The organism is Planobispora longispora (assembly GCF_016863135.1).
Taxonomy (GTDB): domain Bacteria; phylum Actinomycetota; class Actinomycetes; order Streptosporangiales; family Streptosporangiaceae; genus Planobispora; species Planobispora longispora.
On sequence record NZ_BOOH01000005.1, the window covers coordinates 1 to 92,200 of the forward strand.

Annotated in this window: 85 protein-coding genes and 1 riboswitch; of the genes, 27 read left to right on the plus strand and 58 right to left on the minus strand. The window is 72.9% G+C overall.

Annotated features, from left to right (window positions below; translation table 11 throughout):
- Positions 1 to 762: HAMP domain-containing protein (locus tag Plo01_RS03130; protein ID WP_239315836.1), on the minus strand; the 762-nt coding region annotated here is incomplete at its 3' end.
- A gap of 97 nt (positions 763 to 859) precedes the next feature.
- On the opposite strand from Plo01_RS03130, the gene Plo01_RS40830 reads away from it, so the two are divergent.
- Positions 860 to 3,466 carry a SpoIIE family protein phosphatase gene (locus Plo01_RS40830; protein WP_203888941.1) on the plus strand — a complete coding sequence of 869 codons (2,607 nt, stop codon included), beginning with the start codon at positions 860 to 862 and terminating at the stop codon, positions 3,464 to 3,466.
- Positions 3,467 to 3,496: 30 nt separating this feature from the next.
- On the opposite strand, the gene Plo01_RS03140 is transcribed toward Plo01_RS40830, so the two are convergent.
- The gene (locus Plo01_RS03140; protein WP_203888942.1) at positions 3,497 to 4,354 is read right to left on the minus strand and encodes an oxygenase MpaB family protein; all 858 of its coding nucleotides are present in this window, start codon (positions 4,352 to 4,354) and stop codon (positions 3,497 to 3,499) included.
- A gap of 365 nt (positions 4,355 to 4,719) precedes the next feature.
- Between Plo01_RS03140 and Plo01_RS03145 the strand changes: the two genes are divergently transcribed.
- From Plo01_RS03145 to Plo01_RS03165, 5 genes are all read left to right on the plus strand, one after another.
- Positions 4,720 to 5,730 (plus strand): ABC transporter permease, encoded by a 1,011-nt coding sequence (locus Plo01_RS03145; RefSeq protein WP_203888943.1) that lies wholly within the window; start codon positions 4,720 to 4,722, stop codon positions 5,728 to 5,730.
- Positions 5,731 to 5,747: 17 nt separating this feature from the next.
- Positions 5,748 to 7,523 carry an ABC transporter substrate-binding protein gene (locus tag Plo01_RS03150; protein WP_203888944.1) on the plus strand — a complete coding sequence of 592 codons (1,776 nt, stop codon included), beginning with the start codon at positions 5,748 to 5,750 and terminating at the stop codon, positions 7,521 to 7,523.
- A 73-nt stretch (positions 7,524 to 7,596) separates the two neighbouring features.
- Positions 7,597 to 8,577, plus strand: a complete 981-nt coding sequence (locus tag Plo01_RS03155; RefSeq protein WP_203888945.1) for an ABC transporter permease — start codon at positions 7,597 to 7,599, stop codon at positions 8,575 to 8,577.
- A 13-nt stretch (positions 8,578 to 8,590) separates the two neighbouring features.
- Entirely contained in the window at positions 8,591 to 9,622 is a 1,032-nt protein-coding gene (locus Plo01_RS03160; RefSeq protein WP_203888946.1) for an ABC transporter ATP-binding protein, read from the plus strand.
- The gene (locus Plo01_RS03165) at positions 9,619 to 10,743 is read left to right on the plus strand and encodes an ABC transporter ATP-binding protein (protein WP_239315837.1); all 1,125 of its coding nucleotides are present in this window, start codon (positions 9,619 to 9,621) and stop codon (positions 10,741 to 10,743) included. The genes Plo01_RS03160 and Plo01_RS03165 overlap by 4 nt, the downstream gene beginning before the upstream one ends.
- Before the next feature lie 158 nt (positions 10,744 to 10,901).
- Here the strand turns inward: Plo01_RS03165 and rpe are convergent, their stop codons facing one another.
- Positions 10,902 to 11,558: a ribulose-phosphate 3-epimerase gene (rpe, locus tag Plo01_RS03170; protein WP_203888947.1), complete on the minus strand. Its 657-nt coding sequence runs from the start codon at positions 11,556 to 11,558 to the stop codon at positions 10,902 to 10,904.
- 506 nt (positions 11,559 to 12,064) lie between these two features.
- Here rpe and Plo01_RS03175 point away from each other — a divergent pair.
- The gene (locus Plo01_RS03175) at positions 12,065 to 13,465 is read left to right on the plus strand and encodes an amidase (protein ID WP_203888948.1); all 1,401 of its coding nucleotides are present in this window, start codon (positions 12,065 to 12,067) and stop codon (positions 13,463 to 13,465) included.
- 52 nt (positions 13,466 to 13,517) lie between these two features.
- Here the strand turns inward: Plo01_RS03175 and Plo01_RS03180 are convergent, their stop codons facing one another.
- The 23 genes from Plo01_RS03180 to pyrR form a co-directional block, all read right to left on the minus strand.
- Positions 13,518 to 14,435: an alpha/beta fold hydrolase gene (locus Plo01_RS03180; RefSeq protein ID WP_203888949.1), complete on the minus strand. Its 918-nt coding sequence runs from the start codon at positions 14,433 to 14,435 to the stop codon at positions 13,518 to 13,520.
- Between the two features lie 293 nt (positions 14,436 to 14,728).
- Entirely contained in the window at positions 14,729 to 15,115 is a 387-nt protein-coding gene (locus tag Plo01_RS03185; protein WP_203888950.1) for a RidA family protein, read from the minus strand.
- A gap of 158 nt (positions 15,116 to 15,273) precedes the next feature.
- Complete coding sequence (locus Plo01_RS03190; protein ID WP_203888951.1) at positions 15,274 to 16,863, minus strand: RsmB/NOP family class I SAM-dependent RNA methyltransferase; 1,590 nt, start codon at positions 16,861 to 16,863, stop codon at positions 15,274 to 15,276.
- Positions 16,864 to 16,869: 6 nt separating this feature from the next.
- Positions 16,870 to 17,799, minus strand: coding sequence for a methionyl-tRNA formyltransferase (fmt, locus tag Plo01_RS03195; RefSeq protein WP_203888952.1), 930 nt, complete (start codon positions 17,797 to 17,799; stop codon positions 16,870 to 16,872).
- Positions 17,800 to 17,804: 5 nt separating this feature from the next.
- Entirely contained in the window at positions 17,805 to 18,353 is a 549-nt protein-coding gene (gene def / locus Plo01_RS03200) for a peptide deformylase (protein WP_203888953.1), read from the minus strand.
- 19 nt (positions 18,354 to 18,372) lie between these two features.
- On the minus strand, positions 18,373 to 19,773 hold the full coding sequence (locus tag Plo01_RS03205; RefSeq protein ID WP_203888954.1) for a hypothetical protein: 1,401 nt from the start codon (positions 19,771 to 19,773) through the stop codon (positions 18,373 to 18,375).
- Between the two features lie 40 nt (positions 19,774 to 19,813).
- Complete coding sequence (locus tag Plo01_RS03210; RefSeq protein ID WP_239315838.1) at positions 19,814 to 21,454, minus strand: hypothetical protein; 1,641 nt, start codon at positions 21,452 to 21,454, stop codon at positions 19,814 to 19,816.
- Between the two features lie 49 nt (positions 21,455 to 21,503).
- Positions 21,504 to 23,720 carry a primosomal protein N' gene (locus Plo01_RS03215; RefSeq protein WP_203888955.1) on the minus strand — a complete coding sequence of 739 codons (2,217 nt, stop codon included), beginning with the start codon at positions 23,718 to 23,720 and terminating at the stop codon, positions 21,504 to 21,506.
- 246 nt (positions 23,721 to 23,966) lie between these two features.
- Positions 23,967 to 25,154, minus strand: coding sequence for a methionine adenosyltransferase (gene metK / locus Plo01_RS03220; RefSeq protein ID WP_203888956.1), 1,188 nt, complete (start codon positions 25,152 to 25,154; stop codon positions 23,967 to 23,969).
- A gap of 181 nt (positions 25,155 to 25,335) precedes the next feature.
- Positions 25,336 to 25,704 carry a hypothetical protein gene (locus tag Plo01_RS03225; protein WP_203888957.1) on the minus strand — a complete coding sequence of 123 codons (369 nt, stop codon included), beginning with the start codon at positions 25,702 to 25,704 and terminating at the stop codon, positions 25,336 to 25,338.
- Positions 25,705 to 25,919: 215 nt separating this feature from the next.
- Positions 25,920 to 27,164, minus strand: a complete 1,245-nt coding sequence (coaBC, locus tag Plo01_RS03230) for a bifunctional phosphopantothenoylcysteine decarboxylase/phosphopantothenate--cysteine ligase CoaBC (RefSeq protein ID WP_203888958.1) — start codon at positions 27,162 to 27,164, stop codon at positions 25,920 to 25,922.
- A gap of 3 nt (positions 27,165 to 27,167) precedes the next feature.
- A complete protein-coding gene (gene rpoZ / locus Plo01_RS03235; RefSeq protein WP_068922649.1) occupies positions 27,168 to 27,431 on the minus strand; it encodes a DNA-directed RNA polymerase subunit omega in 264 nt (87 codons plus the stop codon).
- A 13-nt stretch (positions 27,432 to 27,444) separates the two neighbouring features.
- Positions 27,445 to 28,017, minus strand: a complete 573-nt coding sequence (gmk, locus tag Plo01_RS03240; protein ID WP_239315850.1) for a guanylate kinase — start codon at positions 28,015 to 28,017, stop codon at positions 27,445 to 27,447.
- Positions 28,018 to 28,212: 195 nt separating this feature from the next.
- Positions 28,213 to 28,536: an integration host factor, actinobacterial type gene (gene mihF / locus Plo01_RS03245; protein WP_184938997.1), complete on the minus strand. Its 324-nt coding sequence runs from the start codon at positions 28,534 to 28,536 to the stop codon at positions 28,213 to 28,215.
- 252 nt (positions 28,537 to 28,788) lie between these two features.
- Positions 28,789 to 29,502 carry an orotidine-5'-phosphate decarboxylase gene (gene pyrF / locus Plo01_RS03250; protein WP_203888960.1) on the minus strand — a complete coding sequence of 238 codons (714 nt, stop codon included), beginning with the start codon at positions 29,500 to 29,502 and terminating at the stop codon, positions 28,789 to 28,791.
- Complete coding sequence (locus tag Plo01_RS03255; RefSeq protein WP_203888961.1) at positions 29,499 to 30,473, minus strand: dihydroorotate dehydrogenase; 975 nt, start codon at positions 30,471 to 30,473, stop codon at positions 29,499 to 29,501. The genes pyrF and Plo01_RS03255 overlap by 4 nt, the downstream gene beginning before the upstream one ends.
- On the minus strand, positions 30,463 to 31,338 hold the full coding sequence (locus tag Plo01_RS03260) for a dihydroorotate dehydrogenase electron transfer subunit (protein WP_203888962.1): 876 nt from the start codon (positions 31,336 to 31,338) through the stop codon (positions 30,463 to 30,465). Before Plo01_RS03260 ends, Plo01_RS03255 begins: the two co-directional genes overlap by 11 nt.
- Entirely contained in the window at positions 31,335 to 31,466 is a 132-nt protein-coding gene (locus tag Plo01_RS40835; RefSeq protein WP_275415356.1) for a hypothetical protein, read from the minus strand. The genes Plo01_RS03260 and Plo01_RS40835 overlap by 4 nt, the downstream gene beginning before the upstream one ends.
- A 12-nt stretch (positions 31,467 to 31,478) precedes the next feature.
- Positions 31,479 to 34,799: a carbamoyl-phosphate synthase large subunit gene (gene carB / locus Plo01_RS03265; protein WP_203888963.1), complete on the minus strand. Its 3,321-nt coding sequence runs from the start codon at positions 34,797 to 34,799 to the stop codon at positions 31,479 to 31,481.
- Complete coding sequence (gene carA / locus Plo01_RS03270; protein ID WP_373871663.1) at positions 34,792 to 36,042, minus strand: glutamine-hydrolyzing carbamoyl-phosphate synthase small subunit; 1,251 nt, start codon at positions 36,040 to 36,042, stop codon at positions 34,792 to 34,794. The genes carB and carA overlap by 8 nt, the downstream gene beginning before the upstream one ends.
- 46 nt (positions 36,043 to 36,088) lie before the next feature.
- On the minus strand, positions 36,089 to 37,381 hold the full coding sequence (locus Plo01_RS03275) for a dihydroorotase (protein WP_203888964.1): 1,293 nt from the start codon (positions 37,379 to 37,381) through the stop codon (positions 36,089 to 36,091).
- On the minus strand, positions 37,378 to 38,310 hold the full coding sequence (locus tag Plo01_RS03280) for an aspartate carbamoyltransferase catalytic subunit (RefSeq protein ID WP_203888965.1): 933 nt from the start codon (positions 38,308 to 38,310) through the stop codon (positions 37,378 to 37,380). The genes Plo01_RS03275 and Plo01_RS03280 overlap by 4 nt, the downstream gene beginning before the upstream one ends.
- A complete protein-coding gene (pyrR, locus tag Plo01_RS03285; protein ID WP_203888966.1) occupies positions 38,307 to 38,876 on the minus strand; it encodes a bifunctional pyr operon transcriptional regulator/uracil phosphoribosyltransferase PyrR in 570 nt (189 codons plus the stop codon). Before pyrR ends, Plo01_RS03280 begins: the two co-directional genes overlap by 4 nt.
- Before the next feature lie 610 nt (positions 38,877 to 39,486).
- Between pyrR and bldD the strand changes: the two genes are divergently transcribed.
- Positions 39,487 to 39,981 carry a transcriptional regulator BldD gene (gene bldD, locus Plo01_RS03290; protein ID WP_068894204.1) on the plus strand — a complete coding sequence of 165 codons (495 nt, stop codon included), beginning with the start codon at positions 39,487 to 39,489 and terminating at the stop codon, positions 39,979 to 39,981.
- A 208-nt stretch (positions 39,982 to 40,189) separates the two neighbouring features.
- On the plus strand, positions 40,190 to 41,356 hold the full coding sequence (locus Plo01_RS03295) for a PP2C family protein-serine/threonine phosphatase (protein WP_239315840.1): 1,167 nt from the start codon (positions 40,190 to 40,192) through the stop codon (positions 41,354 to 41,356).
- A gap of 33 nt (positions 41,357 to 41,389) precedes the next feature.
- On the opposite strand, the gene Plo01_RS03300 is transcribed toward Plo01_RS03295, so the two are convergent.
- From Plo01_RS03300 to Plo01_RS03310, 3 genes are all read right to left on the minus strand, one after another.
- Positions 41,390 to 42,799: a DUF6493 family protein gene (locus Plo01_RS03300; protein WP_203888967.1), complete on the minus strand. Its 1,410-nt coding sequence runs from the start codon at positions 42,797 to 42,799 to the stop codon at positions 41,390 to 41,392.
- A gap of 181 nt (positions 42,800 to 42,980) precedes the next feature.
- Positions 42,981 to 43,334: an arsenate reductase family protein gene (locus tag Plo01_RS03305; RefSeq protein ID WP_239315841.1), complete on the minus strand. Its 354-nt coding sequence runs from the start codon at positions 43,332 to 43,334 to the stop codon at positions 42,981 to 42,983.
- Positions 43,331 to 43,810, minus strand: coding sequence for a YbaK/EbsC family protein (locus Plo01_RS03310; RefSeq protein ID WP_239315842.1), 480 nt, complete (start codon positions 43,808 to 43,810; stop codon positions 43,331 to 43,333). The genes Plo01_RS03305 and Plo01_RS03310 overlap by 4 nt, the downstream gene beginning before the upstream one ends.
- Positions 43,811 to 43,929: 119 nt before the next feature.
- Between Plo01_RS03310 and Plo01_RS03315 the strand changes: the two genes are divergently transcribed.
- From Plo01_RS03315 to Plo01_RS03325, 3 genes are all read left to right on the plus strand, one after another.
- The gene (locus Plo01_RS03315; protein WP_203888969.1) at positions 43,930 to 44,724 is read left to right on the plus strand and encodes a L,D-transpeptidase family protein; all 795 of its coding nucleotides are present in this window, start codon (positions 43,930 to 43,932) and stop codon (positions 44,722 to 44,724) included.
- Between the two features lie 331 nt (positions 44,725 to 45,055).
- Positions 45,056 to 45,502: an SAV_6107 family HEPN domain-containing protein gene (locus Plo01_RS03320; RefSeq protein WP_203888970.1), complete on the plus strand. Its 447-nt coding sequence runs from the start codon at positions 45,056 to 45,058 to the stop codon at positions 45,500 to 45,502.
- 152 nt (positions 45,503 to 45,654) lie between these two features.
- Positions 45,655 to 46,266: a GNAT family N-acetyltransferase gene (locus Plo01_RS03325; protein ID WP_239315843.1), complete on the plus strand. Its 612-nt coding sequence runs from the start codon at positions 45,655 to 45,657 to the stop codon at positions 46,264 to 46,266.
- Positions 46,267 to 46,357: 91 nt separating this feature from the next.
- Here Plo01_RS03325 and metF read toward each other — a convergent pair whose 3' ends face one another.
- The gene (gene metF, locus Plo01_RS03330) at positions 46,358 to 47,290 is read right to left on the minus strand and encodes a methylenetetrahydrofolate reductase [NAD(P)H] (protein WP_203888971.1); all 933 of its coding nucleotides are present in this window, start codon (positions 47,288 to 47,290) and stop codon (positions 46,358 to 46,360) included.
- Positions 47,291 to 47,442: 152 nt separating this feature from the next.
- On the opposite strand from metF, the gene Plo01_RS03335 reads away from it, so the two are divergent.
- On the plus strand, positions 47,443 to 48,510 hold the full coding sequence (locus Plo01_RS03335; RefSeq protein WP_203888972.1) for a polyprenyl synthetase family protein: 1,068 nt from the start codon (positions 47,443 to 47,445) through the stop codon (positions 48,508 to 48,510).
- Positions 48,511 to 48,646: 136 nt separating this feature from the next.
- Here Plo01_RS03335 and thiE read toward each other — a convergent pair whose 3' ends face one another.
- From thiE to Plo01_RS03350, 3 genes are read right to left on the minus strand one after another with little or no spacing between them, the layout of a single operon-like run.
- Positions 48,647 to 49,297, minus strand: coding sequence for a thiamine phosphate synthase (gene thiE, locus Plo01_RS03340; RefSeq protein WP_203888973.1), 651 nt, complete (start codon positions 49,295 to 49,297; stop codon positions 48,647 to 48,649).
- Entirely contained in the window at positions 49,275 to 49,649 is a 375-nt protein-coding gene (locus Plo01_RS03345) for an Rv2175c family DNA-binding protein (RefSeq protein ID WP_203888974.1), read from the minus strand. Before Plo01_RS03345 ends, thiE begins: the two co-directional genes overlap by 23 nt.
- 49 nt (positions 49,650 to 49,698) lie before the next feature.
- The gene (locus Plo01_RS03350; protein ID WP_203888975.1) at positions 49,699 to 50,871 is read right to left on the minus strand and encodes an NAD(P)/FAD-dependent oxidoreductase; all 1,173 of its coding nucleotides are present in this window, start codon (positions 50,869 to 50,871) and stop codon (positions 49,699 to 49,701) included.
- Between the two features lie 150 nt (positions 50,872 to 51,021).
- Positions 51,022 to 51,134, plus strand: a riboswitch (TPP riboswitch).
- Between the two features lie 33 nt (positions 51,135 to 51,167).
- On the opposite strand from Plo01_RS03350, the gene Plo01_RS03355 reads away from it, so the two are divergent.
- The 5 genes from Plo01_RS03355 (at position 51,168) to pgeF (ending at position 56,318) form a co-directional block, all read left to right on the plus strand.
- Entirely contained in the window at positions 51,168 to 52,451 is a 1,284-nt protein-coding gene (locus Plo01_RS03355; protein ID WP_203888976.1) for an FAD-dependent oxidoreductase, read from the plus strand.
- Between the two features lie 2 nt (positions 52,452 to 52,453).
- Positions 52,454 to 52,648 (plus strand): sulfur carrier protein ThiS, encoded by a 195-nt coding sequence (thiS, locus tag Plo01_RS03360; protein ID WP_373871665.1) that lies wholly within the window; start codon positions 52,454 to 52,456, stop codon positions 52,646 to 52,648.
- A 56-nt stretch (positions 52,649 to 52,704) separates the two neighbouring features.
- Complete coding sequence (locus Plo01_RS03365; protein ID WP_239315851.1) at positions 52,705 to 53,412, plus strand: thiazole synthase; 708 nt, start codon at positions 52,705 to 52,707, stop codon at positions 53,410 to 53,412.
- Between the two features lie 97 nt (positions 53,413 to 53,509).
- Positions 53,510 to 55,453, plus strand: a complete 1,944-nt coding sequence (pknB, locus tag Plo01_RS03370; RefSeq protein WP_203888979.1) for a Stk1 family PASTA domain-containing Ser/Thr kinase — start codon at positions 53,510 to 53,512, stop codon at positions 55,451 to 55,453.
- Between the two features lie 139 nt (positions 55,454 to 55,592).
- A complete protein-coding gene (gene pgeF, locus Plo01_RS03375; protein WP_373871664.1) occupies positions 55,593 to 56,318 on the plus strand; it encodes a peptidoglycan editing factor PgeF in 726 nt (241 codons plus the stop codon).
- A 76-nt stretch (positions 56,319 to 56,394) separates the two neighbouring features.
- Here pgeF and Plo01_RS03380 read toward each other — a convergent pair whose 3' ends face one another.
- Positions 56,395 to 56,814, minus strand: coding sequence for a nitroreductase family deazaflavin-dependent oxidoreductase (locus tag Plo01_RS03380; protein WP_203888980.1), 420 nt, complete (start codon positions 56,812 to 56,814; stop codon positions 56,395 to 56,397).
- Complete coding sequence (locus tag Plo01_RS03385) at positions 56,814 to 57,449, minus strand: NAD(P)-dependent oxidoreductase (RefSeq protein WP_203888981.1); 636 nt, start codon at positions 57,447 to 57,449, stop codon at positions 56,814 to 56,816. Before Plo01_RS03385 ends, Plo01_RS03380 begins: the two co-directional genes overlap by 1 nt.
- Positions 57,450 to 57,549: 100 nt before the next feature.
- On the opposite strand from Plo01_RS03385, the gene Plo01_RS03390 reads away from it, so the two are divergent.
- Positions 57,550 to 57,936, plus strand: a complete 387-nt coding sequence (locus Plo01_RS03390) for a winged helix-turn-helix transcriptional regulator (RefSeq protein ID WP_239315844.1) — start codon at positions 57,550 to 57,552, stop codon at positions 57,934 to 57,936.
- A 111-nt stretch (positions 57,937 to 58,047) separates the two neighbouring features.
- On the opposite strand, the gene Plo01_RS03395 is transcribed toward Plo01_RS03390, so the two are convergent.
- Positions 58,048 to 58,488 (minus strand): MarR family winged helix-turn-helix transcriptional regulator, encoded by a 441-nt coding sequence (locus tag Plo01_RS03395; RefSeq protein ID WP_203888982.1) that lies wholly within the window; start codon positions 58,486 to 58,488, stop codon positions 58,048 to 58,050.
- Positions 58,489 to 58,599: 111 nt separating this feature from the next.
- On the opposite strand from Plo01_RS03395, the gene Plo01_RS03400 reads away from it, so the two are divergent.
- From Plo01_RS03400 to Plo01_RS03410, 3 genes are all read left to right on the plus strand, one after another.
- Complete coding sequence (locus Plo01_RS03400) at positions 58,600 to 59,478, plus strand: alpha/beta fold hydrolase (protein ID WP_203888983.1); 879 nt, start codon at positions 58,600 to 58,602, stop codon at positions 59,476 to 59,478.
- A 269-nt stretch (positions 59,479 to 59,747) separates the two neighbouring features.
- Positions 59,748 to 61,109, plus strand: a complete 1,362-nt coding sequence (locus Plo01_RS03405) for a vanadium-dependent haloperoxidase (RefSeq protein ID WP_203888984.1) — start codon at positions 59,748 to 59,750, stop codon at positions 61,107 to 61,109.
- Positions 61,110 to 61,273: 164 nt separating this feature from the next.
- A complete protein-coding gene (locus Plo01_RS03410; RefSeq protein WP_203888985.1) occupies positions 61,274 to 62,503 on the plus strand; it encodes an XRE family transcriptional regulator in 1,230 nt (409 codons plus the stop codon).
- A 51-nt stretch (positions 62,504 to 62,554) separates the two neighbouring features.
- Here the strand turns inward: Plo01_RS03410 and Plo01_RS03415 are convergent, their stop codons facing one another.
- Entirely contained in the window at positions 62,555 to 63,088 is a 534-nt protein-coding gene (locus tag Plo01_RS03415; RefSeq protein WP_239315845.1) for a CGNR zinc finger domain-containing protein, read from the minus strand.
- A gap of 107 nt (positions 63,089 to 63,195) precedes the next feature.
- Between Plo01_RS03415 and Plo01_RS03420 the strand changes: the two genes are divergently transcribed.
- On the plus strand, positions 63,196 to 63,951 hold the full coding sequence (locus tag Plo01_RS03420) for a class I SAM-dependent methyltransferase (protein ID WP_203888987.1): 756 nt from the start codon (positions 63,196 to 63,198) through the stop codon (positions 63,949 to 63,951).
- Between the two features lie 83 nt (positions 63,952 to 64,034).
- Here Plo01_RS03420 and alc read toward each other — a convergent pair whose 3' ends face one another.
- The 9 genes from alc to Plo01_RS03465 all read right to left on the minus strand — a co-directional run bounded on the left by alc (position 64,035) and on the right by Plo01_RS03465 (position 73,947).
- Positions 64,035 to 64,988, minus strand: a complete 954-nt coding sequence (alc, locus tag Plo01_RS03425) for an allantoicase (protein ID WP_203888988.1) — start codon at positions 64,986 to 64,988, stop codon at positions 64,035 to 64,037.
- A 127-nt stretch (positions 64,989 to 65,115) separates the two neighbouring features.
- Complete coding sequence (allB, locus tag Plo01_RS03430) at positions 65,116 to 66,408, minus strand: allantoinase AllB (RefSeq protein ID WP_203888989.1); 1,293 nt, start codon at positions 66,406 to 66,408, stop codon at positions 65,116 to 65,118.
- A gap of 38 nt (positions 66,409 to 66,446) precedes the next feature.
- The gene (locus tag Plo01_RS03435; RefSeq protein WP_203888990.1) at positions 66,447 to 67,742 is read right to left on the minus strand and encodes a glycerate kinase; all 1,296 of its coding nucleotides are present in this window, start codon (positions 67,740 to 67,742) and stop codon (positions 66,447 to 66,449) included.
- A 159-nt stretch (positions 67,743 to 67,901) separates the two neighbouring features.
- Positions 67,902 to 69,620 (minus strand): glyoxylate carboligase, encoded by a 1,719-nt coding sequence (gene gcl, locus Plo01_RS03440; RefSeq protein ID WP_203888991.1) that lies wholly within the window; start codon positions 69,618 to 69,620, stop codon positions 67,902 to 67,904.
- Positions 69,620 to 70,492 carry a 2-hydroxy-3-oxopropionate reductase gene (locus Plo01_RS03445; RefSeq protein WP_203888992.1) on the minus strand — a complete coding sequence of 291 codons (873 nt, stop codon included), beginning with the start codon at positions 70,490 to 70,492 and terminating at the stop codon, positions 69,620 to 69,622. Before Plo01_RS03445 ends, gcl begins: the two co-directional genes overlap by 1 nt.
- Positions 70,493 to 70,556: 64 nt before the next feature.
- Positions 70,557 to 71,348, minus strand: a complete 792-nt coding sequence (locus Plo01_RS03450; RefSeq protein ID WP_203888993.1) for a hydroxypyruvate isomerase family protein — start codon at positions 71,346 to 71,348, stop codon at positions 70,557 to 70,559.
- Positions 71,345 to 71,749: an allophanate hydrolase-related protein gene (locus tag Plo01_RS03455; protein ID WP_203888994.1), complete on the minus strand. Its 405-nt coding sequence runs from the start codon at positions 71,747 to 71,749 to the stop codon at positions 71,345 to 71,347. The genes Plo01_RS03450 and Plo01_RS03455 overlap by 4 nt, the downstream gene beginning before the upstream one ends.
- Before the next feature lie 358 nt (positions 71,750 to 72,107).
- Positions 72,108 to 72,782, minus strand: coding sequence for an O-methyltransferase (locus tag Plo01_RS03460; protein ID WP_203888995.1), 675 nt, complete (start codon positions 72,780 to 72,782; stop codon positions 72,108 to 72,110).
- Positions 72,766 to 73,947 (minus strand): MFS transporter, encoded by a 1,182-nt coding sequence (locus Plo01_RS03465; RefSeq protein ID WP_239315846.1) that lies wholly within the window; start codon positions 73,945 to 73,947, stop codon positions 72,766 to 72,768. The genes Plo01_RS03460 and Plo01_RS03465 overlap by 17 nt, the downstream gene beginning before the upstream one ends.
- Before the next feature lie 54 nt (positions 73,948 to 74,001).
- Here Plo01_RS03465 and Plo01_RS03470 point away from each other — a divergent pair, with 54 nt between their 5' ends.
- Positions 74,002 to 74,604 carry a helix-turn-helix transcriptional regulator gene (locus Plo01_RS03470; protein ID WP_203888996.1) on the plus strand — a complete coding sequence of 201 codons (603 nt, stop codon included), beginning with the start codon at positions 74,002 to 74,004 and terminating at the stop codon, positions 74,602 to 74,604.
- 31 nt (positions 74,605 to 74,635) lie between these two features.
- On the opposite strand, the gene Plo01_RS03475 is transcribed toward Plo01_RS03470, so the two are convergent.
- From Plo01_RS03475 to uraD, 9 genes are all read right to left on the minus strand, one after another.
- The gene (locus Plo01_RS03475) at positions 74,636 to 75,892 is read right to left on the minus strand and encodes an XdhC family protein (protein WP_203888997.1); all 1,257 of its coding nucleotides are present in this window, start codon (positions 75,890 to 75,892) and stop codon (positions 74,636 to 74,638) included.
- Positions 75,893 to 76,012: 120 nt separating this feature from the next.
- Positions 76,013 to 77,461, minus strand: coding sequence for an NCS2 family permease (locus Plo01_RS03480; protein ID WP_203888998.1), 1,449 nt, complete (start codon positions 77,459 to 77,461; stop codon positions 76,013 to 76,015).
- Between the two features lie 261 nt (positions 77,462 to 77,722).
- Positions 77,723 to 80,068, minus strand: coding sequence for a xanthine dehydrogenase subunit D (gene pucD, locus Plo01_RS03485; RefSeq protein ID WP_239315847.1), 2,346 nt, complete (start codon positions 80,066 to 80,068; stop codon positions 77,723 to 77,725).
- Positions 80,065 to 81,453 (minus strand): 8-oxoguanine deaminase, encoded by a 1,389-nt coding sequence (locus Plo01_RS03490; protein ID WP_203888999.1) that lies wholly within the window; start codon positions 81,451 to 81,453, stop codon positions 80,065 to 80,067. The genes pucD and Plo01_RS03490 overlap by 4 nt, the downstream gene beginning before the upstream one ends.
- Complete coding sequence (locus tag Plo01_RS03495) at positions 81,450 to 81,920, minus strand: (2Fe-2S)-binding protein (protein ID WP_203889000.1); 471 nt, start codon at positions 81,918 to 81,920, stop codon at positions 81,450 to 81,452. Before Plo01_RS03495 ends, Plo01_RS03490 begins: the two co-directional genes overlap by 4 nt.
- Positions 81,920 to 82,795: an FAD binding domain-containing protein gene (locus Plo01_RS03500; protein WP_203889001.1), complete on the minus strand. Its 876-nt coding sequence runs from the start codon at positions 82,793 to 82,795 to the stop codon at positions 81,920 to 81,922. The genes Plo01_RS03495 and Plo01_RS03500 overlap by 1 nt, the downstream gene beginning before the upstream one ends.
- Positions 82,796 to 82,800: 5 nt before the next feature.
- Positions 82,801 to 83,697 carry a factor-independent urate hydroxylase gene (gene pucL / locus Plo01_RS03505; RefSeq protein WP_203889002.1) on the minus strand — a complete coding sequence of 299 codons (897 nt, stop codon included), beginning with the start codon at positions 83,695 to 83,697 and terminating at the stop codon, positions 82,801 to 82,803.
- 3 nt (positions 83,698 to 83,700) lie between these two features.
- A complete protein-coding gene (uraH, locus tag Plo01_RS03510; protein WP_203889003.1) occupies positions 83,701 to 84,027 on the minus strand; it encodes a hydroxyisourate hydrolase in 327 nt (108 codons plus the stop codon).
- A complete protein-coding gene (gene uraD, locus Plo01_RS03515) occupies positions 84,024 to 84,557 on the minus strand; it encodes a 2-oxo-4-hydroxy-4-carboxy-5-ureidoimidazoline decarboxylase (RefSeq protein ID WP_203889004.1) in 534 nt (177 codons plus the stop codon). Before uraD ends, uraH begins: the two co-directional genes overlap by 4 nt.
- A gap of 223 nt (positions 84,558 to 84,780) precedes the next feature.
- On the opposite strand from uraD, the gene Plo01_RS03520 reads away from it, so the two are divergent.
- The 3 genes from Plo01_RS03520 (at position 84,781) to Plo01_RS03530 (ending at position 88,830) form a co-directional block, all read left to right on the plus strand.
- Positions 84,781 to 86,355, plus strand: a complete 1,575-nt coding sequence (locus Plo01_RS03520) for a PucR family transcriptional regulator (protein WP_203889005.1) — start codon at positions 84,781 to 84,783, stop codon at positions 86,353 to 86,355.
- Positions 86,356 to 86,422: 67 nt separating this feature from the next.
- A complete protein-coding gene (locus tag Plo01_RS03525) occupies positions 86,423 to 87,880 on the plus strand; it encodes a catalase (protein ID WP_203889006.1) in 1,458 nt (485 codons plus the stop codon).
- Between the two features lie 107 nt (positions 87,881 to 87,987).
- Entirely contained in the window at positions 87,988 to 88,830 is an 843-nt protein-coding gene (locus Plo01_RS03530) for a deoxyribonuclease IV (RefSeq protein ID WP_203889007.1), read from the plus strand.
- Positions 88,831 to 89,436: 606 nt separating this feature from the next.
- Here the strand turns inward: Plo01_RS03530 and Plo01_RS03535 are convergent.
- The 3 genes from Plo01_RS03535 to Plo01_RS03545 form a co-directional block, all read right to left on the minus strand.
- The gene (locus Plo01_RS03535) at positions 89,437 to 90,198 is read right to left on the minus strand and encodes a LytR/AlgR family response regulator transcription factor (RefSeq protein WP_203889008.1); all 762 of its coding nucleotides are present in this window, start codon (positions 90,196 to 90,198) and stop codon (positions 89,437 to 89,439) included.
- Between the two features lie 66 nt (positions 90,199 to 90,264).
- Positions 90,265 to 91,458 carry a sensor histidine kinase gene (locus Plo01_RS03540; protein WP_203889009.1) on the minus strand — a complete coding sequence of 398 codons (1,194 nt, stop codon included), beginning with the start codon at positions 91,456 to 91,458 and terminating at the stop codon, positions 90,265 to 90,267.
- A 48-nt stretch (positions 91,459 to 91,506) separates the two neighbouring features.
- Positions 91,507 to 92,127 carry a sulfite oxidase-like oxidoreductase gene (locus Plo01_RS03545; protein ID WP_203889010.1) on the minus strand — a complete coding sequence of 207 codons (621 nt, stop codon included), beginning with the start codon at positions 92,125 to 92,127 and terminating at the stop codon, positions 91,507 to 91,509.
- Between the last annotated feature and the right edge of the window lie 73 nt (positions 92,128 to 92,200).

Genomic DNA, 92,200 nt, shown 5'->3' on the forward strand with positions numbered 1-92,200 from the left:
CACGGTCAGCTTGAGCTCCAGCAGCTCGCCGGTGGCCTCGACGGTCACCTGCCGGGTGAGGTCGCCGCGGGCCACCGCGGTCGTCACGACCGCGATGTCGCGGACCTGCGCGGTCAGCCGGGCGGCCATCGTGTTGACCGCCTCGGTGACGTCGCGCCAGGTGCCCGACATGCCCTGGACCTTGGCCCGCCCGCCGAGGCGGCCCTCGGTGCCGACCTCCCGCGCCACCCGGGTCACCTCCCCGGTGAACAGCGCGAGCTGGTCGACCATGCGGTTGACGGCCTTGCCCGTACGGCGCAGCCCGCCGCGGAGCGGCCGGTTGCCCTCCTCCAGGTCGACCCGCTGGGTGAGGTCGCCGTCGGCCACCGCGTCGAGCACGCGGGCGGTGTTGGCCACCGGGATGACCAGGGCGTCGATGAGCGCGTTGGCCGCCTCCACGCTGGTCGCCCACATGCCGGTGCCCGGGCTCACGGTGAGCCGCTCGTCGAGGTGCCCCTGCCGGGCGACCTCCCGGCGGACCCGGACCAGCTCCTCCGTCAGGTGCCGGTTGCGCTCGACGACCTGGTTGAACGCGGTCATGATCTCGGCGAGCAGGCCGTCGCCCCGGGGGTCGAGCCTGGTGCGGAAGTCTCCGTCGCGGAGCCCGGCGAGACCGACGAGCAGGGGACGCAGGTCGGACTCGGGCAGCATACGCACGCCGGGGGGCGCGATCTGGCCCGCCGAGCCCGTGCGGGGGGACCGCTCGGCTGTTCTGGTTTCCATTGAGGCCATCTCGATAACTCAGTGCACGCGAACCCCGCCAGTCTGTCACTGTGTGAGTGAACATGTATATACATCGAGTGATGTTCTAGGAGGGGCGGTGGACGACCCCCTTGTCGCGCGTGCCCTTTTCGATCACGGTTCCGAGGCGCCGTCCGAAGCCAGACGTTTCGTCGGCGCGACCCTGGCCGGCTGGGGCGCCGGGGAGAAACTCGACGACGCGGTCCTGCTGACCAGCGAGCTCGTCACCAACGCCGTGATCCACTCCGGGACGGGCGCGGAGGTCGTCTGCCGCCTCGACGGGGCGCGCGGCGCCGTGCAGGTGGAGGTGGAGGACCGCCACCCCGGCCGCCCGCTCCCGGACGGCCCGCCGCCGCGCCTGCCCCCGGGCGGCCGCACCCGGGGACGGGGACTGGCGCTGACCCGGCTGCTGGCCGACGAGTGGGGGGTGACGTACACCCGCACGGCCAAACGCGTCTGGTTCCGGCTGGCCCTCGCCCGCACCCCGGCGGCCGCCGGAGTGCGCGCGGCCGGCCCGGTGCCCGCGCCCGCCGAGCCCGCGGCGTCCATGGACACCCTGCAGGTGGCGGTGATCGCCGCCGGCCCCGGTCACCGGGTCGCCCACTGGAGCGACGCCGCCCGCGTGCTGCTGGGCTGGAACGCGCGGGAGACGCTCGGCCGGGACCTCGGCGAGCTGGTCGAATGGCCCCGCGAGCAGCCGCTCTCCCTCGGGGAGACGCTCGGCATGGGCCGCTGGCAGGGCGAGTGCGCCGTACGCCACCGCGACGGCCACCCGGTCCCCGTGTTCGTCTCCCACGTGCGCACGGCGGGGATCGGCGGCGGGCGCGTCGTCTGGCTGCTCGCCCCCCGCCAGCACCGGTACGTGCTCGCCGACCCCGCTCCCCGGCCGCGCCGTCTCCCGGAGGAGCTGCCCGGGCAGCGGGCGCTGCGGGAGGTCCTGTCCGCCGCGGGAGACACGGGCAGGCTGCTCGGCGGGGTCGCCGAGGTCGTGCGAGGGATGGCCGGCGGCGACGCCTGCCACATCCTGCTCCCCCGGGAGGACACCGGGCTCCTCAGGGCCGCGGCGACCTCGGGGGCGGGTCCCCGGCCCGCCGGGGACGTCCTCCCCGAGGGACCGTTCGCGCGCGCCTCCGCCCGGCCCTTCGTCGTCGACGACACCCGCCCCGCCCGGCCCCGCGTCGGCGTCCACGCGTACGCCGGCGGCCCGCCCTCCGCCGGAGCGGAGTCCTCCCCCGCCGGCGGGGACGGCGGGGCGGGCTCCGCGGGGGACGGCGGGGAGGACACCGGGGAGGACTCCGCGGGGGAGGACCAGACGGGCCTCGGCGTGCCGTACCGGAGCCTCGTCTCCGTCCCCCTCCTCGCCGAGGACCAGGCGCTGGGGTTCCTGGTGGTGACCTCCGCACGCCCCGGAGCCTTCGACGACCGCGTGGCGGCCGGGCTGCAGCGCGCCGCCCACCACGTCGCGACCGCCCTGGAGCGCGCGCGGCTGGCGGAGGCGGAACGCGCCCGCCGGGGGTGGCTGACGTTCCTGGCCGAGGCCAGCGACCTGCTGGCGGGCATCCTCGACGAGAACCTGGTGGCCGTCCTGGCCACCCAGCTCCTGGTCCCCCGGATAGCGACGTGGTCGGCCGTCTACCTCCTGGAGGACTTCGACGTACGGCTGGCGCACGCCTGGCACGCCGAGGAACGGCACAACGAGGCGCTGCGCGCCCTGCTGGCCGAGGGGTCCCCGCCCCCGTCCCAGGGCCCCTGGCGGTGGCCCGCCGGGCTGGAGGGCTCCGGGACCGTGCTCGTCTTCCCGATCGTGATGGGGAACACCAGCGTCGGCCGGCTCGTGCTGGCGCGGCGCGGCGCGGACGCCTTCACCGGGGACGTCGTGCGGCTGACGGAGGACCTGTGCCGGCGGCTGGCGCTCACCGTCCACATCGCCCGGCAGTACAGCAGGGTGGCCTCCACCTCGCACATCCTGCAGCGCAGCCTGATGCCGGTGGAGCGGACCGAGATCCCCGGCGTGAGCTGCGCCGTCGTCTACGAGCCCGCCGAGGCGGGCGACGAGGTCGGCGGCGACTTCTACGACGTCTACGCCGCGGGCGGGGACCGGTGGGTCTTCGCGCTCGGCGACGTCTGCGGCAAGGGGCCGGAGGCCGCGGCGGTCACCGGCCTGGCCCGGCACGCCCTGCGCCTGCTGGCCCGCGACGGGTACGGCCCCGCCGCGATCCTCAACCGCCTCAACTCCCTCATCCTGGAGGAGGACGGCCGCAGCCGGTTCCTCAGCATGATCTGCGGGGAGCTGCGCCCCCGGCCGGACGGCGGCGTGCGCTGCGTCCTGGGCTGCGCCGGGCACCCGCCGCCGCTGCTGCTCCTGCCCGGCGGCGAGGTGCGCGCCACCGCGACCTCACAGCTCCTGGTCGGCCTCATGGAGGACGAGGAGTTCTTCGAGGAGGGCTTCGACCTCGAACCGGGGAGCACCCTGCTGTGCGTGACCGACGGCGTCACCGAGCGCCGGGCCGGCGGGCGGCTGCTCGACGACGGCGACGGGCTGGCCAGGCTGCTCGCCCAGTGCTCCTCCCTGCCCGCGCGGGCGATCGCCGAGCGGCTCCGGCAGGCGACTCTGGACTTCTCCCCGAGCCCTCCTCATGACGACTTCGCCCTGCTGGTCCTGCAGGCTCTCCCGCCGCGTCGCTGACCGCCCCGCCGCCACCGGCCGGGCGGTCCCTCAGGCCGCGTCGCTGACCGGTCCCAGGGGGGCCGCCCCCCGGGACGCGGCGGCGCTGAGCCGCAGGGCGCGCCGGGCGTCGGGGGCGTACCTGACGGGGGCGGGGACCAGCCCGATCCCGGCGTGCAGGGTCCTCAGGGTGACCGTCGCCCACAGGTCGCCGACCGGGGTGCCCGGCAGGCCGTACAGCCTGCGGGCCCAGCGCGGCAGGGTGGCGAAGGCCAGCAGCGTGAGCCCGGGCATGACCGGCTTGAACGGCAGGAGGAGCGGCGGGAGCGGCGTGTTGAGCGACTGGCGCAGCGGGTGGGTCGCCTCGGGCACGAACCGCAGGCCCGGGCGGCACGCCTCGATGTAGTCGCGCATCTCCCCGACGGAGCCGGGGACGTCCTCGGGCGCCAGGCCGACGACCTCGGCGGCGCGGCGCCACTCGGCCACGAACCGGTCGGCCTCGGCGTCGGTCAGCCGCACCCCGGCACGGCGCGCGACCGACAGGTAGGAGTCGACCTCGCCGACGTGCACCCAGAGCAGCCCGTCGGGCTCGTCCAGGCGGAAGCGCTCCCCGGTGTCGGGATCGAGCGCGGTGAGCTTGGAGTGGATCTTCCGGACCCGGGCGCCCGCCCGCTCGACCTCCGCGCTCGTGCCGTAGGTGCGCACGCGGACGAACTCGGTGGTGCGAACGAAGCGGTTCCACGCCTCCGCCGGGTCCATCAGCGCGGAGTTCTGGAGCACCCCGCGCATCGTCCTGGGGTGCAGCGCCTGCATCAGCAGCGCACGGAAGCCGCCGACGAGCAGGATCGGCTCCCCCATCACCCGCCACGTCACCGATCCCGGCCCGAACAGCCCGTGGTCCCTGTCCATTCGCCACCTCCTCGTAAGTAAATAGTTACCCTACTCGGCCGGTGCTCACACCCGGCGGGCGGACACCCCGGCCCGCCGGACACGGGGGCGGAATCCCCGTCACGGAATCGCGACGATTCCCGGACACAACCGGGACAGGTCTGTCATGGGCACGTCATGAAAGTGTCACAGATCCGTGAAAAGCGGCTTCCGGGGGAACTCCATTCTTCCACCGGACCGCCGGGGGTCAACGCATTTATCGCAACGACCCCGTCGAATTCATACAACAATAAAAATAGCGGCCGCTCCCCCGTTGATTCGCGGCGGCGGTTCTTGCGATGGTTCCCCCAGATCCCGACCAGCCGTCGCCCCTGGGAGACCGCCCGATGACGATCCCCGCGCCCGCCGTGGCCGACCACAGCGGGACCCCGGCCCCGAAGGACCCGGAGACTCCGGAGACGGTGGGCCGCTCCCCGGGGCAGCTGATGTGGCTGCGTTTCCGGCGCGACCGGACCGGAATGGCGTCCGCCGCGATCGTGCTTTTCTTTCTCATGGTCGCGGCGCTCGCCCCGGTCATCTCCACCATCTACGGAAAAGACCCGTACACGCTCTACGGTCAGGACGTCCCCGGGCTGCTGAACGAGTACGGATACCCGGTGCTGCCCAACGGAGGGATCAGCTCGGAGTTCTGGTTCGGCATCGAGCCCAATCTGGGCCGGGACGTGTTCATGCAACTCGTCTACGGGATCAGGACCTCACTGCTGATCGCCGCCGCGGCGACGGTCCTGGTCACGGCGATCGGCATCGTGATGGGCATCGTCGCCGGCTACGCCGGCGGGAGGACGGACTACGCCATCGGCCGCTTGATCGACATCACCCTGTCGTTCCCGGCCACGCTGTTCATCATCGCGTTCATGCCGGTCGTGGAGAACATCTTCGTCAGCCCGGACGAGGAGACCCCGGTCTGGCTGCGCGCGGTGACGCTGATCATCATGCTGACGGCCTTCCAGTGGGCCGGCATCGCCCGCATCCTGCGCGGCCAGGTGCTCTCGCTGCGCGAGCGCGAGTTCGTCGAGGCCGCCCGGGTCACCGGGGCCTCCCCGGCCAGGATCGTCTTCAAGGAACTGCTGCCCAACCTGTGGACGCCGATCCTCATCCAGGCGACGCTCCTGCTGCCCGCCCTCGTCACGGCCGAGGCGGCGCTGTCGTTCCTGGGCGTGGGCATGATCGAGCCCATCCCCGACTGGGGCCGCATGTTCCTGCGGGGCACCCAGGTCTACCAGAACGACATCACCTACCTCATGTTCCCCGGCATCGCCCTGGTGATCTTCGTGATCGCGTTCAACCTGCTCGGCGACTCGGTCCGGGACGCCTTCGACCCCAAGATCAAGCGCTAGATCCGAATAGGAGAGACATGCCAGTCCTCAAGCGGTCGGCCGCGGCCGCGCTCGCCGCCGGCCTGCTCGTGCTCACCGGCGCGTGCGCCGAGGGCAACCAGGGCGCAGCCCCCACCTCCAGCGGCGCGCCCGCCGCCTCCGCGGAGCCGTACAAGCCTCCGACGATCACCGTCGGCACGGCCGGCGACTCCACGGGCCCGGCCATCGCGCCCGAGGGCGTCGTCAAGGGCGGCACCGTCACCATGATCGACCGGGACGACTTCGCCCACTTCGACCCCGCGCAGAGCTACGTCAACACCGCGACCAACTTCGGCCTGCTGATCCACCGCGGGTTGACCGGCTACAAGCGTGTCGCCAAGGGCGAGTACAAACTGGTCGGCGACCTGGCCACCGACCCGGGCACCCCGTCCGACGGGGGCAAGACCTGGACGTTCACCCTCAAGGACGGGGTGAAGTGGCAGGACGGCTCGCCGATCACGTCCGAGGACGTGAAGTGGACGATCGAGCGGAGCTTCGCGCCGTTCATCACCCAGGGCCCGACCTACATCCAGCAGTGGCTGACCGAGGTCGATCACAAGAAGGCCTACCAGGGCCCCTACGACGGCAAGCGCCTGGACGCCATCGAGACGCCGGACGACAAGACGGTCGTCTTCAAGTTCAAGACTCCGCACGCCGACGCGAACTACGCCTTCGCGATGGGCGGGTACGCCATCGTGCCCAAGGCCAAGGACACCAAGGAGAAGTACGACAAGGAGCCCTTCTCCAGCGGGCCGTACGTCATCAAGAGCCACGTCGTCGACAAGACGCTGGACCTGGAGCGCAACCCGCACTGGGACGCGGCGACCGACCCGATCCGCGGCGCCTACCCCGACAAGTGGCACATGGAGTTCGGCCAGGAGGCCCTGCAGATCACCGACCGCCTCGTCGCGGACGCGGGACCGGACCAGACGGCGTTCACCTTCTACGCCGGCGTCCCGCCGGAGCGGCTGCAGCAGGTCCTCGGCGACGCCTCCCTGGCCCCGCGTCTGATGAAGAGCCCCTCGCCGTACGGGAACTACTACTACTTCAACCTCGACCGGGTGAAGGACATCAAGATCCGGCAGGCGATCAACCACGCCTGGCCGTCCAAGCAGATCCAGCAGGTCTACGGAGGCCCGGCCGCGGCGGTGCTGCCCACCACGATCCTCAACGAGAACACCACGGCCGGCTACGAGGCCTACGACCTGTTCGGCAAGACGACCAAGCCCGAGGGCGACATCGACAAGGCCAAGGAGCTGCTGGCCCAGTCGAGCAACCCCAACCCGACCATCGTCTACGCCTACAACCAGACGCCGCTCCAGGAGCAGATCACCGTCGTGATCAAGAGTGCCCTGGAGAAGGCCGGCATCAAGGTCGTGGCCAAGCCGCTGGACCGCAAGACCTACTACGACTCCATCGGTCTGGTGAAGAACGAGTTCGACCTGTACTGGGGCGGCTGGGGCGCCGACTGGCCCTCGGGCTCCACGGTCCTGCCGGTCATCTTCGGGCCCGTCGGCGACGGCGCGCCGAACTACGCGCACCTGAAGGACCCGGCGCTCACCGAGGAGATGGAGAAGATCACGGCGATGCCCGACCTCGACGCGGCGAACGCCGCGTGGATGGCGCTGGACAAGAAGGTCCAGGAGACGATCACCCCGCTGGTCGTCGCCGAGAACCGGATCGCCAACTTCCTGCACGGCTCCAAGGTGGGCGGCGCCGAGATCGACCCGCAGTTCTGGATCGTGTCGCCGAACACCATCTTCGTCAAGCAGTGACCGCACTCCGGGGCGCCGCGGCCGTGCGGCGCCCCGGAGAACGCCGTCCCCGCCACTCCCCGGGAAGCAGCCGATGCTCCGTTTCCTCACCCGCCGCACCCTCGGCGCCGTGATCACCCTGGTGATCATCTCCGCCGTCACGTTCTTCCTCTTCTTCGCCGTCCCCGCCGACCCGGCCCGGCTCGCCTGCGGCAAGGTCTGCCCGCCGGAGCTGCTCGCGCAGGCCCGGCACAACCTGGGCCTGGACCAGCCGCTGTTCGCCCAGTTCACCGCCTGGCTGGCCGGGATCTTCGCCGGCCGCGACTACGGCGGGCTGGGGCACTGCCCGGCCCCGTGCCTCGGCTACTCCTTCGTCAACCAGGCGCCGGTCTTCGAGACGATCCTGGACCGGCTGCCGGTCACCGTCTCCCTCACCATCGGCGCGGCGGTCGTCTTCCTCACCTTCGGCGTCGCCACCGGCATCGTCGCGGCGCTGAACCAGGGCCGGCCACTGGACAAGATCGTCAGCGTCTCGTCGCTGATCGGCTTCTCCCTGCAGATCTACTTCGTCGGCACGCTCGCGCTGTACTTCCTGGTCTACCAGAACCAGATCCTGGCCCGGCCGCAGTACCGGCCCTTCACCGAGGACCCGCTCGCCTGGGCCGCCGGGCTGGTGCTGCCCTGGGTGGTGCTGTCGATCATCTTCACCGCCAACTACACCCGGATGACCCGCTCGACGATGGTGGAGCAGCTCGGCGAGGACTACGTGCGCACCGCGCGGGCCAAGGGCATGACGGGACGGAGCGTGACGTTGCGCTTCGCGCTGCGCGGCACGCTGACGACCGTCGTCACCATCTTCGGCGTCGACCTCGGCGCCCTCATCGGCGGCGCCATCATCACCGAGACCACCTTCGGCCTGCAGGGGCTCGGGCGGCTGTCCATCAACGCCGTCACCGACTCCGACCTGCCGGTCCTGATGGCCACGGTGCTCGTGGCAGCCGGGGCGATCATCGTGTTCAACATCATCGTGGACGCCCTCTACGCCTTCATCGACCCCCGAGTACGGCTCAGCTAGGAGCTCGAACACCGTGTCAACCCCGTTCCTCTCGGTCCAGGACCTGACCGTCGACTTCCACACCGAGGACGGCGTCGTCCACGCGGTGGACGGGCTCTCCCTCGGCGTGGAGAAGGGCACCACGCTGGGCGTCGTCGGCGAGTCCGGCTCCGGCAAGTCCGTGACCGCCCTGGCCGTCCTCGGCCTGCACAATCCCGAGACCGCCAAGCTCAGCGGCGAGATCCTGCTGGACGGCCGGGAGCTGATCGGCGCGCCCCGCTCCGTCATGGAGCGGATCCGCGGCGCCAAGGCAGCGATGATCTTCCAGGACCCGCTGACCTCGCTCTCGCCGTACCACACGATCGGAAAGCAGATCGGCGAGGTCTTCCGCAGGCACACCGGCGCGAGCCGGGCCGCCGCCCGGGACCGGGCGGTCGAGATGCTCACCCGCGTCGGCATCCCGCAGCCGAAGCTCCGGGTGGACGACTACCCCCACCAGTTCTCCGGCGGCATGCGGCAGCGCGCGATGATCGCGATGGCCCTGGTCTGCGACCCCGACCTGCTGATCGCCGACGAGCCGACCACCGCGCTCGACGTGACCGTGCAGGCCCAGATCCTCGACCTGCTCCGGGACCTTCAGGAGCAGACCGGGACCGCGATCATCCTGATCACCCACGACCTGGGCGTGGTGGCGAACACCGCGCACGAGGTGCTGGTGATGTACGCCGGGCGGGCGGTGGAGCGCGGCACCGTCCGGGAGGTCCTCGGCGAGCCGCACCACCCCTACACCTGGGGGCTGCTGGCCTCCATGCCCCGGCTCGGCGCGCCGGTGGACGTGCCGCTCCGGCCGGTGCGCGGCGCCCCGCCGAGCCTGATCAACGTGCCGTCCGGCTGCCCGTTCCATCCCCGGTGCGACTACCCGGCGCTGGCCGGGCCCGGGCTGTGCCGCGCCGAACGGCCCGAGTTGTCCCCGCACCGCGGCCACGGCGACGCGTGCCACCTGACCCTCGCCCGGAAACAGGAGATCGTCGGGACCCTCGTCCAGAAGCGGGAGATCGTCCGATGAAGGAGACCGGGCCCATGGAGGAGACCGCGCCGGAGAGGGACACGGCGCAGGCCGGGACCGGGTCCGCGGCGGGGAGGGCGGCCGAGCCCCTGCTGGAGCTGTCCGGGCTGGAGAAGCACTTCCCGATCACGAGCGGCCTGGTCTTCAAGCGGCAGGCCGGCCGGGTGCACGCGGTCGACGGCATCGACCTGACCGTGCACGCGGGAGAGACCCTCGGACTGGTCGGCGAGTCGGGGTGCGGCAAGTCCACCACCGGGCGCCTGGTCGCGCGGCTGCTGGAGCCGACCGGCGGCTCCATCCGGTACGGCGGGCGCGACATCACCCACGCGAGCCGCAGGGAGCTCCGGCCGATCCGGGCGGAGATCCAGATGATCTTCCAGGATCCGTACTCGTCGCTCAATCCCCGGCACACCGTGGGCGGCATCATCCGCGGCCCGATGGAGATCAACGGCATCGACCCCCCGGGCGGCCGGGACCGGCGGGTCCGGGAGCTGCTGGAGATCGTCGGGCTCAACCCGGAGCACTACAACCGCTTCCCGCACGAGTTCTCCGGCGGCCAGCGCCAGCGCATCGGCGTCGCCCGCGCGCTCGCCCTCGACCCGAGGCTGATCGTCGCCGACGAGCCGGTCTCCGCGCTGGACGTCTCCATCCAGGCCCAGGTCGTCAACCTGCTCCAGCGGCTCCAGCGGGAGCTGGGCATCGCGTTCCTGTTCATCGCGCACGACCTGGCGGTGGTCCGGCACTTCTCCCAGCGGGTCGCGGTCATGTACCTCGGCAAGATCGTCGAAATCGCCGACCGGGACTCGCTCTACGAGCGCCCCCGCCATCCCTACACGCACGCGCTGCTGTCGGCCGTGCCCGAGGTCGGGCTGGAGAGCGCGCCGGGGACGGGGCCCCGCGAGCGCATCCGCCTGGCCGGGGACGTGCCCTCCCCGATCGCCCCGCCGTCCGGCTGCCGGTTCCGCACCCGCTGCTGGAAGGCCCAGGAGAAGTGCGCGGCCGAGGAGCCGCCGCTGGTCCGGCTGGAGGGCAACCGGGAGGGCCACCTGACCGCCTGCCACTTCCCCGAGGCGCCGACCGTGCACGGCCGGGACGTGGTGCTGGACCCGGCACTGGCGTGAACGGCGCCGGCGTGAACCGCACCGGACCCGGCACCGGCGTGAGGCGGTGCGGCGGGCGCCCCGCGCTCCCGCGAAACGCCGTCGCCGGAGGGTGACCGGCGACGGCGGGGGGCGGCAGGGGGCGCAGCCGTACGAACGCGGACAGAATCCGAAAACTCTCAGGCCTTCGCGGCCAGCTCCCGCAGGGCGTCCACCGCGCGGGCGGGGTCGGCGGCGCCGTAGACGGCGTTGCCCGCGACGAAGACGTCGGCCCCCGCCTCGGCGCAGCGCTCGATGGTCTCGGCCGCGACGCCGCCGTCCACCTGGAGCCAGATCTGGCCGCCGTGCCGCTCGATGAGCGCGCGGGCCCGGCGGATCTTCGGCAGGACCACGTCGAGGAACTTCTGGCCGCCGAAGCCGGGCTCGACGGTCATCAGCAGCAGCATGTCGACCTCGCCGATCAGATCCTCGTACGGCTCGACGGGCGTGGCCGGGTTCAGCGCGAACCCGGCGCGCGCCCCGGCGGAGCGGATCTGCCGCAGCGTGCGGACCGGGGTCTTGGCCGCCTCGGCGTGGATGGTCACGCTTCCGGCCCCCGCCTCGGCGTAGGCCGGGGCCCAGCGGTCCGGGTCCTCGATCATGAGGTGGCAGTCCAGCGGCAGGGACGTGGCCTTGAGCAGGGATTCCACGACCGGCAGGCCGAGCGTCAGGTTGGGCACGAAGTGGTTGTCCATGACGTCGACGTGCAGCCAGTCGGCGTTGGGAACCGCCGCGGCCGCCTCGGCGAGGCGGGCGAAGTCGGCGGACAGGATGCTGGGCGAGATCTGTACGGCCATGATGTCCGAGTCTATTGGCGGTCCCTTCCCCGCCTTCCACCACCCTCGCACCGGTCGCCGGCGGGAGACCGCGGGTGACGGATCGGGCTTCTTGACGCGCTCCCCGGTCTGAAGGCCGGAGCACTGCGGACGAGCCTGGTAGCGCAGATCCGCGAGCACGCCGTAGTGGTCGGAGGGGACGACCCCGGCGGTCTCGGCGGCGCCGATGACCTCGCAGCGCAGGGGGTGTCCCGCGCCTCCGGGCTTGGGCCAGACGGACGGGGTGTAGTCGAACCGGCGCTCGGGGAACAGCGCCGGGGCGGGTCAGGCCGGTGAGCATGCGGATCTCGTCGCTCTCCGCATCTGACGCTGGCCGTACAGGGAGATTTCACCGCATATCCAGCCATTTACCGACGTCAATCCGGGCCTACGGCTCGCAGGGCGGCTGAGGCTGCGGGGAAAGACAAGACTGCTCTTTTCCCGCGCTCCCTTCTAGATTTTCCGGCACGGTCACCGAGGAGGACACGTTGACGCAGCTGTGGGCATTGGGCGCGTGGGACCTGGCGGGAATGATCCGCGGAGGGGAGGTCTCGTGCCGGGAGGTCGTCGAGGCGCATCTACGGCGGATCGACGAGGTGAACTCGCGCGTGAACGCCGTCACGGTCACGCTGCGGGAGGGGTCGCTCGCCGCGGCGGACGCCGCCGACAGGGCGCGTGCGCGGGGTGAGACGGCCGGTCCCCTGCACGGCGTGCCGATGACGGTCAAGGAGAACATCGACGTCGCGGGGTCGGCCACGACGATGGGGATCGTCCCCCTCCGGGAGGCGACGGCGGCCGCCGACGCGCCCTTCGTCGCCGAGCTGCGCGCGGCGGGGGCGATCCCGATCGGCCGGACGAACATGCCCGAGTTCGGCATGCGCTGGCACACCGACAACGCCCTGTACGGCGCGACGGTCAATCCCTGGTCCGCCGGGCACACGCCGGGCGCGTCGAGCGGCGGGGAGGCTGCCGCGGTGGCGACGGGGATGTCCCCGCTCGGGATCGGGAACGACGGCGCGGGCTCGCTGCGCTGGCCGGCCCAGTGCTGTGGCGTCAGCGCGCTGAAGACCTCGCTGGGCAGGGTGGCGCAGGCCGGAGAGCGGTCGGGGCCGCTCCCCTTCGCCTTCCAGCTGCTCGCCGTCCACGGCCCGATCGCCCGGCACGTCCGGGATCTGCGCCTGGCCTTCGAGCACATGTGCGGACGGTCCGGCGGGGATCCGTGGCACGCCCCGGCGCCCCTGCGCGGCCCCTCCGTGCCGGCGCCGGTACGGGTCCGGGTCGTGACCGGTGCCGGCGGGACCGGTACGGCCCCGGAGGTGGCGGACGCGCTGCGGCGCGCGGCGGCGATCCTGGCCGATGCGGGCTATCTCGTCGAGGAGGGGGAGGCTCCGGCCCTCACCCGCTCGAGCGAGGTCTACACGCAGATCATGTCGAACTACAGCCGCGCGCACCGGGACCGGCTCCCGGTCGAGGCCGTCGCCTCGCCCGGGTTCGTGCGCTTCTGGCAGCTCTACGAGCCGGTCTGGGCACGCGCCGCCGGTGAGGAGGCGTTCGACCCGATGATGGAGCGGGCGTCCATCGCGCGGCTGTGGAGCACGTGGATGAGCCACGCGCCGCTGGTGCTCGCGCCGATCCGCACGCGCCCGGCCTTCCCCGTCGGATCGGACCTCGATCCCGGCTGGCTGGACGACTGGCCGGACACCATGCGCATGGTCGTGGCGGTCAATCTTCTCGGACTGCCCGCGGTCGCCGTGCCCGTCGGGCTGAGCGACGCCCTGCCGCAGGTCGTGCAGGTCATCGGCCCGAGGTTCCGCGAGGACCTGTGCCTGGACGCCGCCGAGGTGCTGGAGGCGGCGGCCGGGACGCTGACCCCGATCGACCCGCGCTGACCTTCGTCCCGGCGCCCCCTCCGGAGCGCCGGGGCGGGATTGCGGGGCAGGATCATCGGCGGACGGCCGAGGCCGCCTCGGCCCGCCGGACGAGATCGGCGATGCGCGAGGATATCTCGGGCCACAGCGCACGGGGCAGATCGTGTCCCATGCCGTCGATCACCACGAGTTCGGCGCCCGGGACGGCCTCCGCGGTCGCCCGCCCGCCGCTGACGTCGCACATGGCGTCGTCGGCGCCGTGGATCACCAGCGTGGGCGCCGCGACCGACCTGAGCCGGGCCGTCCGGTCTCCCGAGGCGATGGCCGCGATGCCCTGGCGCGCCGCGCCGAGGGGATCGTAGGCCCGGTCATAGGCGCGCCCGGCACGTTCGCGCACCCCGGCTTCGTCGGGCTCGAAGCCGGGTGATCTGACCACCCGGGAGACCCTGACCATCTGTTCGATCACCTCTTCGCGGGTCGCGGGCGGCCGCCCCGCCATCGCGGCCAGCGCCTCGGGCCGCGGCCGGCCCACGGAGGGACCGCCGGTGGTGGACATCATCGACGTCAGCGACCGGACCCGGGCGGGATGTTCGATCGCGATCATCTGGGCGATCATCGCGCCCATCGAGGCTCCCACGATGTGGGCGCTGTCCAGCCCGAGCGCGTCGAGCAGGCCGACCGTGTCGGCCGCCATGTCGGACAGGGTGTAGGACGCCGAGGACGTGTCGCCCGCCAGCGCCGCCGCCAGATCGGGCGCCGGCGCGTCGTGGAAGTGCGAGGACAGCCCGGCGTCGCGGTTGTCGAACCGGATCACCTGCAGGCCGCGGGCGACGAGCCCCGCGCAGAAGTCATCGGGCCAGTTGATCATCTGCGCGGCGACACCCATCACCAGCAGCACGGGCGGCGACCGGAAATCACCGAAGCGCTCGTACGCCACTTCGATTTTCGACGGGCCGACATTCAGTGCCTTCTCCGGGCTCACAGGCGCCATCTCCCCTCCGCGGAACGGAGAAATGACGGTACCAGGACAGCTGACGCAAATACAGTTTTAAAAAACAAATCGAACCGGCGACCGATTGCGGCCATCTCCAAGAAAACAAGGAAACCGTGTCGTATACTGGGGCCGGGAAAGCCGCCTGCCGAATATGCCGGCCCAGCGGCACGACCGGTGGTCCGGGCGGATGTCCACGCCGGCCGGCACCGGCGGGGAGCACCGCGGCCGTGACGGCGCGGCCCGTCCCTCCACGGATACAACCCGTCGAGCGAGCGACCGATTCTCCCTGCTCAGGCCGCCGCCATCACCTCGATCTCCACCAGCCAGCCCTCGGCGAGCGTCTGCGCCACGATTGCCGTCGTGGGCACCCGCCGCCCGCCCAAGGCCGCCATCCGGGCCTTGGCATTCGCCTCGGCGCAGGAGGGATCGCGCAGGTAACTCGTGAGCCTCACGATGTTGTCCACGCTCATGCCCGCCTCCGCGAGGATTACCCGGAGATTCCTCCAGATGAGATCGAGCTGTCCTTCGAGCGTCGTCGCCGGGATGCCGCCGGAATCCAGCCCCATGGTCCCCGCGACGAACAGAAAACGAGACGGATTTCGCACTTCGATCGCGTGCGCGTAATCATCGGTGGCGGGGTAGACACCCTCGGCGGGGTTGTGAACGATCATCTCCATGACGGCCACCCTTTCCCGCCGCAGAACCCGCCTCCAGAGCCAAACCGGCACGATTGGCCCCCACCGCGACCGTGGCGCGCCGTACCGGTGAGGGGTGACGCGCCGTACCAGGAGCGACGCGGTACCAGTGGGTGGCGGCGCGCCGTGCCGTCGGGTGGTCAGCGGCGGCGGAGCAGGGCGAGGAACATGGCGTCGGTGCCGTGGCGGTGCGGCCAGAACTGGGCGTACGGGCCGTCGCCCAGGTCCTTGACCTCGGGGAGGTAGGGACGGGCGTCGAGGGCCTCGGCGTCGTCGCGGTCCCGGAGGACGTCGCCGACCACGGTGACGGTCTCGGCCAGGTGCGGCGAGCAGGTCACGTAGGCCACCACCCCGCCCGGACGGACGGCGTCGAGCGCGGACGCCAGCAGGGCCCGCTGGAGCCCGCCCAGCTCGGGGAGGCTCCGGGGGTCGCGGCGCCAGCGGGACTCGGGGCGGCGGCGCAGCGCGCCCAGGCCGGTGCAGGGGGCGTCCACCATGACCCGGTCGAAGGCTCCGGGCCGCCAGGCCGGGACCGTGCCGTCGGCGGTGATCACCCCGGCCTTCCGGGTGGTCTGCCAGACCAGGCGGGCACGGTGGTGCTGCAGCTCGGCGGCGAGGAGGCGGGCCCCGCCGGGGAAGGGCTCCGGACGGGCGGCGGCGCCGTCGCGGGTGGAGCGGGCGGCGACGTCGCCGTGGGTGGCGAGGGCGTCCAGGAGACCCGCCTTGCCGCCCGGCCCGGCGCACATGTCGAGCCAGCGGGCGTCGCCGCCGGTCACCGGGACGCGGGTGAGGGCGAGCGCGACGAGCTGGCTGGCCTCGTCCTGGACGGCGGCGCGGGACTCGGCCACGGCCGGGATCGCGCCGGGGTCGCCCTCGGGCAGGTAGGCGGCGTACGGGGAGAACTCGGCGGGCTGGGCGCCGGAGTCGAGCAGTTCCTCCACCGAGGTCCGGCCGGGCCGGGCGACCAGGGTCACCCGGGGCCGTTCGTTGTCGGCGGCCAGCAGGGCGGCCGTCTCCGCGAAGTCCCCGCCGACGGCGTCGCGGAGCGCGGTGACGATCCACCGGGGGTGGCTGTGCGCCACGGCCAGGTGGCCGATCGGGTCGTCGGCCGGATCCGGGGCCACGATCGGGATCCACTGCTCCAGGGAGCGGGTGGAGACCTTGCGGAGCACCGCGTTGGCGTACTTCGACGGGCCGATGCCCACCCGGAGCCGGACCAGGTCGACGGTCGTGCCGACGGCGGCGTGCGGGGGGACGCGGGTCTTGAGCAGCTGGTGCACGCCGAGGCGGACGGCGTCCAGCAGCGGCGGGTCGAGGTCCTCGGGGGCCCGGTCGCTGCAGGCGGCGATGATCTCGTCGTAGGTGCCCAGGCCGCGCAGGGTGCCGTAGGCCAGCTCGGTGGCCAGGCCCGCGTCACGCCCCGACAGGCCGCGCTCGCGCAGCAGCGCCGGCATCAGCAGGTTGGCGTAGGCGTCCCGCTCGTCCACGGCGCGCAGCAGGTCGTAGGCGGTGTTGCGGGCCTCGTCGTGGACCGGCTTGGGCGGGCGCCGGTCCCGGCCGCCGGACGCGCCCTGCCTCCGGCCGCCCCCCGCGGTCCCCCGGCGCTCGCCGGAACCACCCGCGCCCTGACCACGGCCACCGGAACCACCCGCGGCGCCCGATCCTCGGCCGCCACCGCCGCCACGGCCTCCGCCACGCGGGGCGGATCCGCCGTTCCCCCGATCACCCATGATTCGTCAGACCAGCCGATCCTCGCCGGTGGGCCGCACACCGCGAGCCCACTCTCCCGCGGTCATCAGGCGCTTGCCCTGCGGCTGCACCTCGCCCAGCTCGACCGGGCAGGTGGCCGTGCCGACCAGGACGGAGTTCTTCGACACCGCCATCTCTCCGGGGGCGAGGGCCGGGGCCTCGGGGGCCAGCCGTACCGGGCCGAGCTTGACGCGCTGGCCGCGGAACTCGGCCCACGTGCCCGGGGCGGGCGTGCAGGCGCGGATCAGGCGGTCCACCCGCATCGCGGGCGCGGACCAGTCGATCCGGGCGTCCTCGACGTTGATCTTCGGTGCGTGGCTCACCCCGTCGGCGGGCTGCGGCCGGGCCTCCAGCGTGCCGTCCTCGATGCCGTCCAGGGTCGCGGCCAGCAGCCCGGCGCCCGACTCGGCCAGCCGGGCGAGCAGCTCGCCGCTGGTGTCGGCGGCGCGGACCTCCTCGGTGACCATGCCGTAGACGGGACCGGCGTCGAGCTCCTTGACGATCTGGAACGTGGTCGCCCCGGTGATCTCGTCGCCGTGCAGTACGGCGTGCTGCACGGGGGCCGCCCCCCGCCACGCGGGCAGCAGCGAGAAGTGCAGGTTGACCCAGCCGTGGCGGGGGATGTCCAGCGCCGCCTGCGGCAGCAGGGCGCCGTAGGCCACCACCGGGCAGGCGTCCGGGCCGATCTGCTTCAGCCGCTCCAGGAACTCGGGATCACCCGCCTTCGCCGGCCTGAGCACCTCGATGCCCGCCTCCTCGGCCAGCTCGGCGACCGGGCTCGGGTGGACCTTGCGGCCCCGGCCCGACGGGGCGTCCGGGCGGGTGACGACGGCGAGGACCTCGTGGCGCGGCGAGTCGAGCAGCGCGCGCAGCGAGGGCAGGGCGGTGTCCGGGGTTCCGGCGAAGACCAGGCGCACGGTTCCTACAGAGCCTTCCCGTGGGTGGCGTGCGGGGAGAACTTGACGACGGGCGCGGCCATGCCGCTCCACTCGGCCTGGCGGATCTCCTTCATCGCGAGCTTGCGCTGCTGGGAGTCCATCCGGTCGATGAACAGCACGCCGTCCAGGTGGTCGGTCTCGTGCTGGAAGCAGCGGGCCATGAGGTCGGTGCCCTCGAGGGTGACGGGCTCGCCGTGCATGTCGAAGCCCTTGGCCACCGCGCGGATCGCCCGGGGGGTGGGGTAGGTCAGGCCGGGGAAGGACAGGCAGCCCTCCTCGCCCTCCTCGTCCATCTCGTCGGACAGGTCGAGGTTCGGGTTGATCAGGTGCCCGAGCTGGTCGTCCACGTAGTAGGTGAAGACCCGCAGGCCGACCCCGATCTGGGGCGCGGCCAGACCGGCTCCGGGCGCGTCCAGCATGGTGTCGGTGAGGTCCTTGACGAGCTTGCGCAGCTCCTTGTCGAAGTCCTTGACCGGCTCGGCCGCGGTGCGCAGCACCGGATCGCCGAAGAGACGGATTGACTGAATGGCCAACAGGGCTCCTTCCCGAGGATCATCCCAGTCTACGGGCCTGGCGGGAGCGGGCCTTCATCGCCGCCTTCCGCGCGGCTTTGGCCACGGCGGCGTCGGCGTGGTGGGCGCCGAGCATCTCGAGCACCGCGATCCGGTCGGGGTGCTCGACCACGGCCATCTCCTCGACCATGCGGACCAGGTCCTCGCCCGGCTCGATCGCGCCGAACTCGCCCATCCCCTCGGGGGCCTTGCCCAGGTGGATCAGCGAGGCCAGCGTGTCGACCGCGAGCCAGGTGTTGTCGGCCGGGGTGAGCGCCGGGGCGGGCAGGTCGCGGATGTGCAGCCAGGAGGCGGCGTAGCGCCACATGACGGGCTCGCCGAGCGCCTCCCGGAAGGGGATCTCGGCCTCGGGCCCCAGCTCCTCCAGGATCGTGCCCACGGTGCCGCGCTGGCCGGCCGTGCCGGACGAGGCGATCTTGAGCAGGTCGCGGGCGGCGGTCTCGGCGGAGCGGGACTCCAGCCACACGGTGACGGCGCTGGGCGGGACGGAGCCCGCGACCATCGCCTCGACCAGCTCGGCCGCGCCGAAGTCGGCGAAGACGGCGACCTCGGCCCCGGTGGGCGCGTCGTGCCCCTCCCGCATCAGGTCCTGGCGGACGGCCCACACGCCGAGCGGGGTCAGCCGGTGCCAGCCCGCCGCGGCCGGCTCGACCAGCCCGCAGTAGCGCAGCAGCGCGAGCGCGCCCTCCAGCTCGGCGGGCAGGCGGGCGGTCAGCTCCCGCATCTGCGCCGGGCGGGCCTCGCAGGCCACCTCGTGCGACTGGAGGATGCCCTTGACCAGGGTGGCGTGGGAGAGCCCCTCGTTCACGGCGTACATCGTCGCGAGCATCTCGGCGAGGTGCTCGTCCACCACGGCGGACCCGGTCAGGCTCTCGTCGGCGCGGTCCAGGACGTCCATGACCACGCCGTCCCAGAACTCCAGGAGCGCCGTGGCGGGCAGCTCGGCGGAGAGGGCCAGCGGCCCGGGCGAGGCGACGCCCCGGGAGATCCGCAGCATGCCGGTGTTGACCGCGACGACCCAGAGCAGGTGGAGCCGGTCCGGGCCGGAGAGCCCGAGCTCGGCGGCGGCCCGGACGGGGTCGGGCAGCAGGCACTCGGGGGTCACCTCGCGGGTGCCGGTCCACGCCACCAGCCGCTGGACGTCGGCCACCAGCGGGACCCGCGGCACGGCGCGGGCGAGATCGGCGTCGGAGGCCAGGTCGACCGGGGGGAAGCTCAGCGCCTCGCTGTCGCATCCGGGGCAGTCGCAGTCGCCGTCACCGGCGACGGAGTCGTCGAGAACGGCCGCGCGCGCCTCGGGAGGCGCGATCCCCAACTCGTCGACCAGCCTCCGCAACGCACCGAGATCGAAGACGTTGCCGGTGTTCCCGCTCTTTGCCACCCGTGAAACTTACTCCACAGGAGCCCCGCGGATGTACGGCTCAGCCGATGGCGCGCGAACGCGCCTTGAATGCTGCTTTCCGTGCTGCCTTGGCCACGTTCTGGTCCGGGAGAGAACGCCCCAGAAGCTCCAGAACCTCCACCACGTCGGGATGGTCCACCCGCCACATCTCCTCGATCACGTGCGCGGGAGGACCGGAGACCGCCATGTTCTCGCTGAACGACTCCGGGTCGTCCTCGGCCGCCGGCAGCGCCAGGGCGAGCATGTCCACGCTCATCCAGAGCACCTCGGCCTCGGTGAGGCTGGGGGCCGCCAGCCCCCGGGCGGACAGCCAGTGGATGGCGTGCGGGCGCAGCTCGGGCTCTCCCAGGACGCCGCGGACCGCCTCCTCCGCCTCGGGGCCGAGCCGGTCCACGACCGTCACCGCGATGCCCCGGGCGGTCGCGGGAGCGCCCGAGACCGCCCCGAGGAGCTCGGCGGCGGCCGCGGCGGCGGTCCGGCGGCTCAGCCAGTTCTCGATGTCGGCCTCGGCCGCCTCCAGCGGCACTCCGGACAGCAGTCCCTCGATCAACGCGGCCGCGTCGGCGTCGGCCAGGTCGGCGGCCTCGGGGGCGTCCAGGCGCAGGCGGAGGTAGAGCTGGCGCAGTCCCCAGACCGCCAGGGGGGTCAGCGCCAGCGCGTCGTCCCTGCGCTCGACCAGCCCGCAGCGGACCATCCGCCGCACGGCCTCGTCGAGGTCGAGGTCCTCCTCCTCGGCGAGCAGACCGATCTCGTCCAGGTACTCCATGACGAGGTCGGTCGAGAGCGGCGCCTGCAGCCGGTAGAGCATGTCGCACAGGCCGTACAGCTCCCCGTCGAAGACCTCCCAGCCGGTGACCGCCCCGCCGGTCCCCCCCTCGACGAGGAACTCCACCGTCTCGGCCCACACCTGGAGCGGGTCGCGCTCCTCGGCGTCGAAGGCGGCCCCGCCCTCCAGCACGACCAGGCCGGTGCGCACCGCCAGCTCCCACAGCAGGACCGGGTCGGGGACGGCGAGCTGGGTGGCCGCCTCGGCGGCGTCGCGGGCGCGCAGGCGGCCCTTGAGGGTGGGGGTGCGGCCGCCGGCCAGCATCCACTGGACCAGGCGGCGGGCGTCGGTCAGCAGCGGCACCCGGAGGGCCGCCTCGGCGAGCGCGTCGCGGGGCGCCAGCCGCACCGGGGGAAGGGGGGCGCAGCCCGGGCAGTCGCAGGGTTCCGCGCCGGACTCGCCCTCCGGGGCCGGCCGGCCGTCCTCCAGCGTGTCGGCGCCCATCGCGCTGAACAGGCTCTTGGCCATGCCGAACCGGGTGGTGTCGGCCAGGGCGATCGGCATCTCGGGCTCGGCCCGGTCGATGGTGGCACGCATGCGCGCGGCCATCTTGCCGCCGATCTCCTCGGTCGAGAGGAGGAAGTCGACGAGGGTGCGGGCCGCCGCGATCGTCTCGGAAGCGCTTTCCGGCGGGGCGATGACCTTGCGGGGGTAGATGTCGAGCAGCAGTTCCTCGAAAGTGTCCTCGCTGAAATCGCCCAGGTGGTCGACTCCCAGGTAATCGCTCGCGTAGTCGCAGAGCAGCCGTATCTCGTCCACGTCGACGCGCAGGCCGTTCGCCCGTCCCCACGCACGCAGATCGTCTATGGCCTGATTCACCCATTCGATCGACACAGGGAGAAATTAACGGCTTACTGTCAGCGCCGCGAATCGGGGAAACGGCTCAAATGGTGTCCAGCGGGTCAATGCATACCTTGATCACCTCGTCCGCCTTACGCGCCGAGCGGACCCCGGAGGCCCCCTTCAGCGCCGCGGCGAGCGCCGCTCCCGCCGCCCACGGCACCCGCACCAGGGCGCGTTCCCGCACCTGGTCGTCCCTGGAGGGCTCGACGGGCACGGGTCCGAGGACCTGCGCCCCCTCGGGGAGGGTCAGCTCCCCCAGCATTTCCCGGACCGCCGCCGCGGACCCGGTGAGGGTGGCCATTCTCACCGCCGGGGGGAAACCGAGTTCTGTCCTGTCGGCCAGTTCTCGCTCGGCATGGGTGACCGGATCCCAGCGGACCAGCGCCTGCACGGGAAGGAGCGAGGAGTCGGCGAGCACGACGATCTCGGCCCCGGGCCGCAGCAGGGCGGCGGCGTTCATCCAGCGGCGCAGCGTCTCCTCGGCGACCCTCAGGTCCGGGCGGCCGAGCAGGGCCCACCCGTCCAGCAGCACCCCGGCGGCGTACCCGCCCTCGGGCACCGGCTCGGCCCCCGGCGTGGCCACCACGAGCGCCCGGCCGGACCCGACCGCGGCCAGCACGCCGTCCTTCCCCGACGTCTTGACCGGGACCGAGGGGAAGGCCCGCCCGAGCTCCTCGGCCGTACGGCGGGCGCCGACCACCCGCGCCCGCACCCGCGTCCCGCCGCACGCCTGGCACCGCCACTGCCCGGCGATCCGCCCGCACCAGCGGCAGTACGGCACCGCGTGGCCGCCGCGCAGCGCGAGCGGTCCCGCGCAGCTCCCGCACCGGGCCGGGGCCCGGCAGGTCTGGCAGGCCAGCGCGGGCAGGTATCCCCGCCGGGGGACCTGCACCAGGACCGGGCCGTCCTCCAGGCCGGCCTTCAGCACCCGCCAGGCGAGGCTGGGCAGCCGGGCCGCCCGCGCGGCCGCGTCCCTGGCCAGCTCGGCGTCGTCGCCGGCCGGGCGGACCCGGGGAGCCCTGGCCCGCACCGTCTCGCGGGCCGCGGTGATCGGACCGGCCCAGCCGGTGGCGACCAGCCGGGTGGCCTCCGCCGTCCGCGCGTATCCGCCGACGAGCAGGCCCGCGCGGCCGTGGTGGGCGCGCAGCGCGAGGATCTCCCTGGTGTGCGGGTACGGCGCCAGCTTCACGGAGTGGAGGTCGTCGCCGTCGTCCCAGACGACCGCCAGGCCGAGGTCCCGGACCGGCGCGAACGCCGCCGCCCAGGTGCCGACGGCCACCCGGACCTCTCCCCTGGAGACCTTGAGCCACCGCCTGTAGCGTTCGGCCGGGCCCAGCCCCGCGGTGAGCGCGACATGCTCCCCCGGTCCCAGGACGGCGCTCAGCGCCGCGTCGGCCAGCACCACGTCCTTGCCGTCGGGCACCACCACGAGCGCGCCCCGGCCGCCGCGCAGCGTCTCCCGCACGGCCACGGCCACGGCCGCCGGCCACTCGGGCCCGTCCGCGCCGGTCCCGGGCAGCGCCGTCCACACCGCCCGCGGCGCGCGCCCCTCGGCCAGCGCCGCGAGGAAGGCCGCGCCCTCCCGGTAGGCCGCCCACGGCCCCGGCTCCCCGGCGGCCGCCGCACCGCCCGTTTCCGGCCCGTCCGCCCCCTCGCAGGCCGGCTCGTCCACCGGCGCGGAGGACCCCGGGGCGGAGGATCCGGCCCCCGGGGCGCAGGACCCCGGCGCGAGCGCGGGGACCGCGCGCTCCTCGGCCTCGACCCTGGCGTGACGCGGCGGGACGGCCAGGCGCAGGACGTCGGCCATGGTCCCGGCGTAGCGGTCGGCGACGGCCCTGGTGAGGAGGGCGATCTCCGGGGAGAGCACCGGCTCCGGGGAGACGACCCGCTCCAGGCGCGCGAGCGCGCCCTCGTGCTCGCTGACCTCGACCCGCTCCAGCAGGAACCCGTCGACGAGCTTCCCGGCGAACCTGATGCGGACCCGGCAGCCCGGGACGGCCTCGGCGTCGAGCGGGGCGGGGACGAGATAGTCGAACGGCCGGTCCAGATGGGGCAGCGGGGTGTCCACCGCGACCCGCGCGACCGGCAGCACGGCGGCGGTCTCCGGCACGCCCTTGGCCGGGGCCGCCTTCGCCGGGCCCGCGGCCCGCCCTCCGCGACCGGCGGGCCGCCGCTCCGCGGGCCCGGCCGGGGCCGGGCGCACGGAGGCGAGCGGCAGGAGGGCGCCGTCGTCTGGGGAGGGGGTCGAGTGAGCCACCCACCTGTCCTACCAGATGCGCGCGGGCACTCCCGCCCACTCGCGACGGGGCCCGCGGACGCGCGAGAGCGCGCTGCGGACGCGCGGGCCCGACCGGCGCGCGAATGCCCGGCCGCCTCCAGAACGACGGCCGACGGCCACGCTGAGGACGCTCAGGGGCATCCGCGGACGCTCACGGCGCTCCGGCGCGGAACGGCGACCGCCCCCGGGAGACGGCTCCCGGGGGCGGTCGTGAACGGCTCGGGGTTACAGACCGGCGGCGGTGCGCAGGGCCTCGGCGCGGTCGGTGGCCTCCCAGGAGAACTCCGGACGGCCGAAGTGGCCGTAGGCGGAGGTCTCCGAGTAGATCGGGCGGAGCAGGTCGAGGTCGCGGATGATCGCGGCCGGGCGCAGGTCGAAGACCTGGAGCACGGCGTCCTGGATCTTGGTGATGTCGACCTTCTCGGTGCCGAAGGTCTCCACGAACACGCCGACCGGGTGCGCCTTGCCGATGGCGTAGGCGACCTGGACCTCGGCGCGGTCGGACAGGCCGGCCGCGACGATGTTCTTGGCGACCCAGCGCATGGCGTAGGCGGCCGAGCGGTCGACCTTGGACGGGTCCTTGCCGGAGAAGGCGCCGCCGCCGTGCCGGGCCATGCCGCCGTAGGTGTCGACGATGATCTTCCGGCCGGTCAGACCGGCGTCGCCCATCGGGCCGCCGATCTCGAAGCGGCCGGTCGGGTTGACCAGCAGCCGGTAGCCCTCGGTCTCGATGTCCAGGCCCGCGAGGACCGGGTCGACCACGTGCTCCTTGATGTCCGGAGCGAGCATCTCCTTGAGGTCGATCTCCGAGGCGTGCTGGGTGGAGACGACCACCGTGTCGAGGCGGACCGGGCGGTCGCCGTCGTACTCGATGGTGACCTGGGTCTTGCCGTCGGGGCGCAGGTAGGGGACGGTGCCGTCCTTGCGGACCTGCGACAGGCGGTGGGCCAGGCGGTGCGCCAGCGTGATCGGCAGCGGCATCAGCTCCGGGGTCTCCCGGCAGGCGTAGCCGAACATGAGGCCCTGGTCGCCCGCGCCCTGCCGGTCGAGCTCGTCGGTGTCGCCCTCCTCCCGGTGCTCGTAGGCGTCGTCGACGCCCTGGGCGATGTCGGGGGACTGCGCGCCGATGGACACCGAAACACCGCAGGAGGCGCCGTCGAAGCCCTTGTGCGAGGCGTCGTAGCCGATCTCGAGGATCTTCTCCCGGATCAGGCCCGGGATGTCGACGTAGGTCTCCGTCGTCACCTCTCCGGCGACGTGGACCTGACCGGTGGTGATCAGCGTCTCGACCGCGACGCGGCTCTTGGGGTCGCCCTTGAGCATGGCGTCGAGAATCGCGTCACTGATCTGGTCTGCGATCTTGTCCGGGTGGCCCTCGGTGACCGACTCGGAGGTGAACAGGCGACGGGACAAGTCAGGGCTCCTCATGCAGCGGCTGCTGGCGGGTGGTGTCCGGCGCGGGGGCACCGGTAGCGTTCCGCCGAAGTCTAGCTCCACCTGGAGCGGCGTGGCCAAACCGCCGCGAATCCGAGCACGATTCCGTACTCGGGCGCGGCGGCCCGCGTGTCGCGGCGCGGGACGGGACGGTCCGGAGTCACAGGTGGGGAAGCGGATCGGGGGGCAGCGTCTCGGGGGCGAAGACCTCGGCGTCGGCGGCGCGGACCACCGCTCCGTACTCCTCGTCGATCTCGAACACCATGCCGCCGAACTCGATGATCGCCCCGGCGGAGAACTCCACCGGACCGAGCCGGGTGCGCCGGGCGTGGGTGGCGTAGACCGAGGACGGCATGTCGCGGTCGAAGCGCTCGGTGGAGAGCACGGAGATCGTCCTGTCGGTGACCACGATCAGGAAGGTCACCATGTCCGGCGAGCCCACCGAGAGCGCGGGGAGGATGTAGCAGATGTCCTGATCTGCGGGGAGCAGGGCTCGGCAGCGCGCTCTGACGGCGGCGGGCACCGGCATGATCAGACCCCCTGGCAGCGCGTTCCAGGTCGTTTCGGACGCAGTATCCGTCGGCGGAGGATCTCCGGCAAGCGAAGCGGCCGAAGAGACCGGGCGGGCGGCGCGCGGGGATCCGAGGGCGGGCGCGTCCTCGCGCCGCCGGAGGAGGACCGGGCGCGACCGGGATCCGGGTAAGGGAGAGCGACCGGGTAAGGGAGGGCGGCCGGGCGGCCGGGTCAGGGAGCGCGGTCGACGCGCGCGGCGACGAGGTCCCAGACCACGTCGGCCAGGGCCTCCTTGGGGCCGCGCGGGATCTCCACCGGCTCGCCGTCGGCGGCCAGGACCACCGCGGCGTTGTCCGGGGTGCCGAAGGCGAGGTTCTCCCCCACCTGGTTGACCACCAGCAGGTCGCAGCCCTTGCGGGCGAGCTTGGCCCGGCCGTTGGCCAGGACGTCGTCGGTCTCCGCGGCGAATCCGACGATCACCGACGGGTACGGCTTCACGCCGTCGCGGCGGCGCTCCCCCAGCTCAGCGAGAATGTCGGGATTTTTCACCAGATGAATGGCGTCCGGCTCGGCCGAGGTCTTCTTTATCTTCGAATCGCTCCGTGCCGCGGGCCGGAAGTCGGCGACGGCGGCGGCCATGACCACGGCGTCGGCGTCCTCCACCGCCTCCAGCACGGCCTCGCGCAACCGCAGGGCCGACTCGACCCGGACCACCGTGACCCCCGCGGGATCGGGCAGCGCGACGTTGGCCGCGATCAGCGTGACCCGGGCGCCGCGGGCGGCGGCCGTACGGGCCAGGGCGTATCCCTGCAGGCCCGAGGAGCGGTTGCCGATGAAGCGGACCGGGTCGATGGCCTCGCGGGTGCCTCCCGCGGAGACGACCACGTGGCGGCCCGCGAGATCGAGGGCGCGCCCGGCGAGGACCCGGCGGCAGACCTCGAAGATCTCTGCGGGGTCGGGCAACCTCCCGCGGCCGGTGTCGGCGCCGGTGAGACGGCCCACGGCGGGGTCGAGGACCAGCGCGCCGCGCTCGCGGAGGGTGGCCACGTTGGCCTGGGTCGCCGGATGCTCCCACATCTCGGTGTGCATGGCCGGGGCGAACACCACCGGGCAGCGCGCGGTGAGCAGGGTGTTGGTCAGCAGGTCGCCGGCCAGCCCGTGGGCGGCCTTGGCCAGCACGTCGGCGGTGGCGGGGGCCACCACCACCAGATCGGCGCCCTGCCCGATGCGGACGTGCGGCACCTCGTGCACGGCGTCCCAGACGTCGGCGCTCACCGGGTTGCCGGAGAGCGCGGCCCAGGTCGGCTCGCCGACGAAGCGGAGCGCCTCCCGGGTCGGGACCACCCGGACGTCGTGCCCGGACTCGGTGAACAGGCGCAGCAGCTCGCACGCCTTGTAGGCGGCGATGCCCCCGCTCACCCCGAGGACGACGCTGGGCCTGCCGGGCGTGTCCCGGCCGGGCGTCCCGGTGGACAAGGGCTAGCCCTCGATGGGCTCGGTGGTGAGCAGGCCCTCGCTGACCTCGCGCAGCGCGATGGACAGCGGCTTCTCCTGCGCGTGGGTCTCCACCAGCGGGCCGACGTACTCCAGCAGGCCCTCGCCGAGCTGGGAGTAGTAGGCGTTGATCTGGCGGGCGCGCTTCGAGCCGATGATCACAAGGCTGTACTTGCTGTCGACGATGTCGAGGAGCGCGTCGATCGACGGGTGGGTGATGCCTTCTGTGTAGGCAGCGTTGCTTGCCACGTTGTGTTTTCCCCTAGCTAGGTGAACGTCCGGGGCGTGAAGCCTCGGGAGCATCGGCCATCAAGGCTATCAGCCGGTGGCATACATCCTGGACGGACGTGTTCACCAGGGTCATGTCGAATTCCTGCTCGGCGGCCATCTCGACGCGGCCCGCGGCCAGACGGCGGGCGATGACGTCCTCCGGCTCGGTGCCCCGGCCGCGCAGGCGCTTCTCCAGCTCCTCCCAGCTCGGAGGGGCCAGGAAGACCAGCAGCGCCTCCGGCATGGTCGCCCGGACCTGGCGCGCGCCCTGCAGGTCGATCTCCAGCAGCGTGGGGACCCCGGCGGCGAGCTTCTCCAGGACCGGCGTCCTGGGGGTTCCGTACCGGTTGCCGGCGAACTCGGCCCACTCCAGCAGCTCGCCGCAGGCGATGAGGCGGTCGAACTCGTCGCCGTCGGCGAAGAAGTACTCCACCCCGTGGGTCTCCCCGGGGCGGGGCTTCCTGGTGGTCACCGAGACCGACAGCCACACCTCGGGGTGTGCCCGCCGAAGCTCGGCGACGACCGTGGACTTGCCCACGCCCGACGGACCGGACAGGACCGTCAGGCGGTTGCCCGTCGGCCCGGTGGAGGCTCGCGCCTCCTCCGGGCTCCGGGCCGGAGGTCTGGAGTCACCGGATCCGCTCCGCGCGGCTTCCTCCGGAACCCGGCTCTCGCCGGGCCACGACGTTCCGGTCACTCCAAACCCCCCGTTGATGCCATCCCCGCTGCTGCGAGGTGAGCGTGATGGTACGAACCGAGATTAGCCCTCGGCCCCACCGAACTCACGCTCAAGGGAGGCGCGCTGGTTGGCGCCGAGACCCCGCACGCGGCGGGACTCGGCGATACCGAGCCGCTCCATGAGCTGCTTGGCGCGGACCTTGCCCACGCCGGGAAGGGACTCCAGAAGGGCAGAGACCTTCATCTTGCCGATGACGTCATCGGCCTGCCCATCCTTGAGCACCTCGGCCAGAGAGACCGCACCGTGCTTCAGGCGGTTCTTGACCTCGGCACGCTCTTTACGGGCCTTGGCAGCCTTTTCCAGGGCTGCGGCGCGCTGCTCAGGTGTAAGGGGAGGAAGAGCCACGCCGGGTCACCTCGAATTTCCTGTCGATGTACTCGGACGGGAAGGGAAACTAGCTGGTCACGGCGTTCCAAGCAACGTCAAGACCAATTTCTCTCCCCAGAAAGGCAACTTCGTCACCGTCCGCGTCCGGATTACTGCGAAGTGTGGCGGAAATGAGGTTCACCCGGGAGTTCCAAGCGATCTAGATCACACTGCCCGCCGCGCCCTGGCCGGGCGTTTCGCGCGTCCCGGGCGCACGTTCCGCCCCTGTCGTCACACCGCTCGCCCGGCGGCGCCGGAGGAGCGCCGCAGGGCCGCGGCGATGCCCGCGGCGGCCGCCCCGGGGTCGGCCGCGCCGGTGATCGGGCGTCCGATCACCAGGAGGTCGGCGCCGTCGGCGAACGCCCGCTCGGGGGTGGCCACCCTCGCCTGGTCCTGACTCTCGGCGCCGGGGGGCCGGACGCCGGGGGTGATCAGCGTGATGTCCGGCCCGACCTCCGCGCGCACCGCGGCGACCTCCCGCGGCGAGCAGACGAGAGCCTGCGCCCCCGCGCCGACCGCCAGGAGCGCCAGACGGCGCACGGCGTCGTCCGGCGGCCCCGCGATGCCCGCCCGCTCGAGATCGGCCTCTGAGAGCGACGTGAGCACCGTCACGGCCGCGATCTGGGTGACGGGGGCGGCCTCCACCGCCGCCCGGATCATCGCCGGCCCTCCGGCCGCGTGGACGGTCAGGATCGCGGGCTTGAGCCGGGCCACGGCCCTGGCCGCCCCCGCCACGGTGTTGGGGATGTCGTGCAGCTTCAGGTCCAGGAACACCCGCACTCCGCTCGCCCCGCGCACCGAGGCGATCACGTCGGGGCCGTAGCGCAGGTACAGTTCGAGCCCGACCTTGACCGTGCTGACATGCGGGGTCACCAGGCTCGCCCAGCGGGCCGCGGTCTCCAGGTCGGGCGCGTCCAGGGCGACGGCGATGGGGGCGGGAGTCACAGCGAGCTCTCCTCGAAGTCCGTACGGTGCCGGGCGGTCGCCCCCGGCGGGCGGTGGGCCAGTCCGATCACGTCGGCCAGCCGCTGGTACCCTCGCGCCGCCACGATCTCCTCGAGCTCGCGCAGGACGCGCAGGCAGGCGGAGGGGTCGTGGAACAGCGCCGTGCCCACCGCGACGACGCAGGCCCCGGCCAGGATCAGCTCGAAGGCGTCCCTGCCCGTCAGCACGCCGCCCATGCCGATGATGGGCACGTCGGGCAGGGCGGCGCGGACCTGCCACACGCAGCGTACGGCCAGCGGGCGGATGGCCGGTCCCGACAGCCCGCCGGTGCCCGCCGCGAGCGAGGGGAGCATGGTCTCGGTGTCGATGCTCATGCCGAGCGGATTGTTGATCATCGACAGCGCGTCGGCCCCCGAGGCGGCGCACGCGCGGGCGACGCTGACGATGTCGGCGGTGTCCGGCGAGAGCTTGGCCACCACCGGCACGTCGTAGCGCATGACCGCGCGCACCGCGGCGATCACCTCGGCCGAGGCCGCGCCGTCCCGCGCGAAGACCCGCCCCCGGTCCTCGATGTTGGGGCAGGACAGGTTGACCTCCAGGGCGGTCACCCCGGGCGCGTCGTTGAGCCTGCGGGCCAGCGCGGTGTACTCGGCCACGGTGCCGCCGCCGATGGACACCACGGTCCTGACGTTGCGCTGGGCCAGCCAGGGCAGCTCCCGCGCCAGGAAGGCGTCCACGCCCGGCCCCTGCAGGCCGACGGCGTTCAGCAGCCCGGAGGGCGTCTCGGTCATCCGGGGGGTCGGGCGGCCCGCCCGGGGGGCCATGGTGATCGACCGCGTGGTCAGCGCGCCGATCCTGCCCAGATCGAAGAACTGGGCCAGCTCGGCCCCCGAGCCGCCGCACCCCGCCGCCGTGACGATCGGGTTGGCCAGCTCCACGTGTCCCAGGTACGTCCGCATGTCAACTGACATTTCGCGATCCTCCGCCGGGCGCGCCGAGCGCGTCGAAAGGGATCGTTCCCACGTCGTCGAAGCGCACGCGCTCCCCCCGGAAAGCCGGCCCCTCGACGCACGCGCGGACCATCCGGGTGACCCCGTCCTCGCCGATGACCGGGAGCACGCACGTCATGCACAGGCCGATCCCGCAGGCCATGCGCTCCTCCACTGCCACCTGGATCGGGATGTCGAACTCGACCGCCACGGCGGTCGCCCTGCGGAGCGTCTCCATCGGGCCGCAGGCGTACACGACGTCGGCCCGCACATCGGCGATCACGCCGGGCAGCGCGTCGGTCACCCGGCCGCGCACGCCCAGCGAGCCGTCCTCGGTGGTCAGAGTGGGGGTCTCCGTCATCCTGCGGGCGCGCTTGGCCCCGAACACCCGGTCGGCCGAGGCCCCGCCGAGCACGAAGTCGACGCGGCAGCCGCGCCGCTGGAGGGCGTCCGCGACCGGGAAGAGCATGGCGGAGCCGTACTCGTCGCCGACCACGACGCAGTTCACCGGGTCCCGGGGCAGCGGGAACGGGCGGCCGAGCGGGCCGACCAGGTCCAGAGTGTCACGGGCGCGGCGCTCGGCCAGCCAGGCCGTGCCCGGGCCGTCCACCGCGAAGACGAACTCCACCGAGCCGCCGTAGTCGGGCTTGACGTCGTGGATGAAGAAGGCACGGCGCGTCAGCATGGACGTGTGCGGCCCGCCGACGGCCACCGCCAGGAAGTGGCCCGGGCGGAACCCCTCGGCGATGCGCGGGGCGAGCACGGTCAGCGCATGGTAGGCGTCGACCTGGCGGGTCGTCAGCACCGTGCCCGTGACCTGTACCGGAGTAACAGGCGTCTCCCTCACCTCCGCTGGGGGGCGTCCCCGTCCGTCCCCGCCGCCGTGACGATCGGCGCGGAGACCGGCGGGAACGCCCCGGGGACGTCAACCTCGCAACCGCTCTCGCCCATGGTCGCGTCCGGCTCGTCGCTCACACCACGGACGGCTCATCCTTCGCCACCCGCCACGCTCGCTCCTCGCCTCAACCGCTCCGCATGCTCCTGGAGCGACCGTACGCCGATGTCACCGCGCACGATGGCCTGAATGCCCTGGACTGCCGCCGCCAGTCCCTGGACGGTCGTGATGCAGGGGATCCCCCGCAGCACGGCCGCGGTGCGGATCTCGTAGCCGTCCAGCCGCGGCCCGGACTGACCGGGGCTGCCGAAGGGCGTGTTCACGATGAGATCCACCTCGCCGTCCAGGATGCGCCGGACGATCGTCGGCTCTCCTTCCGGACCGACCCCGTCGCTCTGCTTGCGCACGATCTTGGCACGGACGCCGTTCCGGCGCAGCACCTCGGCCGTTCCCTCGGTGGCCAGGATCTCGAAGCCGATGTCCGCGAGCGCCTTCACCGGGAAGATCATGGCCCGCTTGTCCCGGTTCGCCACCGAGACGAAGGCCCGCCCCTTGGTCGGCAGCGCGCCGTAGGCGGCGTCCTGCGACTTGGCGTAGGCCGTGCCGAAGAACTCGTCGATGCCCATGACCTCGCCGGTGGAGCGCATCTCCGGGCTCAGCACGATGTCCACCCCGCGGAAGCGGTTGAACGGCAGCACCGCCTCCTTGACCGCGATCGGCGCGTCCAGCGGCAGGGTGCCGCCGTCGCCGTCGGCCGGGAGCATGCCCTCGGCGCGCAGCTCGGCGACCGTCGCGCCCATCATCACCCGGGCCGCCGCCTTGGCCAGCGGCACCGCCGTGGCCTTGGAGACGAACGGCACGGTACGGCTGGCGCGCGGGTTGGCCTCCAGCACGTACAGGATGTTCGCCGACATGGCGTACTGCACGTTGAGCAGGCCGCGCACGCCCACCCCGCGGGCGATGGCCTCGGTGGCGGCGCGGATGCGCTTGATGTCGTAGCCGCCGAGCGTCATCGGCGGCAGCGAGCACGCCGAGTCGCCGGAGTGGATGCCGGCCTCCTCGATGTGCTCCATCACGCCGCCGAGGTAGAGCTCCTCGCCGTCGAACAGGGCGTCCACGTCGATCTCGACGGCCTCGTCGAGGAACTTGTCCACCAGCACCGGGCGGTCGGCGGTCGCGCCCGCCCGCGCCATGTAGGTGACCAGGGTCTCGTCGTCGTAGACGATCGCCATGCCCGCGCCGCCCAGCACGTAGCTCGGGCGCACCAGCACCGGGTAGCCGATCTCCGCGGCGATCTCCAGCGCCTCCTGCTCGGTCACCGCGGTGCCGTGCTTGGGCGCGGGCAGCCCGGCCTCGGCCAGCACGCGGCCGAACGCGCCGCGCTCCTCGGCCAGGTGGATGGACTCGGGCGAGGTGCCGACGATCGGCACCCCGGCGTCCTTGAGCGCCTGCGCCAGGCCGAGCGGGGTCTGCCCGCCGAGCTGGACGATGACGCCCGCCACCGGGCCGGTCTGCTGCTCGGCGTGGACGACCTCCAGCACGTCCTCCAGGGTGAGCGGCTCGAAGTAGAGCCGGTCGGAGGTGTCGTAGTCGGTGGAGACCGTCTCCGGGTTGCAGTTGACCATGACGGTCTCGTAGCCCGCGGCCGACAGCTCGAACGAGGCGTGCACGCACGCGTAGTCGAACTCGATGCCCTGGCCGATCCGGTTGGGTCCGGAGCCGAGGATGAGGACCTTCGGGCGCTCGCCGTACGGGACCTCGGTCTCCTCGTCGTAGGTGGAGTAGAGGTACGGCGTCTGCGCGGCGAACTCGGCGGCGCAGGTGTCGACGGTGTTGTAGACCGGGCGCACCCCGAGCGCGTGGCGCAGGTCGCGCACGCGGGCCTCGTCCATGCCGCGGATCTCGGCGATCTGCACGTCGCTGAAGCCGTACCGCTTGACCCGGACCAGGGTCTCGGCGTCCAGCTGCGGCGCCTCGGCCAGCTCCGCGGCGACCTCGTCGATCGCGAAGAGCTGGTCCAGGAACCACGGGTCGACGGCGGTGGCCTCGAACAGCTCCTGCGGGGTCGCCCCGGCCCGGATGGCCTGCTGCATGGTGCGCAGCCGGCCGTCGTGCGGCTTGCCGCAGGCGGCCAGCAGCTGGTCCTTGTCGCCGGGGTCGCCGGCCCAGGAGAAGGCGGCGCCCTTCTTCTCCAGCGAGCGCAGCGCCTTCTGCAGGGCCTCGGGGAAGGACCGGCCGATGGCCATGGCCTCGCCGACCGACTTCATGTGGGTGGTCAGGGTCTGGTCGGCCCCGGTGAACTTCTCGAAGGCGAAGCGCGGCACCTTGACCACGACGTAGTCGAGCGCGGGCTCGAACGAGGCCGGGGTCTCGCGGGTGATGTCGTTGGGGATCTCGTCGAGGGTGTAGCCGATGGCGAGCTTGGCCGCGATCTTGGCGATCGGGAAGCCGGTGGCCTTGGAGGCCAGGGCGCTCGACCGCGACACGCGCGGGTTCATCTCGATGACGATCATGCGGCCGGTGCGCGGGTTGACCGCGAACTGGATGTTGCAGCCGCCGGTGTCCACGCCGACCTCGCGGATGACCGCGATGGCGACGTCGCGCATGTTCTGGTACTCGCGGTCGGTGAGGGTCATCGCGGGGGCCACGGTGACGCTGTCGCCGGTGTGCACGCCCATCGGGTCGAGGTTCTCGATGGAGCAGACGATGACGACGTTGTCGGCCCTGTCGCGCATGACCTCCAGCTCGTACTCCTTCCAGCCGAGGATGGACTCCTCCAGGAGCACCTCGGTGGTCGGCGAGGCGTCGAGGCCCGCCCCGGCGATGCGGCGCAGGTCCTCCTCGTCGTGCGCGAAGCCGGACCCGACGCCGCCCATGGTGAAGGAGGGCCGCACGACCAGCGGGTAGCCCAGCTCCCCCACCGCCGCCAGGCACTCGTCCATGGTGTGGCAGACGACCGACTTGGCGGACTCGGCGTTGAGGCCGTGCTCGGCCGCGACCTTGGCGACGATCTCCTTGAACCGCTCGCGGTTCTCGCCCGCCTGGATGGCGTCCACGTCGGCGCCGATCAGCTCGACGTTGTACTTGGCGAGCACGCCCGCCTCGTACAGGGCGATCGCGGTGTTGAGCGCGGTCTGCCCGCCCAGGGTGGGCAGCAGGGCGTCCGGGCGCTCCTTGGCGATGATCTTCTCGACGATCTCCGGCGTGATCGGCTCGACGTAGGTCGCGTCGGCGAACTCGGGGTCCGTCATGATCGTCGCCGGGTTGCTGTTGACGAGGATCACGCGGAAGCCCTCGGCGCGCAGCACGCGGCAGGCCTGGGTGCCGGAGTAGTCGAACTCGCAGGCCTGCCCGATCACGATCGGCCCGGAGCCGATCACCATGACCGACTGGATGTCCGTGCGCTTAGGCACCCTTGCTCTCCTCTGTCCTCGTGGTCCCGCCACGCTCCATCAAACGGCAGAAGTCGTCGAACAGGCTCGCCGAGTCGTGCGGGCCGGCCGCGGCCTCGGGGTGGTACTGGACGCTGAAGGCGGGCCGGTCGAGCAGCCGCAGGCCCTCGACGCAGTCGTCGTTGAGGTTGACGTGGCTGACCTCCGCCGGGCCGTACGGCGTGTCGAAGGATCCCTCCAGCGGGGCCTCGACGGCGAAGCCGTGGTTGTGCGCGGAGATCTCCACCTTGCCGGTGCGGCGGTCCTGGACCGGCTGGTTGACCCCGCGGTGCCCGTAGCGCAGCTTGTAGGTGCCCAGGCCCAGGGCCCGGCCGAAGATCTGGTTGCCGAAGCAGATGCCGAAGAACGGCTTGCCCGCCTCCAGCACCCCGCGCAGCGCGGTCACCGGGCCGTCGGCGGTGGCCGGGTCGCCGGGGCCGTTGGAGAAGAACACCCCGTCGGGGTCGAGCGCGAGGATGTCGTCGGCCGTGGCGGTGGCGGGCAGCACGTGCACCTCGCAGCCGCGCTCGGCCATCCGGTGCGGGGTCATGGACTTGATGCCCAGGTCCACGGCGGCCACGGTGTACTTCTTCTCGCCGAGGGCGGGGATCACGTACGGCTCGGCCGCGGAGACCTGCTCGGCCAGGTCGGCGCCCTCCATCCCGGGGCTGCGGCGGACCCTCTCCACCAGCTCCCCGACCGGGGCGAGAGCCTCGCCGGAGAAGACGCCGGCGCGCATGGCGCCGCGCTCGCGCAGGTGGCGGGTGAGGGCGCGGGTGCCGGGGATGGCGATCCCGACGACGCCGTTCTCCTTGAGGTAGTCGTCCAGGGAGCGGTTGGCCCGCCAGTTCGAGGAGACGCGCGCGGGCTCGCGGACCACGTATCCGGCGACCCAGACGCGGGAGGACTCGGGGTCCTCGTCGTTGACCCCGGTGTTGCCGATGTGCGGCGCGGTCATCGCGACGATCTGGCGGTGGTAGGAGGGGTCGGTGAGGGTCTCCTGGTAGCCGGTCATGCCGGTGTTGAAGACCATCTCGCCGAAGGTCTCGCCCTCGGCGCCGTAAGGGGTGCCGTGGAAGACGCGGCCGTCCTCCAGAACGAGGACCGCGGTGGCGGCGCCACCCGCGGCCGTGGCATGCCTGCCGGCTCGCTCGCTTCGCTCAGTCACAGAAACATCCCGATCATCTCGGTCATCGCTTACCAAAGTATGAAATATCCGGCGCATGGGTGACGGGCGCCTCCACCATGTGGGACGCCCGTGCACCGGAGGGTCATGCGAGCTTGCCGTCCAGGACGGTCGGACGGCCGCGCAGGAAGGTCGCCACGACGCGCCCGGGGAGGCTCCGGCCCTCGTAGGGGGTGTTACGGCTCTTGGACGCGTAGGACCCCGGGTCCACCTCCGCGCGCACGGAGGCGTCGTAGAGGGTGATGTTCGCCGGGGAGCCCGCCGCGATCGGGTGACCGTGACCGGCCAGGCGGCCGATCCGCGCCGGGGCGTACGACATGCGCTCGGCGACCCCGGCCCAGTCGAGCAGCCCGGTCTCCACCATCGCCTCCTGGACCACCGCCAGCGCCGTCTCCAGGCCGATCATCCCCATGGCCGCGGCGCCCCACTCGGTCTCCTTGTCCTCGACCGGGTGCGGGGCGTGGTCGGTGGCGACGACGTCGATCGTGCCGTCGGCCAGGGCCTCGCGCAGCGCCTCCACGTCGGCGCGGGTGCGCAGCGGCGGGTTCACCTTGTAGATCGGGTTGTAGGCGCCGACCGGGGAGTCCTCGACGAGGTCGTCGGTGAGCAGCAGGTGGTGCGGGGTCACCTCGGCGGTGACGTCCCAGCCCTTCGACTTGGCCCAGCGGATGATCTCCACCGAGCCCGCCGTGGAGACGTGGCAGACGTGCAGGCGGGAGCCGACGTGCGCGGCGAGCAGGCAGTCGCGCGCGATGATCGCCTCCTCGGCGACCGCGGGCCAGCCGGTCAGGCCGAGCCTGCCGGAGACGGCGCCCTCGTTCATCTGCGCGCCGGCGGTCAGGCGCGGCTCCTGGGCGTGCTGGGCCACCACCCCGTCGAAGGCCTTGACGTACTCCAGCGCGCGGCGCATGAGCACCGCGTCGGAGACGCACTTGCCGTCGTCGGAGAAGACGCGGACGCGGGCGGCGGAGTCGGCCATCGCGCCGAGCTCGGCCAGCCGCTCGCCGGACAGGCCCTCGGTGACGGCGCCGACCGGCTGCACGTCGCAGTGGCCGGCCGCGAGGCCCAGGCGCCACACCTGCTCCACGACTCCGGCGGTGTCGGCGACCGGGGAGGTGTTGGCCATGGCGTGCACGGCGGTGTAGCCGCCCAGCGCGGCCGCGCGGGTGCCGGACTCGACGGTCTCGGCGTCCTCGCGGCCGGGCTCGCGCAGGTGGGTGTGGAGGTCCACCAGGCCGGGCAGGGCGATGAGGCCCCGGGCGTCGACGGTTTCGTCCCCGGTCAGGTCCTGGCCGACCGCGGTGACGACGCCGTCCTCGATCAGGATGTCGGCGGGCTCGCCACCGAGGATCCGAGCGCCCTTGATGACGATGCTCACTGGTCTTCTCCTCCGAGGTCGGCGCCGCCGAGCAGCAGGTACAGGACGGCCATGCGGGTGGTCACGCCGTTGGCGACCTGCTCGACGATCGTCGAGCGCGGCGAGTCGGCCACCTCCGCCGCGATCTCCATGCCCCGGTTCATCGGCCCGGGGTGCATCACGATGACACCGTCGTCCAGCTTGGCGGCGCGGTCGCGGTCGAGGCCGTACCGGCGGCTGTACTCCCGCTCGGTGGGGAAGAACGCGGCGTTCATCCGCTCGCGCTGCACGCGCAGCATCATGACGACGTCCGACTTGGGCAGCATGGAGTCGAGGTCGTAGGAGACCTCGCACGGCCAGGAGCCGACGCTCACCGGCAGCAGGGTCGGCGGGGCGACCAGGGTCACCTCGGCGCCGAGCGTGCTCAGCAGCAGCACGTTGGAGCGGGCGACCCGGCTGTGCAGGATGTCACCGACGATGGTGACCCTGCGGCCCTCCAGCGAGCCGAGGCGGCGGCGCATCGTGAAGGCGTCGAGCAGGGCCTGCGTGGGGTGCTCGTGGGTGCCGTCGCCGGCGTTGACGACGCTGCCGCGCACCCAGCCGGCCAGGCGGTGCGGCGCGCCGGAGGCGCCGTGCCGGATGACCACGGCGTCGGCGCCCATCGCCTCCAGCGTCAGCGCGGTGTCCTTGAGCGACTCTCCCTTGGAGACGCTGGACCCCTTGGCGGAGAAGTTGATGACGTCGGCCGACAGGCGCTTGGCCGCGGCCTCGAAGGAGATCCGGGTCCGGGTGGAGTCCTCGAAGAAGAGGTTGACCACCGTACGGCCCCGCAGCGTGGGCAGCTTCTTGATGGAACGGTCCGAGATCCTCGCCAGCTCGTCGGCGGTGTCGAGGATGAGCAGGGCGTCGTCGCGGCTCAGGTCGGCCGCCGAGATCAGGTGCCGCTTCACTTGTCCTCCTCTTTCAGCAGCAGGACGGCGTCGCGGCCGTCGCGCTCTTCCAGGTAGACCTTGACGATCTCGGACTTGGAGGTCGGGAGGTTCTTGCCCACGTAGTCGGCCCGGATGGGGAGCTCGCGGTGCCCCCGGTCCACCAGCGCGGCGAGCTGCACGGCCCGGGGGCGGCCCAGGTCGTTGAGCGCGTCGAGCGCGGCGCGGACGGTCCGGCCGGAGTAGAGCACGTCGTCGACCAGGACGACCGTCTTGTCGTCGATGCCGTCCGGCGGGAGCTCGGTGCGCCCGAGCGGCCGGGCCGGCCTGGTGCGCAGGTCGTCGCGGTACATCGTGATGTCGAGCGAGCCGACCGGGACCGGGTGGCCCTCGAACTGCCTGATGTGCCCGGCCAGGCGGCGGGCGAGATGGACGCCCCGCGTGGGGATCCCGAGGAGGACGACGTCCTCGCCGCCCTTGGTGCGTTCGAGGATCTCGTGGGAGATGCGGATCAGCGCCCGGTTGATGTCGGGGCCTTCGAGGACCGCGTGCGCCGATGTGTGGGCACGCGAAACAGCCTCGGCCAAGAGAACACCACCTTTCCCGCCTCACGGGACGGGTCTTAAAGGAAGTCGACGTCTTCACGGTAGCAGCCGCGGGACGGCCGACCGGCACCGGGCGGCCACTTCCCCACCTGGGCGGACAGGGGTTCGCGGGCCCCCGCGCCCCTGCGGCCCGGCCCGGCGGCGCCCCCTTCCGGCGCCCCGGAGGAGAAAGATCTACCTTCCCGTCCTCCCCTCTCCCCCGCCGGCGGCGATTCCCCTCACGCGGGAGCGCGCGCCCTGTTTCGGCGCCCCGGGGAAGGCGGACGCTGTTCACGTGTCACGGATAGCGCTCTCCATACCTTCCGACCAGGGGAAACGTCACGATCTCGCCGTGCGAGAATGGACATGCAGGACATTTGATGCGGATCCCACCGGACCGGATTCGGCATCTTTTTTCCAATCAGCTTGACCTTCAGCGTTCACGGCTTTACCGTCACTGTCCGTAACCACATGTCGCGGCGTTACGGGGCGAACCCTGTCGCTTCGGTCACTGAAGGTGCCCGTCCTGGGTACCAACCCGGTGGACGGTGCACAGGCCGCGAGATAGCACAATCAATTGAAAGCAGCAATTAAGAGAGCCGGGGGGCACACGATGCCGTCTGAGTACGCCAAGTCGCTGGGTGCACGACTCCGCGCCATCCGCACCCAGCAGGGCCTGTCCCTGCACGGAGTCGAAGAGAAGTCCCGTGGGCGGTGGAAGGCTGTCGTCGTCGGCTCCTACGAGCGTGGCGACCGTGCGGTCACGGTGCAGAAGCTTGCCGAACTGGCCGATTTCTACGGGGTCCCGGTCTCCGAGTTGCTGCCCGGCGGTGCGGCCCCGAGCCCGCTCGGCCCGACGCCGAAGCTTGTGATCGACCTTGAGCGCCTCTCGCAGCTCCCCAAGGAGAAGGCCGGTGCGCTCGCCCGCTACGCGGCCACCATCCAGAGCCAGCGTGGTGACTACAACGGCAAGGTGCTGTCCATCCGCCAGGAGGACCTGCGCTCGCTCGCCGTCATCTACGACAAGTCCCCCAGCGAGCTCACCGAGGAGCTCATCAACTGGGGTGTCCTGGACCCCGAGGCGCGCCGCGCCGTCGACTCCTTCTGACACCCCGCGGCCGTCCGGCCGCGGGCGCTCCGGAACCCGGTGCGCCCGCGGCCGCCGCCGCTCCTCTCTCGGCAAACATCCGCACGTATTCCGCCACGGCCCGCGATCGCTGTGGTAGGAAAAAACAAACATGCCGTTTGGCTGGACGCGGTGCTGGCGGGACGTGGTGCGGATGCTGCGGAGAGACGATCCTCGTGATCACTCTCCGGTGCGCCCTTCCGCCCGTCTCCGCGCGCTCCTGACGCCCCTGCGCTCCGCCGCGAGCCGCGCCGTCGCCAGGCTGCTCTCCTCCGTCGAGACGACCAAGACCCAGGCCACCCTCAGGTCCCTGCCGTTCATCGTGATGGCCGTGGTGGTCCTGATCGATCTCGCCTCCGGCCCGGCCTCCGGCCTCTTCCCCCTGCTGGCGCTGGGCCCCGCCTTCGCCAGCGTGGCGTGCGGGCCGGCCCGCACCACCGTGATCGGCGCCATCGCGCTCGTGCTGTGCTTCGCGCTCGCCCTGTACAACGACGGCCTCTGGGAGCCCCGCACCACCATCACCGCCATGGCCATCCTCGGCGTGACGCTGGCCAGCGTCCTGGCCAGCGCCGGACGGATCCGCCACGAACAGCGGCTCGCCGACGTCCGCTCGGTCGCCGAGGCCGCCCAGCGCGTGCTGCTGCGCCCGGTCCCCCGCCGGGCGGGGCCCGGGATCGGCGTCGCGGTCTCCTACACCTCCGCCACGGCCGAGGCCCGCATCGGCGGCGACCTGTACGAGGTCGTCACCACTCCGCACGGCGTCCGGGTCATCGTCGGAGACGTCCAGGGCAAGGGGCTCGAGGCCGTGGAGACCGCGGCGGTGGTGCTGGGCGCCTTCCGCGAGGCGGCGTACGACGAGGCCGGGCTCCGGGGCGTGGTGACCCGGCTGGAGAACGCCCTGACCCGCGAGCTGTCCGGCGAGCAGTTCGTCACCGCCGTGCTCGCCGAGACCACCGGCGGCGACTCCCTCACCGTCCTGAGCTGCGGCCACCCGCCCCCCATGGTGATCACCTCCCGCGGCGACCACTGGTTCGCCGACCCGCCGGACGAGGCGCTCCCCCTGGGCATGGGGTCGCTCCAGGTCACCGAGCCGGCGCCCTACCGGCTCCCGTTCGGACCCGGCGACCAGATCCTCTTCTACACCGACGGCGTGATCGAGGCCAGGGACGGCACCGGCCGCTTCTACCCCCTCGCCTCCCGCGCGCACCTGCTGTCCGGCGCCGACCCCCAGCTCGCCCTGGACGCCCTCCGCGCCGACCTCCTGCGCCATGTGGGCCGCCCGCTGGCCGACGACGCCGCCATGCTCCTGCTCCGCCACCGCACCGCTCGCCCGACCCCCGCCCGGCACGCCGCCTGACCCCCTACGGCGCCCCCCGCGAGCCCCGGGCGTTCACGCGGGTCCGGGCTCGCAGGAGGGCGCCTCGCCGAAGGCCGTGATCAGCCCGCCGCGCAGGTCCGGCGGGAGCTGCCCCGCCGCGTCCCGTACGGCGCCGGCGCCGGCAGGGCCGAAGGACGCCGCGTGTCCGGCCGCCACGCGTGCGGCCCGCTCCTGTACGGCCGCCGCCCGGTGGCCGAGTGCCACCGCCAGGGACGGCGCCAGCTCATCGGCCCGGGCCGGCTCCTGACGCAGGAACCGGTCCAGCCACGCCAGTCCGGCCTGGACCAGCCCGCTCTCCGCGCGGAACAGCAGGCCGGACAGGGCCTCGCCCACCTCGTCCGGGTCGAGGGAGTCCAGGCGGTCCAGGTGCTCGACCGCCAGCTTGGCCACCGGTCCCGGGGCCACCGGCAGCAGCCGCAGGTAGTCACCGGCCTGGGAGGCCGCCTCGGCCGGGGACGGTTCGAGCAGCTCGTGGAGGCGGGCGAAGAACCGTAGCTCGGTCGCGCTGCCCCCGCGCAGGAACCGGCTCACGCAGCCCCGCAGCAGCGTCTGCCGGTCCACCCCGCCCTCGGCGGCCAGGGCGTGCAGCGCGCCCAGCCACGACGCGGCGACCGGCGGATCGGCCCGCTCCCCGCTCAGGGCCCGGCCCACCCCCTGCGCCTCGAAGAGCCTGGGCAGGAGCACGTCGAGCAGCGGGTCGTCGCGGAGCCGCTCCGCGGTCGGCGGCGTGTCGATCCAGGCGAGCACGAGCGGGTCGTGCTCGGGCGGCGTCACGCCGGTACGGCCCAGCAGCGCGAAGGTGAGCGGCAGGTTCCGGTCGCGGGGATCGCCCGCCCGTCGGTCGCGCCGGACGCGCACCCGGAGCGCGAGCCGTACGGCGAGATCGGCCTGCCACTCGGCGGGGCGCGCGGCGATCGCCTGGAGCACCGGTTCGACGAGGTCGGCGGAGCGGTCGCGGCGTTCGAAGTCGCCGCGGTGCAGCCAGGTGACCACGGCCGCCGCGGTGGGGAGCGTGCCCGCCCCCGCGACCCGCATCGTGTCGATCCAGGCGTCGTACTCGGACGGGGACGGATATTCGCGTTCGGGCTCCGGGAGCTTCAGCCGGGGGTCTTCCCAGGTGCCCTCCATGTCGCCGCCCCGGCCCAGGGTCTCCGCCCACCGGCGGTGGATCTCGCGCAGGGGCACCCCGCGTTCGCGGGCGAACCGCTTGTACGCCTCCCCCCGCTCCCGCCAGATCCGGCTGAGCCGCTCCGAACGTTCGCGCAGGGGCCTCTCCACATCCCGGCGGGCCGCCTCGATGTGGCCGGGCAGCTCCCGGGCCACCTCCTTGCGCCCGGCGTCGTCGAGGTCGGCGACCCTGGCCGCGACCTTGGACGCGTCACCGGCGCCGATGAGGTCGCGGACCTCCTCCCACACGGTCATGGCGGCATCCCCTGAAAGTCGGTCCGAATCACTCGGGCCAGGCGCACGGCGCGCCGGCCACAAGGGACATTAGGGAACACCGCAGACAGGAATGGAGCGTTGACGCCCGGACCACGAAAAGATCACCCTGCGGGCGGACCCCGCCTCCCCCGGGAGGCGGACGTCCCGCCCGGTGCGCCGGTCAGGGCCGGAGCAGGGACGTCAGGGTCTCCTCGTCGCGGGCGATCACGGCGCGGCCGTCGTCGGTCAGCACGATCGGGCGCTGGATGAGGACCGGGTTCTCGGCCAGGACCGCGATCCATTCGTCCCGGTCGCGGTCTCTGGCGGCCAGGCCGAGCTCCTCGGCCCGGGGCTCGGCCATCCGGGTGATGTCCCACGGCTCCAGGCCGAGCCGGTCCAGGACGTCGGAGAGCTCGGCGGCCGTCGGGGGGTCGTCCAGGTAGCGGCGGACGACCACGTCCGGGCCCGACTCGGTGAGCGCGTCCAGGGCGCAGCGGCTCTTGGAGCAGCGCGGGTTGTGCCAGACGGTGGTCACCGCTCCACCTCCACGGGCGTGCCGCCGGTGATGCGGATCAGCTCCTCGTAGGAGGCCGGGAAGACCGTGTGCGGGTGACCGGCCGCGGCCCATACGACCTCGTGCCTGCTCAGCCAGGTGTCGACGAGGGTCCGGACGGGAGCCGGGTGGCCGACCGGGGCGACGCCGCCGATGGCCTGGCCGGTGGCGGCCCGGACGAACTCGGGGGTGGCCCGCCTGACCGCGGCCGCGCCGATCGTCTCGGCGATCAGGGCGGTGTCCACGCGGTGGGCGCCGCTGGTGAGCACGAGGAGCGGCTCGCCGTCGGCGTCGAAGACCAGGCTGTTGGCGATGGCGCCGACCTCGCAGCCGAGCTGCGCGGCGGCGGTGGCGGCCGTCGGGGTGGCTTCGGAGAACACGACGATCTCGCCGGTGAGACCGTGCTCCGCCAGAACGGCGGCGACCTTCTCGACGTTGGGATGCAACTTTTCAGGCACCCGGACACTCTAAACAAAACGGCGATCCATTACCGCTTCATAACCGTCTCAAGGGACACGGGACCAGTGCGCTATGGTCCCCTGATCCGGTTATTAGTGATATGAGGGGATGACGTTACGTGGGGGTTGGACGGCGGCTCGCAGTGGCCGCTCTGGTGACGGGGACGCTGATTCTGTCCTCTTCCGGTGTCGCGAGCGCGACGGCCGTGGCCCCGGCGCTTCCGGCGGTCGCGGTGGAGAGCGCGGCGCCGGCCGGGACCGCTCCATTCAGCGCGCCGGGCAAGACGCTCAAGCCCGGCGCCAAGGGGGCGGCGGTCAAGGCGCTCCAGCGGCGGCTGAAGGAACTGGGCTACGACCCGGGCAAGATCGACGGGCGGTACGGCGGGGCGACGATGTCCGCCGTCTGGGCCTTCCAGAAGGTCAACGGCCTCGGGCCGACCAGCACCGTCGCCCGCAAGACGTGGAAGGCGCTGGAGGCGCCGCGGGCCCCGAAGGTGCTGGTGCCCTCCGGCAAGCCGACCCGGGCCGAGGTGAACCTCTCCGCGCAGATCCTGGTGCTCTACGTCAAGGGGCAGGTGAAGCTGATCAGCCACATCTCCTCCGGCAGCGGGGTGCCGTACTGCGAGACGGCGACCTGGCAGGGCAAGACGCAGCGCTTCTGCGGCGACGCCCGCACCCCGACCGGGAACTACAAGACGACCTGGCGCCGGGACGGATGGCACAAGTCCTACCTCGGGCAGCTGTACAACCCGATTTTCTTCAACGGCGGGATCGCCTTCCACGGCGCGCTTTCAGTGCCGCTGACGCCGGCCTCGCACGGCTGCGTGCGGCTGCCGATGCACGTGGCCGAGGTTCTTCCGGGCCTGCTCGGCACCGGGGTGCCGGTCCACGTCCGGGGGAAGTTCATCCGCTAGCCGTTGTCCGCCGCCATCCGGGCCCCGGAAGATTTCGATCTTCCGGGGCTTTTCCACACCCTCAATGATCGAACTTTTGTTCGTCGATTTACTTGACACCATCGATGATCGAATTTATGTTCGATGTGATGACGTGGGACTCGCGGCTCACGTTCAGGGCGGTCGGCCTGACCTCCACCGTCAAGGAAGGCGGCGGGGGACGGTCGGGGCGGACGGGGAGAGGGGAAGCTCCTCGTCCGACCGCCCGGCGGAATTGTCGGTGGGGTCTGCGAACGTGGCTTCACCGGCTGAAACGCTGGGAGCCACTTGCGACCAAGGAGGCTGAGAAACAATGACCCCTCGGCTCAGCGATTCCGGTGGGCCCCGGCTGTCGCCCACGGTGCGCGCGCGCCTGACCGACGCGCGCGACTGCCTGGACGACGCGGCGGGCGCCCGCACCTCGGCGGAGCGCTATGTCGCGGCGCACCTGGCCGCGCTCCGGGCCGCCGCGGCCATCCTCGCCGCCCGGCCCAGGCCGATGGACGGCCGCAGACGCAGGTTGCGCAGCGCCTGGGAGCTGCTGCCGGAGGCCGAGCCCCGGCTTGCCGACTGGGCGCCCTATTTCGAGGTGAGCGCGGCCAAGCGAGCCGCGATCGAAGCGGGGATGACCAGTTCTGTTCCTTCACGCGACGCCGAGGAGCTGCTCTCCGAGGCCGAGCGGTTCGTCACCACGGTGGAGACGCTGCTCGGTGTGCCCAGTCAGCCCACGTTGCCCACCAGCATCCCCCTGGCCGGCTAGAGAGCCGCCACGCCGTCACCCGAGCGGAGGTGACGGGCGGGGCTACCACCGGGATCGGCCGCGTCGCATATCAATATTTCGCAGGAAACGCTGAACACCACTTTTGCCGTCTTCATCGGGTTGAGCTGTATACCCCCTGCTAGGGTCGATAAGTGACCGGACTGCGACGGATCGACCCCGATGAGTTCTCCGCTCGGCTGGATTCCGTTCTCGAGATCTACACGGCGGCGATGAAGCCGCCTCCGGAGCAGCTCTCCGGTCGCCAGGCGATCATGGCGAACCACGCCACCCACCCCGGGTTCACCTGCCTGTTCGCCGAGACGGACGAAGGGCTGCCGGTAGGTCTCGCCTACGGCTTCCACGGCGTGGTCGGCCAGTGGTGGCACGACGTGGTCCACCGGGCTCTCACCGACCAGTTCGGCGAGAGGAAGGCCTACGACTGGCTGGGCGACGCCCTGGAGATCGCCGAGGTCCACGTCCACCCCGGCCACCAGGGCAGAGGCATCGGCCGCGCCCTGGTCAAAGGCCTGTGCGCCGGCCGCCGGGAGCGCACCGCCGTGCTCTCCACCCGTGACCAGCCCACCGCGGCCCGGCATCTCTACCGCAGCCTGGGCTTCGTCGATCTGCTCACCTGGTTCGTCTTCCCCGGCGGTTACGAGCACTACGTCATCGCGGGGGTCGCGCTCCCCCTGACGGAGGAGGGCGCGCCCGGCGCCGGCGCGGCGATGCAGGACGTGCCCGGCGGATCACCGCCGGGCGGGTGAGCCGCCGGGCGCCCCGCAGCTCACCCGGTCGGTGAGACGTGAGGCACGCCAGGACTCAACCGGCCCGGTGGGACCCGGGGCACGCCGGGGCTCACGCGGTCAGCGGGGCCGTCTCCCGGCTGGAGTCGATGGCCTGGAAGACCTCGCGGGTCGCGCTGGACCTGTTGAAGGTGATGAAGTGGATCCCGGGCGCGCCCTCGTCGAGCAGGGTCTGGCAGAGCTCCGCGGCGTGTTCGACGCCCAGCCTGCGCACGGCCGCGGGGTCGTCGGCGACGGCCTCGAACCGGGCGGCCACCTCGGGCGGGAACGGCGCGCCGGAGAGCTGCTCGGACCGGGCGATCGTGCTCATCTGGGTGACGGGCATGATGCCGGGGATGATCGGGGTGTCACAGCCCCTGGCCGCCACCCGGTCGCGCAGCCGCAGGTAGTCCTCCGCCCGGAAGAACATCTGGGTGATGGCGTAGTCGGCGCCGGCCTGGCACTTGCGCACGAAGTACTCGGTGTCGGACTCCACCGAGGCCGACCTCGGGTGCTTGTAGGGGAAGGCCGCCACGCCCACGCAGAAGTCACCGGACTGGCGGATCAGCCGGACCAGGTCCTCGGCGTAGAGCACGCCCTCGGGGTGGGCCACCCACTCGCCCATCGGGTCGCCGGGGGGGTCGCCCCGCACGGCGAGGATGTTGCGCACGCCCGCCCCGGCGAACCGGCCGATCAGGTGGCGCAGCTCGCGGACCGAGTGGTTGACGGCGGTGAAGTGCGCCACCGGGGTCAGCGTGGTCTCGTGGGCGAGCCGCTCCACGATCTCGACCGTGCGGTCCCGGGTGGTGCCGCCGGCGCCGTACGTGACGGAGACGAAGGTGGGGCGGAGCGCTTCCAGCTCCCGGATGGCGCGCCACAGCTGCCGCTCTCCCTCGTCGGTCTTCGGCGGGAAGAACTCGAAGGAGAAGGACCGGCCACCGGCGGCGAGAAGCTCGCGCACGGTGGGCACACGATCGGGAAATATCGAGGGGCGACCCAGAGCCATGTTCCTAGGTTACTGGTACGGCTCCCGCACGAATCTCCTGAAAGGCGGTGTTCCCATCGCGTCCGGCCGGTGCGCGGGCCTGCGGAGCGGACCGGTTCCGCGTTTCCACCCCGCTTGATCAGAATCATGTTCGCGGACGTTAATCTCTGTGCATGACCGCTTCCGCAGCACTGCTGGACATCGTCCGCTCCCAGGTGGATCGTTCTCTCGGGGAGTTCCTCGACCGGCAGCGACCGCTGGTCAGCGCCCCCGAGCTCGCCCCTCTCGTCGCCGCCTACGAGGACTTCCTCAGCGGGGGCAAACGGCTCCGCCCGGCCTTCTGCTACTGGGGCTGGCGCGGCGCGGGCGGCGGCGACGACGACGCGCTCTTCACCGCGGCGGCCTCGCTCGAGCTGCTCCAGGCCAGCGCGCTCGCGCACGACGACGTGATGGACGCCAGCGACCTGCGGCGGGGCATGCCCTCGGCGCACCGCCGGTTCCAGGCCCTGCACGAGAAGGCGGGCTGGCACGGGTCGGCCGAGCAGTTCGGCGAGGGCGCCGCCATCCTCCTGGGCAACCTGCTGCTGGTCTGGTCGGGCGAGATGTGGCGGTCCAGCGGCCTGCCCCCGGCCGCGCTGGCCGCGGCCCAGCCGGTCTACGACCACATGCGCACCGAGCTGATGTGCGGCCAGTACCTGGACCTGCTGGAGCAGGCCCACGGTGAGAACACCTTCGAGAGCGCGCTGCGGGTGGCCCTGTTCAAGAGCGGGAAGTACTCGGTGGAGCACCCGCTCCGGCTCGGCCTGGTGCTGGCGGCGCAGGGCCGGGAGCCGTGGATCGACCGTCTCTGCGAGGGGTACGGCCGCAGCGTCGGCATCGCTTTCCAGCTGCGCGACGACATCCTCGGCGTGTTCGGCGACCCGGCCGAGACGGGCAAGCCCGCCGGCGACGACCTGCGCGAGGGCAAGCGGACGATGCTCATCGCCCGCACGCTCGCGGCGGCCTCCCCCGCGCAGGCGGAGCAGGTGCGCGGCACCCTCGGCGACCCGGACCTCGACGCGGCCGGGGTCGACCGGCTGCGCCGCGTCATCCGGGAGACCGGGGCCCTCGACGCCTGCGAGAAGATGATCTCCGATTATCTCGAGGGCGCGCTGAAGTCGCTGGAGGACGCCCCGATCACGCCGGAGTCCCGCGAGGCCCTGGCCGAGCTGGCCGTGGCCGCCACGTCCCGCCGGACTTGAGCCGGTCCGCCCGGACTGAACCGGTCCGCCGGACCTGCGACCCGGCGGACCTACGACCCGGCGGAGCTGAACCGGCCGGCGGAGCTGAACCGGCCGGCGGAGCTGAACCGGCCCGGTGAACCCGGGCCGGACCGGCTCAGGGCGTGCCGTCCGCCCGGGTCAGCCGCCGCCGGAACTCCGCCGCCGCCGCCTTCGGGTCGTCGGCCTCGGTGATGGCCCGCACGACCACGACGCGGCGCACGCCGTACGACATCACCTCGTCCAGGTTGGCGAGGTCGATGCCGCCGATGCCGAACCACGGGCGGTCCGTGGCCAGCGCGGCGGCGTGTTCCAGCAGGGCGGGCCCGGGCGCGTGGCGTCCGGGCTTGGTGGGCGTCGGCCAGGTCGGGCCGCAGCAGAAGTAGTCGACTCCGGGCTCGACGGCCGCGGCGGACGCCTCCTCGGGGGCGTGAGTGGAACGCCCGATGAGGATGTCGTCGCCGAGGATGTCGCGCGCGACGCGCACCGGCAGGTCGTCCTGGCCGAGGTGGAGGACGTCGGGGCGGGCCGCGTAAGCGATGTCCGCCCTGTCGTTGACGGCCAGGAGCGCGCCGTGCCGGTCGCAGGCGTCGCGGAAGACCTCCAGGAGCGCGAGCTCCTCGCGCGCCTCCAACCCCTTCTCGCGCAGTTGCACGATGTCGACGCCGCCCGAGAGGGCGGCGTCGAGGAAGTCGGCGAGGTCTCCCCGGTCGCGGCGTCCGTCAGTGCACAGATAGAGGCGGGCGTCAGAAACCGAGGGTCTGGGCACGTCGCTTGACCTCGGTATGACGGCCCGCGACGATCGCGTCCATCGGCGACCCGGGCAGGGTCTCGTCGGGGGTGAACAGCCAGCGGAGCGCCTCGACGTCGTCGTATCCGGCGTCGAGCAGCACGGTGAGCGTGCCCGGCAGGCCCTTGACGACGTCGTCCCCGGCGAGGAAGACGGCGGGCACCTGGGGCTCGCCACCTCCCCTGCGGACTCCGATGAGCTTGTGGTCCCTGAGAAGTTGCTTTGCGCGACCGGCGCTGAGGTTGAGCTTCTTGGCCACCTCGGTCAAGGTGAGCCACTCGCCCACCAGTTCGTCTGTCTCCCGGTCGATCTGCGCAACAGAAAGCGTCACGAAACCACCACTACCACATCGCGTCCTTAACCAAACACCGGCGGTGGGGTTACGCCGCCGTACAGTCGCGCAACGCTATCGCGGGATCGGACACCTTCTCGACATCGATGCGCCGGCCGCCCTCGATGAGGCGGCGGCCCTGGAGGAGGTCGCGCGGCCGGTCCACCGACAGGACCGCGGCGAGCGTGTCGCCCTCGGCGATCCAGCAGGCCGTCCACCGGGCTCCGGCGTCCGGGTCTCCCCGCATGAGGAGGCGGGCGCCCGAGTGGTCGCCGGCGTACTGCACCATGTGGCCGAACTGCTCCGACCAGAAGTAGGGGACGGGGTCGTAGACCGCCTCGTCGCCCAGGAGCGTGGCCACGGCCACGTCGGGGGCGCCCAGCGCGGTGTCCCAGTGCTCGACGCGCAGGCGGCGGCCGTACCGCCGCGACCACCAGGCGGCGCAGTCCCCCACCGCGACCACGCCGGGCATCGAGGTGCGCAGGTGCTCGTCGGTGACGACCCCGTTGTCCAGCTCGATCCCCGAACCGGCCAGCCAGTCCACCGAGGGCCGCACGCCCACGCCGGTGACGACCACATCGGCCTCGACGAAGGACCCGTCGGCGAGGGTGAGCCCGCCGGGGTCGACGGAGGCGACCGCCGCGCCCAGCCGCAGGTCCATGCCCGCCTGGCCGTACCAGGGGATGGTGTGCGCGCCGACCGGGCCGAGCGCGACGGCCAGCGGGTGGGCGGCGGCCTCGACGACGGTGACGGCGCATCCGGCCTTGCGCGCGGCGGTGGCGACCTCGGCGCCGATCCAGCCCGCGCCGATGACGGCCACCCTGGTCCCGGACGTGAGGCGGGCGCGCAGTTCGAGGGCGTCGTCGATGGTGCGCAGGACGTGCTGCGGACCGTCTCCGGGCAGCCGGATCGGGGCCGCTCCGGTGGCGATGACCAGGCCGTCGTAGGGCAGCTCGCCCCCGGTGGTCTCCAGCACGCCCTCGCGCAGCTTCGTGGCGGCCGCGCCGGGGCGGAAGTCCACCTCCATCGCGTCCAGGTCGGAGTCGACGATCGTGGAGTCGGTCGTGCCGAGCAGGACCGCCTTGGACAGCGGGGGGCGGTCGTAGGGGCGGTGCGGTTCCGCCCCGACCATCGTGATCTCACCGCCGAACCCGTGGGCTCGCAGCGCTTCGACACTCCGCACACCGGCGAGCCCGCCGCCGACCACCACGACACGATTCACAGGACGAACCCTAAGCGGCCGGACCTGCCCCCTGAAACGGCCCCCGGATAACGAAAACGGTATTTGATTCCCATTCAGCACGCTGACGTCTCACGACGGACGGGGGAAGCGGGGTCCGCGACAGGTCCCCGACAGGCCCTAAGGTGGAGATGTTAGACGCGCGGGAGCCCGGCGGCACCGGGCTGAGAGGAGGGCTGCGGGCCCTCGACCGCCACGAACCTGATCCGGGTCATGCCGGCGAAGGGAGCGGAGTGATCATGCATCATCCGGCCGTATCCGCCATTTCCCATGAAGTCATGGCCGCACCGGCCTCGTCCTATGACGTCCTGTTGGTCGGCGGCGGGCTCGTCGGCCTCGCGACCGCCTGGCGGGCGGCCCGGCGCGGGCTGCGCGTGGCGGTGGTGGATCCCGCCCCCGCCTCCGCCGCGGCGGCCTCGCACGCCGCCGCCGGCATGCTGGCGCCGATCAGCGAGGTGACCTACACCGAGGAGCCGCTGCTCCGGCTGGGCCTGGCCTCGCTGGAGCGCTGGCCCGCCTTCGCGGCCGAGCTCGCCGCCGACAGCGGCCACGACCTCGACTACCGGACCGACGGCACGCTGGAGGTCGCCTTCGGCTCCGACGACCTGGCGGCCCTGGACGAGCTCGCGGGGTTCATGGAGAAGCTCGGGCTGCCGGTCGAGCGGCTGACGGGCCGCGAGTGCCGGCGGCTGGAGCCGATGCTCGCCCCCGCCGTCCGCGGCGGCCTGCTGGCCCCGGGGGACGCCTGGGTGGACCCCCGGAGGGTCACGCGGGCGCTGCTGGCCGCGCTGGAGCGGCGGGGCGTCACCATGGTCCCCGCGCGGGCGGCGGGCCTGGAGCGCTCGGGCGAGGCCGTCGTCGGCGTACGGCTCGCGCCGGCCGGCGAGGCGCCGGGCGGCGGCACCCCGAGCGGCACCACAGGCGGCGGCACCCCGAGCGGCACCCCGAGCGGCGACGCCTCGGATGGCATCTCCCCCGGCGGCACCACGGACGGTGGTTCCCCCGGCGAAGCCCCCTCCGGCCGGGTGCTCTTCGCCGAGCGGGTGATCCTGGCGGCCGGGGCCTGGTCGGGGGCGGCGCGGTGGCTCCCGCCCGAGGTGCTCCCGCCGGTCCGCCCGGTCAAGGGCCAGATCATGCGGCTGCGCTCCCCCGAGCCGGTCCTGCGGCACTGCGTGCGCGGGATGGTGCACGGCTCGTACGTCTACCTGGTGCCGCGCGGCGACGGGGAGCTGGTCCTCGGCGCCACCCAGGAGGAGCTGGGCTTCGACACCCGGGTGACCGCCGGGGGCCTGTGGGAGCTGCTGCGCGACGCGCGGGAGCTCGTCCCGGGCGTGACCGAGCTGGAGGTGGCCGACGTGGTGGCCGGGCTGCGCCCCGGCACCCCGGACAATCTGCCGCTGATCGGCCCGACGGTCCTCCCGGGCCTGTCGCTGGCCACCGGCCACCACCGGGGCGGCGTCCTGCTGACCCCGATCACCACCGCCCTCCTCATGAACGAGGCGGGCGACGACGAAGGACTGGCGGCGCTCTGCTCGCCCCTCCGTTTCCAGGAGCAGCGTTGAACGTGATCATCAACGGCTCCGCGCACGAGCTGCCCTCCGGGGCGACCGTGGCGCAGGCCGTGCTGAAGCTGACCGAGGCCGGGAGCGGCATCGCCGTCGCACTGAACGACGAGGTCGTCTCGCGGGGCGCGTGGGACTCCACGACGCTCTCCGAGGCCGACCGGGTCGAGGTGCTCACCGCGGTGCAGGGAGGGTGAAGGACGTGGACGACGATCTGATCATCGGTGGGGAGAAGTTCTCCTCGCGGCTCATCATGGGCACCGGCGGGGCCCCCTCGCTGGAGGTCCTGGACCAGGCGCTCGTCGCCTCGGGGACCGAGCTGACCACGGTCGCGATGCGGCGGCTGGATCCGGCGTCGCGGGGCTCGGTGCTGGACGTGCTGCGCGCCCGCGGCATCAAGGTCCTGCCGAACACCGCGGGCTGCTTCACCGCCGGGGAGGCGGTCCTGACCGCCAGGCTGGCCAGGGAGGCGCTGGAGACGAACTGGGTCAAGCTGGAGGTCATCTCCGACGAGCGCACCCTGCTGCCCGACCCGATCGAGACCTTCGACGCCGCCGAGCGGCTGGTCGCCGACGGGTTCGTCGTCCTGCCGTACATCGGGGACGACCCCGCCCTGGCCCGGCGGCTGGAGCAGGCGGGCTGCGCGGCGGTGATGCCGCTGGGCGCGCCGATCGGGTCGGGCCTGGGCATCCGCAACCCGCACAACATCGAGCTCATCGTGGAGGCCGCGGGCGTGCCGGTGATCCTGGACGCCGGGATCGGCACGGCCAGCGACGCCGCGCTGGCGATGGAGCTGGGGTGCGACGCGGTGCTGCTGGCCACGGCGGTGACCAGGGCCCAGCGGCCGGATCTGATGGCCGAGGCCATGCGCGCGGCGGTGCGGGCGGGCCGGGCGGCCCGGCTGGCCGGGCGCATCCCCCGGCGCCGGTACGCCGAGGCCTCCTCGCCGACGCATCCGTAGCCGTTCCCCGGCCGGGACGAGGCCGAAGACCACGTATCGGCATCGGTTTAACCCCTGAACACCCTGGGAAGGGCAAAACGCCCGTAAACTCGGGCAGGTGGACACGACGCTAACCGACCCCCTCGTCGGGAGACTCCTCGACGGGCGTTACCGCGTTGAGTCCCGGATCGCCCGGGGTGGCATGGCCACCGTTTACCTGGCCCTGGACGTCCGGCTCGACCGTACGGTCGCCGTCAAGGTGATGCACCGCTCCCTCGCCGAGGACCCCGCCTTCGTGCGGCGCTTCATCGGCGAGGCCAAGTCGGTGGCGAGCCTCTCGCACCCCAACGTGGTGCAGGTCTTCGACCAGGGCACCGACGGTGACAACGTCTATCTCTCGATGGAGCACGTCCCGGGCCGGACCCTGCGCGACGTGCTGCGCGATCGCGGCAGGCTCCCCGCCCGGGAGGCTCTGGAGGTCATGATCCCGGTGCTCGCCGCGCTGGGCGCCGCCCACCAGGCCGGGATGATCCACCGGGACGTCAAGCCGGAGAACGTGCTGCTCACCGATGACGGCCGGGTCAAGGTTGTGGACTTCGGCCTGGCCCGCGCGGCCGAGGCGAGCAACCAGACCCGCACCGGCATGATGATCGGCACCATCGGCTACATGTCGCCCGAGCAGGTGACCGCCGGCGCGGCGGACGCGCGCAGCGACGTCTACTCGGCCGGCATCATGCTGTTCGAGCTCCTGACCGGCCGCCAGCCGTACGAGGGCGAGACCCCGATGTCGGTGGCCTACCGGCACGTCCACGACACCGTGCCGATGCCCTCGGCGCTGCTGCCGGACTGCCCCCCGCTGCTGGACACGCTGGTCGCCCAGGCGACCGCCCGCGACCCCGCGAACCGCCCGGCGGACGCCACGGCGATGCTGGTGGCCGCCGTGGAGGCGCACCGGACGCTGCCCAGGGAGAGCGGCCCGTTCCCGTCGGTGCCGGTGTCCCCCCTCCCGACCGGCCCGGCGCCCGCCCCGGGCGTGCCGGGCGTGGCCGGGGGCGTTCCCAACCACACCCTGATCCAGCCCCGCGCCGACCTGCTCACCGGCCCGGCCGCCGACCGCGGCGCGCCCGCGGGCACCGGCAGGCGGGGGTTCCGGCCGAACTGGTTCCTGGTCGCCCTGGTCGTGGTGATGATCGCCGCGGTCGGCGTGACCGGCTGGCTGTTCTCCCAGGGCAGCACCGTCCCGGTGCCGGAGCTGCTCAACAAGAACGTCACCCTCGCCGCGGACGAGGCCAGGCGGCTGGGCTTCGTCGTCGAGATCGGCGAGGCGCAGCACGACGAGAAGGTCGCCAAGGACCTGGTGATGCGGGTCGATCCCGCGCCGAAGACCGAGGTGGAGCCCGGCTCCACGCTGGTCCTCGTCGCCTCGGCGGGGCCCAAGCGGGTGAACGTGCCCAACGTGGTCGGCATGGACGAGAACGCGGCCAAGGAGAAGCTCGCCGCGGCGGGGCTGACGCCCGACGACGTCAAGAAGCAGGCCAGCGAGACCGTCCCGCGCGGCCAGGTGATCCGTACCAGCCCGGGCGTGGGCACCCCGGTCAAGGAGAACAGCAAGGTCGACCTGATCGTCAGCAAGGGCCTCGTGATGCCCGACGTCCAGGGCATGCCGAAGGACCAGGCCGAGCAGCTGCTGCGGGAGGCGGGCTTCGACCCCCAGTCCGTCGAGCAGAACGACGCCGCCCAGCCGTGCACCGTCATCGCCCAGGACCCCCGTCCCGGCGCCGAGGTCGACAAGGGCGCGGTGGCCCGCCTGACGCTGTCGGCGTGCAGCGTCGAGTGGCACTGGCCGTGGGAGAACAACGGCGAGAACGTCAACGAGGACGGCAACGCCGTCTACATCCCCAACGTGGTGTTCAAGGACGTCCGGGCCGCGCGCGACGAGTTGCGCGCGGCGGGGTTCAAGGTGGAGATCAGGAAAGGGCTGAACCGGGGGCGGGTGCTGGCCCAGACGCCGCCCGGCGGCCAGCAGGCCCCGGCGGGAACCAAGGTCACCCTCTGGCACTGATCTCCACCGGCCGGCTCCACGCGCTCCTCGTGGCGCGTGCCTCTCGCCCGGCCCCGCACGGTCCTCACGGGCTCCGTGCGGGGCCCCCGGCCGGCCTTCCCGGTGCCGCCCCGGCCCCGCGGCTTGGTAGCCTCCCCCGGTGAACCGCATTCAGCTCGCCGACGGGATCCACGCCGCCTTCACCGACCGGCACGGCGGGGTGAGCGCCGCGCCGTACGGCAGCCGCAACCTCGGCGGAGGCGTGGGCGACGACCCGCAGGCGGTCTCCCGCAACCGGGCCAGGACGGCCGCCGACCTCGGGGTGGACTCCGAACGCGTGGTCATGATGCGCCAGGTGCACGGGGCCGGGGTGTGCCACGTCACCGGGCCGTTCGGCGACGACCCGCCCGCGCTCGACGCCGTCTGCACCGATGTCCCCGGGCTGGCGCTGAGCGTGCTCGTGGCCGACTGCGCCCCGGTGCTGCTGGCCGACCCCGCCGCCCGGGTCGTCGGGGCCGCCCACTCGGGACGGCCCGGCACCGTGGCCGGGGTGGTCCCCGCGCTGGTGGCGGCCATGGCCGAGCGCGGGGCCGACCCCTCCCGGATGGTCGCGCTGATCGGCCCGGCCGCGTGCGGGCTCTGCTACGAGGTTCCGGAGGAGATGCGGGAACGGGTCGCCGAGGTGATCCCGGAGACGTGGGCGACCACCCGCAAGGGCACGCCCGCGGTGGACCTGCGGGCGGGCATCACCGCCCAGCTCGCCCGGGCCGGGGTCGGCGACGTCCGGCACGACGCGCGCTGCACCATCGAGTCGCCCGAGCTGTTCTCCCACCGCCGGGAGCGGCCGACCGGCCGCTTCGCGGGCTACGTCTGGCTGGAGGGCTGACGGCGGCCGGCGGCATGCGCTCCCCGGCGCGGGGAGCGGACGCCGCCCGTCCGCTCCCCGCCCGTCCGGGCCCGCGTCATCCCGTGCGTTCGAGGACCACCACCGGGATCTCCCGGTCCGTCATCCCCTGGTAGTCCCGGTAGGACGGCATGGCCTCGACCATGAGCCGCCAGAGCCGCGGCCGCTCCCCGGCGGAGGCGGTCCTCGCGACCGCGGCGAACTCCTCCGTTCCGGCCCGGACCACGACGGCGGGGTCGGCGACCAGGTTGAGGTACCACGCAGGGTCCCCGGCCGCTCCCCGGTTGGAGGCGGTGACGACGTAGCGGTCGCCGTCTCTCACGTAGACCAGCGCCGTGCGGCGCAGCCTGCCCGACCGGCGGCCGCGGGTCGTCAGCAGCAGGTCGTCGATCCCCGGCCGGGGCCGTCCGCCCGTTTCCAGGAAGCGGCGGATGTGCCCGGCCACCCACGCGTCCGAGCTGTCGATCACCTCCTCCATCAGCCCTCCTCCACGCCCAGGTGCACCCGGTGGTGCCCGGGGGCGTCGATCTCGTCGAGCAGCGCGATCGCCAGGTCGGGGTAGGAGACGCGGGCGGCCGCGTCGGCCGGGGCCGTACGGTAGCGGCCGGTGCGCGCGCCGCCGTGGTCGAAGTCGCCGGACGGGCTGACGACCAGCCAGTCGACGCCGGCGCCCGCGGCGCGCAGCACGTCGTTCCCGGCGGCGTGCCCGAGGTAGAAGCCGCGGTACTCCTGCGGGTAGCCGGGGGTGTCCATCAGGAGCGTTCCGGACGCGGTCTCGAGCACGGAGGCCAGGCCGACCACGAGCAGCCGCTCCACGCCGGCCCGGGTCAGCCCGTCGAGCAGGGCGCGGGCCGCGGCGGGGAAGAAGACCTCGGGGGGCGCGCCCAGATCGGCGGCGGCGCTGATCGCGGCGTCGTGTCCCGCCGCGAGCCGGGCGACGGCGTCGGCGTCGGTGACGTCGCCCGCGACGACCGGCACGCCGTCCGCCGCCAGATCGCCGTGCCGGGCCGGGTCGCGCACGACCGCGGTGACCCGGTGGCCGCGGCGGCGCGCCTCCGCGACGGCGGCCCCTCCCGCCCTGCCGCCCGCGCCGAAGATGATGATCCTGCCCATGCCGGCACCTCTCGTCTCGTGGCCGGACCTGATCGCCGGCCGCCGCCCGGACGGTATCCGGCCCGCCGGTTACCTCCGGGTTACCGGCTACGGTGGAGCGGTGGGAAAGTCTCTCGACCCGGACATGTTCGACCCGGTGTGCCCTTCCGATCTCACCCCGATCCGCATCGGCGACAAGTGGGCCGGGATGATCATCCGCTGCCTGGAGGGCGGGCCGCGCCGGTTCTCGGAGCTCCGCGTCCCCCTGCGAGGTGTCTCGGCGAAGGTGCTCACGCAGTCGCTGCGGGCTCTGGAGCGGGACGGCCTGGTCTCCCGCACGACCCGCTCCGGCCCGGTGCAGCGGGTCGAGTACGCGCTGACCCCGCTCGGCCGCAGCCTGCTCGGCCCCATGGACGCCCTGTGCGCCTGGGCCGAGGAGCACTGGGACGAACTGCTCGACGCCCGCGAGACGGCCTCCCCGCCGGCCGTTCACGACGCGGCTGTGTGACCGGCTCCGCGGCGTAGGGCACCGGCGCGGAGCGCCGCGGGCGTCACCGCGCGCTCTCCCCTCGTCGGTTCTTCCCCTCGTCGGCTCGCCTCCGGGTGACGGCACCGCGCGCTACCCGTCGCCGGCCCGCCTCCGGGTGACGGCCTCGTGCACCTCGCCGAGGAAGCGTTCGACGGTCGCCTGGCCCGCGGCGTCGAACCGTCCCATGACGGCGACGATCTCCTGGATGAGCGGGCCGAAGAAGTCCCATCCGAGTTCCACGGCGCTCTCGTCCACCGTCAGCAGCACCCGCCGGCGGTCGCGGGTGTCGCGTTCCCTGCGCACATGGCCGAGCCTCTCCAGGCGGTCGACCACCGCCGTGGTGCCCGCGGAGTTGAGCCCGAGTTGCGCTCCCAGCATGCCGGGGGTGGCGGGCGTGCCCGCGCGGGCGGCGTCCAGGAGGCAGATGAGCGCGCGCACATCGGTCGGGTGGAGGGCGTGCCGGGCGGCGAACCTCTCGCCGATCCGGTCGAGCTCCACGGTGATGGCGCGCAGCAGGTGCACCACTCGCATGCCTGGATCCCGCTCGTTCATGCCGCCTCTCCACTGTCTCGTCCCCACCTAGTATGACATTATCTCGCTCATCGAGATTATTGTTCGGCGAGTTATTACACGAGGTGAGCCGTGTCCGGTGATGATGACGTGAACGCGGCCTTCCTCGCCGCCTACGACGCCGTCCTGGAACGCTGGCCGGTCCGGGTCGAGCCGATCGATCTGCCGTCGGCGTACGGCACGACGCGCGTGAACGCGTGCGGGCCCGCGGACGGTCCCCCGCTGGTCCTGCTGCACGGCGGCGGCGCCACCGCCGCCGTGTGGTTCGCCAACGTCGCCGAGCTCGCGCGCCGGCATCGCGTGTACGCCGTGGACCGCATCGGCGAGCCGGGGCGCAGCGTCCGGGGCGAGCGGCCCGTCCGCACCGTCCCCGGCCTGCTCGACTGGCTGGACGGGGTGCTCGACGGACTCGGGATCGGCGCCGCCGCCCTGTGCGGGCACTCCTACGGCGGGTGGATCGCCCTGACGTACGCCCTGCACGCGCCCGGGCGGGTCCGGCGGCTCGTCCTCCTCGACCCGACGCAGTGCTTCGGAGGATTCCGGCCCGGCTATCTGATGCGCGCGCTGCCGTCCCTCCTGCGGCCCACGGCTTCGCGGGCGCGGGCGTTCCTGGCATGGGAGACCGGAGGCGTGGAAGCCGACCCGGCCTGGCTGCGGCTGTACGGCCTGGCCGCGGAGTTCCCGGACGCGCACGTCGTGATCGGGAAGCGGCCCGGCCCCGGGCCGCTGCGCCACCTCGCGACGCCCGCGCTGGTCCTCCTCGCCGGACGCGGCAGGGCCCACGACCCGCACCGCATCGCGGCCGCGGCCGCGCGCGCCCTGCCGCACGCGGAGACCGCGGTGCTGCCGGGCCTCTCCCACCACGCGATGCCCTGGCACGGCGCCGCGGAGATCGACGCCCGCGCCCTCGCCTTCCTCGACGGCGCCACCGGGACGAACCGCCCGGCCTGACGCCGGGCCACCGGGATGGACCGCCCGGCCTGACGCCGGGCCACCGGGACGAACCGCCCGATCTGACGCCGAGCAGCCGCGGGGCCGGCCGCGCCCCTCCACCCCGACCGCACCGTTCCGAACTGTTCCGCACTGTCCGGAACGAATCTGATCTTGCCCCGCGTCCGCACGGCCGATCAAGATCCATCGTGCTCTCCCTCGGTTCGCCGGCCTATCGGCGCCCTGGACACGACATGGAGGTTCGTCCGGTGCAAAGAGCATCCCTTCGCATGCGGCTCGGCGGGATGACCGCCGCGGTGGTCACCGCATGCGCGACGGTCCTGGTATCCCAGGCACCGGCCGCGGCGGTCACGGGGCCACCGCCGCAGGCATCCTCGTTCGACCACGCGCTGTACTGGAACGGCGTCCTGCTGGACGCCTTCCGCCAGGCCCAGGGGGTCGACGCGGAACCGCAGAAGCTGGCCAGGGCCGCGGCGATGATGAACATCGCGATGCACGACGCCAACTGGCCCGCCGCGCCCAGAACCTACCTGCCCCGGATCACCCAGCAGCATCCGGACGACTCGATCGAGGCCACCATGGACGCCGCCGCCCACGGCGTCCTCGCCTCGCTGTTCCCCAAGGAGAGATTCCCCAACCTCAATCTGCAGAAGGCCCTCGACGACGCCATGGCGCAGATCCCGTCGTGGGTCGACCCCGCCCGGATCGCGGGCGGCAAGGCCGACGGCGAGAAAATCGCCTCCCTGATGATCGCGGAGCGTGCGGGGGACACACCCGCCTTCGACCCCGCCTACACGCCCGACGGGGTGCCCGGGTCCTGGCGCCCGACCGACTCCAAGCCGGTCGCCGGCCCGAACTGGTCACGGATCAAGCCGTTCGCCATGACCTCGGCCACGCAGTTCCGGCCTCCGCTGCCCAATGGGGCCATCTCCTACGACCAACTCCTGCGCAGCCCCGCCTACGCGGCCCAGGTCAACGAGGTCAAGGTGAAGGGCGCCGCGAACGCGCCCCTCTCGGCCCGTTCGGCGGACCAGACGCAGGCGGCGTTCTTCTGGGCGAACGACGTCGACGGCACCTACAAGCCGATGGGGCAGTTGCTGAACATCACCATCGACATCGCCAAGCGGAAGGGGCTGAAGCAGAGTGAGAACGCCGAGCTGTTCAACCTCGTCTCCATGGCTCTGGCCGACGCGGCCCTCGTCGCCTGGGGCGCCAAGTTCGCCACCCCGATCGACCTGTGGCGGCCGGAGACCGCGATCCGGGAGGCCGGCACCGACAACAACGGCGCGACCGACGCCGATCCGGCCTGGCGTCCCCTGTCCAGGGACAGGGCGGGCGTCAACTTCTCCCCGCCCTTCCCGGCCTACGTCTCCGGTCACGCCACCTTCGGCGGAGCCTGGGCTGGAGTGATGCAGCGCTGGTTCGGCCACGACTTCGCCTTCACCGCCACCACCGAGGACCCGAACGCCAACCCGAAGACCCGCAGCTTCCCCAGCTTCGCCGCCGCGGCCGAGGAGAACGCCCTCAGCCGCATCTATCTCGGCGTGCACTACCGGTGGGACGCCGACGGGGGCCTGGAGTCCGGCTTCGAACTCGGTGAGTTCGTCTACGTCACCCGCCGGGACCAGTAACCCGCCGGAGACCCCGGCGGTCCGGTGAACAGGCGCCGTCTTCCGGGTCACGTGGGATCAACGACGATCTCACAATGATCCGGAAGATGGCGTTCTGTCATTGGCAGGAGTTATCGTTTCGCCGATCATGAAATGAGGCGGGCGGGGAGACTGCGTTGCCGGACATGACGGATATTCCACCCGAACTCGAGGGGGTCACGGACCCTGCGGAGTTCGTGGCGGCACTGGGCACACTGCGGCGGTGGTCGGGACTGAGCTACCGGCAGCTGGCGTCCAGAGCGCAGGCGGCCGGCGACGTCCTGCCCCCGAGCACGATGGCCGGCGCGCTCGGACGCGCCGTCCTGCCCCGGGAGGAGCTCGTCGCGGCTCTCGTCCGGGCGTGCGGGTGTGACGAGGCGACCGTCGCCGGCTGGATCGCCGTCCGGCGCCGCCTCGCCGTCTCCGGATCACTTCCCGTCCTCGCCCCGTCCGCCCCGCCGGAGAGCGAGGTCCCGATCTCCGGCCCGGCCACCCCATCGGGAAGCGGCCTCCCCATCCCCATCCCCGGCCCTGCCGGTCCACCGGAGAACGACGCCCCCACCCCAGGCCCGGCCGTCCCATCGGGAAGCGGCGTCCCGGACAGCGGGGCGCCCGGCACGGTCGCGCCGCCGGACGCCGGCGGCGGCACCGTGTCCGGGCGGCGGCTCCTGCCCGTCATGGCGGCCGCCGTAGTGGCGTTCATCCTCCTGGGCCTCGGCGGAGGGGCCCTGGCGGGTCTGCGGGCGCTCGCCTCCGCGCAGACCCCCGCACAGACACCCACGCAGCCCCCCACACCGACACCCGCGCAGGACTCCCTCCCGTCGCCGAACCGCTCCATGGGTCTGCCCGACGGCTGGTATCGCGTCGTCCCGGCGCACGTCGCCGACCGCGGCCTGTGCGTCGGAGAGGGAAGGGAGCGCAACGGCCGCACCACCCGGGAACTGGCGGTGCAGCGCCCCTGCCGCGGCCTCTCCCCCGACACCTACGTGAAGGCCGTCGGCCCCGGCGTCCATCAGATCCAGTGGCACCATCCCGTCCACGGCGTCGGCTGCCTCACCGTCGACCAGGCATGGACGGGCGCGGAAGCCCTGATCGCGCCGGCGAAATGCACCGGAGCAGCTCACCAGCGCTTCCTGCTGGAGCGGTCCGCCTCCGCCGGGACGGCCGGTCACAGGTTGCGTCCCGTCCACAGCGGCCTGTGCGTCGGCGTCCTGGGCGGTGCGGCCGACGTCGACAACGGCGCCGAACTCGTCCAGGACGTCTGCAACGGCGGCGCCGACCAGGTGTTCTTCTTCGTCGCCGCCCCGGACCTCGAACCGGCCGCCCCGGAGCCCGAACCGGCCGGCCGGGAGACGGCCGGCCGCGAGGCCTCCTGAGTCGTATCCGACACTCCCCGACGCCCCCTCAGGCGGCCGCACGGGGTGTCCTCACGGCCCCTTGCCCCGGGCGCGGAAAGCCGCGGTCTTGACGCGGTTCTGGCACGCGGTGCAGCAGAACCGGCGGGTCCCGTTGCGGGACACGTCGACGTACACGCGGTCGCATTGGGGCGCGGTGCACACGCCCAGGCGGTCGTGGAACTCGCTCCCCAGCACGATCGCCAGGCCGGTGGCGCAGCTCGCCGCCCAGTCTCCGGCCATGGTGCCGCCGGGACCGTGGAAGTGCAGGTGCCACGGTTCTCCGTCGTGCCGCTGGAGCAGCGGCCGCGCGCGGGTCTCCACAAGGAGATCGTTGACCTTCAGGGCCGCCGCGTCGACGTCCTCCGCCGCGACGGCGTCGAAGACCGCCCGCAGCCGTACCGCGACCTCGGCGAACTCCGCGGCCTCCGCCGCGGTGACCTCGCGGTGGCCCGGATAGCCGGTCCGCAGGCCCTCGGTGGCGGCGGCGGTCAGATCACGGGGCGGCGGGAAAGGACGGCCCCGTCGCTCTCCGGGCGTCAGTTCGTTGACCAGACCGACCGCCACTCGGACGATCATATCGGTGTGACTGTTGAAATCCACTTGACCAGTTACGTCCTCACCTCTAGCGTGTAACTCATAAAAGCTTAGACGACAGTCACAAGGAGGTCGTTGTGCTGACCCATGACGCCGCGCTCGAGTGGATCGCACGCTGGGACCGCCAGCAGGAGGGCTACCTGCCCGACCGTGAGGAGCGCTTCACCGCGCTGATCGACGCCGTCGAGGCGATGGGCCGCCCCGACCCGCTGGTCATCGACCTCGGCTGCGGGCCGGGCTCGCTCTCCGCCCGCCTTCTGGAACGGCTGCCGGAGGCGACGGTGGTCTCGGTCGACGCGGACCCGCTGCTGCTCGGCCTCGGCCGGGCCGCCTACCCCCATCTCAGGTTCGTCTCCCTCGACCTGCGCACGCCCGGGTGGACCGGCGCCCTGGGCCTGGACCGCCCGGCCGACGCCGCGGTGAGCACCACCGCGCTGCACTGGATCTCCGGGCCGGAGCTGTCGAAGATGTACGCCGAGCTGGCCACCGTGCTGCGCCCGGGTGGAATCCTGCTCAACGGAGACCACCTGGAGACCGACGACGCCACCCCGGTCATCGCCCGGCTCGAACGCGCCGTTCACGAGCGGGAGACCGAGCGCGAGTTCGCCGGGCGGCGTCCCGAGGACTGGCGCCAGTGGTGGGAGGCCGTCGCCGCCGACCCCGCCTTCGCCGAGCTCCACGCCGCCCGCACCACCGCGGGCGCCGGCCATCACGGCTCGGAGTCGCCCCTGCTGTCCGAGCATGCCGACGCCCTGCGCGACGCGGGTTTCAGCGAGATCGGCACCCTGTGGCAGCGCGGCGACAACCGGCTCCTGTGCGCCGTCCGCTCCTGACCGGACAGGCGCCATCCGGTCCGGCGGACGCCGTCTGAGCCCCGGGACCGTCTCCCGGGAGAATCCGGACTCGGTCGGCGCCCCTAGCCGCCGGCGAGCAGGCCGTGCAGGCGGACGCGGGCCAGGCCCCCGTCGGGGTAGACGTCGACCCGGACGTGGGTGGCGGGGCGGGCGTCCTCGATGCGGAAGCGGTGCGGGGTGTCGGGCTGCAGGCGGGTCTTCGGCAGCAGCTCGAACTCCTCCCCGGCGGCGTCGACACCGGTGAGGGAGACCCAGCCGGGGGCGTTGAACAGCAGGTTCCTGGTGTCGATCTCGGCGAGCCTGACGACGCCCGTACCCGCCAGGCGGATGGTCAGCCAGTCGTTGCCGCCGTCGCGGCGGCGCGCGGTCTCCCAGCCCTCGGCCTGGTGACGGGCCAGGCCGGGGGCGATGACGTTGTTCGGCGAGGAGTAGAACTCGTTGGAGCAGCCGGTGACCAGCGCGCCGTTCTCCAGGGCGGCCAGGTCGAGACCGAGGCCCTCGTAGAGCGACAGGTCCGGGCGGACCTCGCCGTGCACGCGCAGGCGGGCGATGCCCCCGTCAGGGAACATGTTCAGCCGGACGTGGGTGTAGCGGCGCTCGTCGGCCACCTCGAAGAAGTGCTCGGCGTCGCCCTTGAGGTCGCTCTTGGGGACGATCTCCGTCCACTCTGCGGCCTGGAGCTCGGCGGGCGTCGGGTAGCCCTCGACCGCCGCCGCCTCCACGGAGGCGTGCGGCGGGTAGTTCCCCTTGAACCAGGCGGTGTCGATCACGATGCCGCGGATCACGCCGGGCAGGCCGAGGCGGACCAGCGCCCAGTCGTGGCCGGGCTCGCGGCGGCGGCGGGTCTCCCAGCCGTCGTAGACCTGGCCCTTGGCGCCGAAGGTCTCCGCCGCGAAGTCGGAGCGGCCGGGACGGATCAGGCTCTCCTTCTCGGCGAAGGACTCGTCGTTGGCGGCGACGACGGACCCGCCGAGGGTGCGCAGGGCCAGGTCGGGAAGGCGGGTGAACTCGCTCATCGGAGCGCCTTTCTGGTTGAGCCGGAGATGACGTGCTTGGCGGGTGCGGTACCCGCGGGCGGAGGTTCGTCGCGCGGGACCGGCCCCGCGCCCCGGAGGATCCGGCGGCCGCCGGCGTCCGGGCCGGTCAGAGCAGGTTCCCGTGCGGGGCCTCCGAGACGGCCCGGCCGCGCAGCCAGGTCGTGCGCACCACGCCGGTGAGCGTCCTGCCGTGGTACGGCGTGACCGGGTTGCGGTGGTGCAGGGCGGCGGCGTCCACGGTCAGGGCCGCGCCGGGGTCGAAGGCGACCAGGTCGGCGTCGCCGCCCTCGGCGATGGTCCCCTTGCCCGCCAGCCCGGCCAGGGCCGCCGGGGCCTCGGCCATCCAGCGCACCACGTCGCCCAGGCCGTGCCCGCGCCGGGACGCCTCGGTCCACACGGCGGGCAGACCGAGCTGGAGGGAGGAGATCCCGCCCCAGGCGGCGGCGAAGTCGGGCACCTTCAGGTCTGCGGTGGACGGGGAGTGGTCGGAGACGACGCAGTCGAGCACCCCCTCGGCCAGGCCCTTCCAGAGCTCGTCGCGGTTGGCCTCGCCGCGGATCGGCGGGCAGCACTTGAACTGGGTGGCGCCCTCGGGCACCTCCTCCGCCGCCAGCGTCAGGTAGTGCGGGCAGGTCTCGGCGGTGATCCGCACGTCCTCGCGCCGGGCCGCGGCCAGCGGTTCCAGGCAGAGCGCGGACGACACGTGCAGGATGTGCGCCCGCACCCCGGTCTCCCGCGCCAGCGCGATGACCCGCTCGACGGCGCGCCGCTCGGACTCGCCGGGCCGGGAGCCGAGGAACTCCTCGTAGCCGGGCCCGGCGGGGTCGGCGAGCAGTTCGGGGTCCTCGGCGTGGACGATCAGCAGGCCGTCGAAGGAGGCGATCTCGGTCATGACCGCCCGCAGCTCCGTCACGTCGAGGGGCGGGAACTCGTCCACCCCCGACGGGGACAGGAAGCACTTGAACCCGCGGACGCCCGCCTCGTGCAGGGCCCGCAGATGTTCGAGGCTGCCCGGGATCGCGCCGCCCCAGAAGGCGACGTCGACGGCGCACCGGCCGGCCGCGGCGGCCCGCTTGACCTCCAGCGCGGCGACGTCCACGGTGGGCGGCAGCGAGTTGAGCGGCATGTCCACGATCGTGGTCACCCCGCCCGCGGCGGCGGCGCGGGTGGCGGAGGCGAAGCCCTCCCAGTGGGTGCGGCCGGGCTCGTTGACGTGGACGTGGCTGTCCACGAGGCCGGGCAGCAGCGCGACGTCGCCGAGATCGACGCGTTCGGCGGCCGCCGGCGCGGCGTCGACGCCGAAGACCCCGGCGATCTTCCCGTCCCGTACGGCGACCGCCGCGGGCCGCTCCCCTCCGGGCAGTACGGCCCTGCGGGAGGTGATGACCAGATCGTGCATGCGTGTTCCTCCGGTTTCCCGGGCCTTCGGCCCCGGTCCTACAGCCAGTCCGCCGCGAGCTTGGCGGCGGCGCGTTCCAGCAGCGGGCCGGCCTCGGCCATGCAGCGCGCCGGGTCGGGCTCGATGTCGGTGAGCGCGTAGGCCGCCCGGATGCCCGCCGCGCGCAGTTCCTCCTCGCCGAGGGCGCGCCGGCCGCAGACCGCGACGACCGGGACGCCCGCCTTGACCGCCGCGGCGGCGACCCCGGCGGGGGCCTTGCCGCGCAGGGTCTGCTCGTCCAGGGAGCCCTCGCCGGTCACGACCAGGCGGGCGCCGTCGAGCAGCTCCTGGAAGCCGAGCAGGTCGAGCAGGTACTCGATGCCGGGGCGGATCTCGGCCCGCAGGAAGGCGAGGGCGGCGAAGCCCACTCCCCCGGCCGCCCCGGCCCCGGGCTGCCCGGCCACGCCCATCGGGCGGACGACGTCGTCGTGCTCGATCGCCCCGACCAGGCCGTGGGTGTGCACGGCGACGGCGGCAAGGCGGGCGAGCGCGCCGTCGAGCAGTTTCACGTCCTCGGGGGTGGCGCCCTTCTGCGGGCCGTAGACGGCGGCGGCGCCGTACGGGCCGAGCAGGGGGTTGTCCACGTCGCTGGCGACGACGAACTCGACGTCGCCGATGTCCGGGAGCCCGGAGGTGTCGATCTCGTCGAGCGCGCGCAGGGCGGCCCCGCCCGGCGGGAGCTCGTCGCCCTGGGCGTCGAGGAAGCGCACGCCCAGGGCGCTCATCATCCCGGCGCCGCCGTCGGTGGAGGCGCTGCCGCCCAGGCCGAGGACGACGCGGCGGGCGCCGCGCCGCACGGCGTGGGCGATCAGCTCGCCGGTGCCCCGGCTGGTCGCGGTGAGCGGGGCGAGCTCGACCCCGCCGTGCGCGGCGGGTCCCGCCTCGGAGCTCGCGGAGCTCGCGGAGCTCGCGGACGCCTGGGCGGAGGCCGGGAGCCGCCGCAGGCCCGAGGCCTCGGCGAGCTCGATGACGGCGGTCGGCACGTCCACCGCTCCGGCGCCGGACGGGGAGGTCCCCGGCCCGGCGTCGCGCCAGGCGTAGACGGCGCGGACCGGGTCGCCGACGGGGCCGGTGACCTCGACCTCGACGGGCTCGAAGCCGCAGGCGACGACGGCCGCCACGGTGCCGTCACCGCCGTCGGCGACCGGCAGCGCGACGGTGGCGACGCCGGGGCCGAGACCGGCCGCGACGCGGGCGGCGACCTCGGCCGCGGTCAGCGACCCCTTGAACTTGTCGGGGGCGATGACGACGTGACCGGACGGGCGGGGGGAACCAGCGGTCTCAGAAGTCGGCATGAGATCGCGTGACGAACCAGCGGTCTCAGAAGTCGGCATGAGATCGCGTGACGAAACGGACAACCCTGCTCCTTGATGGAGAATGGGCGGACACGCGCCCCTGCCCGGTGCGAGCGGGCAGGGGCGCGTGCCGGAACCCGGTGTGATGGCGATCCATCATCACACTTGCCCGGGAAGGGGTTCGAACTCCCTGACGGCGTCGATGGCCGGGCCGTGCGGGGTGTTCGCCTCGCGCTCGATCATGATCTCGACGAGCACCGGCCGGTTGGTCGCCCGGGCCTCCTTGCGCGCCCACTCCAGGGCGTCGCGGATGTCGGCGGGGTCGATGACCCGGCGGCCGGAGCAGCCGTACGCCTCCATGATCTTGACGTTGTCGGTGCCGTACTCGTCGTAGTGGATGTCCACCTGGTAGTTCATGTCGTACGGGATCGAGGCCTGGCGGATGAGGCCCAGATACTCGTTGTTGATCATGATGAGCACGAACGGCACGTTGTACTGGGCGCCGACCGCGAGCTCCTCCACCATGTACTGGAAGCCGTAGTCGCCGACGATGCCCACGACCTCGGCGTCCGGCTCGGTGTTCTTGAGCGCCTTCTTGACGCCGATCGCCGCCGGGATCTCCCAGCCCAGCGGGCCGGCCTGGCCGCAGATCTGGTAGCGGCGCGGCTTGTACGCCTTCTGGTGCTGGCCGCCCCAGATCTGGTAGAGGCCGATCGCGGTGACGAAGTAGGTGTCCTCGTCGAAGACCTCGTTGATCTCCTTGTAGACCCGGGGGGCCTTGATCGGGACCGTGTCGAAGTCCTCGCGGCGGCCCAGGGTCGCCTTGAGGTGCTGGATCCGGCCGACCCACGCGCCGGGCCCGCGGCCCGCCTCGCGCTCCTTGGCGACCTTGAGCAGGTCCTGCAGGAACAGCTTGGCGTCGGAGACGACGCCGAGATCCGGTTCGAAGACCCTGCCGATCTGGGTCGGCTCGATGTCGACGTGGATGAACTTCCGCTCGCCCCGGTAGACGTCGAGCTGGCCGGTGTGCCGGTCGCCGAAGCGCGCGCCCACGGCCAGCACCAGGTCGGACTCCAGGAAGGAGGCGTTGCCGTACCGCTGCGAGGTCTGCACGCCGGTGATGCCGCAGAACAGGCCGTGGTCCTCGTCGATGGCGCCCTTGCCCATCAGGGTGACCTGGACCGGGACGTTCAGGTACTCGGCCAGCTCGCGCAGCTCGTCGGCGGCCTCGGCGATGATCACACCGCCGCCGGCGAGGATCAGCGGCCGCTCGGCGGCCAGCAGCAGGTCCAGTGCCTTCTCGACGCGCGGCCGGTGCGGCTCGACGGCCGCGACCGGGAGCGGGGAGTCCAGCGCGGGGTCGTACTCGATGATCCCCTTGGCCACGTCCACCGGGATGTCGATCAGGACCGGGCCGGGACGGCCGGACCGGGCGATCCGGAACGCCTCGCGGAAGATCCAGGGGGCGGTGGCCGCCTCCTTGATCTGCACGGCCCACTTGGTGACGGGCTTGGCGATCTCCACGATGTCGACCGCCTGGAAGCCCTCCTTGTCGAGCAGGGCGGTGGCCGCCTGGCCGGTGATGCAGACGATCGGGATCGAGTCCGCGAGCGCGGTGTAGAGACCCGTGATCATGTTGGTGCCGGCCGGGCCGGAGGTGCCGATCGCGACGCCCACCCCGCCGTTGGTACGGGCCCAGCCGTCGGCCATGTGGGTGGCGCCCTCTTCGTGGCGGACGGTCAGGTGCTCGATGCCGCCGACCTCCTCCATCGCCTTGTACAGGGGGAGGATGGCCGCGCCGGGGCAGCCGAACGCCGTGTCGACGCCCTCGGACTTCAGGACTTCGACGACCGCGTTCATCGCGGGGATCCTGGCCATCAGCTGTCCCTTCCCGAGAGGCTCTCGGTGACCTTGAGGAGCGCGGAGTGGTCGAGGCCGCCGTGGCCCTGGGCCCGCGCGGCGGCGATGAGCTGGGCGACGAGCGCGCCCATGGGGATGGCCACCTCGGCGCCGCGGGCGGCGTCGAGGATGATGCCCATGTCCTTGTGGTGCAGGTCGATGCGGAAGCCCGGCTGGAAGTTCCGGGCGAGCATCGACTCGCGCTTGATGTCGAGGATGCGGCTGGCGGCCAGGCCGCCGGCGAGCACGTCGAGTCCGGCGGCGGCGTCCACGCCGGCCGCCTCCATCAGCACGATGGCCTCGGCGACGAGGGCGTAGGTGCCGCCCACGACGAGCTGGTTGGCGGCCTTGACGTACTGCCCGGCGCCCGCGGGGCCGACCAGCTTGAAGGTCTTGCCGACGGCCTCGAAGACCGGCGTCGCAGCCTCGAAGTCCTCCGGCGCGCCGCCGACCATGATGGACAGGACCGCGTCGATCGCGCCCTTCTCGCCGCCGGAGACCGGGGCGTCCAGCACGCGCAGCCCCCTGGCCGCGCCCTCGCGGGCGACCTTCTGCGAGGTCTGCGGGGTGATGGTGGAGAAGTCGATGTAGAGAGCGCCGGACTCGGCGTTGTCGAGGATCTCCGGGAGGACGGCCTCGACCTGCGGGTCGGCCGGGAGCATGGTGATGACGACCTCGGCGCCCTTGACGGCCTCCGCGACGCCGCTCGCGCTCGCGCCTCCGGCGGCCCGGAGGCGGGCGAGGGCGTCCTCGCCGAGGTCGAAACCGGTGACCTCGTGTCCGGCCCTGACCAGGTGCCCGGCCATGGGCGAGCCCATGATGCCGAGCCCGATGAATGCGATCCTGCTCAATTTGCTCTCCTCGCCCGGCGTCCGCCGGATGCGTTCGGGGTCCCGGGTGCGTTCGGGGATGTCGTCATGCGAGCCGGTCCAGCTCCCGCAGCCAGCCGAAGTCCGGCTCGGCGTCCTTGTACTCCAGGCCGATCCAGCCGTCGTAGCCGTGTTCGGCGAGCACCTTCAGCAGGCGGGTGAAGTCCAGCTCGCCGCTGCCGGGGCGGCCGCGGCCGGGGGTGTCGGCGATCTGCACGTGGCCGATCCGGCCCGCGTACCCGGCGATCACCGCGTCCAGGTCCTCGCCCATCCGGGCCAGGTGGTACAGGTCGCACAGGAACGCCACGTTCGGCTCCCCCACCCGGTCGACCACCTCGACCGCGGCCTTGGCGGAGACCAGCGGGTAGGACGGCGACTCGTAGGCGTTGAGCGCCTCCACCAGCACCGTCGCGCCGATCCCGGCGGCGGCCCTGGCGGCGATCGCGAGGTTCTCGGTGGCCAGCTCGTCCTGCTCGGCCGGGTCCAGGCCGTCCACGCGGTTGCCGTACAGCGCGTTGAGCGCCGTGCAGCCGAGCCGGCCGGCGATGCCGACGGCGACGTCGACGTTGTCGCGGAAACGCGCGCTGTCGGCGGGACGGGAGACGAGGCCGCGCCCGCCGGCGGCGATGTCGTCGGCGAAGTTGAGGCCGACCAGCTGTACGCCCGCGTCCTGGATCGCGCCGGCGAAGGCGTCGACGTCCTTGTCGGACGGTACGGCCTCGGCGAACGGCCACCAGAACTCGACCCCGTCGAACCCGGCGGCCTTCACCGCCTCCGGCCGGCGCAGCAGCGGCAGGTCGGTGAAGAGGATCGAGGCGTTGACGTCGAACCGCGTCATGACGTCTTCTCCCTGTCTGTGTGGGCGTCCATGTCCATGTAGGCCTTCCAGCTACCGGACTCGGTGATGTCGTACAGCTCCGCGTGCGAGGTGCAGGGGCGGCGCAGGAGCATCGCGAACGAGGACGTGCCGTCCGCCAGCTCGATCACGCCGAGCTCCAGCTCGGGTGGTTCGGCGGGCATCAGCCGGTCGCGCAGGACGTCCATCGGGACGTCGTAGAGCTCTCCCGTGATGGCGGCCCCGCCGTGCGCCACCGGCGCCAGGCCGGGGCAGCGGTCGCCGACCGAGTAGAAGCGGTACTTGGGCGCCGTGGCGGTCTCGGCCACCAGCGGGGCCCCGTCGAGCAGGTGGTGCAGCGGACCGCCACGCATGGCGCCGCCGTTGAGGAACATCAAGGCCATCGCAGGCTCCTCCCGGGGTCGGATCGATCCGGTGGGGTGGGGCCCGTAGGTCTGCCGGAGGCGGCAGCGCGGTACCTCCTCGCTCCGGCTCAGGCGGAGCGTTCAGGTGTGTGATTCAGTACACAAGCCGCCCGGCTGTCCGGTCTAGCGGCAAGAAGTCCGAAGCTGCCCGGAAGTGGCGATGGCAGGTTTGTGCGTTGGCACAATCGCGGGGCGGGGCGGGGCGGCCCACCGGGCCTGTGGCTCAGCGGGACCGCCCGGTGATGCTCGGTGGAACCGCCGGGCAGCGCAGCGGGACCTCCGGGTAGTGCTCCGCAGGACCCGCCAGGCAGTGCTCAGCGGGACCTCCGGGTGGTGCTCAGCGGGACCTCCGGATGACGACGAAGCCGTCCCAGCCCTTGGAGCCCACCGTCTGGAGCGCGGTGGCCTCCAGCCGGGCGTCGTGCGCGATGTCCGCGAGAACCCTGCGCACGCCCTGGACCCGCTCGTCGGGACTGTCCGGGTCGGTGACGGCGCCGTTGCGGACGACGTTGTCGATGACGATCACGCTTCCCGGCCGGGTCAGCTCCAGGGACGCCTTCAGGTAGGCGGGGTTGCCGGGCTTGTCGGCGTCGATGAAGACGAAGTCGTACGGCCCGCGCCCGTCCTCGGCGAGCCGCCGCGCCGAGTCCGCGGCCGGGCCGACGAGGATGTCCACCCGGTCCGCCACCCCCGCGCGCTCCAGGTTCTCCCGGGCGATCGCGGCGTTGCGCTCCTCCAGTTCCAGCGAGGTGACGTGACCCCCGTCCCCCACGGCGCGGGCCAGCCAGATGGTGCTGTAGCCCGCCAGGGTGCCGAACTCCAGGACGCGGACGGCGCCGGCGATGCGGCACAACATCGCCAGGAGCTTGCCCTGGTTCGGGGCGACCTCCGCCTGCGGCATGGTGGTCAGTCCGCCGCTCTCGCGAGCCTCCCTGAGCGCCCGGTCCTCGGGGACGAGGGCGCCGGCGAAGTAGGCGTCGACCTCGCGCCACGCCTCATCGGACTGGTACATCATCATCTTCTTCCCTTCTCCTCGGGCGGGGACCGGCGGGTTCGCGCAGGGTCCGGAACAGCAGCCAGCTCAGGGCGGGCATCGCGATCAGTATGGCGAGGGCCGTCTGCAGGGTGGTGGCGTCGGCGACGGCGCCGATGAGCGGGCCGGCCAGGCCGCCGGCGCTGACGGTCAGGCCGAGGGTGACGCCGCCGGCGGTGCCGACGCGGCCGGGGAGGTAGTCCTGGGCGAGGGTGACCTGAAGGGAGAACGGAACGTAGAGGCCGACGGAGGTCAGCGCCGCGAACAGATAGACCACCGGACCGGGGACGAACACGATCCCCGCGACGGCGGCGACGCTGACCAGGTACGACGCGCGTACCACCGTGACCCTGTCCCACCGGTCGGCCAGCCCGCCGCCCAGCACGGTGCCCACCGCGCCTCCCAGATAGAGCACGGACAGCGCCGCGGTGCCCGCCGCCGTGCCGCCGCCCGTGCGCGCCGGCACGTACAGCGCGATGAACGTGCTCAGGCCGACGAACACGACGGACCGGAAGGCCACGGCCAGCGAGAGCCGTGCGAACGACGCCACGTCGTCGCGTCCCACCCGGGACGCGCCGCCGCCGGCCGGGCGTGCCGACGTGCCCAGCGCGCGCAGGACGGGCAGGTACAGCACGCTTCCGGCCAGAGCCGGCAGCGCCAGCAGCGGCGTGAGCCGCAGCCCGCCGGCGGCGACGACGGCGGCGACCAGGAGCGGCGCGGCGGCGAACCCGAGGTTGCCGCCGAGGGAGAACCAGCCCATCGCGGTGTGGCTCCCGCCCGCGGCGATCCGCGCCACCCGGGCGGACTCGGGGTGGTAGGCGGCGATCCCGATCCCGGACACGGCCGCCAGCGCCAGCGTCAGCGGGTAGGAGTCGGTCAGGCCGCTCAGCGCGATCCCCAGCCCGCCGAGGAGCGTGCTGACGGGCAGCAGCCAGGGCAGCGCCCACCGGTCCGTCACCGCGCCGAACAGCGGTTGCGCCACCGAGGACAGCAGCGATGCGGCGAGCACGATCCCCGAGGCCGCGGCGTAGGTGTAGGCGCGCTCGGCCACCAGGAAGGGGACGAGCGCCGCCACGGCGCCCTGGTAGACGTCCACGCAGGCGTGTCCGGCCGACAGCATGATGATCGTCTTTTTCTTCGGCACAGCGGCATCCTCACCGCTCGGCGCCGTGTCGTGCTTCCAATAAACTGCCGATCGATGACGGAAGTCCGCCACCAGCCGCTCGCGCCGACCCGCGCCCCGCACGATGACGGCCCGGAGCGCGGCCGGCTCCGGGCCGTCCTGCTCGACCAGTTGCGCGCCTCGCCCCAGCAGCCCCTGCACCTGCCCGCCCCCGCCGATCCGCGGTTGCGGGCGCTGTGCGCGATCGTGCGCGCCGATCCCGCCGGCAACCGCACGCTGGCCGCCCTCGGCGCGCAGGTCGGCGCGAGCGAGCGGACGCTGTCACGGCTCTTCAAGGCCGACCTCGGCATGACCTTCCCGCAGTGGCGCACCCAGCTCCGGCTCCACCGCGCCCTGGTCCTGCTGGCCGACGACGTCCCGGTGACCGCGGTGGCGCACCTGTGCGGCTGGTCGTCCGCCAGCGCGTTCATCGACGTCTTCCGCCGCGCCTTCGGGCAGACCCCGGGAACCTTCGGGCACGGCTCAGGGGCCCTCGGGCACGCCCCGGGAACGCGGCGGCGTCAGACGCGGACCTCCGGACGGCCCTCGCGGGCGCAACACGGTGCGGATCCACCTGGAGATCCAGGCCGTGCTGCGGACGGCGTAGAGCCCGGCGGACCTTACAGCCGGACGGCGTAGAGCCCGGCGCGGACCCTCCAGCCGGACGGGCTCAGGCGGCCTCGCCGGGGACGCCCAGGCGGGGAAGCCCGGCGGGCAGCGCCCGGCTCGCGGGGTGGATGGGACCGGCGGTCTGCGTGAGCGGCAGGCCGCTCCCGCCGCGGCGCAGGGCGACGAACTCCGCGGCGATGGACAGGGCGGTCTCCTCCGGGGTACGGGCGCCCAGATCGAGACCGATGGGCGAGCGCAGCCGCGACAGCTCCGCCTCGCTCAGCCCGGCGGCGCGCAGGCGGGCCATGCGGTCGGCGTGGGTACGGCGTGAGCCCATCGCCCCCACGTAGGCGACCGGGAGCCGGAGGGCGACCTCCAGCAGCGGCACGTCGAACTTGGCGTCGTGGGTGAGCACGCAGACCACGGTCCGGGAGTCCACCCGCGTGCGGGCGAGGTAGCGGTGCGGCCAGTCGACGACGACCTCGTGGGCCTCGGGGAAGCGGCGCGGGGTGGCGAAGACGGGCCGGGCGTCGCAGACGGTGACGTGGTGGCCCAGGAAGCGGCCGGCGCGGGTGAGCGCGGCGGCGAAGTCGATGGCGCCGAAGACGAGCAGACGGGGCGGGGGCGCGTAGGTCTCGGCGAAGACGGCGACCTCCTGCCCGCCGCAGCCGAGGGTGCGCAGGCCGGTGAGCCCGGTGTCGAGCATGGCCCGCGCCTCGGGCGCGACGACGCCGGCCACGGAGTCGCGCGTGAGGCCGGGGAGGTCGCCGAGGACCCGGTCCTCGAAGACCGCGAGGAGACCCGCGCCCGGGCGCGGACGGCCGCCGGTGCGCCCGTCCGGGCCGATGCCCTCTGCCCGGCCGGTGTCCCCGATCGGGCCGATCTTCTCGGCCTGATCGGAGCCGCCGGCCGGACCGACGGCGTCGAGGGCGCGGACGATCGCGACGGGCTCGCCCCGCCGTACCGCCTCCAGCGCCGCGGTGAGCACCGGGGCGGCGGGTGAGGCGGACGGAACCGGCCAGACGAGCACCTCGATGGTTCCACCGCAGGTCAGCCCCACGGCGAAGGCGTCGTCATCGGAGTAGCCGAAGGTATGCCGGACCGGTTCCCCGGTCTGGATCGCCTCCCGGCACAGTTCGTAGACGGCCCCTTCGACGCAGCCGCCGGAGACGCTGCCGACGGCCTCGCCTTCGTCGTTCACCGCGAGCGCGGCCCCCGGCTGCCGGGGAGCGCTCCCCCCGACCCCGATCACGGAGGCGACCGCGAACGCGCGCCCCTCCCCGAGCCAGCCGAGCAGATCCTCGGCGAGTTCACGCATGGAAGGAACCTCCGTCTGTCACGGGAACGGGCGAGCGCCGTACGGCGGCGCCGGTGCGGCGGGTGCTCCGTACGGCGGCGATCGGCGCCGCCGTACGGAGATCAGCCGGGGGATTCGGGATCAGCCGAGGAGTTGCTCGATCGCGCCGATGCCGAAGTAGCCGACGAAGATCGCGCTGATCACCCAGAGGAGCCAGTGGATCTGGTCGAACCGGCCGCGGGCGGCCTTGATCACCGTGTAGGCGATGACGCCGGCGCCGACTCCGTTGGTGATGGAGTAGGTGAAGGGCATCAGCGCGATGGTGAGGAAGGCCGGGATGGCCAGGTCGATCTCCTCCCATTCGATCTTGCGGGCGGCGGTCATCATCAGCGCGCCGACCAGGACCAGGGCGGGGGCCGCGGCCTGGGCGGGCACGACGGCCGCCAGCGGGGTCAGGAACATCGCCCCGGCGAAGAGCGCGCCGGTCACCAGGCTGGCGAGGCCGGTGCGAGCGCCCTCCCCGACTCCTGCGGCCGACTCGACCACGATCGTGTTGGCGGAACCGCCGGTGGCGCCGCCGATGATGGCGCCGAAGCCGTCGATCGTCAGGATCTTGCCGACGCCCTGGATCCGGCCCTGCCCGTCGGTCAGCTTGGCCTCCTCGCCGACGCCGAGGATGGTCCCCATCGCGTCGAAGAAGCCGGACAGCACGAGGGTGAACAGCACCACCGTGGCGGTGAGCACGCCGGCCGCGCCGAAGCCGCCGAACAGGTCCACGTCGAACAGCAGGCTGAAGTCCGGCGTGGAGACGATCCGCTCGGGGAGCTCCGGCGTGACCACTCCGGGCCACTTCACTCCGTCCACCAGCGCGTTGATCACGATGGCCAGCACGGTGGCGGCCACGATGCCGATCAGGATCGCGCCGGGGATCCTCCGGACGAACAGGGCGAACATCAGCAGCAGGCCGACGCAGAAGACCACGATGGGCCAGCCGGAGAGCCGTCCGCCGGCGCCGAGGGTCACCACGGTGCCCTCGCCCCGGCCGACGAACCCGGCGTCCACCAGGCCGATGAGCGCGATGAACATGCCGATGCCGACGCCGATGGCGTGCTTGAGCGGGGTGGGGATGGCGTCCATGATCAGCTGGCGGATGCCGGTGAGCGCGAAGAGCACGATCACCACGCCCTCCAGCACGACCAGGCCCATGGCCTGGTCCCAGGTCATGTGCGGGGCGGCCTGGAAGGCCACCACGGGGGCGATGCCGAGCCCGGAGGCGAGGGCGAAGGGCGCGTTGCCCACCACGCCCATCAGGATCGTGGTGATCGCCGCGGAGAGCGCGACCGCCGTGGTGAGCTGGGGGATGGTCATCGTGGCGCCGGTCACGTCCTTGGCGCCGCTGAGGATGATGGGGATGAGCAGGATGATGTAGGCAACGGCCACGAACGTGGTGATGCCGCCACGAACCTCCCTGGCGACCGTCGTGCCCCGACCGGTGAGGTCGAAGAAGCGGTCGATCCAGGTCCGGGAGGCCCCGGAGGCGTCGGACGCCTCGGGGTCCTCGCCGGAGGGCCGGGTCTGCAGCTGGGTCATGGTCGGGCCCTCCCAAGGGCGTAGTCGACCTACGGAGAAGACCCCGGTGGCCGGACCGGGGTCGTCCGCATGGTTCGAGGGGGTGCGGTTGTGGGGTCTCTCCCGTTCACCCACGGGGGGTGGGGGTGTCCTGCGAGCCTTCTCGTCTGCCGTGATCGCCACGGCGAAGACTCACAGGGCATCCCTTAAAAACGCCGCAAGTCAGCATAAATCCCGACAAAGGGTGCGTTTTTCGATACGAGTGAGGGCTGCCCCTGTTGGTCAACTGCTTCCGGTGATGTGTTCCGGACGAACCGGCACTCGGGTGAGTGCGAGACCCGTGGCGTCGCGGATGGCCGCGACGATCGCGGGCGTGGAGGAGAGCGTGGGTGGCTCCCCTGCGCCGCGCAGGCCGTATGGGGCCCGCGGGTCGGCGTTCTCCAGGATCTCCAGGCGCATCGGCGGCATGTCGAGGATGGTGGGGATCAGGTAGTCGGTGAACGACGGGTTGCGTACCTTCCCGTCGGAGACCACGATCTCCTCCATCACGGCCAGGCCGAGGCCCTGGGCGGTGCCGCCGTGGATCTGCCCCTCCAGCGAGAGGCGGTTGAGGATCTTGCCGACGTCCTGGACGGCGGCCAGCTCCACGACCTTCACCAGGCCGAGCTCGACGTCGACGTCCACCACGGCCCGGTGGACGCACAAGGCGAGCTGCGTGTGCGAGTCTCCCCGGCCGGTCACGGGGTCCATGCCCGTGGTCGGCTCGTGGTGGTACTCGCGGGTCTCCTCGATGACCGCGTCACCGAGGACGTCTTCGATGGCGGCGAGCACTCCCGCGCTCTCCGAGACGACCTTGCCGCCGACCAGCGACAGGTCGCCGAGAGTGTCGAGGGGCCGGTCCAGCCTGGCGGCGGCCAGGGCGAACACGCCCTCCCGCACGGCCTGGCAGGCTGTCATCACCGCGCCGCCGGTCATGTAGGACTGGCGCGAGGCGGAGCTGGAGCCGGCGTCGCCGACCTGGTTGTCGGCCGGGTGGATGACGACCCGCTCGACTCCCAGCTCGGTGCGAGCGATCTGGGCCTCGAGCGTGACCAGTCCCTGGCCGACCTCGGCGGCGGCGGTGTGCACCAGCGCGACGGCCTCGCCGCCGATGACCTCCAGGCGGACCCGGGCGGTGGAGTAGTCGTCGTAGCCCTCGGAGAAGCAGATGTTCTTCAGGCCCACGCCGTACCCGACGCCGCGCCGCACCCCCTCGCCGTGGGTGGTCTGCGAGGCGCCGCCGGGCAGGTTGCGGATGTCGGAGGCGTCCAGCGGCGGCGGCATGGGCAGCTCGCGGGCCTGCCGGAGCATCTCGGCCATCGGCAGCGGAGCCCAGATCACCTGGCCGGTGGCCAGCTCGCTGCCCTGGGAGGCGGCGTTGACCTGCCGTACGGTGACCGGGTCGAGCCCGCACGCCTCGGCGAGCTTGTCCATCATCGACTCGTAGGCGAAGCACGCCTGCACCGCGCCGAAGCCGCGCATCGCGCCGCAGGGCGGGTTGTTGGTGTACACGCCGTAGGCGTCGATCTTGATGTTCGGGATGACGTACGGCCCCACGCCCAGCGAGGCGGCGTTGCCGACCACGTTCATCGTCGCGGAGGTGTAGGCGCCGCCGTCCAGGAGGATCTCCACGTCCGCGTAGAGGATCCTCCCGTCCTTCGTGGCGCCGTACTCGTAGCGCATCTCGGCCGGGTGGCGGTGCACGTGGCCGAAGAACGACTCGTACCGGTTGTAGACGATCTTCACCGGGCGGCCGGTGTGCAGCGCGAGCATGGCCGCGTGGATCTGCATCGACAGGTCCTCGCGCCCGCCGAAGGCCCCGCCGACGCCCGAGAGCGTCATGCGGATCTTCTCCTCAGGCAGGCCCAGGCAGGGGGCGATCTGCTTGAGGTCGTTGTGCATCCACTGGGTGGCCACGTACAGGTCCACGCCGCCGTCCTCGGCGGGCACGGCCAGGCCCGACTCCGGCCCGAGGAACGCCTGGTCCTGGATGCCGACCCGGTACTCGCCGGAGACGACCACCTCGGCGCGGGCCTTGGCGGCCTCGACGTCGCCGACCCGGACCGGCTGGTGGCGGGCGAGGTTGCCGCGCGGCTGGACCTGCGGGTAGGCCGGGTCGAAGGCGGCCCGGCGGGCGTCGGTGAGCGGCTCCAGGACCTCGTACTCGATCCGGATCTTCTCCATCGCCCGGCGCGCGGTCTCCGGGTGGTCGGCCGCGACCAGCGCGATCGGCTCGCCCTGGTGGCGCACCTCGCCTGCGGCCAGGACCGGCTGGTCCCAGGTGTGGTCCAGGCCGAAGTGCTTGCGGCCCGGGACGTCCTCGTGGGTGAGCACGGCCGACACACCGGGGTGCGCCAGCGCCGCGGAGACGTCGATCGAGACGATCTTCGCGCGGGGGTGCGGGCTGCGCAGCGTCGCGCCCCAGAGCATGCCGTCGATCCACAGGTCGGAGGAGTAGGCGAACTCGCCCTTGACCTTCAGCGTCCCGTCGGGGCGCAGCGGGCTGTCGCCCACTCCCCCGGTCCCGGGGGCCGCGATGTCGCGCGGCGCGCGCACCGGCGTGGCGCTCCCGCTTCCTGTGCGCGTCACGAGTGAACCTCCTTGGCGGCGGTGAAGCCCTGCTCCTCGGCCAGGCGCAGCAGGCGGCGGTGGGCCTGCCCGCCGGCGCGGCCGAGCGCGTCCTGGGAGACCGTGCGCAGCTCGTCGTTCTCGACGATCGTCTCCCCGCCCACCAGCAGGCGGGCCAGCGGCGGCTGGGCGGTGGCGAAGACCAGGGTGGCGACCGGGTCGGTGATCGCCGAGGCGAAGGCGCCGTCGGTCCGCCACAGGGCGATGTCGGCGAGCTTGCCCGGCTCCAGGGTGCCCAGCTCGGCGTCCCGGCCGAGGTTCTTCGCGCCGCCGAGGGTGGCCATCTCCAGGGCCTGGCGGGCGGTCAGCGCGGTGGGGCCGTACCTCGCCCGCTGGAAGAGCATGGCCTGGCGCATCTCGCCGGAGAGCGTGGTCAGCTCGGAGGAGGCGTTGCCGTCCACGCCGAGGCCGACGATCGCCCCCCGGTTGAGCATCTCCGAGACCCGGGCGATGCCCGCGCCCAGACGCCCGTTGGAGCTGGGGCAGTGCGCCGAGCCGGTGCCGGTCTGGGCGAAGACGTCGATGTCGGCGTCGCTCAGGTGGATGGCGTGGGCGAACCACACGTCCGGGCCGAGCCAGCCGAGCTTCTCCATGTAGTCGACCGGCCGCATGCCCACCTGCTCCAGCAGGTGCTCCTCCTCGTCGAGGGTCTCGGCCAGGTGGGTGTGCAGGCGCACGCCCTTGGCGCGGGCCAGCTCGGCGGCCTCGACCATCAGCTCGGCGCTGACCGAGAACGGCGAGCACGGGCCGATGGCCACGCGCAGCTTCGAGGAGAAGGAGGCGTCGTGGTAGGTGTCCACGGCCTTGGCGCTCTCGGCGAGGATCTCCTCGTGCTTCTCCACCACCACGTCCGGCGGCAGGCCGCCCTTGGACTTGCCCCGGTCCATCGAGCCGCGCACCGGGTGGAAGCGGATGCCCAGCTCCCGGGCGGCCTCGATCTCCGCGGCGAACAGGTCGCCGCGGCCCTTGGGGAAGACGTAGTGGTGGTCGGAGGAGGTGGTGCAGCCGGACAGGGCCAGGAAGCCCAGCCCCGCCCCGGCCGCGCCCTTGACGACCTCGGCGTCCATCGCGGCCCACACCTGGTAGAGCGCGACCAGCCACTCGAACAGCGTGGCGTCCTGGGCGAGTCCCTGGGAGGCCCACTGGTACAGGTGGTGGTGGGTGTTGACCAGGCCGGGGGTGGCCAGGCAGCCGGTGCCGTCGATCCGGGTGGCGCCCGGGATCGCCGGGGCAGGACCGGCCCCGAGCGCCACGATCTTGTCGCCCTCGATGTGGACGAAGCCGGAGGGGATCTCCGGGCCGGCCACCGGGGCGATGTACGCGTTCTCGATCAGGACGGTCTTCACGAGGCCGCCTTGCGGGCCGCGGCGAGCCGTACCGCGTCGAGGATCTTCTCGTAGCCGGTGCACCGGCACAGGTTGCCCGCCAGGGCCTCGCGGATCTCGGCGTCCGAGGGCTCCGCGACCCGCTCGATCAGGTCGTGGGCCTGGACGACGAGGCCGGGGGTGCAGAAGCCGCACTGGACGGCGCCGCACTCCACGAACGCCTCCTGGACCGGGTCGAGCCGGTCGCCGTCGGCCAGGCCCTCGACGGTGCGGACCTCGCGGCCCTCGACCTGACCGGCCGCCACCAGGCAGGCGCAGACGGGGGTGCCGTCGAGGTAGACGGTGCAGGAACCGCACTCGCCCTGCTCGCAGGCGTTCTTGGAGCCGGGCAGGCCCACGCGCTCGCGCAGCACGTACAGGAGGCTCTCGCCCTCCCACACGTCGTCGGCCGTCTCCCGGCGCCCGTTCACGGTGAAGGTGACGCGCATCAGCCGGCCCTCCTTTCGAAGTGTCCGGACCGGAACTCGTTCCAGGCCCAGGTCAGGGTGCGGCGTGCCATCACGCCGATGGCGTGGCGGCGGTAGTCGGCGGTGCCGCGCACGTCGTCGATCGGGGAGGCGGCCTCCGCGGCCAGCTCCCCGAAGCGGGCGAGCACCGCCGGGTCGAGCCGGGCGTCCCAGTCGAGCTCGGCGGCGAGGAACTCCTCGGCGGCCAGGGCCCGGCGGGGCGTCGGGGCGGCCGAGCCGATGCCGGTGCCGACCCGGCGCTCGGCGGGGTGCAGCGCGATCGCGAAGGAGCAGACCGCGATCACCATGGCGTTGCGGGTGCCGACCTTGGAGAAGTACTGCGGGCCGGTGGCCGGGCTCATCCGGAAGGCCCGGATCAGCTCGTCCGGCTCCAGCGCGCTGCGCTTGACGCCGACGTAGAACTCGGCGGCGGGGATCATCCGCACGCCGCGGGCGGCGGACTCGACCTCGATGACCGCGTCGCCGGCCAGCAGCGGCGGGTGGCTGTCCCCGGCGGGCGAGGCCGCGCCGAGGTTGCCGCCCACCGTGCCCCGGTTGCGGATCTGGGGCGAGCCGACCGTACGCGCGGCCTGCGCGAGACCGGGCAGCCGGTTCCCGAGCTCGGCGATCAGCCGCACGTACGGCACGCCCGCGCCGACCCTGAGCCGGCCGTCTTCTTCGGAGGTCCACTCGGCCAGCTCGGCGACCTGGTTCAGGTCCAGCAGCGCGGCCGGGCGGTGCAGGTCGAAGTTGAGCTCGACCATCACGTCGGTGCCGCCCTGGATGGGCACCGCCTCCGGCCGGTCCGCCTTGGCGGCCAGCGCCTCCGCCCACGTGGTGGGCCGCAGGAAATCCATCGTGACTACTCCCAGGCGAAAGCGGCGTCGGGGGCGGTGTCGGAGAGCACGCTGCCCTCGATCAGCCCGTAGGGTCGATCGGCCGCGTAGAAGACCTCGTTGGGGTTGTCCATCCCGAAGGGCTCCAGGTCGACCAGGAAGTGGTGCTTGTTCGGCATCGCCATGCGCACCTCGCAGACCTCCCTGCGGGTGTTCAGCACCCGCTTGCCCATGGCGTAGAGGGTCTGCTGCAGGGAGAGGCTGTGGGTCTCGGCGAAGGCCTCGATCAGGCAGCGCCGTACCTCGGCGTAGGACTTGCCGAAGGCGGAGCCGTCCGAGGCGTGCCGCCAGCGCGCCGAGACGGCGGTGGCGAGGATGCGGTCGCTGGTCGGCTTCAGGGTGGTGTACTCGTCCTCGATGTAACCGTGGAACTCCGAGCCGGTCGAGTTGAGGACGACCAGGTCCTTCAGGCCGGAGACCACGGTGGTGCGGCCGTCGCGGTCGTGGTGGACGACGCAGGTGCGGACCTCCCGGCCGGAGCGGACGAACGAGTGCTGCTTGTCGCGCAGTCCCAGGTGGGGGCCGTCGGAGACGGGGATGCGGTCCCAGAAGTACTCCTCGATCTCCACGCGGGCGTGGTGGATGGAGGGCTGGGAGTCCACGTAGTGGCGGGCCAGCAGGATCGCGAAGTCCTCGATCTGGTCGACGCCGTACTTCCTGGCGAAGGCGTAGGCGGTGTTCTTCTGCGTGTCCGTCGGCAGCACCGAGGCGTTGTCGCCGGTGAGGTGCACGTCCTCCATGTCGCCCGAGAGCGCGGAGCTGACGTTGATGTCCTTGATGTGGTGGACCCCGCCGTCCCTGACGACGCGGACCACGCGGGTCTCCGCCTTGCCGTAGCGGTTGGGCCCGAGAACGACGTTCATGTGCTAGCTCCCTCGATACGTCGAATAGGCGAACGGGCTGAGCAGCAACGGCACGTGGTAATGCTCATCCGGGTCGTCGATCGTGAAGGTGATGACCACTTCCGGATAGAAGGCGGTCACCCCCCGCTCGGCGAAGTAGGAACCGGTGTCGAACACCAGCCGGTGGACGCCCGCCCCCGGCGACCAGCCCGAGAGCCGGCCGTCGGCGTCGGTGTGCCCTTCCACGACCACCGCTTCGCCGTTGTCGTCTGATCCGCTCTCCAGCCGTACGGCGACGCCCGCCGCGGGCCTGCCGAGCGCCGCGTCCAGCACGTGCGTGGACAGGCTCATGACTGGTCCCCCAGCAGCTTCGCCATGCGCAGCCGGGTGATCTTGGCGAGTTCCCCGCGGACCACCTCGCGCTCCACGTCCTCGTCGTTCTGCAGCCGCTCCCGCAGGCGGGTGAGCATCTCCTCGGCCGACAGGCCGGTGGCGCAGATCAGGTAGACGTGGCCGAAGCGCTCCTCGTAGGCGAGGTTGCCCTCGACCAGCCCGTCCAGCACGGCCCGCCCGGCCGAGTCCACGCCGGACTGCTCCTGGCGGGACCAGGCGGACTCCCGGTCGCTCCCGCCGGCGCGCTCCCCGATGCGGGGGTGCGCCGCGAGCGCCTCCAGCACGTCGGACCACTCCAGGTCGTTCACGGCGGCGTCGGCCACCGCGGTCAGCTGGGCGAGGTCGCGGTAGGGGCGCAGCGCCGCCACGGTGCGGGCGAAGGCCCGGGACGCGCAGCACGTCAGCAGCTCGGCCTCGGCGTCGGCGAGGCCGAGCGCGTTGAAGCCGGCCAGCCTCGCAGCCGGTGCTGCGGATTTCACGTTCGGCATGGCAGCAGTACACACACCGGTACCCGGCACGGTCCAGCAGCAAGAACTCCGAAGTGGGTCAGCACTTGACCCCATGTTTTCGTGTCATGCTCCAAGGCTCGGCCCGCTGCGCGTCATCTGCGTGTCTCCGGCGTGTCGCCCGCGTGTCGCCCGACCCGGTTCTCCGCGGGTTCTCCGCACGTTCGCCCCTCGGTTACCCTCACGCCGAGGAACGGAGGCCCTCATGCGGCTGAGCGCGCTGTTGGAGATGACCGAGCTGGGACTGTCGCCGGTCACGGGCCGCGACGAGCTGGACCGGACGATCCGCTGGGTCGTCACCACCGACCTGCTCGATCCGGGCCGCTACCTGAGCGGCGGCGAGCTGGTGCTGACCGGGCTGGTCTGGCGGCAGAGCCCCGAGGACAGCGAGCGGTTCGTGCGCAGCCTGGTCAACGCCGGGGTCTCCGCGCTGGGGGCCGGCGACACCCGGTGGGGCGAGATCCCCGGCGATCTCGTCGAGGCCTGCCGCCGGCACCGGATGCCGCTGTTCCACGTGCCGCAGGAGATGTCGTTCGCCGAGGTCACCGAGCACATCGTGCGGCGGCTCTCGGCCGCCAGGGCCTACGACATGACGGCCGTGCTCGACCGGCACCGCCGGCTCGTCGCGGGCGCCACCGCGGGCGCGGGCCTGGACCCGCTGCTCCACCTGCTCGGCCACGACCTGGGCATGCCGTGCTGGGTGCTCACCCCGGCCGGTCGCGTGGTGGCGGGCTCGCACCCGCTGCCCGAGGGCATGGCCTCGCTGCTGGCCCGCGGCTTCCTGACCGCCAAGCGCATGCCGTGCGCGCTGCGCGGCATCGAGCGGAGCGAGGCCGGGCGATACTCGGTCTTCCCGGTGGACGAGCAGACGACCCCCCGGGTCGCCGACTGGTTCCTGGCCGTCCAGGGCGCCTTCGAGGACTGGCCGGAGGAGCGGCGGGCGCTGGCCGGGGAGCTGGCGGCCGTGGTCGCGCTGGAGCGCGCCCGGCTGGACGACCGGCTCAGCCCCAAGGGCCGCATCGCCCAGGAGCTGGTGGAGCTCGTCGTCTCCGACGGCAAGCCCAGCGACATCCTGCCCCGGCTCCAGGTCACCGGCCTGACCACCGACCCGGCCGCCGGCCTGGACGCCGACGGCGCCGGGCACGGCTTCGTGGCGGTGGCCGCGGCCGCGCACGGCGCGCTGCGCCCCGGCGAGCTCCGGGTCGTGGTCAAGGAGATCCTCAACCGCTCGTGCGCCTCCCCGGTGGTGGGCGTGGCCGGGGAGGAGGTGATCGCGCTCATCCCCGCGCCCGAGTCCGACATCACCGCCGAGGTGCGCGAGGCGGTGCGGGCGCTGGCGCCGGGGCTCGGCACCGGCAGGCTCACCGTCGGCGTCAGCGGGATCGCCCCGGTGGACGGCCTGCGCGGCGCGGTCGAGGAGGCCCGCTACGCCCGCCGGATGGCCGAGGGCCGCGCCGAGCCCGACGCCGTCGTGGGCCACGACGAGCTGGCCACCCACGTGCTGCTGCTCGCCTCGGTCCCCGACGACGTGCGGCACATGTTCCGGGTCCGGCTGCTGGACCCGCTGCGCGGCTACGATCAGGTGCACCGCGCCGACCTCGTCCGCACGCTGGAGGCGTTCCTGCAGGTGTCGGGGTCGTGGACGAAGTGCGCGGAGATCCTCCACGTCCACGTCAACACGCTGCGCTACCGGATCCAGCGGATCCAGGACCTGACCGGCAGGGACCTGTCGCGTTTGGAGGATCGTGTGGACTTCTTCCTGGCGCTGCGACTGGGTTAGGACGATCGCACGAACTTGCTTTTCCGGCCTTGACCAGGCATAAGTCCGCGAACGTACCCTCACCGCCATGACTACCCGCCCCATCCTCACCACCGAGTCCGGCGCGCCGGTCGCCGACAACCAGAACAGCCAGAGCGCCGGTCCCGGCGGTCCTCTGCTGATCCAGGACCAGCAGCTGATGGAGAAGCTCGCCCGGTTCAACCGGGAGCGCATCCCGGAGCGCGTGGTGCACGCCCGCGGCTCGGGCGCCTTCGGCTACTTCGAGGTGACGGAGGAGGTGTCGCGGTTCACCCGTGCCGCGTTCCTGGCCGAGCCGGGCAGACGCACCGAGGTCTTCGTGCGCTTCTCCACCGTGGCCGGCGGTCTGGGCTCCGGCGACGCGGTCCGCGACCCGCGCGGTTTCGCGGTCAAGTTCTACACCGAGGAGGGCAACTACGACCTCGTCGGCAACAACACCCCGGTCTTCTTCATCCGCGACCCGCTGAAGTTCCCCGACTTCATCCACTCGCAGAAGCGCGACCCGTTCACCGGCGTCCAGGAGCCCGAGAACGTCTGGGACTTCTTCTCCCACTCCCCCGAGGCCACCCACCAGTTCACCTGGCTGTTCGGCGACCGGGGCATCCCCGCGTCCTACCGGCACATGCACGGGTTCGGCTCGCACACCTACCAGTGGGTCAACGCCGAGGGCGAGGCCTTCTGGGTGAAGTACCACTTCAAGACCGACCAGGGCGTCCGCACCCTGACCGCCGAGCAGGCCGCCGAGCTGCACGGCCGGGACCCCGACTCCCACCAGCGCGACCTGCACGGCGCCATCGAGCGGGGGCTGTTCCCCTCCTGGACGCTGTACGTCCAGCTCATGCCGGTGGCCGAGGCCGGGACCTACCGGTTCGACCCGTTCGACCTGACCAAGGTCTGGCCGCACGCCGACTACCCGCTGGTCAAGGTCGGCCGCCTGACCCTCGACCGCAACCCGGACAACGTCTTCGCCGAGGTGGAGCAGGCCGCCTTCTCCCCGAACAACTTCGTGCCCGGCATCGGCCCCTCCCCGGACAAGATGCTCCAGGGCCGCCTGTTCGCCTACGGCGACGCCCACCGCTACCGGCTCGGCGTCAACCACACCCAGCTGCCGGTGAACGCCCCGCACGCGACCCAGGCCGCCACCTACGGCCGTGACGGGGCCATGCGCGCCGACGGCAACGGGAGCCGGAGCAAGAACTACGAGCCCAACAGCTTCGGCGGCCCCGCCCAGACGGGCGTCCCGCTCGCCGCCGGGATCGAGGTGTCGGGCGTCACCGGCTCCCACCGGAACCCGGCCCACGCCGAGGACGACGACTTCGTCCAGGCCGGCGCGCTCTACCGGGTGATGTCGGAGGCCGAGCGCGAGCGCCTGGTCGGCAACATCGCCGCCGCCCTCGCCCAGGTGCCCGACGACGCCATCGTGACCCGCGCGCTCGCCCACTTCGCGGCGGCCGACCACGACTACGGTTTCCGCGTCGAGACCGCCGTCAAGGCGCTGCGCGGCTGACCCCCGGACTCTCGGGGAGGGGCGGGGTCGTCACTCACACCCTTCTCCGCCCCACCCCGAGTCGTTTCCACGAGCTGTCGGCCGTGGCGCCTAAACTTGAGGGCACCATGACTTCTCTTTCCCCCATCGGCGGACACGTCTCCGTCACCGGCGGCCTGGCCAAGGGCGGGCTGCGGTACGCCGCGGAGATCGGCGCCGAGATGATCCAGGTGTTCGTCACCAATCCCAGGGGCTGGGCCCTGGCCGCGGGCGACCCCGTCCAGGACGAGCGGCTGCGCGAGTCGGGCACGCTGACCTTCGTGCACGCGCCCTACCTCGTCAACCTCGGCACCCCCAGCGCCGACACGCTGGAGAAGTCGGTGGCCACCGTCCGGCACGGCCTGCTGCGCGGCGCGGCCGTCGGGGCCAGGGGCCTGGTGGTCCACACCGGGTCGGCGGTGAGCCAGTCCCGCGACGACGCCCTGCGCCAGCTCCACGAGCGCCTGCTCCCGCTGCTGGAGGAGATCCCGGACGACGGCCCCGACCTGCTGCTGGAGCCGATGGCCGGGCAGGGCGGCATGCTCTGCGCGACCGTCCAGGACCTGGAGCCCTACCTCGCGGCCCTGGAGTGGCACCCGAAGGCCGGGGTCTGCCTGGACACCTGCCACGCCTTCGCCGCCGGCCACGACCTGTCGACCGCCGAGGGGATCAAGGAGACCTTCGACGCCCTGCACGCGATCGCCCCGGGCCGGCTCAAGCTGATCCACGCCAACGACTCCAAGGACGTCTGCGCCTCCAAGAAGGACCGCCACGAGAACATCGGGGCCGGCCACATCGGCGCCCAGGCGTTCGCCGAGCTGATGCGCCACCCGGCGGCCGCGGGGATCCCGCTCTGCATCGAGACGCCGGGAGGCGCCGACAAGCACCGCGAGGACATCGAGCTGCTGAAGAAGCTCCGCGACGCCCCCTGAGCGGGGCCCCGGCCGCCCTGCGGGAGCTCGGGCTCCGGGCGCTTTCCGGGAGTTCGGGCTCCGGGCGCTCCGCGGGCCCAGCCGGTTCAGGCGCCGCACGACGTTCTGCGAGCTCCGCGAGCTCCGCGGGTGCGACGGGCGCCCGTGCTCGCGATCCGGCCGCCCCCGTGTGGCCGGATCGCGGTTCGGCCCGCGGGGCTATCGCGGGCGTCCCGTCGCACCGGAGGCCGCCGGACCCCCGCTCCCCCCGGGCTGAGGTCCGGCAGCCGGGGGGACGCCCGCCGGCGTCCCCCCAAGGTCCCGCGCACCAGGCCCTTACGAGCCTGCCGGCTCTCGTCCCCCCCTGGTCTCGCGGGATCGGCTCTCCGATGCCTGGAACACTATGGGGGCTCCCCACCGGGCGACTCCCCGTTTCCGGAAGGCGCGACTAACGGCATGTAGTTGTCGCCGTACGGAGCGTAATGACACGGTGAGCGGTCGCCCGGGGGCGACGAGCGGTCGTTTTCCGGCCCGCCGGTCCGCCGGAAGCCCCACACCGGCTCATGTCCCGGCACGGCCCCGCACCGGACCGGCGGCCCGCCGGACAGCCGGCGGCCCCGCACCGGCTCACGCCCCGGCCTCCATGGACAGCGGCCGCTCCCGGAACTGCCGGACGAGTTGCTCGCGGACCTGCCGGGTGTGGCGGCGGCTGACCGGCAGCGTCTGGGTGCCGACCTGCAGCACCGCCCGGCCCCCGTCGAAGCGCAGCTCGCTGATGTGCCGTACGGAGACCAGCGTGCTGCGGTGCACCCGGATGAACCCCGCCTCGGCCCAGCGCCGCTCCAGCGCGGCCAGCGACATGCGGATCAGGTAACTGCCCTCGCCGGTGTGCAGCCGGACGTAGTCGCCTTTGGCCTCGGCGAACCAGACCGCCTGCTGGGGCACGAACCTGGTCCGCCCGCCGAGCTCGACCGGGATGACGTCCTCCGGCTCCGATTCGGCCGCCGCGACGGGCGCGGCGGACTCCAGGCGTCGCACGGCCTCCGCCAGCCGGTCGGCCCGCACCGGCTTGAGCAGGTAGTCCACCGCCTCGACCTCGAAGGCCTGAACCGCGCAGTCCTCGTGTGCGGTGACGAAGACCAGGCGGGGCGGGTTGGGGAAGCCCGAGGTGAGACGGGCCAGATCCAGGCCGTCGAGACCGGGCATGCGGATGTCGAGGAAGACGCCGTCGAGCCGCTCCCCCGCACTGATCATGCCGACCATGTCACGGAGCGCGGCGACACCGTCGGAGGCGGTGACGACCTGTTCTATCCGGGGATCTCCCCGGAGCAGATAGGCCAGTTCTTCCAGGGCGGGGATCTCGTCGTCGACGGCTAAGACGCGCAGCATGAACTCCACGCTGCACGCCGGTCACGGTGACCGCAAGCAATACGTCAACTAACAGTAAAGATTTGACTACAAAGAGCTACCTGCCCGGCTATGCTTGGGCACGCGGAGCCGGACCCGCGTCCCCGAGCCGGGCGCGCTGTCCACGGTCAGACCATACGCCTCACCGTAGATCTGGCGCAGCCGCACGTCGACGTTCGCCAGACCGATCCCGCCCTCGCCCCGGCCCTCACGCGGGCCGTCGTCGAGCAGGAGCCGGGCGTACTCCGGCTCCATGCCCAGCCCGTCGTCCTCGACGCTGATGTGCGCCTCGGGACCCGCGTCCTCGATCACCAGCCGCACCTCCCCCGAGCCGCCGTTGCGGGCCAGGCCGTGTTTGACGGCGTTCTCCACCAGCGGCTGCAGGCACAGGAAGGGCACCGGAACGGCCAGCGCCTCGGGCGCGACCCGAACGGTGACGCGGAGCCGGTCGCCGAACCTGGCGCGCTCCAGCTCCAGGTAACGGTCCACGCACCGCAGCTCGTCGGCCAGCGTGGTGAAGTCGTGGGCGCGGCGCAGCGCGTAGCGGGTGAAGTCGGCGAAGTCCACCAGCAGCTCGCGGGCGCGCTCGGGGTCGGTGCGGACGAAGGAGGCGATGGTGGTCAGCGCGTTGTAGACGAAGTGCGGGGAGATCTGCGCCCGCAGGGCCCGCACCTCCGCCTCGCTGGCGCGCCGCCGGGAGGAGTCGAGCTCGGCGAGCTCCAGCTGCCCGGACACCCAGCGGGCGACCTCGGTGACGGTGCGCACCAGCACCGCGCTGACCTCCGCGTCGTAGGCGGCCAGCGTGCCGATCACCCGGCCGTCCACCTCCAGCGGCGCGACCACCGCGCCGCGGATCTCGCAGCCGGGCCGGTCGCAGGCGAGCGCCTCCCCGGTCACCACCTGCGGGCGCCCGGACGCGAGCGCCGTCCTGACGTGCTCGGCCGCGCGGTCCCGGTGGCACTCCACGGCGCCGTCCCAGGCGAGCAGGCCGCCCGAGTCGGTGAGGGCGACCGCTCCGGTGGCCAGCAGGGTCCGCAGGTGCCGTACGGCGCCGCGGGCGGTCTCGGCGGTCAGACCGGCCCGCAGGGACGGGGCCGCCATCGCCGCGACGTGCAGGGTCGCGAAGGTGGCCTCGTCCTGCCAGCCGCCGGGGTGGCGGAGGAAGACCGCCCTCCGGCGGAGCAGGGTGATCCCGAGAAGAACGAACATGACGCAGAACAGCGCCCAGCCGCTGGTCGACATGCGGGAAACCGTAGCCAACCGGGCCCGGTGATCACGGGAAAACGCCGATTACGCTGGGCCTTCGCCCGGTTCCTCCTGATACGAGTAGCGCTGTTCCCGCCAGGGGTCGGCGATGTTGTGGTAGCCGCGCTCCTCCCAGAAGCCGCGCCTGTCCTCCACCATGTACTCCACCGCGCGCACCCACTTGACGCTCTTCCACGCGTACAGGTGCGGGACCACCGCCCGGACCGGGAACCCCCGCTCCGGCGTGATCGGCTTGCCGTCCAGCTCCAGCGCGAAGAGGGTGTGGTCGCGGGCGAAGTCGCTCATCCTGATGTTGGCGCTGTAGCCGTACTCGGCCCAGAGCATCACGTGCGTGACCTCGGGCGCGGGGGGAGCCACCGCCATCAGGGTCGCCGCGGAGACCCCGCTCCACTCGACCCCCATGATGGAGAATTTGGTGACGCAGTGGAAGTCGGCCACGACCGTCGTGCGCGGCAGTTGGGAGAAGCGCTCCCAGGAGAAGCGGTGCTGCTCGCCCGTGGCGGTCGCCCCCATGACGTGGAACTCCCACGTCGCCGGGCGGAAGGTCGGCACCCTCCCGTAGTGGATCACCGGCCGCCCCCGTGAGACGTGCTGTCCCGGCGGCAGGCGCGTCTCCTCGGGGGGAGTTTCGGACTGATCCACCATCACTCCTCCCGCCGTTTCCCCGATAGCACGGGGCAATCCTGCCATCGCGGCTTTCCCGCCCGACCATCGCCCT

Coding starts and splice junctions, on each gene's coding strand:
- Plo01_RS03145 (WP_203888943.1), top strand. CDS start 4,720: ATGACGATCCCCGCGCCCGCCGTGGCCGACCACAGCGGGACCCCGGCC.
- Plo01_RS03520 (WP_203889005.1), top strand. CDS start 84,781: ATGCGGCTGAGCGCGCTGTTGGAGATGACCGAGCTGGGACTGTCGCCG.
- Plo01_RS03320 (WP_203888970.1), top strand. CDS start 45,056: ATGACCCCTCGGCTCAGCGATTCCGGTGGGCCCCGGCTGTCGCCCACG.
- Plo01_RS03255 (WP_203888961.1), bottom strand. CDS start 30,473: ATGTCAGTTGACATGCGGACGTACCTGGGACACGTGGAGCTGGCCAAC.
- Plo01_RS03530 (WP_203889007.1), top strand. CDS start 87,988: ATGACTTCTCTTTCCCCCATCGGCGGACACGTCTCCGTCACCGGCGGC.
- Plo01_RS03300 (WP_203888967.1), bottom strand. CDS start 42,799: ATGACCGTGTGGGAGGAGGTCCGCGACCTCATCGGCGCCGGTGACGCG.
- Plo01_RS03405 (WP_203888984.1), top strand. CDS start 59,748: ATGCGGCTCGGCGGGATGACCGCCGCGGTGGTCACCGCATGCGCGACG.
- alc (WP_203888988.1), bottom strand. CDS start 64,988: ATGAGCGAGTTCACCCGCCTTCCCGACCTGGCCCTGCGCACCCTCGGC.
- Plo01_RS03225 (WP_203888957.1), bottom strand. CDS start 25,704: ATGCCGGTGCCCGCCGCCGTCAGAGCGCGCTGCCGAGCCCTGCTCCCC.
- Plo01_RS03155 (WP_203888945.1), top strand. CDS start 7,597: ATGCTCCGTTTCCTCACCCGCCGCACCCTCGGCGCCGTGATCACCCTG.
- Plo01_RS03190 (WP_203888951.1), bottom strand. CDS start 16,863: ATGGGTGATCGGGGGAACGGCGGATCCGCCCCGCGTGGCGGAGGCCGT.
- Plo01_RS03385 (WP_203888981.1), bottom strand. CDS start 57,449: ATGGGCAGGATCATCATCTTCGGCGCGGGCGGCAGGGCGGGAGGGGCC.
- Plo01_RS03460 (WP_203888995.1), bottom strand. CDS start 72,782: ATGTACCAGTCCGATGAGGCGTGGCGCGAGGTCGACGCCTACTTCGCC.
- bldD (WP_068894204.1), top strand. CDS start 39,487: ATGCCGTCTGAGTACGCCAAGTCGCTGGGTGCACGACTCCGCGCCATC.
- allB (WP_203888989.1), bottom strand. CDS start 66,408: ATGCACGATCTGGTCATCACCTCCCGCAGGGCCGTACTGCCCGGAGGG.
- Plo01_RS03470 (WP_203888996.1), top strand. CDS start 74,002: ATGACGGAAGTCCGCCACCAGCCGCTCGCGCCGACCCGCGCCCCGCAC.
- Plo01_RS03395 (WP_203888982.1), bottom strand. CDS start 58,488: ATGCGAGTGGTGCACCTGCTGCGCGCCATCACCGTGGAGCTCGACCGG.
- pucL (WP_203889002.1), bottom strand. CDS start 83,697: ATGAACGTCGTTCTCGGGCCCAACCGCTACGGCAAGGCGGAGACCCGC.
- Plo01_RS03435 (WP_203888990.1), bottom strand. CDS start 67,742: ATGCCGACTTCTGAGACCGCTGGTTCCCCCCGCCCGTCCGGTCACGTC.
- Plo01_RS03335 (WP_203888972.1), top strand. CDS start 47,443: ATGACCGCTTCCGCAGCACTGCTGGACATCGTCCGCTCCCAGGTGGAT.
- gcl (WP_203888991.1), bottom strand. CDS start 69,620: ATGGCCAGGATCCCCGCGATGAACGCGGTCGTCGAAGTCCTGAAGTCC.
- Plo01_RS03380 (WP_203888980.1), bottom strand. CDS start 56,814: ATGGAGGAGGTGATCGACAGCTCGGACGCGTGGGTGGCCGGGCACATC.
- Plo01_RS03365 (WP_239315851.1), top strand. CDS start 52,705: ATGGGCACCGGCGGGGCCCCCTCGCTGGAGGTCCTGGACCAGGCGCTC.
- rpe (WP_203888947.1), bottom strand. CDS start 11,558: ATGGCCGTACAGATCTCGCCCAGCATCCTGTCCGCCGACTTCGCCCGC.
- metF (WP_203888971.1), bottom strand. CDS start 47,290: ATGGCTCTGGGTCGCCCCTCGATATTTCCCGATCGTGTGCCCACCGTG.
- Plo01_RS03180 (WP_203888949.1), bottom strand. CDS start 14,435: ATGGCGCCTGTGAGCCCGGAGAAGGCACTGAATGTCGGCCCGTCGAAA.
- Plo01_RS03475 (WP_203888997.1), bottom strand. CDS start 75,892: ATGCGTGAACTCGCCGAGGATCTGCTCGGCTGGCTCGGGGAGGGGCGC.
- Plo01_RS03525 (WP_203889006.1), top strand. CDS start 86,423: ATGACTACCCGCCCCATCCTCACCACCGAGTCCGGCGCGCCGGTCGCC.
- Plo01_RS03165 (WP_239315837.1), top strand. CDS start 9,619: ATGAAGGAGACCGGGCCCATGGAGGAGACCGCGCCGGAGAGGGACACG.
- Plo01_RS03500 (WP_203889001.1), bottom strand. CDS start 82,795: ATGGATTTCCTGCGGCCCACCACGTGGGCGGAGGCGCTGGCCGCCAAG.
- carA (WP_373871663.1), bottom strand. CDS start 36,042: ATGCGCCGGATATTTCATACTTTGGTAAGCGATGACCGAGATGATCGG.
- uraD (WP_203889004.1), bottom strand. CDS start 84,557: ATGCCGAACGTGAAATCCGCAGCACCGGCTGCGAGGCTGGCCGGCTTC.
- Plo01_RS03535 (WP_203889008.1), bottom strand. CDS start 90,198: ATGCTGCGCGTCTTAGCCGTCGACGACGAGATCCCCGCCCTGGAAGAA.
- Plo01_RS03140 (WP_203888942.1), bottom strand. CDS start 4,354: ATGGACAGGGACCACGGGCTGTTCGGGCCGGGATCGGTGACGTGGCGG.
- uraH (WP_203889003.1), bottom strand. CDS start 84,027: ATGAGCCTGTCCACGCACGTGCTGGACGCGGCGCTCGGCAGGCCCGCG.
- Plo01_RS03450 (WP_203888993.1), bottom strand. CDS start 71,348: ATGACGCGGTTCGACGTCAACGCCTCGATCCTCTTCACCGACCTGCCG.
- Plo01_RS03495 (WP_203889000.1), bottom strand. CDS start 81,920: ATGCGCGTCACCTTCACCGTGAACGGGCGCCGGGAGACGGCCGACGAC.
- Plo01_RS03540 (WP_203889009.1), bottom strand. CDS start 91,458: ATGTCGACCAGCGGCTGGGCGCTGTTCTGCGTCATGTTCGTTCTTCTC.
- Plo01_RS03185 (WP_203888950.1), bottom strand. CDS start 15,115: ATGGAGATGATCGTTCACAACCCCGCCGAGGGTGTCTACCCCGCCACC.
- Plo01_RS03480 (WP_203888998.1), bottom strand. CDS start 77,461: ATGACCCAGCTGCAGACCCGGCCCTCCGGCGAGGACCCCGAGGCGTCC.
- Plo01_RS03150 (WP_203888944.1), top strand. CDS start 5,748: ATGCCAGTCCTCAAGCGGTCGGCCGCGGCCGCGCTCGCCGCCGGCCTG.
- Plo01_RS03545 (WP_203889010.1), bottom strand. CDS start 92,127: ATGGTGGATCAGTCCGAAACTCCCCCCGAGGAGACGCGCCTGCCGCCG.
- Plo01_RS03355 (WP_203888976.1), top strand. CDS start 51,168: ATGGCCGCACCGGCCTCGTCCTATGACGTCCTGTTGGTCGGCGGCGGG.
- Plo01_RS03410 (WP_203888985.1), top strand. CDS start 61,274: ATGACGGATATTCCACCCGAACTCGAGGGGGTCACGGACCCTGCGGAG.
- Plo01_RS03455 (WP_203888994.1), bottom strand. CDS start 71,749: ATGGCCTTGATGTTCCTCAACGGCGGCGCCATGCGTGGCGGTCCGCTG.